Annotated in this window: 99 protein-coding genes, 1 tRNA gene and 1 riboswitch (2 of these 101 running past the window's edge); of the genes, 64 read left to right on the top strand and 36 right to left on the bottom strand. The window is 70.3% G+C overall.

Annotation, left to right across the window (positions count from 1 at the left end):
- A protein-coding gene (locus DY157_RS06960) for an ATP-dependent helicase (RefSeq protein ID WP_115727827.1) crosses the window boundary here: on the top strand, positions 1–1,761 show its 3' portion. Its footprint begins 1,161 nt before the window's first position; 1,761 of the gene's 2,922 nt are visible here — the last part of the coding sequence; its start codon lies off the left edge, out of view; the stop codon is at positions 1,759–1,761.
- A gap of 3 nt (positions 1,762–1,764) precedes the next feature.
- Here DY157_RS06960 and DY157_RS06955 read toward each other — a convergent pair whose 3' ends face one another.
- Genes DY157_RS06955 through DY157_RS06945 form a run of 3 tightly spaced genes read right to left on the bottom strand, consistent with a single transcriptional unit; the run spans position 1,765 to position 4,071 of the window.
- Complete coding sequence (locus DY157_RS06955; RefSeq protein ID WP_115727826.1) at positions 1,765–2,577, bottom strand: hypothetical protein; 813 nt, start codon at positions 2,575–2,577, stop codon at positions 1,765–1,767.
- Entirely contained in the window at positions 2,577–3,716 is a 1,140-nt protein-coding gene (locus DY157_RS06950; protein WP_115727825.1) for a hypothetical protein, read from the bottom strand. The genes DY157_RS06955 and DY157_RS06950 overlap by 1 nt, the downstream gene beginning before the upstream one ends.
- 58 nt (positions 3,717–3,774) lie before the next feature.
- Positions 3,775–4,071: a hypothetical protein gene (locus DY157_RS06945; RefSeq protein ID WP_115727824.1), complete on the bottom strand. Its 297-nt coding sequence runs from the start codon at positions 4,069–4,071 to the stop codon at positions 3,775–3,777.
- A gap of 156 nt (positions 4,072–4,227) precedes the next feature.
- On the opposite strand from DY157_RS06945, the gene sucC reads away from it, so the two are divergent.
- The 6 genes from sucC (at position 4,228) to DY157_RS06915 (ending at position 11,847) form a co-directional block, all read left to right on the top strand.
- Positions 4,228–5,403, top strand: a complete 1,176-nt coding sequence (gene sucC / locus DY157_RS06940; RefSeq protein ID WP_115727823.1) for an ADP-forming succinate--CoA ligase subunit beta — start codon at positions 4,228–4,230, stop codon at positions 5,401–5,403.
- Between the two features lie 18 nt (positions 5,404–5,421).
- Positions 5,422–6,342: a succinate--CoA ligase subunit alpha gene (sucD, locus tag DY157_RS06935; protein ID WP_115727822.1), complete on the top strand. Its 921-nt coding sequence runs from the start codon at positions 5,422–5,424 to the stop codon at positions 6,340–6,342.
- A 140-nt stretch (positions 6,343–6,482) separates the two neighbouring features.
- The gene (locus DY157_RS06930; protein WP_115727821.1) at positions 6,483–8,258 is read left to right on the top strand and encodes a cell division protein PerM; all 1,776 of its coding nucleotides are present in this window, start codon (positions 6,483–6,485) and stop codon (positions 8,256–8,258) included.
- Entirely contained in the window at positions 8,255–8,896 is a 642-nt protein-coding gene (gene purN, locus DY157_RS06925; RefSeq protein ID WP_115727820.1) for a phosphoribosylglycinamide formyltransferase, read from the top strand. Before DY157_RS06930 ends, purN begins: the two co-directional genes overlap by 4 nt.
- The gene (locus DY157_RS06920) at positions 8,893–9,720 is read left to right on the top strand and encodes an MOSC domain-containing protein (RefSeq protein WP_115727819.1); all 828 of its coding nucleotides are present in this window, start codon (positions 8,893–8,895) and stop codon (positions 9,718–9,720) included. The genes purN and DY157_RS06920 overlap by 4 nt, the downstream gene beginning before the upstream one ends.
- A gap of 103 nt (positions 9,721–9,823) precedes the next feature.
- Positions 9,824–9,911: riboswitch (ZMP/ZTP riboswitch) on the top strand.
- Positions 9,912–9,939: 28 nt separating this feature from the next.
- A complete protein-coding gene (locus DY157_RS06915) occupies positions 9,940–11,847 on the top strand; it encodes a bifunctional phosphoribosylaminoimidazolecarboxamide formyltransferase/inosine monophosphate cyclohydrolase (RefSeq protein WP_115727818.1) in 1,908 nt (635 codons plus the stop codon).
- A 458-nt stretch (positions 11,848–12,305) separates the two neighbouring features.
- Here DY157_RS06915 and DY157_RS06910 read toward each other — a convergent pair whose 3' ends face one another.
- Complete coding sequence (locus DY157_RS06910; RefSeq protein WP_115727817.1) at positions 12,306–12,725, bottom strand: VOC family protein; 420 nt, start codon at positions 12,723–12,725, stop codon at positions 12,306–12,308.
- 300 nt (positions 12,726–13,025) lie between these two features.
- On the opposite strand from DY157_RS06910, the gene DY157_RS06905 reads away from it, so the two are divergent.
- Together DY157_RS06905 and DY157_RS06900 are read left to right on the top strand one after the other, a co-directional pair.
- Positions 13,026–14,915: an ABC transporter transmembrane domain-containing protein gene (locus DY157_RS06905; RefSeq protein ID WP_160159475.1), complete on the top strand. Its 1,890-nt coding sequence runs from the start codon at positions 13,026–13,028 to the stop codon at positions 14,913–14,915.
- The gene (locus DY157_RS06900; RefSeq protein WP_115727815.1) at positions 14,912–16,651 is read left to right on the top strand and encodes an ABC transporter ATP-binding protein; all 1,740 of its coding nucleotides are present in this window, start codon (positions 14,912–14,914) and stop codon (positions 16,649–16,651) included. The genes DY157_RS06905 and DY157_RS06900 overlap by 4 nt, the downstream gene beginning before the upstream one ends.
- 288 nt (positions 16,652–16,939) lie before the next feature.
- On the opposite strand, the gene DY157_RS06895 is transcribed toward DY157_RS06900, so the two are convergent.
- Positions 16,940–18,316, bottom strand: coding sequence for a hypothetical protein (locus DY157_RS06895; protein ID WP_115727814.1), 1,377 nt, complete (start codon positions 18,314–18,316; stop codon positions 16,940–16,942).
- Positions 18,317–18,530: 214 nt separating this feature from the next.
- Between DY157_RS06895 and guaA the strand changes: the two genes are divergently transcribed.
- Positions 18,531–20,099: a glutamine-hydrolyzing GMP synthase gene (gene guaA, locus DY157_RS06890; RefSeq protein ID WP_115727813.1), complete on the top strand. Its 1,569-nt coding sequence runs from the start codon at positions 18,531–18,533 to the stop codon at positions 20,097–20,099.
- A gap of 90 nt (positions 20,100–20,189) precedes the next feature.
- Positions 20,190–20,762 carry a GNAT family N-acetyltransferase gene (locus DY157_RS06885; RefSeq protein ID WP_115727812.1) on the top strand — a complete coding sequence of 191 codons (573 nt, stop codon included), beginning with the start codon at positions 20,190–20,192 and terminating at the stop codon, positions 20,760–20,762.
- A 38-nt stretch (positions 20,763–20,800) separates the two neighbouring features.
- Here DY157_RS06885 and DY157_RS06880 read toward each other — a convergent pair whose 3' ends face one another.
- The 4 genes from DY157_RS06880 to DY157_RS06865 all read right to left on the bottom strand — a co-directional run bounded on the left by DY157_RS06880 (position 20,801) and on the right by DY157_RS06865 (position 23,323).
- Positions 20,801–21,484 carry an HAD family hydrolase gene (locus DY157_RS06880; protein WP_115727811.1) on the bottom strand — a complete coding sequence of 228 codons (684 nt, stop codon included), beginning with the start codon at positions 21,482–21,484 and terminating at the stop codon, positions 20,801–20,803.
- Positions 21,485–21,587: 103 nt separating this feature from the next.
- Positions 21,588–21,851 carry a type II toxin-antitoxin system RelE family toxin gene (locus tag DY157_RS06875; RefSeq protein ID WP_115727810.1) on the bottom strand — a complete coding sequence of 88 codons (264 nt, stop codon included), beginning with the start codon at positions 21,849–21,851 and terminating at the stop codon, positions 21,588–21,590.
- Between the two features lies 1 nt (position 21,852).
- Entirely contained in the window at positions 21,853–22,074 is a 222-nt protein-coding gene (gene relB / locus DY157_RS06870) for a type II toxin-antitoxin system RelB family antitoxin (RefSeq protein ID WP_115727809.1), read from the bottom strand.
- 331 nt (positions 22,075–22,405) lie between these two features.
- Positions 22,406–23,323, bottom strand: a complete 918-nt coding sequence (locus tag DY157_RS06865; protein WP_115727808.1) for a magnesium transporter CorA family protein — start codon at positions 23,321–23,323, stop codon at positions 22,406–22,408.
- Positions 23,324–23,472: 149 nt separating this feature from the next.
- On the opposite strand from DY157_RS06865, the gene DY157_RS06860 reads away from it, so the two are divergent.
- The 3 genes from DY157_RS06860 (at position 23,473) to DY157_RS06845 (ending at position 26,422) form a co-directional block, all read left to right on the top strand.
- Entirely contained in the window at positions 23,473–24,039 is a 567-nt protein-coding gene (locus DY157_RS06860) for a TetR/AcrR family transcriptional regulator (RefSeq protein WP_115727807.1), read from the top strand.
- A 62-nt stretch (positions 24,040–24,101) separates the two neighbouring features.
- Entirely contained in the window at positions 24,102–25,049 is a 948-nt protein-coding gene (locus DY157_RS11920) for an HsmA family protein (protein ID WP_218938059.1), read from the top strand.
- Between the two features lie 281 nt (positions 25,050–25,330).
- On the top strand, positions 25,331–26,422 hold the full coding sequence (locus DY157_RS06845) for a threonine aldolase family protein (RefSeq protein WP_115727806.1): 1,092 nt from the start codon (positions 25,331–25,333) through the stop codon (positions 26,420–26,422).
- 351 nt (positions 26,423–26,773) lie between these two features.
- Here the strand turns inward: DY157_RS06845 and DY157_RS06840 are convergent, their stop codons facing one another.
- Complete coding sequence (locus DY157_RS06840) at positions 26,774–27,766, bottom strand: alpha/beta hydrolase (protein WP_115727805.1); 993 nt, start codon at positions 27,764–27,766, stop codon at positions 26,774–26,776.
- Between DY157_RS06840 and DY157_RS06835 the strand changes: the two genes are divergently transcribed.
- The 3 genes from DY157_RS06835 to DY157_RS06825 all read left to right on the top strand — a co-directional run bounded on the left by DY157_RS06835 (position 27,765) and on the right by DY157_RS06825 (position 30,866).
- Positions 27,765–28,313 carry a MerR family transcriptional regulator gene (locus tag DY157_RS06835; RefSeq protein ID WP_218938058.1) on the top strand — a complete coding sequence of 183 codons (549 nt, stop codon included), beginning with the start codon at positions 27,765–27,767 and terminating at the stop codon, positions 28,311–28,313. The genes DY157_RS06840 and DY157_RS06835 overlap by 2 nt on opposite strands.
- Before the next feature lie 270 nt (positions 28,314–28,583).
- Complete coding sequence (locus DY157_RS06830; protein WP_235827092.1) at positions 28,584–29,759, top strand: aldo/keto reductase; 1,176 nt, start codon at positions 28,584–28,586, stop codon at positions 29,757–29,759.
- A 147-nt stretch (positions 29,760–29,906) separates the two neighbouring features.
- Positions 29,907–30,866, top strand: coding sequence for a DMT family transporter (locus tag DY157_RS06825; RefSeq protein ID WP_115727803.1), 960 nt, complete (start codon positions 29,907–29,909; stop codon positions 30,864–30,866).
- An 81-nt stretch (positions 30,867–30,947) separates the two neighbouring features.
- Here the strand turns inward: DY157_RS06825 and DY157_RS06820 are convergent, their stop codons facing one another.
- Positions 30,948–31,679: a carboxymuconolactone decarboxylase family protein gene (locus DY157_RS06820; protein WP_174232134.1), complete on the bottom strand. Its 732-nt coding sequence runs from the start codon at positions 31,677–31,679 to the stop codon at positions 30,948–30,950.
- Between the two features lie 160 nt (positions 31,680–31,839).
- On the opposite strand from DY157_RS06820, the gene DY157_RS06815 reads away from it, so the two are divergent.
- Together DY157_RS06815 and DY157_RS06810 are read left to right on the top strand one after the other, a co-directional pair.
- A complete protein-coding gene (locus DY157_RS06815; protein WP_115727802.1) occupies positions 31,840–33,153 on the top strand; it encodes an MFS transporter in 1,314 nt (437 codons plus the stop codon).
- Positions 33,150–34,265: a putative ABC transporter permease gene (locus DY157_RS06810; protein WP_115727801.1), complete on the top strand. Its 1,116-nt coding sequence runs from the start codon at positions 33,150–33,152 to the stop codon at positions 34,263–34,265. Before DY157_RS06815 ends, DY157_RS06810 begins: the two co-directional genes overlap by 4 nt.
- A gap of 41 nt (positions 34,266–34,306) precedes the next feature.
- Here DY157_RS06810 and DY157_RS06805 read toward each other — a convergent pair whose 3' ends face one another.
- Both DY157_RS06805 and DY157_RS06800 read right to left on the bottom strand, forming a co-directional pair.
- Complete coding sequence (locus tag DY157_RS06805; protein WP_115727800.1) at positions 34,307–35,176, bottom strand: EamA family transporter; 870 nt, start codon at positions 35,174–35,176, stop codon at positions 34,307–34,309.
- 120 nt (positions 35,177–35,296) lie between these two features.
- The gene (locus DY157_RS06800) at positions 35,297–36,478 is read right to left on the bottom strand and encodes an IS30 family transposase (protein WP_160159474.1); all 1,182 of its coding nucleotides are present in this window, start codon (positions 36,476–36,478) and stop codon (positions 35,297–35,299) included.
- A 277-nt stretch (positions 36,479–36,755) separates the two neighbouring features.
- Here DY157_RS06800 and DY157_RS06795 point away from each other — a divergent pair, with 277 nt between their 5' ends.
- The 3 genes from DY157_RS06795 (at position 36,756) to DY157_RS06785 (ending at position 43,159) form a co-directional block, all read left to right on the top strand.
- A complete protein-coding gene (locus DY157_RS06795; RefSeq protein WP_115727798.1) occupies positions 36,756–37,352 on the top strand; it encodes a GNAT family N-acetyltransferase in 597 nt (198 codons plus the stop codon).
- 237 nt (positions 37,353–37,589) lie between these two features.
- Positions 37,590–41,282: an efflux RND transporter permease subunit gene (locus DY157_RS06790; RefSeq protein ID WP_115727797.1), complete on the top strand. Its 3,693-nt coding sequence runs from the start codon at positions 37,590–37,592 to the stop codon at positions 41,280–41,282.
- Between the two features lie 29 nt (positions 41,283–41,311).
- On the top strand, positions 41,312–43,159 hold the full coding sequence (locus DY157_RS06785) for a cation:proton antiporter (RefSeq protein WP_115727796.1): 1,848 nt from the start codon (positions 41,312–41,314) through the stop codon (positions 43,157–43,159).
- A gap of 235 nt (positions 43,160–43,394) precedes the next feature.
- On the opposite strand, the gene DY157_RS06780 is transcribed toward DY157_RS06785, so the two are convergent.
- Positions 43,395–44,576: an IS30 family transposase gene (locus DY157_RS06780; protein ID WP_160159473.1), complete on the bottom strand. Its 1,182-nt coding sequence runs from the start codon at positions 44,574–44,576 to the stop codon at positions 43,395–43,397.
- A gap of 158 nt (positions 44,577–44,734) precedes the next feature.
- The gene (locus DY157_RS06775) at positions 44,735–45,292 is read right to left on the bottom strand and encodes a GNAT family N-acetyltransferase (protein ID WP_115727794.1); all 558 of its coding nucleotides are present in this window, start codon (positions 45,290–45,292) and stop codon (positions 44,735–44,737) included.
- Positions 45,293–45,350: 58 nt separating this feature from the next.
- On the opposite strand from DY157_RS06775, the gene DY157_RS06770 reads away from it, so the two are divergent.
- From DY157_RS06770 to DY157_RS06720, 11 genes are all read left to right on the top strand, one after another.
- Entirely contained in the window at positions 45,351–48,770 is a 3,420-nt protein-coding gene (locus DY157_RS06770; RefSeq protein WP_115727972.1) for an ABC transporter ATP-binding protein/permease, read from the top strand.
- 57 nt (positions 48,771–48,827) lie between these two features.
- Positions 48,828–49,406 (top strand): DJ-1 family glyoxalase III, encoded by a 579-nt coding sequence (locus DY157_RS06765; RefSeq protein WP_115727793.1) that lies wholly within the window; start codon positions 48,828–48,830, stop codon positions 49,404–49,406.
- Between the two features lie 55 nt (positions 49,407–49,461).
- Positions 49,462–50,892, top strand: coding sequence for an alpha-amylase (locus DY157_RS06760; protein ID WP_115727792.1), 1,431 nt, complete (start codon positions 49,462–49,464; stop codon positions 50,890–50,892).
- A gap of 119 nt (positions 50,893–51,011) precedes the next feature.
- Positions 51,012–51,719 (top strand): nitroreductase family protein, encoded by a 708-nt coding sequence (locus DY157_RS06755; RefSeq protein WP_115727791.1) that lies wholly within the window; start codon positions 51,012–51,014, stop codon positions 51,717–51,719.
- Positions 51,719–52,627 (top strand): TatD family hydrolase, encoded by a 909-nt coding sequence (locus DY157_RS06750; RefSeq protein ID WP_115727790.1) that lies wholly within the window; start codon positions 51,719–51,721, stop codon positions 52,625–52,627. The genes DY157_RS06755 and DY157_RS06750 overlap by 1 nt, the downstream gene beginning before the upstream one ends.
- 180 nt (positions 52,628–52,807) lie before the next feature.
- On the top strand, positions 52,808–53,968 hold the full coding sequence (locus tag DY157_RS06745) for a resuscitation-promoting factor (protein ID WP_235827091.1): 1,161 nt from the start codon (positions 52,808–52,810) through the stop codon (positions 53,966–53,968).
- A 158-nt stretch (positions 53,969–54,126) separates the two neighbouring features.
- The gene (locus tag DY157_RS06740; RefSeq protein ID WP_235827090.1) at positions 54,127–55,539 is read left to right on the top strand and encodes an aggregation-promoting factor C-terminal-like domain-containing protein; all 1,413 of its coding nucleotides are present in this window, start codon (positions 54,127–54,129) and stop codon (positions 55,537–55,539) included.
- A gap of 25 nt (positions 55,540–55,564) precedes the next feature.
- Complete coding sequence (gene rsmA / locus DY157_RS06735; protein WP_115727789.1) at positions 55,565–56,587, top strand: 16S rRNA (adenine(1518)-N(6)/adenine(1519)-N(6))-dimethyltransferase RsmA; 1,023 nt, start codon at positions 55,565–55,567, stop codon at positions 56,585–56,587.
- Positions 56,580–57,551, top strand: coding sequence for a 4-(cytidine 5'-diphospho)-2-C-methyl-D-erythritol kinase (gene ispE / locus DY157_RS06730; RefSeq protein WP_115727788.1), 972 nt, complete (start codon positions 56,580–56,582; stop codon positions 57,549–57,551). Before rsmA ends, ispE begins: the two co-directional genes overlap by 8 nt.
- Positions 57,551–59,416, top strand: a complete 1,866-nt coding sequence (locus tag DY157_RS06725) for an ABC-F family ATP-binding cassette domain-containing protein (RefSeq protein ID WP_115727787.1) — start codon at positions 57,551–57,553, stop codon at positions 59,414–59,416. Before ispE ends, DY157_RS06725 begins: the two co-directional genes overlap by 1 nt.
- A 238-nt stretch (positions 59,417–59,654) precedes the next feature.
- The gene (locus DY157_RS06720; RefSeq protein WP_115727786.1) at positions 59,655–59,933 is read left to right on the top strand and encodes a DUF1540 domain-containing protein; all 279 of its coding nucleotides are present in this window, start codon (positions 59,655–59,657) and stop codon (positions 59,931–59,933) included.
- Between the two features lie 60 nt (positions 59,934–59,993).
- On the opposite strand, the gene DY157_RS06715 is transcribed toward DY157_RS06720, so the two are convergent.
- Genes DY157_RS06715 through DY157_RS06705 form a run of 3 tightly spaced genes read right to left on the bottom strand, consistent with a single transcriptional unit; the run spans position 59,994 to position 61,503 of the window.
- Positions 59,994–60,302: a DUF4298 domain-containing protein gene (locus DY157_RS06715; RefSeq protein WP_115727785.1), complete on the bottom strand. Its 309-nt coding sequence runs from the start codon at positions 60,300–60,302 to the stop codon at positions 59,994–59,996.
- A complete protein-coding gene (locus DY157_RS06710; RefSeq protein WP_235827089.1) occupies positions 60,299–60,829 on the bottom strand; it encodes a MarR family winged helix-turn-helix transcriptional regulator in 531 nt (176 codons plus the stop codon). Before DY157_RS06710 ends, DY157_RS06715 begins: the two co-directional genes overlap by 4 nt.
- Before the next feature lie 32 nt (positions 60,830–60,861).
- A complete protein-coding gene (locus DY157_RS06705; RefSeq protein ID WP_115727783.1) occupies positions 60,862–61,503 on the bottom strand; it encodes a TetR/AcrR family transcriptional regulator in 642 nt (213 codons plus the stop codon).
- A gap of 146 nt (positions 61,504–61,649) precedes the next feature.
- Here DY157_RS06705 and DY157_RS06700 point away from each other — a divergent pair.
- From DY157_RS06700 to DY157_RS06675, 6 genes are all read left to right on the top strand, one after another.
- Positions 61,650–61,720: transfer RNA gene (locus DY157_RS06700), tRNA-Gln, on the top strand.
- 44 nt (positions 61,721–61,764) lie between these two features.
- Entirely contained in the window at positions 61,765–62,805 is a 1,041-nt protein-coding gene (locus tag DY157_RS06695) for a bifunctional UDP-N-acetylglucosamine diphosphorylase/glucosamine-1-phosphate N-acetyltransferase GlmU (RefSeq protein ID WP_115727782.1), read from the top strand.
- A 36-nt stretch (positions 62,806–62,841) separates the two neighbouring features.
- Complete coding sequence (locus tag DY157_RS06690; RefSeq protein ID WP_115727781.1) at positions 62,842–63,813, top strand: ribose-phosphate diphosphokinase; 972 nt, start codon at positions 62,842–62,844, stop codon at positions 63,811–63,813.
- Positions 63,814–63,967: 154 nt separating this feature from the next.
- On the top strand, positions 63,968–64,558 hold the full coding sequence (locus DY157_RS06685) for a 50S ribosomal protein L25/general stress protein Ctc (protein ID WP_115727780.1): 591 nt from the start codon (positions 63,968–63,970) through the stop codon (positions 64,556–64,558).
- 115 nt (positions 64,559–64,673) lie between these two features.
- Positions 64,674–65,924 (top strand): BMP family ABC transporter substrate-binding protein, encoded by a 1,251-nt coding sequence (locus tag DY157_RS06680; RefSeq protein WP_160159472.1) that lies wholly within the window; start codon positions 64,674–64,676, stop codon positions 65,922–65,924.
- Positions 65,921–66,520, top strand: a complete 600-nt coding sequence (locus DY157_RS06675) for a hypothetical protein (RefSeq protein ID WP_115727778.1) — start codon at positions 65,921–65,923, stop codon at positions 66,518–66,520. The genes DY157_RS06680 and DY157_RS06675 overlap by 4 nt, the downstream gene beginning before the upstream one ends.
- A 102-nt stretch (positions 66,521–66,622) precedes the next feature.
- Here DY157_RS06675 and DY157_RS06670 read toward each other — a convergent pair whose 3' ends face one another.
- Positions 66,623–67,453 carry a purine-nucleoside phosphorylase gene (locus tag DY157_RS06670; RefSeq protein WP_115727777.1) on the bottom strand — a complete coding sequence of 277 codons (831 nt, stop codon included), beginning with the start codon at positions 67,451–67,453 and terminating at the stop codon, positions 66,623–66,625.
- Between the two features lie 94 nt (positions 67,454–67,547).
- Between DY157_RS06670 and dapE the strand changes: the two genes are divergently transcribed.
- From dapE to DY157_RS06655, 3 genes are all read left to right on the top strand, one after another.
- Positions 67,548–68,666, top strand: a complete 1,119-nt coding sequence (gene dapE / locus DY157_RS06665; protein WP_235827088.1) for a succinyl-diaminopimelate desuccinylase — start codon at positions 67,548–67,550, stop codon at positions 68,664–68,666.
- Positions 68,663–69,397, top strand: a complete 735-nt coding sequence (locus DY157_RS06660; RefSeq protein ID WP_115727775.1) for an LOG family protein — start codon at positions 68,663–68,665, stop codon at positions 69,395–69,397. The genes dapE and DY157_RS06660 overlap by 4 nt, the downstream gene beginning before the upstream one ends.
- Positions 69,398–69,517: 120 nt before the next feature.
- The gene (locus DY157_RS06655; protein WP_115727774.1) at positions 69,518–69,682 is read left to right on the top strand and encodes a DUF3117 domain-containing protein; all 165 of its coding nucleotides are present in this window, start codon (positions 69,518–69,520) and stop codon (positions 69,680–69,682) included.
- Positions 69,683–69,785: 103 nt separating this feature from the next.
- Here the strand turns inward: DY157_RS06655 and DY157_RS06650 are convergent, their stop codons facing one another.
- The 4 genes from DY157_RS06650 to DY157_RS06635 form a co-directional block, all read right to left on the bottom strand.
- Complete coding sequence (locus tag DY157_RS06650; RefSeq protein ID WP_115727773.1) at positions 69,786–70,415, bottom strand: O-methyltransferase; 630 nt, start codon at positions 70,413–70,415, stop codon at positions 69,786–69,788.
- Between the two features lie 84 nt (positions 70,416–70,499).
- Positions 70,500–71,630: an Mrp/NBP35 family ATP-binding protein gene (locus DY157_RS06645; RefSeq protein ID WP_115727772.1), complete on the bottom strand. Its 1,131-nt coding sequence runs from the start codon at positions 71,628–71,630 to the stop codon at positions 70,500–70,502.
- Positions 71,631–71,784: 154 nt separating this feature from the next.
- Complete coding sequence (locus DY157_RS06640) at positions 71,785–72,417, bottom strand: DUF1003 domain-containing protein (RefSeq protein ID WP_115727771.1); 633 nt, start codon at positions 72,415–72,417, stop codon at positions 71,785–71,787.
- Entirely contained in the window at positions 72,410–73,699 is a 1,290-nt protein-coding gene (locus tag DY157_RS06635) for a magnesium transporter MgtE N-terminal domain-containing protein (protein ID WP_115727770.1), read from the bottom strand. Before DY157_RS06635 ends, DY157_RS06640 begins: the two co-directional genes overlap by 8 nt.
- Before the next feature lie 93 nt (positions 73,700–73,792).
- On the opposite strand from DY157_RS06635, the gene DY157_RS06630 reads away from it, so the two are divergent.
- Positions 73,793–74,449, top strand: a complete 657-nt coding sequence (locus tag DY157_RS06630; RefSeq protein ID WP_235827087.1) for a general stress protein — start codon at positions 73,793–73,795, stop codon at positions 74,447–74,449.
- A gap of 1,249 nt (positions 74,450–75,698) precedes the next feature.
- On the opposite strand, the gene DY157_RS06625 is transcribed toward DY157_RS06630, so the two are convergent.
- On the bottom strand, positions 75,699–77,234 hold the full coding sequence (locus DY157_RS06625; protein WP_115727769.1) for an aminopeptidase P family protein: 1,536 nt from the start codon (positions 77,232–77,234) through the stop codon (positions 75,699–75,701).
- A gap of 214 nt (positions 77,235–77,448) precedes the next feature.
- Between DY157_RS06625 and DY157_RS06620 the strand changes: the two genes are divergently transcribed.
- The 6 genes from DY157_RS06620 to DY157_RS06595 all read left to right on the top strand — a co-directional run bounded on the left by DY157_RS06620 (position 77,449) and on the right by DY157_RS06595 (position 83,796).
- On the top strand, positions 77,449–78,294 hold the full coding sequence (locus tag DY157_RS06620) for a PHP domain-containing protein (protein WP_115727768.1): 846 nt from the start codon (positions 77,449–77,451) through the stop codon (positions 78,292–78,294).
- Positions 78,291–78,929 carry a MarC family protein gene (locus tag DY157_RS06615; RefSeq protein WP_407923457.1) on the top strand — a complete coding sequence of 213 codons (639 nt, stop codon included), beginning with the start codon at positions 78,291–78,293 and terminating at the stop codon, positions 78,927–78,929. The genes DY157_RS06620 and DY157_RS06615 overlap by 4 nt, the downstream gene beginning before the upstream one ends.
- Before the next feature lie 257 nt (positions 78,930–79,186).
- Positions 79,187–81,553 carry a glycogen/starch/alpha-glucan phosphorylase gene (locus tag DY157_RS06610; protein WP_115727767.1) on the top strand — a complete coding sequence of 789 codons (2,367 nt, stop codon included), beginning with the start codon at positions 79,187–79,189 and terminating at the stop codon, positions 81,551–81,553.
- A 304-nt stretch (positions 81,554–81,857) separates the two neighbouring features.
- On the top strand, positions 81,858–82,280 hold the full coding sequence (locus DY157_RS06605) for a GntR family transcriptional regulator (RefSeq protein WP_115727766.1): 423 nt from the start codon (positions 81,858–81,860) through the stop codon (positions 82,278–82,280).
- Positions 82,277–82,981: an ABC transporter ATP-binding protein gene (locus DY157_RS06600; RefSeq protein ID WP_115727765.1), complete on the top strand. Its 705-nt coding sequence runs from the start codon at positions 82,277–82,279 to the stop codon at positions 82,979–82,981. The genes DY157_RS06605 and DY157_RS06600 overlap by 4 nt, the downstream gene beginning before the upstream one ends.
- Positions 82,981–83,796, top strand: coding sequence for a beta-carotene 15,15'-monooxygenase (locus DY157_RS06595; protein ID WP_115727764.1), 816 nt, complete (start codon positions 82,981–82,983; stop codon positions 83,794–83,796). The genes DY157_RS06600 and DY157_RS06595 overlap by 1 nt, the downstream gene beginning before the upstream one ends.
- Before the next feature lie 132 nt (positions 83,797–83,928).
- Here the strand turns inward: DY157_RS06595 and DY157_RS06590 are convergent, their stop codons facing one another.
- The 5 genes from DY157_RS06590 to DY157_RS06570 all read right to left on the bottom strand — a co-directional run bounded on the left by DY157_RS06590 (position 83,929) and on the right by DY157_RS06570 (position 90,480).
- Positions 83,929–85,635 (bottom strand): DEAD/DEAH box helicase, encoded by a 1,707-nt coding sequence (locus DY157_RS06590; protein WP_407923456.1) that lies wholly within the window; start codon positions 85,633–85,635, stop codon positions 83,929–83,931.
- Positions 85,636–85,873: 238 nt separating this feature from the next.
- Positions 85,874–87,244 (bottom strand): GntP family transporter, encoded by a 1,371-nt coding sequence (locus DY157_RS06585; protein ID WP_115727762.1) that lies wholly within the window; start codon positions 87,242–87,244, stop codon positions 85,874–85,876.
- 7 nt (positions 87,245–87,251) lie between these two features.
- A complete protein-coding gene (locus DY157_RS06580) occupies positions 87,252–88,133 on the bottom strand; it encodes an NAD(P)-dependent oxidoreductase (protein WP_115727761.1) in 882 nt (293 codons plus the stop codon).
- Between the two features lie 87 nt (positions 88,134–88,220).
- The gene (locus DY157_RS06575; protein WP_115727760.1) at positions 88,221–89,660 is read right to left on the bottom strand and encodes a four-carbon acid sugar kinase family protein; all 1,440 of its coding nucleotides are present in this window, start codon (positions 89,658–89,660) and stop codon (positions 88,221–88,223) included.
- A 124-nt stretch (positions 89,661–89,784) separates the two neighbouring features.
- Positions 89,785–90,480: a FadR/GntR family transcriptional regulator gene (locus tag DY157_RS06570; RefSeq protein WP_115727759.1), complete on the bottom strand. Its 696-nt coding sequence runs from the start codon at positions 90,478–90,480 to the stop codon at positions 89,785–89,787.
- A 137-nt stretch (positions 90,481–90,617) separates the two neighbouring features.
- On the opposite strand from DY157_RS06570, the gene DY157_RS06565 reads away from it, so the two are divergent.
- Entirely contained in the window at positions 90,618–91,247 is a 630-nt protein-coding gene (locus DY157_RS06565; protein WP_115727758.1) for a ferritin-like fold-containing protein, read from the top strand.
- A gap of 135 nt (positions 91,248–91,382) precedes the next feature.
- Here DY157_RS06565 and DY157_RS06560 read toward each other — a convergent pair whose 3' ends face one another.
- Positions 91,383–91,607, bottom strand: coding sequence for a DUF3107 domain-containing protein (locus DY157_RS06560; protein WP_115727757.1), 225 nt, complete (start codon positions 91,605–91,607; stop codon positions 91,383–91,385).
- A 75-nt stretch (positions 91,608–91,682) separates the two neighbouring features.
- Here DY157_RS06560 and DY157_RS06555 point away from each other — a divergent pair, with 75 nt between their 5' ends.
- Positions 91,683–94,796 (top strand): UrvD/REP family ATP-dependent DNA helicase, encoded by a 3,114-nt coding sequence (locus DY157_RS06555; protein ID WP_115727756.1) that lies wholly within the window; start codon positions 91,683–91,685, stop codon positions 94,794–94,796.
- Positions 94,796–98,176: an ATP-dependent helicase gene (locus DY157_RS06550; RefSeq protein ID WP_235827086.1), complete on the top strand. Its 3,381-nt coding sequence runs from the start codon at positions 94,796–94,798 to the stop codon at positions 98,174–98,176. Before DY157_RS06555 ends, DY157_RS06550 begins: the two co-directional genes overlap by 1 nt.
- Positions 98,177–98,257: 81 nt before the next feature.
- Here DY157_RS06550 and DY157_RS06545 read toward each other — a convergent pair whose 3' ends face one another.
- Positions 98,258–99,373, bottom strand: a complete 1,116-nt coding sequence (locus DY157_RS06545) for a phosphotransferase (RefSeq protein ID WP_407923465.1) — start codon at positions 99,371–99,373, stop codon at positions 98,258–98,260.
- Positions 99,374–99,533: 160 nt separating this feature from the next.
- Between DY157_RS06545 and DY157_RS06540 the strand changes: the two genes are divergently transcribed.
- From DY157_RS06540 to gdhA, 8 genes are all read left to right on the top strand, one after another.
- The gene (locus DY157_RS06540; RefSeq protein ID WP_115727754.1) at positions 99,534–100,751 is read left to right on the top strand and encodes a CpaF family protein; all 1,218 of its coding nucleotides are present in this window, start codon (positions 99,534–99,536) and stop codon (positions 100,749–100,751) included.
- The gene (locus DY157_RS06535) at positions 100,748–101,608 is read left to right on the top strand and encodes a type II secretion system F family protein (RefSeq protein WP_115727753.1); all 861 of its coding nucleotides are present in this window, start codon (positions 100,748–100,750) and stop codon (positions 101,606–101,608) included. The genes DY157_RS06540 and DY157_RS06535 overlap by 4 nt, the downstream gene beginning before the upstream one ends.
- A complete protein-coding gene (locus DY157_RS06530) occupies positions 101,605–102,504 on the top strand; it encodes a type II secretion system F family protein (protein ID WP_115727752.1) in 900 nt (299 codons plus the stop codon). The genes DY157_RS06535 and DY157_RS06530 overlap by 4 nt, the downstream gene beginning before the upstream one ends.
- 75 nt (positions 102,505–102,579) lie before the next feature.
- Positions 102,580–102,789, top strand: coding sequence for a hypothetical protein (locus DY157_RS06525; RefSeq protein ID WP_115727751.1), 210 nt, complete (start codon positions 102,580–102,582; stop codon positions 102,787–102,789).
- A complete protein-coding gene (locus tag DY157_RS06520) occupies positions 102,761–103,192 on the top strand; it encodes a TadE/TadG family type IV pilus assembly protein (protein ID WP_115727750.1) in 432 nt (143 codons plus the stop codon). The genes DY157_RS06525 and DY157_RS06520 overlap by 29 nt, the downstream gene beginning before the upstream one ends.
- Positions 103,189–103,635: a hypothetical protein gene (locus DY157_RS06515; RefSeq protein WP_115727749.1), complete on the top strand. Its 447-nt coding sequence runs from the start codon at positions 103,189–103,191 to the stop codon at positions 103,633–103,635. The genes DY157_RS06520 and DY157_RS06515 overlap by 4 nt, the downstream gene beginning before the upstream one ends.
- A complete protein-coding gene (locus DY157_RS06510) occupies positions 103,628–104,113 on the top strand; it encodes a hypothetical protein (protein ID WP_115727748.1) in 486 nt (161 codons plus the stop codon). The genes DY157_RS06515 and DY157_RS06510 overlap by 8 nt, the downstream gene beginning before the upstream one ends.
- A gap of 139 nt (positions 104,114–104,252) precedes the next feature.
- On the top strand, positions 104,253–105,614 hold the full coding sequence (gdhA, locus tag DY157_RS06505) for an NADP-specific glutamate dehydrogenase (protein WP_115727747.1): 1,362 nt from the start codon (positions 104,253–104,255) through the stop codon (positions 105,612–105,614).
- A 98-nt stretch (positions 105,615–105,712) separates the two neighbouring features.
- On the opposite strand, the gene DY157_RS06500 is transcribed toward gdhA, so the two are convergent.
- The 5 genes from DY157_RS06500 to DY157_RS06480 all read right to left on the bottom strand — a co-directional run bounded on the left by DY157_RS06500 (position 105,713) and on the right by DY157_RS06480 (position 111,507).
- Positions 105,713–106,921: an ABC transporter ATP-binding protein gene (locus DY157_RS06500; protein WP_115727746.1), complete on the bottom strand. Its 1,209-nt coding sequence runs from the start codon at positions 106,919–106,921 to the stop codon at positions 105,713–105,715.
- A gap of 23 nt (positions 106,922–106,944) precedes the next feature.
- A complete protein-coding gene (locus DY157_RS06495; RefSeq protein WP_115727745.1) occupies positions 106,945–108,684 on the bottom strand; it encodes an ABC transporter permease in 1,740 nt (579 codons plus the stop codon).
- 105 nt (positions 108,685–108,789) lie between these two features.
- Positions 108,790–109,860 (bottom strand): ABC transporter substrate-binding protein, encoded by a 1,071-nt coding sequence (locus DY157_RS06490; RefSeq protein ID WP_115727744.1) that lies wholly within the window; start codon positions 109,858–109,860, stop codon positions 108,790–108,792.
- A gap of 124 nt (positions 109,861–109,984) precedes the next feature.
- Entirely contained in the window at positions 109,985–110,686 is a 702-nt protein-coding gene (locus DY157_RS06485) for a response regulator transcription factor (RefSeq protein ID WP_115727743.1), read from the bottom strand.
- The gene (locus DY157_RS06480; RefSeq protein ID WP_115727742.1) at positions 110,683–111,507 is read right to left on the bottom strand and encodes a sensor histidine kinase; all 825 of its coding nucleotides are present in this window, start codon (positions 111,505–111,507) and stop codon (positions 110,683–110,685) included. Before DY157_RS06480 ends, DY157_RS06485 begins: the two co-directional genes overlap by 4 nt.
- 268 nt (positions 111,508–111,775) lie before the next feature.
- Between DY157_RS06480 and prfB the strand changes: the two genes are divergently transcribed.
- The 4 genes from prfB to DY157_RS06460 all read left to right on the top strand — a co-directional run.
- Positions 111,776–112,900 (top strand): peptide chain release factor 2, encoded by a 1,125-nt coding sequence (gene prfB / locus DY157_RS06475; protein WP_115727741.1) that lies wholly within the window; start codon positions 111,776–111,778, stop codon positions 112,898–112,900.
- A 134-nt stretch (positions 112,901–113,034) separates the two neighbouring features.
- Positions 113,035–113,724, top strand: coding sequence for a cell division ATP-binding protein FtsE (gene ftsE, locus DY157_RS06470; protein ID WP_115727740.1), 690 nt, complete (start codon positions 113,035–113,037; stop codon positions 113,722–113,724).
- Between the two features lie 4 nt (positions 113,725–113,728).
- Positions 113,729–114,643: a permease-like cell division protein FtsX gene (ftsX, locus tag DY157_RS06465; protein ID WP_115727739.1), complete on the top strand. Its 915-nt coding sequence runs from the start codon at positions 113,729–113,731 to the stop codon at positions 114,641–114,643.
- Positions 114,644–114,645: 2 nt separating this feature from the next.
- Positions 114,646–115,343, top strand: the 5' portion of a protein-coding gene (locus DY157_RS06460; protein WP_115727738.1) for a peptidoglycan DD-metalloendopeptidase family protein. It continues 574 nt past the right edge of the window; the window shows 698 of its 1,272 coding nt (coding positions 1–698); the start codon lies at positions 114,646–114,648; its stop codon lies beyond the right edge, outside the window.

Genomic DNA, 115,343 nt, shown 5'->3' with positions numbered 1-115,343 from the left:
CTGTGGACCGCGTCCGGGGACGGCGCGCGCATCACGCTCGACGCCGCCGATTCCGAGCACGACGAGGCCCGCTTCGTCGTCTCCGAGGTCGACAAGCTCCACGACGACGGCTCCGAGTGGGGCTCGGTCGCGATCTTCTACCGGACGAACGCGCAGTCGCGCGCCCTCGAGGAGCTCCTCGTTCGACAGGGCATCCCGTACCGCGTCGTCGGCGGCACTCGCTTCTACGAGCGCAAGGAGATCAAGGACGCGCTCGCCTACCTCCAGGCGGTCTCCAACCCGGACGACGCCGTGTCGCTGCGCCGCGTCCTCAACACGCCGCGCCGCGGGGTGGGCGCGAAGGCGGAGGAGGCGCTCGTCGCGCACGCCGACCGGTACGGCCTCTCCTTCGGTCGCGCGCTCGCGGACGTGTGGGAGGCCGAGGGCCGTCCGCTCGGCGAGGGCGAGGGGATTTCGTGGCCGTCGCCCTCGCCGTCCTCCTCGGAGGGGTCCGGCGGGCAGGGCGACGCGTCCGTTGCGATCGACGAGGGCGGGGCCGCGGCCTCGTCGGCCGAAGAGGCGGGGACCGGGGGTGTTCCGGGAGGCGCCGACGCGGCTCCTGTCGAGGCGGCTCCCGCGGCGGTCGCGACGGGCGACGACGGCTGGCCGACGGTGGCCGTGCCGGGCGGGGGAGCGGCTGGCTGGGGCGCGCCGGGGCTCGTGGGGGAGATCCCCTCGACGGCCGAAGGTAATGCTCTCGGCGGAGGGGGCGTGGCGGACGCGACTGGGGAGTCGGCGGTGCGGCCGGTGCTCGGCATCACGCCGCGCGCCGCGAAGGCGATCGCCGGATTCTGGGGCCTCCTCACCGTGTGCCGCGAGGGCGACGCGAGCGGCGTCGCACCCGCCGACATCCTCGAGGAGATCCTCGACCGGACCGGCTACCTCGCCGAACTGCGCAAGTCCGAGGACCCGCAGGACGCCTCGCGCGTCGAGAACCTCGCCGAACTCCACTCGGTCGCGAAGGACTTCTCGCAGCTCAACCCGGGCGGGAACCTCGCCGACTTCCTCGAGCGCGTCGCGCTCGTCGCCGACTCCGACCAGGTGCCCGCCGAGGACCAGCGCGCCGGCCAGGTCACCCTCATGACCGTCCACACGGCGAAGGGCCTCGAATTCCCGACGGTCTTCGTCACCGGCATGGAGGACGGGACCTTCCCGCACCAGCGCTCGCTCGGCGATCCGACCGAACTCGAGGAGGAGCGCCGCCTCGCCTACGTTGCGATCACCCGCGCGCGCGAGCGCCTCTACCTCACGCGCGCCGCGGTCCGCTCCGCCTGGGGGACGCCCCAGGAGATGCCTCCCTCGCGCTTCCTCGACGACATCCCGCCCGAGCTCACCGAGGTCCGCCGCTCCGCGACCGCCCAGGACCGGATGCGCGGATCGCTCTCCGGATGGGCCGGCTCGTGGGGCTCGCGCTCGCGGACGAAGGACCCGTGGGGCGACGAGGGCGCGGCCGTGTTCGGATCCGGCCGGGCCGGATCGGCGAGGCCCGTGACGGGCGCCAGGACCGGGAAGACCGTGCGCCTCGGCGCGCCCGCCCCGAAGGTCGAGGCCGACCGCCCCCCGCTCGAACTGAAGGTCGGCGACGCCGTCAAGCACGCGACGCTCGGCGTCGGCTCGGTCCTCGGCATCGAGGGCCAGGGGCCGCGGACCATCGCCCGCGTGAAGTTCGGAGGCGTCGAGAAGCGACTCCTCGTCCGAATGGCCCCCATGGAGAAGCTCTGACAGTCAGTCCGACGGGTGTGTGTCGGTGATGGTGGGGTCGAGGGCGTGGGGTTCGTAGGGCAGGGTGGTGGGACGTAGACGCAGGTATGTGTCGGGCTTGGTGAGTTTTTCGTCGATGGGGCCTTCGGTGAGGGTGAGGTCGATGGTGGTTGAGGCCGTGGTGTGGATGATGGTGGTGTTGGCCCGGCACCAGTCGAGGGTGGCGTCGATCCAGGAGGTGGTCGGGATGGTGAAGTGGCGGGTTTGGCCCGGGGTAATGGTGGCGACGTGGTGGTCGTTGATGTAGAGGCGTATGCGGCGCGGGAGTTCGAGAGGGCGTCGTTTGGGGCGGGTGATGCGTACGGTGGCGGTGCCCGTGGGGGTGTCGTCGGCGCGTCCGTCGGGTTGTGTGGTGTGGTCGAGGGTGTTGATGACGATGATTTCTGGGGTCTGTGTGGTGTGGGGGAGGACGTTCTGTCGGGCGTGGCGGCGGGCTGCGTGGTATTCGGGGTAGGCCCATTCCGGTAGGGACGGAACGAAATGCACAGCCAAACCGGCAAAACCGAACACTAAGAAGACCAAGCCAAGAGTCCCGAGAAGGATCTTGCCGGGTAGAGTTTCGTAGACACCGAGGTCACCGAGAATCGGTATTGGGACAATGACAAGCCCCGCGAGTGACCAGAGGGGCAGGATGCCGGAGAAGAAGGTGGGGCCGCGCATTTCTCCCAGGGCGCGGAACATTTTGCCTAGTGAGCTGTCGGTGAAGGTGCCCAGGGCCCACATCGTCAAACCTGCGGACATAAGCGCGAAGAAGATGAGGCTGTCGTACCAGGGCATCAGTCCGTCCCATGCAGAGTGGGCCGCCAAATGCGGCGGTCGAACCAATCCGAGGTGACCTCTCCGTAATGAGTCCCGCGCTCGGCACCGATTTCGCCGCCTGCGACGAACCCCGCGCCGATCGCCACAGGGCCGCCGTGCACGCCGACCGCCGCCCCGGCAGCAGCTCCAGCGGCCTCGCCTATTGATTGAGCGAGACCTTCAAAAGCGCCGTGAGTCGCGATGCGAGCCGCACGTTCTGCGGGGCTCAGATCCGGGTTGATGCTGTCATCGCGCGCTTGAGCGTAGCCTCTTTCCACAATCGTCGCGGCGGTAAGAATGCCTCCGACGAAAGACGCTGCTCGAAGAACGCCGCGCCCCGCGCGCAGTGCTCGACCCGCAGTGGACGCTTCGCCCCCGACGGCGACGCGGTTCGCGAAGTTCCTCTCTTCAGCCAGGCCCCTGATCGTCAGAATCCCCCGCCCGGTAAGCGTCGCCCGGTGGGCGACTCGTTCGGCCTTCGCGCCTTCGACGAGAGCGTGAACCTCGCTCGGAGCCGCTCCTCGCTCGATGAGCCCCCTCATGTTCGCTCGTCGCGCTGCCGTCCTCGGGGAGATGAATGACGTCCCGGGAGTCATAGCGGTCGCCCAACCGGCGACCACGCCGCCGTGATGCGCTGCAGCGAGTTCCGTTCTCAACTCTTGGGAGGCGTCGATCGCATTGGGAGGCAGCATATGCGCGTCCTTGCAGATCTCCTGGAACTCCGCATGCGCCTCGTCCTCCTCAACACGGAGCTGTTCCACGGTCTGCGACAACGCTTCGAAGATCGCCATCTTCTCCGCGTGATCAGGAACCGATGGAGCGGGCGAGTGAATGACGCCACCAGCGACATGAAGACCCCCGTGGCCTGCTGAAATCAGCACTTCATACAGGCCCGATTCGACGAGTGTCAAGTCCTCTGCGAGCCCCCTCAAGGCTGCCACGAGAAGGACAAGGGAACTCGCCAGATTGTCCACGACCTGAATGTGGGTGTCGAGGGTATTACGAATGGCCATGACCGTCTGCCCGGACATCGTCTCGATCAGCTTTGCTTCGACGCTGACGAGAGCCTCGTGAGCGTCGTGGATCTTCACAACCTCGTCAGCGAAATGCTGCGCCATCGTATTCGGAGTCCCCGATGGGACGCGCACCGCGCAATCGATCATCACCGGACATCACCTACGCATTCAAGGCGGCCAGAGCATCGACGAATCCGGCCTCGATCTCCTGCTCGAGATCCTCGAAAGAACGCGCAGAAGCGATCATCGAGTCCGACACCTCATCGATGCGGAGGGCGACACTGGCGACGCCGTCCGAAACCGAATCGACGACCGTGCGAGCCGCAGCCGTCGAGGGGCCCAGATCTCGAACCGGATCCAACCACACGCGAGCGAGATTCGAATAGGCGCTGCGAACAACGCGTTCCTGCTCGCGCAAGAGACCTGTCCATATGACAAGCGGCTCCGCAGCGTCCATGGCATCTCCTATCTGTGCTCGGACCCTATACTGTGGGCGGGGCCCGTTGCACTTCCTAGGACGAAACGCCCGTGCCGGTGTACTCTGCACGTGGATATCTCGACGTCGAGCAATCCTGTCGGCGTTCGCGCATCAACCCCCTGGAAGGAACTCGAGGTGGACCTGTACGAATACCAAGCCCGTGACATGTTCCGCAGTCACGGCGTCCCCGTCCTCCCCGGCATCACCGCGACCTCGATCGACGAGGCCCGCGACGCCGCGGCGACGCTCCTCGACGGCGGCGCCGATCTGCTCGTCGTCAAGGCGCAGGTGAAGACGGGCGGCCGCGGCAAGGCGGGCGGCGTCAAGCTCGCCCGCACCCCCGAAGAGGCCGCAGAGAAGGCCGGCATGATCCTCGGCCTCGACATCAAGGGCCACATCGTCGAGACCCTCCTCATCGCCTCGGGCGCCGACATCGCCGAGGAGTACTACTTCTCGATCCTCCTCGACCGCTCGAACCGCCGCTACCTCGCGATGTGCTCGCGCGAGGGCGGCATGGACATCGAGACCCTCGCGAAGGAGCGCCCCGAGGCACTCGCCCGCGTCCCCCTCGACGCCGAGGTCGGCATCGACGACGCGGTCGCCCGCGACATCCTCAGCCAGGCCGGCTTCCCCGCCGAGCAGCACGACGCGCTCGCCCCCGTCCTCGTCCTCCTGTGGGAGACCTTCCGCGACGAGGACGCGAGCCTCGTCGAGGTCAACCCCCTCGTCACCGCGACCGACGGGACCGTCTGGGCCGTCGACGGCAAGGTGACCCTCGACGACAACGCGCGCTTCCGCCACTCCGACCACGAGGCCCTCGTTGACAAGAAGACCCAGGACCCGCGCGAGGCGCTCGCGAAGGAGGCCGGCCTCAACTACGTCCGCCTCGAGGGCTCGGTCGGCATCATCGGCAACGGCGCGGGCCTCGTCATGTCGACGCTCGACGTCGTCGCCATGGCCGGCGAAGACCTCGGCGTCAAGCCCGCGAACTTCCTCGATATCGGCGGCGGCGCCTCCGCGGAGGTGATGGCGAAGGGCCTCGAGATCATCCTCGGCGACGACCAGGTCCGCTCCGTCTTCGTCAACGTCTTCGGCGGCATCACCGCCTGCGACAAGGTCGCCGAGGGCATTCTCGGCGCGCTCGAAGTCCTCGGCGACGCGGCGACCAAGCCGCTCGTCGTCCGCCTCGACGGCAACAAGGTCGAGGAGGGTCGCCGGATCCTCGAAGAGGCCGGCCACCCCCTCGTGCACATGATCCCCACCATGGACGAGGCGGCCCGTCGCGCGGCCGAGCTCGCCGCCGGACGCTGAATCGGAAGGACCGCCAGAATGTCGATTTTCCTCAACTCCGACTCCCGCGTCATCGTCCAGGGCATGACCGGCGCCGAGGGGCGCAAGCACACCCAGCGCATGCTCTCCGCCGGCACGAAGATCGTCGGCGGGACGAACCCCCGCAAGGCCGGCACGACCGTCGCCTTCGACGTCGTCGGCTACGGCCCGGCCGCCGACTCCGTCGAGAACGGAGTCGTCGAGGTCCCCGTCTTCGGGACCGTCGCCGAGGCCATGGAGGCGACCGGCGCGAACACCTCCGTGATCTTCGTGCCCCCGGCCTTCGCGAAGGACGCCGCCCTCGAGGCGATCGACGCGGGCATCGAAACCGTCGTCGTCATCACCGAGGGGATCCCCGTCAAGGACTCGACGATCTTCGTCAACCGCGCCCTCGAGAAGGGCACCCGCCTCATCGGCCCGAACTGCCCCGGCATCATCAGCCCCGGGCAGTCGAACGTCGGCATCACGCCCGCCGACATCACCGGGCCGGGCCGGATCGGCCTCGTCTCGAAGTCGGGCACCCTCACCTACCAGCTCATGTACGAACTCCGCGACATCGGCTTCACGACCTGCCTCGGCATCGGCGGCGACCCGGTCGTCGGCACGACCCACATCGACGCGCTCGCCGCGTTCGAGGCCGATCCCGACACCGACCTCGTCGTCATGATCGGCGAGATCGGCGGCGACGCCGAAGAGCGCGCGGCCGCGTGGATCAAGGAGAACATGACGAAGCCGGTCGTCGGCTACGTCGCGGGCTTCACCGCCCCCGAGGGCAAGACGATGGGCCACGCCGGCGCGATCGTCTCCGGCTCGTCGGGCACGGCGGCCGCCAAGGCCGAGGCCCTCGAGGCCGTCGGCGTCCGCGTGGGCCGCACACCCTCGCAGACCGCGGCCCTCGCCCGCCAGATCCTTCAGGGCTGACGGGCGCGCGAAGGCCCTGGGCCCGTGGTCGGCCGCCCGGCTGCTGCGCAGGGGCCGGACGCGCGAGGCGCGGAACAATCCGACGGAGGTCGGCGCTGCGGGTGCGGCGCCGACCTCCGGTGCGTCACGATGGTGGGGATATGAACGAGACCCCCGCGCCCCAGCCCCGTCCCGCGACCCGGACGACGACCTACGTCGCCCCGCGCCGGACGATCCGCCTCTCCCTGCCGGACGGCTGGGCCCGCGCGGCCCTCTCCGGCATCGAGACGGTCTTCATGGGGTGGGCGCTCGTCACGCTCGCCTCGGTCCTCTCCTACGCCTCGGTGTCCTCGAACCCGTGGATGGGCAAGGCGACCTGGGAGGGCGCCTTCGCCCTCGGCGCGGACCTGCTCGGCGTCGTCCTCGGGGCGCCCGCGCACGTCGGCGAGGTCTCCTACTGGGCGCCCCCGACCCTCCTCGGCCTCCTCCTCGTCCTCGTCCTCCGGCTGTTCCTGCGGCCCGGGAAGAAGTTCCCCGCGACCGCGCAGTGGTTCGCGGTCCCGGCCTTCGCGATCGTCGCGCTCCTCATCGTCGGGGGAGGGTCCCACTACGTGAAGTGGTGGGAGGCGGTCCCCGGCGCGCTCCTCGTCCCCGCGTTCGCCTCCGGCTGGGCGTACTACGACGGCGCCGACGATCCGCTGCGCCGATGGGGCGTCCCCGCGTTCGTCCGCGAGGGCCTGCGCCAGGGGGTCCTCCTCGTCGGGGCCGTCCTCGCACTCGGAACGCTCGGAGCCGCGGCCGCCCTCGCCTCTCACGCGCAGCAGATCGCGGGCATTCACGCGCTCCTCCTCACGACGTCCCGACTCGGGGACGTCCTCGTCGGCATCGGCCAGGCGCTCTACGCGCCGACGCTCATCGCCTGGGCGCTCGCGTGGCTCGCGGGCCCGGGCGTCCTCCTCGGAGTCGACGCGCCGCACTCGCCGGTCTCGGCGCCCGCCCTCCCGATCCCCGGAATCCCGGTACTCGGCGCCTTCCCGACGGCGACTCCGGGCTACTGGACGATCCTCCTGCCGATCGCTCTCGGCGCCGGTCTCGGCGCCCTCCTCGGGAAGCGGCGCCGCCGCCTCGAGCTCGGCGAGCAGACCTCGGTCGCCGGCATCGCCGTCGTGCTCTTCGCGATCGTGTGGGCGCTCTGGCTCTTCTCCTCGGCGCTCCACCTCGGGTCGGCGCGCATGGCCCTCGTCGGTCCGGAGGTCGTCCCCGCGCTCCTCGCCCTCGTCGCCGAGGTCGGCGCCGGCTTCGTCCTCGCCTCCATCGCCGTCCACCCGCGCGCGATCGCGTGGATGCGCCGCCAGTGGGAGGTCTCGCGCCTCGGCCCCGGCCAGACCGCCGAGGACCTGCCCGCCGCGCCGTCCGTCCCCCTCGCCACCGTTTCTGCGGAGCGCTCCTCGATCGACGAGGACGGGGTCAGCGTTTATCGAGAGGGAGATGAGGAGGCGCCTGGCCTCGTCGATGCGTACCGCGCTGATTCGTCCGAGGACGATGACGTCGTGATCGACGAGTTCCCGGAGGACGCCGACGCCTCCGAGGCCCCCGCCGAATCGCCCGAGGATGCGGCGTCCGCTCCCGCGAAGAAGACGCCGACCGCGCCCATCCCCGTTCTTCCCGAGGATCTGTGGGGCGGCTCCGACCGGGTGGAGCCGGCGGTGAAGTCCCCGGCGCAGCAGGCCAAGGCCTCGCACGATCATGAGACCGACGCGCACGAGTCGGCGGAACTCGGCGACACTGGCGTCATCCCCACCGAGGTGCTCGACCTCGGCGCCGGCTCGCCCGACCGGGAGACCGAGGAGACGGGCGCGGACGACGAATCCAGCACCGAGAACGATCCGGCCGAAGGGGACCCCGGCACCGATACCCGATCCCTGGAGATCCCATGAGCCTCCACCAGCCGCCGCTCGCGCCCGCACGCGTCCTCGTCCTCGTCTCCGGAGCCGGATCGAACATGCGCGACCTCGTCGCCGCGTCCGAGGACCCCGCCTGGGGCGGCGCCGTCGTCGGCGTCGTCGCCGACCGCGACTGCGACGCCATCGAGTGGGCGACCGCCCACGGCATCGACACGCGCGTCCACAGGGTGAAGGACTTCCCCGACCGGGCCGCCTGGGACGCCGCGCTCGCCGAGGTCTTCGACGACTTCGCCCCCGACCTCGTCGTCTCCGCCGGATTCCTCAAGCTCCTCGGTCCCGAGGTCCTCAGCCGCTACGAGGGGCGGATCCTCAACACGCACAACGCGCTCCTCCCGTCCTTCCCCGGCGTCCACGGGCCCGCCGACGCGCTCGCGGCCGGCGTCAAGCTCGCCGGCGCGACCCTCTTCTTCGTCGACTCGGGCACTGACACCGGGCGGATCATCGCCCAGACCGCGGTGCCCGTCGAGGACGACGACGACGCCGACGCGCTGCTCGAACGGATCAAGGTCGCCGAGCGCGCCCAGCTCGCCGAGTCGGTCGGGCGCCTCCTGCGCGAGGGCTGGACCTTCGAGGGCCGCCGCGCCTTCTACGGAGCGAGGACTGCCCGATGAACTCCCTCAACCCGACCGACGGCTCCGACCTCGTCTGCTCCCCGACGCTCGCGCGCCGCATCGACGAGCCCTTCGCGGGCGCCGACGGGCGCAACGCCGGAGAGCCGTCGCCCTTCGTCGCCGGCTCCGAACTCGGAAGACTGCGCGCCATCTGCGCCGTCGTCCGCCTGCGCCCCGATGCCGGGAAGGCCGGCGTCTCCGCCATGGAGAAAGGGCCGATCGACGGGCCCGTCGCAATCGACGCGCTCGGCGTGCGCGGGGACCTCCAAGGCGACCGCTATCACCACGGCGGCCCCGACAAGGCCGTCTACGCGCTCGCGGGCTCCGAGGTCGACCACTGGGCGGCCGAGCTCGGGCTCGACCACCCGGGCCTGCTCGGCGAGAACCTCGTCGTCGACGGCGACCTCGACGACCTCGAGCCGGGCTCCCGCATCCGGATCGAGGGCGTGCCGGGACCGAACGGCGAGGACCGCTCGGTCCTCCTCGAGGCCCGGTCGATCCGCAACCCCTGCTCGACCCTCGCCCGCGGCGTCGCCCGCCCCGGCTTCGCCGCCGAATTCGCCTCGCGCAATCGGGTGGGCATTCTCTTCTCCGTCCTCCGCGAGGGCGTCGTCGAGGCGGGCGCTCGCATCACCGTCGAGTCCGTCCCCGGGCACGGCGTCACCTGCCGCCGCTGGTTCGCCCACCACGACCCGTCGGACGCCGCCCTGATCCTCGCGTCCGAAGAACGCAGCGACATGGAGATCGCGCCTGCCCTGCGCCCGTACCTCCTGCGCAGCGTCGAAGACGGCGCGCGCATCGTCACCTCGTCGATGAAGGACTGAGCCGCGCCCTCGTCGATGGGGAACGACGCCTAGCCGAACGGACGACGAACCGGGCGGGCGTCCCCGGACGGACTGTCGCAGCGCGCCCCGCTCGGGCTACGATCGAAGCGGCCGCGACTGGCGAACAGGTGGGAAACCACCGGGGAGCGGCCGGATTCTCCCACGAGGCGTCGCCCGCCTGGGCGCCGGGACATGAGAAACACCGACACCGGAGGAAACATGTCCGTTCGCTTGGACAATCTCGAACCCATCGACGTGCGCCCCCTCACGAGGGCCCTCATCTCCGTCTACGACAAGACCGGCCTGGAGGACCTCGCCCGTGCCCTCGGCGCCGCCGGAGTGGAGATCGTCTCCACCGGCTCCACCGCCGCGCGCATCGCCGAGGCCGGCGTCGCCGTCACCCCCATCGAGGACGTCACCGGATTCCCCGAATGCCTCGAAGGGCGCGTGAAGACGCTCCATCCCCGCGTGCACGCCGGAATCCTCGCCGACCAGCGCAAGGCCGACCACCGCGCCCAGCTCGACGAGCTCGGCGTCGCCGCCTTCGACCTCGTCATCTGCAACCTCTACCCCTTCACGCAGACCGTCGCCTCGGGCGCCTCCTTCGACGAGTGCGTCGAGCAGATCGACATCGGCGGGCCCTCCATGGTCCGCGCCGCCGCGAAGAACCACCCCTCCGTCGCCGTCGTCACCTCCCCCGAGCGCTACGCCGACGTCATCGCCGCCGCGCAGGGCGAGGGCTTCACCCTCGACGAGCGCCGTGACCTCGCCGCCGAGGCGTTCCTCCACACCGCGACCTACGACCTCGCGATCGCCGGCTGGTTCGCCGACCAGCTCGGGCGCGAGGACCTCGTCGACGCCCTCGACGAGGCGTGCGAGGAGCGTCTTGACGCTTCCGACGCCGCGTTCCTCGAGTCCTTCGGGTACGTCGCGAGCGAAGAGGAGGAGGCCGTCCTCGAGGCCGGCGCCGATGAGGACTCGCTCCCCGTCTTCGTCGCCGACGCCTTCGAGCGCGTCGAGTCCCTCCGCTACGGCGAGAACCCCCACCAGGCCGCCGCCGTCTACCGCGAGGTCGACGTCGAGGCGGACTTCTTCGAGGACGCCTCCTCGGCTTCGTCCTCGCTTGAGGGCGAGTCGTTGGCTTTCGCGCCCGAGGACGTCCTGCTCCCCGGCATCGCCAACGCCCGTCAGCTCCACGGCAAGGCGATGAGCTACAACAACTACACCGACGGCGACGCCGCCCTGCGCGCCGCCTACGACCACGACCGCCCCTGCGTCGCGATCATCAAGCACGCGAACCCCTGCGGCATCGCCGTCGCCGACGACGTCGCCGAGGCCCACCGCAAGGCCCACGCCTGCGACCCGGTCTCCGCGTTCGGCGGGGTCATCGCCGTCAACCGCCCGGTCACCGTCGAGCTCGCCCGGCAGATCGTCCCGATCTTCACCGAGGTCGTCCTCGCTCCGGCTTACGAGGACGGGGCCCTCGAGGTCCTCTCGGCGAAGAAGAACCTCCGCGTCCTCGAGGTCCTTCCGCCCGAGCGGGGCGGGCGCGAGTTCAAGCAGATCTCCGGCGGCCTGCTCGTCCAGGACCGCGACGACGTCGACGCGCCCGGCGATTCCCCCGAGAACTGGACGCTCGCGGCGGGCGAGCCCGCCGACGAGGCGACCCTCGCCGACCTCGAGTTCGCGTGGCGGACCGTGCGTGCCGTGCGGTCGAACGCGATCCTCCTCGTGAAGGATGAGGCCTCGGTCGGCGTCGGCATGGGCCAGGTCAACCGCGTCGATTCATGCAAGCTCGCGGTCGAACGGGCGAATACGCTCGGAGGTCGCTCGACCGGCGATGCGGCCAAGGACGCGGGGGCCGGTGCGGGAGCCGATATCCAGTCGGCGGGCGGCGCGCGCGCCGAGGACATCGTCGCCGATACGCCCGAGCAGCGCTCCATCGGCTCAGTCGCCGCGTCCGACGCGTTCTTCCCCTTCGCCGACGGCCTTCAGGTCCTCATCGACGCCGGCGTCAAGGCCGTCGTCCAGCCCGGCGGATCCGTCCGCGACGCCGAGTCCATCGAAGCGGCGCAGGCCGCGGGCATCACGATGTACCTCACCGGTACGCGCCACTTCGCGCACTGAGTCGGGCGCGCTGAGCCGGGCGTGCTGCCCGTTGAGCGCGTTGGGCCCCGCCTCCTTCTGGAGGCGGGGCCCTCGGTGTATTCGGGGCTCGGTGGCCGCGTGGGGTCCTTGACGTGGCCCCGGCGCTCAATGGAGGGGTTGGCGACAAAAGGAGGGGGCATAAGCCCTCCACTTGTCGTCAACTCCTCCACTTGGGGAGCGCGGAGGGCGAATCGGCGGGGACGGAGGCCGGGTAGGCCCTCCACTTGTCGTGATCCCCTCCATTGGCGAGGTACGTGGTCCGTCCGGGCCCTCTGGCGATTGAACGCGGACTCTGGTGGAGCGTGGTCGTGCGAGTCCAATGCTCGGTGGAGGGTTTGGCGACACGAGGAGGGGGTATAAGCCCTCCACTTGTCGGGAAGTCCTCCACTCGGGGAGCGCAGGGCGGGCGAGCCGCGCGGGACGGAGCCGCGAGGGCGTCACGCGTGGTGGACGTTCACCATCCAGCGGATCCCGAAACGATCGATGAGCATGCCGAACATGTCGCCCCACATCTGGCGGTCGAAGGGCATCGTGACGGTGCCGCCCTCGGCGAGGGCGGCGAACCAGGCGGCGCCCTGCTCCTCGTCGTCGGTGACGACGCACAGCGACATGTCGTTGCCGCGGCGGGCGGGCTCGGTGGCCATGCCCTCGGGGGTGTCGGAGGCGAGGATCGTGAGGAGCGGCGAGCGCAGCTCCGCGTGCATCGCGAGGCCGGCGACGGGGGAGTCCTCGGGGACGGCGTGCGCCATGGCGAAGGTGAGCACCTGGAGCTCGCCGCCGAAGAGGGTCTGGTAGAAGCCGAGGGCCTCGGCGGTCTCGGAGGCGAAGTTGAGGTACGGGTGAATCGAAGAGTTCATGCGGGAAACTCTGGCACTCGCGGGGGTTCGTGGATAGCTGAACATTCAAATTGTCGTGCGGATCTCGCGTCGGGGCGGGACGGGAGGGCGGAGGGGGTGCATGACGTCGCGGATGCCGGCGGATGATAGGGCCGTCCAGAGCGCATGACCCTGCTACTCGGGGCGCAAGGCTTGGCGCGTCGCGGTGCATGTCGAGGCGCAGGACTTCGCGGGGGCCGCATGACGTCGCGATGCGGCAGCGAAGAGCGACGCGGATGGAACGCGAATAGGATCGAAGGGTTCCCCGTCCTGGAAGGCCGCATGTCCTCCGCACAGTCCACGTCCGCTTCGCCCGACGAGCCCATCGATTCCGCGCCTCGGCGCCCCGCGTCCGATTCCGCGGTTCCGGACGTCCCGCTCGTCCGCACGCCCTCGCGCTGGCCGTGGCCGACGACGGACCCGAGTCCTGTGCCCGCCGACCTGTCCGGCGGCCTGCGCGGCTACACCCGCAAGCTCGGGCGCTACGTCGGCCCGGCGCTCATCGGGGGCGCCGTCGTCTCCTCGATCCAGGAGGTCACCGGCGCGATCTTCCCCGCGACGATCGGACGGGCGATCGACGCGGTGGCCGCGCACGGGTTCGGCGGCGTCTTCGCCGCGGCGATGGGGGTCCTCCTCGCGGTCCTCGTCCTCAACATCGCGGCGATCTCCATCGGCGAGATCTTCGAGTCGAACACCTGGGACCGCGCCGCCCAGGAGTCCGTGCGCTCGTCCGGGCGGAGCCTGTCGCTGCGAGGGAGGCTCGTCAAGCGCAGGCTCGCGGCCGGCGACGTCGTGACGAGCCTCGGGGACGACGGCCTCGTCGTCGGCGAGTTCGTCGCTTGGCTCCCGAGCCTCATCGCCTCGGTCTTCGGCATCGCGGTCGTCTCGACCCTCATGCTCCGCACCTCGGTCGCCCTCGGTCTCGTCGTCCTCATCGGCGTGCCGATCGCCCTGTCGCTCTCGCTGCTCCTCGCCCCGAAGCTCGAGTCCCTCCAGTCCGGCGTCCGCGAGGCCGAGGGGCGCCTCTCGACGATCACGACCGACGCCGTCGCGGGGTTGCGGATCCTCCGCGGCGTCGGCGGCGAGTCCCGCTTCGTCGACCACTACCGCGTCCGGTCCGCCGACGTCCGCGACCGCGCGATCCGCCTCGCGGCGATGACCTCCGCCCTCTCGGCGATCTCCGAGGCCGCGCCCGTCGTTCTCACGGGCGTCGTCATCATCTACGGCGCGCATCTCGTCGGCGTCGGCGCACTGACGGTCGGCGGCCTCGTCGCGTTCTACGGGTTCATGAACTACGTCGGCTCGCCGATGCGCGTCGTCCTCCGCTCGCTCGAGACCTTCATCCGCGCGCGCGTCGCCGCCCGCAAGATCGTCTCCGTCATCGACGCGGCCGACGAGGCCGGGGCCGAGCGCCCGATCGGGGGAGGCGACCGAGCCTCAGGGATCGACTGGGCCGGGGACGACCTCGTCGATGAGCCGAGCGGACTGCGCATCCGGGCGGGGCGCCTCACGGGCGTCGTCTGCGCGTCGGTCGACGCCGCGTCCGAGATCGCGGGGCGCTTCGGCGCCGTCGACGGCGCGCGCGGGGCGTCCATCGGGCGCGCGGCGCTCGCCGACCTCGATCCGGCGGAGTCCCGGCGCCGCCTCGTCCTCGTCTCCGCGGTCCAGCACCTCTTCGAGGGGACGCTGCGGGGAGCGGTCCTCGGGCGATTCGCCCAGGTCGCGCCCGCACGCGACCACGCGACGATCATCCGAACGGAGGCCGTGGATCCGACGAGCGCCGGCGCTCCGGCCCCCGACGTCGACCGGAGCCGCGACGAGGAGGTTCTCGCGGCTCTTGCCGCCGCCGACGCCCGCGACGTCCTAGGGTCGCTGCCCGGCGGACTCGACGGCGTCCTTACGGAGAAGGCGCGGAACCTGTCGGGCGGCCAGCGTCAGCGCGTGGCACTCGCCCGCGCCCTCTTCGCCGACCCGGACGTCCTCGTCCTCGTCGATCCCACCTCCGCGCTCGACGCGCACACCGAGGCGCGCATCGGGAGGAACCTCGCGCGCGTGCGCGCCGGGCGGACGACCGTCGTCTTCACCTCCTCGCCGCTCCTGCTCGACCGGTGCGACGAGGTGGTCGCTATCGGCGCCGACGGGCGCGTGTCCGGAAGGGGGGAGGACCGATGAGGCTCCCGCTTGCGAACGACCGCGACGTCCGGCACTACCTCGGTCGGATCATCGCCGACCACAAGGGCGCCTTCGCCCTCGTCGTCGCCGTCCAACTCATCGCGACCGGCGCGGCCTCGTCCCTCCCGCTCGTCGTCGGGCGGGCGATCGACTCGCTCGAGGCCGGTGGGGACATCCTCGCCGATCCCGTATGGATCGGGCTCGTCGTCGCCGCCGTCCTCGTCTCGACGATCGCCGCGTGGCTCTCCGAGTACCGCTCGGTCGTCCTCGGCGAGAGGATCTTCGCGCGCATCCGCGACGACGTCATGGAGAAGGCGGCGAGGCTTCCGCTCTCCGTCATCGAGGAGGCCGGGACCGGCGACCTGCTCGGCCGCACGACCCACGACGTCCGCAGGCTCTCCTACGTCATCAAGCGCGGGACCTACCGCTTCCTCGTCATCATCGCGCGGTTCCTCGTCGTCATCGGCGCGATCGTCGTCGCCGCGCCGCCGCTCGTCCTCATCGTCCTCGTCATCCTCCCGATCTCCGCGTTCGCGACTCGCTGGTACCTGCGTCGGACGATTCCGGCCTACCGGTCGACGAGCGCGCGGTGGGCGAAGATCGCGGGACTCGGCGCCGAGTCCTACGAGGGCGCCGACACGATCGACGCGCTCGGGCTCGGCGAGGGGCGCCTGCGCGCCCTCATCGCCTCGGTCCTCGAGCTCTGGCGGATCGAGCGCTACGGCGCGTTCGCGCGCGCCGTCTACTTCTTCGGGCTCTTCGCCTTCGCGTTCGCGCCGACCGTCCTCGTCCTCGTCTGCGGCGGATACCTCGTCGCGCGCGGGGACCTCTCGATCGGCGCCGTCTCGGCCGCGACCCTCCTGACGAACTCGCTCGCCGGACCCCTGTGGGAGCTCCAGTTCTGGCTCGAGCAGCTCCAAGTCGGCTGGGTGTCCCTCCAGAGGATCGTCGGCGTCGGGCAGGTGCCCGCCGACCGCGCGCCGACGGGCCAGACTCCCGTGGATCAGCGCGTGCGCCTCAAGGGCGTCGGCTTCTCGTACACCGACGGAATCGAGGTTCTCCACGACGTCGACCTCGACCTGCGGGTCGGCGAGACCCTCGCGGTCGTCGGCCCCTCGGGCGCCGGCAAGTCGACGCTCGGACGGATCATCGCCGGCATCTCCGCGCCCGCGCGCGGGAGCGCCGAGGTCGGCGGCGTCGCGATCACGGACCTCGACGAGTCCCTTCTTCGGGGCGAGGTCGCCCTCGTCACCCAGGAGCATCACGTCTTCGTCGGGACGCTCGCCGACAATCTTCGCATCGCGCGCCCCGACGCCTCGGACGCCGAGGTCGAGGCCGCCCTCGACGCGGTCGGCGCGATGGAGTGGATCGGCGACCTGCCCCGTGGGATCGACGAGCCCGTCGGGGCGGACGGCTTGGAGCTCGCGCCCGATCGGGCCCAGCAGATCGCGCTCGCGCGCATCCTCGTCCTCGACCCGCACACGGTCGTCCTCGACGAGGCGACGTCACTGCTCGATCCGACCTCGGCTCGTACGGTCGAGCGGTCGCTCGGGCGCGCACTCGAGGGGCGCACCGTCGTCGCCATCGCCCACCGGCTCCACACCGCGCACGACGCCGACCGGGTCGCCGTCATGGTCGACGGGCGGATCACCGAGCTCGGAGCGCACGAGGAGCTCCTCGCGCGCGGCGGCGAGTACGCCGACCTCTGGAGGGCGTGGAACTCCAAGCGGGGGTGAGGGCGCGCGATCGCTCGGTGTGCTTCGCAAGTGGAGGGATTGACGGCAATCGGAGGGACTGACGACGTGTGATCGCTCGGCGTGCTTCGTCAGTGGAGGGGTTGACGACAAAAGGAGGGGTTATAAGCCCTCCACGTGTCGCCAACCCCTCCATTAGGTGGAAGGTGCGCGTGGACCCATAGAGGGCGAGTGAGGCGGGGGGGCAGGCTGGGCGTGCGCACATGCGGGCGGGCGGGCACGCGGGGTCGGTCCGGCGCGCGGGGCGGGCGCCCGAGGGCCCCGCCCCGCCTACAACCCCGCGTCCGGGTGCTCGGGGAACACCGGGAGCACTCCCGGGATGTGGCTGTGCGCCGTCAACGGGTTCGTCGGGATCTCGTAGGCGAGGTCGAGGAACGGGCGGATCCGCTCGGCGAGGGCGGCGGGCTCCTCATCGGACACGAAGACGACCTCGGGGTGGAGCTTCGCCGACTCGACGAGGTCGAGGATCGGACGCGAGTCGTCCCACTCGGAGTCGACCCAGTAGACCGTCCAGTCCGGGCCGAGCGGGCCCTTCGCCGACACGATGAGCCGCCGCACGCGGCACCCGGGCGGGAGGGCGGTGACGACGTCCTCGTCGAGGTCGATCATGAGATCCGGACCCGACACGGCCGTCAGCAGGCCCTCGGGCACGTCGCGCGGATCGAGGGCGCTCGACACCCAGCGCGGGATCGCGGTGTCGACCCGCTCGATGGGGGAGCCGAGCCGCGCCACCCAATCGACGAACCGCCAGGTCATGAGCTCGGGGCGCACGTCGAGCATCTCGGGCACGGCCCACCGGAACTGGCAGACCGCGAGGAACCACTCGAGCGGGTCGACCCGCCCGAGCAGCAGCCCCTCGCGCAGATAGAGGGCGCGGCGCATGATCGCGTCGCGCACGGGATCGGCGGTGAGGGCCCGCGCCTTCTTCAAGCGCCGGTGGAAGCGCTTCTGCGCCGACGCGTAGTCGTCGCCGTTCGTCCACTGATCGCCCGGCCAATTGTGGAGGCGCACGACCTCCTCGCGCAGGCTGAAGCGCTCGCCGGTGTGCCCGCGGCGATCGAGGACCTCGTCCCAGGCCTCGACCATCGTGAGCGCCCGCTCGAACTCGGCGGGAAGGGCCAGGTGCGGGATCACTGCGAGGTCCATCGCGGCGAGCTCGGCCTGCCAGTCGCGCAGCTGCGCGCGCGTCACCGGCGTCCCCTCGACGTCCTTCCACCGCTTGTCTCGCGCGCGCTCCTCGAAGGCCTGCGCCCACGCGTCGAACGCGCGGACGACCTTCTTGCGCGGCTCGTCCGGCGTCTTCGACGGCGGGATCGTCGGATCGTCCGCGTCGTAGAGCGCTTCGAGGTGGGCGACCGCCTTGAGTCCCAGACTCCGCTCCGGCAGGGTGACGGACTTGCGGCGGGCGAGCGGGAGTGGATTGAGGAATTGAGCGGCGAGCCAGCCGACATCGGGGGACTGTGCGGCCTCGCCGATCATCCGGGTCGCCTCGACGACGCCGCGGTTGAGGTCCTCGACGACGGGCAGCGACGCGCGCTCGGCCTTCGTGAGCTTGCGACCGTCCGGGTAGCGCTTCCGCGCGCCGTGCATGCCGAGCTCGACGACGAGCTCGCTCAACGGCGAGGTGGGGTGCTCCTTCGGGGTCATGCCCGAATTCTCCCAAATCCGCGTGCGCACGGCGGCCGAACACCCCGTGAGCGGGTACCCCGCCCCGCCCTCGTCGATGATCCGCGGCCGCCCGACGATCGACGAGGGCGCAGCCGGGCGCCGACGAGGGGGAGGGGAGGGACGCCCCGTCCGAGAGGCCTTCCACACCCCGACGGCTACGGGCGCGCCGGGGCCCGCGGGTACTATTGGGCGCGTGAACACGACTGCCCCCCGCCCCGTCCTCGTCGTCGATTTCGGCGCCCAGTACGCTCAGCTCATCGCCCGTCGCGTCCGCGAGGCGTCCGTCTACTCCGAGATCGTCCCCCACTCGATGCCCGTGGTGGACATGCTCGCGAAGGACCCCGCCGCGATCATCCTGTCGGGCGGCCCCTCCTCCGTTTACGAGGACGGCGCGCCGACCATCGACCCGGCGATCTTCGACGCGGGCGTCCCGGTCCTCGGCATCTGCTACGGCTTCCAGACGATGGCCCAGGCGCTCGGCGGCACGGTCGGCCGCACCGGCACCCGCGAGTATGGGCACACCGACGCGCAGGTCGCCTCCGACTCCTGCCTGTTCGGCGACACCCCGGCCGGCCAGGTCGTGTGGATGAGCCACGGGGACGCCGTCCAGGCCGCCCCCGCCGGATTCGAGGTCACCGCCTCGACCTCGGAAACCCCCGTCGCCGCCTTCGAGAACCGGGAGCGCAAGCTCTTCGGCCTCCAGTGGCACCCCGAGGTCGCGCACTCCGCCTACGGCCAGGACGCGCTGAAGAACTTCCTCTACGAGGTCGCCGGCATCGAGCCGACGTGGACCGCGGGCTCCATCGTCGACGAGCAGGTCGCGAAGATCCGCGCCCAGGTCGGCGACGCGCAGGTGATCTGCGCGCTGTCCGGCGGCGTCGACTCGTCGGTCGCTGCCGCCCTCGTCCACAAGGCGGTCGGCGACCAGCTCACCTGCTTCTTCATCGACCACGGCCTCCTGCGCGCCGGCGAGCGCGAGCAGGTCGAGGGCGACTACGCCCGCGGCATGGGCATCAGGGTCGTCACGGTGGACGAGTCCGAGCGCTTCCTCACCGCGCTCGCGGGCGTCTCCGACCCGGAGACGAAGCGCAAGATCATCGGCCGCGAGTTCATTCGCTCCTTCGAGGCCGCCCAGAAGCAGGTCATCGAGGCGATCGGCGCGAAGGGCGAGGTGAAGTTCCTCGTCCAGGGCACGCTCTACCCGGACGTCGTCGAGTCCGGCGGAGGCGAGGGCGCGGCGAACATCAAGAGCCACCACAACGTCGGCGGCCTGCCCGAGGACATGAAGTTCGAGCTCGTCGAGCCGCTGCGCACCCTCTTCAAGGACGAGGTCCGCGCCGTCGGCCGCGAGCTCGGCCTGCCCGACTACCTCGTTAACCGGCAGCCCTTCCCGGGCCCAGGCCTCGGCATCCGCATCATCGGCGAGGTGACGAAGGAACGGCTCGACATCCTGCGCGCCGCCGACCTCATCGCGCGCGAGGAGCTCACCGCCGCCGGTCTCGACTCCGAGATCTGGCAGTGCCCGGTGGTCCTCCTCGCCGAGGTCCGCTCCGTCGGCGTCCAGGGCGACGGCCGCACCTACGGCCACCCGATCGTCCTGCGCCCCGTGTCCTCCGAGGACGCGATGACGGCCGACTGGACGCGCTTGCCCTACGACGTCCTCGCGCGCATCTCGACGCGGATCACGAACTCCGTGCCCGAGGTCAACCGCGTCGTCCTCGACGTCACCTCGAAGCCGCCGGCCACGATCGAGTGGGAATGAGCGCGACTTCTCGCCGCCTGCGGACGCGCACGGAGCGTCCGCGGGCGGCGTCATTCTCAGGCTCTGGTGGGATCCGATGAGGGGAGCGCCGTGACCATCCGCGTGCTGCCGGCGACCTCGTTTGAGGACGTCGCCGCGATCGTCGGGCCGAAGCGGCCCGACGCGACCGTCTGTTGGTGCCTGAGCTACCGGATCGGCTCGAAGGAGAACGAGTCCCTGCGCGGACCGGCTCGCGGAGAGCGCGTCCGGGAGCTCGTCGCGCAGGATCCGCCGCCCGTCGTCCTCGCCTACGAGGACGACGAGGTCGTCGGCTGGTCCGCCGTCCATCCCCGCGCCGACACGAGCTTCGCGCGCAATCGGAGGATCCCGCACGTCGACGACCTCGACGTCTGGTCGCTCTGGTGCCTGCGAGTCCGTCCCGGCTTCCGCAAGAGGGGGATCACCGCCGCCCTCATCGACGGGGCCGTCGAGTTCGCGCGCTCCTACGGGGCGCCCGCCATCGAGGCGTACCCGGTCGACAACGCGGGGGAGCGCGTCGACCTCACGATGGCGTACGTCGGCACGCGCGCGATGTTCGAGCGCGCCGGATTCGAGGTCGCGAGTGAGACGACCTCGGTGCTCAACGGATTCCCGCGGATCATCATGCGCAAGGCGCTGATCTGAAGGAGTAGCGTCGCCGAGCGGCCCGGTGGCGAAGGATCCTACATCGTCGACAGCTCGTCGCCGGCAGCCCGCCGATCCGCCTCGAGGAAGCCGATGACCTTCTCGAGGTCGGACAGGACCTCGGTCGCGAGCGCGCGATGGACCTCGTCCGGGATCTCTTTGTCGGGCACGCAGATCACGGGGATTCCTGCGGCGTGGGCCGCCTCGAGTCCCATCTCCGAATCTTCGAGGACGAGGCATTCGGCGGGATCGACGCCGAGCCTGGAAGCGCCGAGCAGGAACACCTGCGGATCGGGCTTACCGCGAGTGACGTCCTCGGCGAAGACCCCGGCGGCGAAGCGGTCCGCGAGGCCGTGCGACTCGAGGATCGCGAGCGCCCGCTCCTTCGGAGAGGACGTCGTCACCGCACAGGGGTAGCCGTTCTCGCGCAGGTGGTCGAGGAGTTCGCGCGCCTTCGGCCTGAGGGGCACTCCGAGCGCGCGGGCACGGACCTCCTCGGCCCCGACGTGCGCGCACGCCTCCTCGACGGTCATGTTCAGTCCGTCGTTCGCGATAAAGTCGGCGACGATCTCGGAAATCGGCCGGCCGGACACCCCGGAGAGGTAGTCGGCGAGCGTGAACTCGCGGCCGACGCCCGCGAGCATGTCGCGGTAGATCCCGAAGAAGATCGACTCCGAATCGACGAGCAGCCCGTCGAAGTCGAAGAGGACGGCGCGGATCATCGGTACCTTCTCTCGCGGTGGGGGCTTTGCGGTGGGCGGCGGGTTGTGGCCGGTCGTAGGCGCGATATCAAGAGAGCTCGCGGCGACGATGAAGCGGATCCGGCTATCGATAGACGGTCGAGCGGTGTCCGATTTCAATCGTGAGAACGACGAGCTCGCGGTCGCGGATCTCGCAGAGGATCCGGTAGTCGCCGACGCGGTAGCGCCACTTCCCGGACAGGCCGGCGGTGAGGCCCTTCCCGTGCGCGCGGGGGTCGTCGCATCCGTCGATGTTCTTGAGGAGCCACGTGAGGAGAATTCTCCGCACGCCCGGATCGAGCTTCGCGAGTTGTGTGTCCGCCCTTCTCGAGAACTCGAGTCGCCACATATCAGAGGTACTTCTTCGCGATCTCGATCGCGGAGATCGTCGTCGGATCCTCCTCGAATTCAGCGTGCGCCTTCTCCCATGCGGCGAGGTCGAGATCATCCTCGATGCGCTCAAGGGCCGTTCGTCGCATGAATTCGGAGATCGTGGTCCCATGGACCTTCGCGTAGCTGGAGAGGAGGTCCTTCTCCTCATCGCTCAGGCGGATCGTCGTCGTGGTCGTCATGGTCGCACCTCCTGTGTGCGACAATGTAATACACGGGGTGCTAGGCGTCGAGGAGAACTCAGATGGCTGGTGTGGGGGGCATCTCTCAAAGGTCTGCCCAGGGTGCCCTTGGGGACGAGGGTGGGGAGGCTCGTTGCTCCCGCTGCTTGCGTCATAGGGGTTCCCAAGCTCAAGCCTCGAGAAAGGGCCCATCAAGCAAGCAGTGGGAGCAGTCGCCTCGGTCGGAGCATGAAGGAGGCGAGACGCTTGCGGGATCGACCGCATCCCCTCGACGTGCGAAGGTGATGCTCTCGATGAGGGAGGGGTGGGCGTTCGCGGTGAGTGGCGGCGCTTACAACCACTTTCGTCGCTTGAAGTACATGAGCGACCCGATCGCGACGAGCGCCGACACGGCGATGACGACCGGGTAGCCCCAGCGCGACGCGAGCTCGGGCATGTGGACGAAATTCATCCCGTACCATCCGGCGATGAGCGTGAGCGGCGCGAAGATCACCGTGACGATCGTGAGGACCGTCATGATGTGGTTCTGCTCGATGTCGAGGTGCATCTTGTAGAGGTCGCGCATCTGCATCGCCTGATCGCGCAGGCTCGACGCCTGGTCGCGCAGCTTGTCGAGCCGCCCGTAGATCGTCCGGAAGTAGCGGAGGTCGTCCTCGGCGAAGAAGCCGTTCTCGTTCTCCTCGAGGAGCTGGACGAGGTCCATGAGGTGGTCGTAGTGGTCGTCGAGGTCGCGGAGTTCCGACCGCATCTCGTTGATCCGCTCGGCGAGGCCCTCGGCGTGGTCGTGCATGATCGCGGTCTCCATCGCGTCGAGCTCGTGCTCGTAATCGCGCAGGAGGGGCGCGTCGCCGCGGATGATCTGGGCGAGGAAATCGGCGAGGAAGCGCTCGAGTCCGGGACGGCGCCAGCGCCGCGTGCGCTCGATCGCGCCGACGAGCTTCGCCGCGTTGTCGGCGGCGTCGATGAAGACGACGCCCTTCTCGTCGAGGGCGAAGGCAAAGCGCGCCTCGGGCAAATCGGGGTTCGCGCGGTCGGGGATGAAGATCGTGCCGGTGATCGCGTCGTAGTTCGCCTCGGCCTGGGTGTCGACGGACATTGCGATGTCGGGGTCGAACTCGATGCCCATGTCGTAGGCGTCGCGCCCCTCGGCCCACTCCTCGGGGGTGAGGATCGCGACGAAGGGGCGCGAGGATCCGCGCAGATCCGCCTCCTCGCAGGCGATCAGGCGCTCGTCGATGAGGTAGTGCACGCGTCCTCCTCCGCTCCCTGGGTTCGCGGGAAAGTCTGCCACGAGTGCGCGGCCTCACGGACGAGGCCGGGGCTCCCGGGTTGACTCGGCGGGGGAGAAGAGTAGTCTGAACACTGTTCAGTGAACAGTGTTCAGAAAGGGGCGTGGCCATGCCGAGGCAGACCATCGACAAGGATCGGCTCATCGACGCCGCCTACGCGATCGCCGAGGCCGAAGGGCTCTCCGCCCTCTCCGTCCGCAAGCTCGCCTCCGCCTGTGAGATCTCCATCGGCTCCGTCTACACCTACTTCCCGACGAAGACCGACCTCACGACTGCCGTCGTCGAGCGCTTCTTCGGCCGCGCCGTCTTCGACGAGTTCTGCCGCGTCCGCGAGGGCGAGCGCTTCGTCGACTATCTCCGGCGCCTCAAGGCGGCGATGGACGAGGCGATGGGGGAGTACGAATCCCGCTGGTTCGTCGAGATCCAGGCCCTGCCACCCGCCGAGCGGGAGGCCGGCCGGGCCGCGGGACTCGCCCGCTTCGCCCATATGGAGCGTGGCCTCGCCCTCGTCCTCGACGCCGACCCCACGATCCCCGACGGCGTTCTCGCCGGAGCGCTCGCTCCCGAGCGGCTCGCCGCCCTCGTCACCGAGCGGCTCCTCGCGTCCCTCCGCGAGCGGACCGACCTCGACACGCTCTTCGCCCTGCTCGACCGGGCCCTCGCTCCGCGCGACTGAGCGCCTTTCGCTTCTTGACTTCTGCGGCCGTTTCGTTGCCGCCCTCTTCTTCAGGAGAACTCATGCATCCGCTTCTCGCTGCCGCCGTCGTCTCGATCACCGCGGCCCTCGTCCTCTACACGATCGGCGTCTTCGGCGAGCGCCGCGCCGGAGTCCTCACCGGCCGCCACCTCGGCTTCTTCTGGGCCGGCTTCGTCTTCGACACGACCGGAACGACGATCATGTCGCGCATCGCGGCCGCCGAGGGCGGTGCGGGCCTTCAGCTCCACGCCTTCACCGGCGGGCTCGCCCTCGGGCTCATGGCCGCGCACGCCGTGTGGGCGACGGCGATCCTCGCGATGCGCAGCTCGCGCATGCGCGAGGGCTTCCATCGCTTCTCCATCGTCGTCTGGCTCGTGTGGCTGGTTCCCTACGTCATCGGCATGCTCCTCGGCATCCCCGCGATTCATCTCGGCCAGGGTGCCACGACCGGCGTCGCCCTCGCCGTCGTCGCACTCGTCGCCCTCGGGATCGGCATCGCCGACGCGCGGAGAACCGGCGCGCCCATCTTCGGGATCGCGAAGGAGAACCTCCTCATCATCGCGGGCGTCGTCTGGATGATCGCCGGGCTCAATGTTGCGATCCTCGGGATCCGGGCCGCCGCCTCCCTGGCGGGCGCGGCCTGGTGGTTCGCCCTGCTCCTCGCCGTCGGCGGCGTCGCGATCTTCCTCGCCTTCCACACGATGTTCGGGCGGATCGTCACGAAGAACGCCGCGCGGATGCGCGCCCTGCCCGGCGAGCTCCAGAGCCCGCTGCGCTTCCTCGACCTCAAGGGCTACCTCATCATGGCCGTCATGATGGGCGGCGGCTTCGGCCTGCGCGCCGCGGGCCTCGTCCCCGGATGGTTCGTCGCCTTCTTCTATACGGGCCTCGGCATCGCCCTCACGGGCGCCGGGTTCCTCCTCCACCGCGCCCGCGGCGAGGGCTGGGCCTTCCACGCCTCGACGCGTGCCCGGCTCGCGACCGCCTGAGGGACAGTCGGAGCATCGTCCGGACGGGTCCGACCGGCCCTCTCCGCACTCGACCCGCAAGAACGCACACAGTTTCTCCTTCGAGATCTCGACCCCTTCCCGCCGAATCCCTCTTGACGTGGGCATTCGGAAAACGGTGAGGAACGCGGATCGCTGAAGATTGGGAAACTGTGTGCGTTTCTGCAGGGGAGGGCGATGAATCCTGTGCAACCAGCGCCGATTTCGCGCGCGGGGCGGGAGCGACGACAATGATCCGCGTTGCCCGCGAAGGAGAACGACGAATGACCGAGCCCGCCCGAACGCACTCGACCGAAACGGCCGCCGATGCCCGCGGGGGAATCCTCCGCTTCGGCAGCGACTACATGGAGGGCGCGCACCCCGAAGTCCTCCAGCGCCTCGTCGAGACGAACTTCGAGCAGTCACCGGGCTACGGCACCGACGCGCGGTCGAAGCACGCGGCCGACCTCATCCGCGAGGCCTGCGAGAACCCGAGCGCCGAGGTCGTCTTCCTCTCCGGCGGCACGCAGGCGAACGCGACGATCATCGACTGCCTCCTCATGCCGTGGCAGGGGGTCATCGCCCCGACGACCGGGCACATCGCCGTGCACGAGGCTGGCATCATCGAGCGCGACGGCCACAAGGTCCTCACCGTCCTCGCCGTGGACGGCAAAATCGATGCCGCCGGCATCGAGGCCGTCGCGAGCCAGTGGAACGAGGACGCGAACCGCGACCACATGGTGATGCCCGGACTCGTCTACCTCTCGCAGCCGACCGAGTACGGCACCCTCTACTCGCGCGCGGAGCTCGAGGCGATCTCCGAGGTCGCCCACGGCTACGGCATGAACCTCTTCATCGACGGCGCGCGGCTCGCCTACGCGCTCGCCGCCCCCGACAACGACGCGACGCTTGCGGACCTCGCGCGCCTCGCCGACGCCTTCACCCTCGGTGGGACGAAGTGCGGCGCGCTCTTCGGCGAGGCCGTCGTCCTGCGCGAGGCCGGACTCGTCCCGCACCTCACCGCCCGGATCAAGCAGCACGGCGCGCTCTTCGCGAAGGGCCGGATCCTCGGCGCTCAGTACGAGGCCCTCTTCGAGGACCGTCTCTACGAGCGGATCGGCGCCCCCGCGATCGAGGCGGCGACGCGGATCCGCGCGACCCTCGACGAGCTCGGCTTCGAGCAGGCGATCCCCTCGACGACCAATCAGACCTTCATCGTCCTCGACCGCGACCGGGCGACCGAGTTCGGGCGCGAGGTCGAGTACGGCTTCTGGGAGAACCTCCCCGACGGGCGCGTCGTCATCCGGATCGCGACGTGCTGGGCGACCCGCGAGGCCGAGGTCGACGCGCTCCTCGAGGTCCTGCGCCGGGCCTGAGTGCGTGCTTCGCGCAGCGCGTGCTTCGCGCGTTGTGTGCCCGGGGTCGCGGCGGCCCGGCCCGCGAATACTCAATGGAGGGGTCGGTGCCAAGTGGAGGGGCTATTTCCCCTCCACTTGTCGTCAACTCCTCCATTCGTCGGGGGAGGGGGCGCTGTGATGAGTCTTGAGCGCTGTCGCCGGCTCCGGACGCGGGTCTGAATGCGAGGTCCGTGTGTTGAGGGGCTGATGCTCAATGGAGGGGTTGGCGACAACAGGAGGCGTTATATCCCCTCCACGTGTCGCCAACCCCTCCACTCGGGCGTGCGGGGCGCGGAGTCGGCCCCTCGCCCCGACCGGGCGGGCGCCCGATCAGAGGTTCGACTGGAAGAACTCTGCGACCCGCTCCCACGGGATCGCGCCGGTCGCGCCGCCGTCGTAGAGGTCGGTGTGCGAGGCGCCCGGAACGATGACGAGCTCCTTGTTGTCCGGGTTGACGCCGCCGGCGAGCTTTTCGAAGGCGGTTTCGCCCATGTAGCGCGAGTGAGCCTTCTCCCCGTGGAGGATCATCACGGCGTTCTCGATCTCGTCGATGTAGTGGAGGAAACGGGCATTGGCGTACGCCTGGGTCCCGGTGACCGTCCACCCGTCCGTCGAGTTCAACGAGCGCGGGTGGAAGCCGCGCTCCGTCTTGTAGTAGTCGAAGTAGTCCTTGACGAAGAAGGGCGCGTCCTCGGGGAGGGGATCGACGACGCCTCCGACACGGGGGCGCTCGCCGGTCGCGGCGATTCGCGTGCGGGCGGCGGCGAGGGCTTTGCGGGCCTCGTTGCGGGTGGCCGCGTCATCGGCGGAGTCGAAGTAGCCGTTGCCCGCAACGCGGGTCATGTCGTACATCGTCGAGGCGAGGGTCGCTCGGATCCGAGGGGCGGCGGCCGCCGCGTTGAGGGCGATGCCGCCCCACCCGCAGATGCCGATGACTCCGATCCGGTCGGCGTCGACGTCCTGCCGGGTCGTCAGGTAGTCGACGGCGGAGAGGAAGTCCTCGGTGTTGATGTCGGGCGACGCGGTGTAGCGGGGCGTTCCGGAGGACTCGCCGGTGAAGGACGGGTCGAAGGCGAGAACGAGGAAGCCGCGCTCGGCCATCGTCTGCGCGTAGAGGCCGGACGCCTGCTCCTTGACGGCGCCGAAGGGACCGGAGACCGCGAGTGTGGGAAGCGGCGAGGTCGCGCCCTTCGGCGCGTAGAGGTCCGCGGCGAGGACGGTGCCGTAGCCGGTCGAGAACTGGATCTTCTCATGGACGAACGCCTCGGAGAGGGGGAATGTCTTGTCCCATTCGGCGCTGAGGGTGAGCGAATCGGGGGTCATGTCTGCTCCATTCGTCGGATTGAGGGGCGCCCTCGTCGATGACATGGACGCCGTGACGATTCAGTTCTACGATCTAAAGCTGACTTCAGGTCAAGGTGAATGGAGGAGTGATCTCGTGCACACGATCGGCGAGGTGTCGAGGATGTTCGGCCTGCCCGTCTCCACGCTGCGGTACTACGACTCGATGGGCCTGCTGCCGGGAATGGAGCGCAGCGGCGGGAATCGTCGATTCGGGGAGGCTCAGCTCGAGTCCCTCCGCGTCATCGAGTGCCTCAAGGGCTCGGGCCTCGAGATCAAGGACATCAAGCGATTCATGGAGCTGTGCGAGGACGGCCCGCGAACCTATCCGGAGCGCAAGGCGCTCTTCGACGCCCAGCTCGAGAGGGTCGACGAGAAGATCGCCGAGCTCCAACGCGTCCGCGCGATGATCGAGTTCAAGCGCTGGTACTACGCACGCGCCCTCGAGGAGGGGAGTGAGGACTTCGCCGAGGGCCTCCCCGAGATCCTCCCCGCCGACGTCCGCGCGAACTACGAGCTCGCTCACTAGCGCCATCGACGAGGCCGCGGCGGCGAACCCTGCACGACGGGCATGGCAATCCCGGTGCGCCTCCGCGCCGATGCTCCATTGCTCAGGTGCTCACCGGAGGGATTGGCGACACAAGGAGGGGGTATATCCCCTCCACGTGTCGTCATCCCCTCCACTTGGGCGTGCGGGGCGCGGAGCCAGTCCTCCACGTGTCGTCACCCCCTCCACTTGGGCGTGCGGGGCGCGGAGCCAGTCCTCCACGTGTCGCCAACCCCTCCACTCGGGTGAGTGGTGTGTCAGCCCGCGACTGGGCGCGCTCCTGATCCGCCCGTCGCGAGCGCGCCCCCGCGGTGCGAGAGTGACCTCGTCGCCGCGGGCAGCTCGTCATCGACGAGGACGGGGCCGCGGGTCCATCGATGGAGGACGACGAAGGAGAACCCCCTGAAGTACACGACGCTCGGCGAATCCGGCATCGAGATCCCGCGCCTGTGCATCGGCGGCATGAGCTTCGGGAAGGTCGTCCCCGACTTCCACCAGTGGGTCGCCGACCAGGAGACGACCCAGAAGATCCTCGCGCGCGCACTCGAGCTCGGCGTCACCTTCATCGACACCGCGAACACCTACGCGCGCGGGACGAGCGAGGAGTTCATCGGAACCTCGCTGAAGAACCTCGGCGTCAAGCGCGAGGACGTCGTCCTCGCCTCGAAGGTCTTCTTCAACGAGGGCGCCCTCTCGAAGGAGGCGATCGCCCGCGAGATCGAGGGGACGCTCGAGCGCCTCGGCACCGACTACCTCGACCTCTACATCATCCACCGCTTCGACTGCTCGACCCCGATCGAGGAGACCCTCGAGGCGCTCCACGCACTCGTCGAAGCGGGGAAGGTCCGGGCGCTCGGCGCGTCCGCGATGTACGCCTACCAGCTCCACAACATGCAGGTCGCCGCCGACGCGAACGGGTGGACGCGGTTCTCGAGCATGCAGAACCACTACAACCTCCTCTACCGCGAGGACGAGCGCGAGCTCATCCCGGTCGCCCGGCAGTACGGAATGGCGCTCACGCCCTACAGCCCGCTCGCCTCGGGTCATCTCACGCGCCCGACCTGGGACTCCGACTCGGTTCGCTCGACGACCGACGGCACCATGCGGAACAAGTACGACCGCGACCGTGAGATCGACATGCCGATCATCGCGCGCGTCGCCGAGGTCGCCGAGCATCACGGCGTCCCCATGGCCGACGTCGCCCTCGCCTGGCACTGGGCGAAGGGCGTCGAGGCCCCGATCGTCGGGTGCTCCTCGCCCGCACGGGTCGAGGACGCCGTTCGCGCCCTCGACCTCGTGCTCGACGCGGAGGAGATCGACTACCTCGAGGAGCCCTACCTCCCGCACGCCCTCGTCGGGCCGCTCGCCCGGCCGGGCGAGGCGCCCCTCGCCGGGACGACCCAGTCGCAGGCCCCGGTCGTCAAGTAGGGCGCCGTCCTCGCGGTGACCAACGCCTCCGCCTCGTAAGGCCCACCGGATCGAAGTCGCAGGCCCGATCGGATAGTGTGCCCAGAGCGCCCCGTCGGGCGCGGCAGGCCCCCGGCACGGCGGCACGACCGAAAGGCTGGTCCACCCATGGACGAGGCGAAGTGGGGGATCCTCATCGGCGTCCTCGCGGCGCTCGGATGCGAAGTCCTCTTCGGGCTCTCGTACTCCTTCACGAAGAACGCGATGCGCTCGGCGGACGAGATCGACCTCCTCGGATGGCGGTTCCTCGCGGCCCTCCTCGCGATCCTCCTCCTGCGGGCGATGCGGGTCGTCCGCACCGACTACCGCTCGAAGGGCGTCACCCCGATCCTCTTCCTCCTCCCGCTCTTCAGCCCGGTGCTCTACTTCGTCGGCGAGACCTGGGGCATCTCCCACACGACCGCGTCCGAATCCGGCGTGCTCCTCGCCGCGATCCCCGTCGTCGCGATCGTCGCGTCCTCGCTCATCCTCAAACGGCGCCCGACGCGCCGCCAGGTCATCGGGATCCTCACGACCCTCATCGGCGTCATCGGCGCGGTCGCCGCGACCGGCCTCGAGCTCACCTTCTCGCCGATCGGCTACGGCTTCCTCGCGCTCGCGGTCATCGCGTACTCGCTCTACGCCGTCTACCTCGAGTCGGCGTCGCGCTACACGAACGTCGAGATCACGCTCGTCATGCTCGCCGAGGGCTTCGCCGTCTTCGGCGGGCTCTTCCTCGTGAAGAACGCGGCGGCCGGAACGCTCGGCCGCGCCCTCGCCCTGCCCTTCGAGTCCCCGGCCTTCGCGATCGCCGTCCTCTACCAGGGGATCGGCTGCTCGATGCTCGCGTTCTTCCTCGCGAACATCGCGATCGGGCGCCTCGGCGTCAACCGCGCCGCCTCCTTCGTCGGCGTCTCGACGGTCGTCGGGATCCTCGCCGGCGTCGTCGCCCTCGGCGAGCCCTTCACGCTCCTGCGCGGCCTCGCGACCGTCCTCATCCTCACGGGCGTCTACATCGCGAACTCGTCCTTCGGATTCCCGAGGGCGAGGCGCCGCCCCCTGTCAGTGGAGGCGTCCGACCGGGCATAGGGGAGGGGCGGCCCCCTTTCGGGAAGCCGCCCCTGCGCCCTCGTTGATGATCCCGAGCGGGATCGTCGGAAGCGCGGATGCTCAGAGCGCCGCGTACTCCTCGTCGGAGACGGGCTCGAGCCACTCGTTCGAGGTGTCTTCGCCGGGGACGGCGAGCGCGAGGTGCGAGAACCACGAATCCTTGCGGGCGCCGTGCCAGTGCTTGACGTTCGCGGGGATCGTGACGACGTCGCCGGGGGCGAGGGGACGGGCGGGCTCGCCCTCCGCCTGGTACCAGCCGAGGCCGTCGACGCAGATGAGGAGCTGTCCGCCGCCGGAGGTTGCTCGGTGGACGTGCCAGTTGTTGCGGCAGCCGGGCTCGAAGGTGACGTTCGAGACGCCGAGGGTCGCCTCGGGGCCGGTGAGCGGCTTGAGGTAGGACTGCCCGATGAAGTACTGGGCGTAGGCGTCGTTCGGCTCGCCCTGTCCGAAGACGCCGCCGTGCTCCTCGATCTCGTCGGCCCACACGTCGGTCGCGAAACGGAAGGCGCCCCATGCGTTCGGCCAGCCGGCGTAGAAGGCGACGTGGGTGAGGATGTTCGCGATCTCGGAGCGGGTGACGCCGTTCGTCTTCGCGGTCTGGAGGTGGTAGCGGAGCGACTCGTCGACGATGCCCTTGGAGACGAGGGCGGTGACGGTGACGATCGACCGGGTCTTGAGGTCGAGTCCGGCCTCGTTCGACCAGACCTCGCCGAAGAGGACGTCGTCGTTGAGGGAGGCGAACTGGGGGGCGAAGTCGCCGAGGGCGTCGCGGCCGGCTGTCTGAACGACCATGGGGATTCCTTCTTCCTTCTGAGAGTCGTCGCTCCGGCGGGCTCCCCGGTCGGGTGGGCGGCCGGTCGCCGGAGGGTCTGGTACCACGCTAACAGAACGACGTTCTCTTATCAATCCCTCTCGTGCGATTCGCCGCCCCGGCCTCGTCCCACGTCGTTCCATGTGCGCGAATGCTGGACGTCGCCGCGACGCCGCCCGGTGCCGGGGCTACCGTGCGACCGATGAACGACACCGACGACCGCCCCGCGCGACGCGCCTCTCGACCGTCCTCGCGCTCTCCCTCGCCGCCTGCGTCCTCTACGGAGTCGGCGCCGGCACCCGCGGCGACGTCGGGATCCTCCTCCACCCGCTCGCCGATCGGACCGGCCTCTCCTACGCGAGCGTCTCCCTCTGCATCGCCGTCATGCAGCTCCTCTTCGGCGCCTCGCAGCCCTTCTTCGGGATGCTGTCGATCCGCCGCTCCAACCGCTTCGTCCTCGAACTCGGGATCGGGCTGCTCGCCGCCTCCTTCCTCGGCATGATCGCCGCGCACTCCTTCTGGCCCTTGATGCTCTCACTCGGCGTCCTCTTCGGGCTCGGCACCGGAGCGGTGAACTACGGGCTCATCCTCACCTCCCTCATGCGCTACGTCGGACCGAGTCGGGCGATGCTCGTCGCCGGCATGCTCAACGCCGCCGCCGGGCTCGGCTCCTTCACGCTCTCCCCGGTCCTCGAGGGACTCGTCGCCGCCGGCGGCATCCCCCTCGCACTGTCGGTGATGTGCGCGCCCCTCGCGGCGCTCGTCCCTATCGCCCTCCTCATCACGTGCGCCGACCCGCCCTCGGGAAGCCTGCGCGCCCCGCGCGGAACGATCGACGAGGGCGAGAGCCGCGGGTCCATCCGGACGGCGTTTGCGAGCGCCGACTTCCGATTCCTCCTCGCTGGCTTCTCCACCTGCGGCTTCCACATGGTGATCATCGAGTCGCACCTCTACTCGCAGTTCGTCTCCTACGGGATCGACTCGCGGGCGGCGGCCTGGGCGTTCTCCGTCTACGGGATCGCGACGATCGCCGGGGCGCTCCTCTTCGGGTACCTCGCGACGCGCTTCCACAAGGGGAGGCTCCTCGGCGGCTACTACGGATTCCGTGCGATCTGGACGCTCCTCTTCCTCTTCGCCGCCCCGAAGAACGTCGTCACCGCCGTGATCTTCAACATCGGGCTCGGCCTCACCGGGGATGCGACCGTCGCGCCGACCTCGGGGCTCGTCAACCAGTGGTTCTCGCTTAAGCACGTCTCGACGATCATCGGCGTCCTCTTCTTCGGCCACCAGATCGGCGCGTTCTTCTCCGCGTGGCTCGGCGGGATCCTCGTCTCGCGGACCGGGTGGTACGTGCCCGTGTGGCTCATCGGCGTCGCCCTCTGCGCATTCGCCGCGGTGATGAGCCTCCTCGTCGCCGACCGGTCGCGCGAGGGCGCCGCTACCGTGGAGGCATGATCCCGCTCGCCGCCACCGCCGAACGCGCGTGGGGGAGGACCCGGCGCGTCCTCGCGCGCGGACTGTTCCTCCTCGTCGCGCTCGTCTCGGTCCTCCTCCTCGTCTACGTCGTCCTCGACCTCGCCGCCGGCGCCTCCTCGCCGCGCGATCCCATGACGTGGATCCAGATCGGGCTCATCGGACTCGACGCCGTCGGCTGCCTCGCGATCGTCGTCTACGACTTCACGCTGGCGAACAGGGGCGCCCGACTCGTCGCCCGCCTCACGGTCGGCGCGGTCATCGCCGCCCTCGTCCTCGACCTCGCCCGCCACGGGGTTCAGGCGACCCAGCTCTTCTTCCTCCTCCAGATCGCCCTCATCGTCGGCTTCCAGACCGCGACCGACGCGGAGCTGCGCCGCGGGCACCGCCTCGCCGCCCCGTGGGAGATCTCCGAGGACCCGACGCGAGCGAGATGCATCCCCCTCAACTTCTTCAACCTCTTCTGGGTGTTCGCCGTGGCCTCCCTCGTCGGGCTGCTCGTCGAACTCCTCTGGCACCTCCTGAAGACCGGCCAGTACGAGGACCGGGCCGGGCTCCTCTGGGGACCCTTCAGCCCGATCTACGGGTTCGGCGCCCTCCTCATGACGATCGCGCTTAACCGGTGGTGGAACTCCTCGAAGCTCGTCGTCCTTCTCGTCTCCGGCGTTATCGGCGCCTCCTTCGAATTCGCCGTCTCCTGGTGGTTGGAGAAGGCCTTCGGGATCGTCGCCTGGGACTACTCGGGGACCTTCCTCAACATCGACGGTCGGACGAACTTCGCGTACTTCTGCGCCTGGGGTGTCCTCGGACTGGTGTGGATCCGGCTCCTCCTGCCCGACCTCCTCCAGCTCGTCGACCGGATCCCGCTGCGCTGGCGCGCGGTCGCGACGATCCTCGCGGCCCTCGTCCTCCTCATCGACGGGGCGATGACGCTGCTCGTCCTCGACCGCTGGCACGCCCGCGACGAGGGCGAAGCCCCGACCGGCGCGATCACCCGCTACATCGACGCCCACTACGACGACGCGTTCATGAAGGAGCGCTTCCAGACGATGGACTTCGGGAGCGTCGCGGGGGATACGGCGCAGTCGGAGTAGGCGCGACGCCGGGGTGAACGGGCGACGAGAGGCCCTCGCGCTCAGAGGATCGCGAGGGCGAGGGTCGCCGCGACGATGAGGGCGAGGCCGGCGAGCGCCCGTCCGTCCAGCCTCTCGCCGAGGACGATCCGGGCGAACACGATCGAGACGAGGATCGAGAGCTTGTCGATCGGCACGACTCCCGACGCCGGGCCCGTCTGGAGTGCCCGGTAGAAGAACAGCCAGGACGCGCCCGTCGCGAGGCCAGAGGCGAGGAGGAATCCCGCCTCCCGCCGCTCGATTCCGCGCAGCCCCGCGCTCTTCCCGCGTCCGAGCACGATCGCGAAGGCGAGGATCGCGACGACGACCGTGCGGATCGCGGTGGCGAGATCGGAGGGCACCGACTCGACGCCGAGCTTCCCGAGGACCGACGTCAGCGCCGCGAAGAGGGCCGAGCCGCAGGCCCACGGGAGCCATGCTCCGAGCCGGACCGGTGCCGCGGCCGCGCCCTCGTCGCTTCGGGGGATCATGAGGAGGGCGCCGACGAGGTAGACGACGACCGCCGCGAGCTTGAGCGGCGAGGCGCCCTCGCCGAGGAGGAGCAGCGCGAGCAGGACGGTGAGCGGCGTCGACGCCTTGTCGATCGGGGTGACGGCCGAGACCGGGCCGGTCGCGAGCGCGTGGAAGTAGCAGATCCACGAGGCGCCGGTCGCGAAGCCCGAGGCGATGAGGAAGCCCCAGGCCGAGGCGGGGATGTGCGCCAGCGCCGTCAGGGAGCCGCTCGCGGCGGCGACGATCCACGCGAGGACGAGGACGACGCCGGTCCGCGCGGCCGTCGCGACGTCGGAGTCGGTCGATTCGACGCCGAGCTTCGCGAGGATCGCCGTCAGGCCCGCGAACAGCGCCGACATCGACGCCGCGAGGATCCACACGAGGCACCGCTCCCTTCCAGCGACAGGGTACGCCGGGCGCCGCCCCCGCCCTCGCCCTCAATGCCGACCCCGCTCGACACCGCGAGAGCATCACCTTCCCTCGTCGAAAGCATGGCGGTTTCAGGCGGTGAGTGCAACGGCGTTGTCGTCGAGTAATTTTTGCATGAGTTCGGCGGGTGTTTTCCAGCCGTGGCGTTTGCGGGGTCGGGTGTTGAGTTGGCGTTCGGCCTCGGCGAATGCTTCTGGGGGATAGTCGTTCAGGTCGGTGCCTTTAGGGAAGTAGTCGCGCAACAGGCCGTTGGTGTTCTCGTTGGACCCGCGCTGCCAGGGCGAATGCGGGTCGGCGAAATACACCTTCGTTTTGGTCCGGCTGGTCAGGTCTTTCGCGTTCGCCATCTCCCCTCCCTGGTCCCACGTGATCGTCTCGCGAAGCGTGAGCGGGAAAGGGCTGATAATGTCGGCGAGCACGTCGATCACACTTGCCGTGTCGTGGCACGCTGGCAGGGGCCGGACGAGCAGGTAGCCCGTGGTGCGTTCCACCAGGGTGATCGCGGCGCTCTTGTTGTTCGCCCCCACGATCAGATCCCCCTCCCAATGGCCCGGAACCTGGCGTCCTTCCACCTCTTGGGGCCGGTCCACGATCCTGGCGCCCTCCACCCACGACTTCCCCTTCGAGCGCGCCAGAGCCAGCGGCGAACGCGCCAGGCGACGCGTGCGCCCCGACCGCAACGCCTTTTCCACCTTGAGCTCTTGACGCAACGCGCCGCGCCCATGCACATACAGGGCCTGATAGATCGTCTCCGGGCTGATCGTCACCCCCCTATTGTCCCCACACGCCCAGGCCCGCGAGATCTGCTCAGGCGACCAGTGCTCGTTAAGCTTGGCGACCACGAAGGCGCGCAGCCGAGGATCCTCCAGCTTGAACGGCTTGGGACGAGCCCGCCTCCCGGCAGCCTCCTCATGAGCGCGTACCGCCCGATACTGGCCGCCCCCACGATCCAACTCCCGCTTCACCGTCGAGGCCGCCACCCCAAGCTCGCGGGCGATCCCCCGCATGCTCATCCCCTGACCGTGCAAGTACTCGATGAGCTGGCGGCCCCCGATCGTCAACCGGGCCCCATGCCCGACCCCGCTGACCAGCCCCTCCACAGGGTCTGCGGGCGCACTGCCCACCCACCCGCCTCGCGAACCCACACGAAACGTCATGCCCCAATCTTTGGCCCACTTGCGGATCGTGCACACCGCGACACCCACCCGCAAATGCACCTGCCTAACCGGCACACCCTCAATCAGCAGATCCAACACCTGGCGGCGAACCGCCTCAGAACAACGAAAACCCACAGCAACCACCCCACACACTCAAGGCGTTGCACTCACCACCTGAAACCGCCCATCACCTTCCCTCGTCGAGGGGATCTCCGCTTCCCTTCATCGGACGCCTGCTGCGCCCTCGTCGATCGCGATCGGAGCCGGCGGCCGGGGAGTGGCGGCCGAGGGCGATGACCTCCCCGCGATGATGTAATGACGTCGCGACAGGCCGCCAGGAGACGGCCGAAAGCGGACGGAGGAGGGCGAGGCGATGGCGGAGGCCGCGACGGCGGACGAGACCGCGGTGAAAGCGAGCGGCGTGCGGCTGAGGCGCGCGACGGCGGCGGATCTCGACGCGATCGCCGCGCTCGAAGCGCTCGCGTTCCCGCCGACCGAGGCCGCCCCGCGGACCGCCTACGCCGACCGGCTCGCGACCTACCCCGAGCACATCCTCCTCGCGGTCGCCGAGGACGGGGCCGTCGACGCGGAGGGGGTCGCCGGGACAGAGAAGCCCGCCGGCACCGGGACCCTGCTCGCCTTCGTCGTCGCGCTCGCGACGAACCGGCGCGACCTCGCCGACGACATGTTCGCCGACGCCTCGATCCACGATCCCGACGGCGACTGGCTGATGATCCTCTCCGTCGCCTCGCACCCCGGCCATCGCGGCGCCGGGCACCCGACCGCGCTCCTGCGGCTCCTCATCGACGACGCGCGCCGCGAGGGGCGGACCGGCCTCGTCCTCACGTGCAAGGCGGCGAAGCTCGGCTATTACGCGCGGCTGGGGTTCATCGACGAGGGCGTGAGTGCCGAATCCGAGCACGGGGGCGAGGAGTGGAATCAGATGCGACTCGTCCTCGACGCCGAATAGGCGGGCGCCGGAGGAGCGGGGCGGTCGCTCCGCGGCGTGCGCGACGCCGTCGCTGCAGGCGCAGGACCTCGCGGGGCGGGGCGCACGGCTTCATCGCTCAAGGCGCATGACCTCGCAGGGGGTTCCCCGGATCGACGATTGCGAACCGGTTCCGAAACTCGAAGTCGCGAGCGGAGCGGCGCGCGGGCGCTTACCGTTGAAGGACCCCGCCCATCGACCTCAGAGGTGAAGCCGACAGTGCCGTCCGGGATCGCGAAACTCCTCGTCAGCGCGCGATACGTGATCTTCTCGATCATGGTCGCCGCCACGGTCGTGTGCGCGTTCCTCGTCCCGAAGGTCGGAGTCATCACCGACATGGCGGAATTCCTCCCCGCTGATTCGCCGATGCGCGCGGGCCTGGCGATCATGGAGGACGAGTTCCCCGACTCCAAGGAACTCTCGACGACCCGCGTGATGTTCGCCGGGCTCGCCGACTCGGACGAGAAGCGGATCCTCCAGACGCTCGAGAAGATCCCGAACGTCGACGCCGTCGCCTACGAGGCCGATTCCCCGATCTACCACGAGGGCGACAAGACCCTCTACATCGTCCAGTCGACCGCCGCCTACGGATCCGCGCAGGACCAGGCGATCCAGAGCACGATCGAGGAGAAGCTCGCCGCCGACTCGCCCGTCATCCGCTCCGACAACCCCTCTCCCTCGTCCGAGCTGCCGCTGTGGATCGTCATGGTCGCGGTCGGACTCCTCGCGCTCATCCTCTTCATCATGTGCGCGTCATGGCTCGAACCCGTGCTGTTCCTCGTCGCGATCGGCATGGCCGTCGTCCTCAACCTCGGGACGAACCTCATCCGCGGTTCGATCGCCGACATCACCTTCACGATCGGGGCGATCCTCCAGCTCGTCCTCTCGATGGACTACTCGATCATCCTCATGAACCGGTACCGGCAGGAGAAGCCGGGCGCCGCGACCCCCGCCGAGGCGATGACCCGCGCGATCCGCGGCGCGTTCTCCTCGATCGTCTCCTCCTCGATGACGACGGTCGTCGGCCTCCTCATGCTCTGCTTCATGTCGCTGGGGATCGGCCTCGACCTCGGCATCGCCCTCGCCAAGGGCGTCTTCCTCTCGATGGTCGCCGTCTTCACCGTCCTGCCGACCCTCATCCTCTGGTTCGACAAGGCGATCGCGGCGACCGCGAAGCCCTACTGGCACCCGAATCTCGCCGGCCTCGCAAGGGTCGAGCACCGGCTCCGCTGGCCGATCCTCCTCGCGTTCATCGCCCTCTTCGCCGGAACCGCCGTCACCGCCGCCGGCACGCCCGTCGCCTACACGCTGAGCAAGGACGACCCCATCGCCGACGTGTTCCCCAAGGAGAACCCCGTCGTCCTCGTCTACGACAACACGGACGAGGCCGCGGCCGGGGCGCTCGCCGAGCGGATCGGCTCCGAGTCCTTCGTCCGGTCGGTCGCCTCGCAGTCCTCGACGATCGGGAAGCAGCGGAGCCTCGCCGACATGAAGAGCGCTTTGGCGGAGATGGGCGACGGGTCGCTCTCCCTCGACGACGACGCTCTCGCCCTCGTCTACTACCTCGCCCACGACGGGCGGGCGACGCAGGACATGACCCTCGCGGAGTTCGTCGACTTCGTTCGCTCCGACGAGACGATCGCCAATCGGCTCGACCCGACGATGAGCGCACGGCTCGACCAGATCGTCCCCTACCTCGATCGGGAGAAGCTCGTCGTGCCGCTCGGCGCTGCCGGCCTCGCCTCCGTCCTCGGAATGAGCGAGGAGGAGGCCCGCGGGATCCTCCTCTACCACGCGATGACCGACCCGACGATCGGCTCGGACGCGATGACGCTGCCCGAGTTCGTGTCCTTCGTCCAGAACGACCTCGCGAACGATCCGGAGTACTCGTCGCTGCTCGCCGGGCACGCGATCGACCAGGTCCGCCAGATGGCCCGCTTCACGGATGCCGCCGCGATGACGACGCCGATCGGCTCGGGGGAGATGGCCGCGCTCCTCGGGCTCGACCCGACCGAGACGGCGCTCCTCTACGCGCAGCGGATGGCCGCGTCCGGCGCCTACTCGAACGTCTCGAAGCCCCTGCCCGAGATGGTCGCGGCCGTCCGCTCCCTCGTCGCGTCCGTGCCCGAGGCGTCCGCCTCGATGAGCGACGAGCAGAAGGCGGGCCTCGAGAAACTCGCCGTCCTCGCCGACCAGCAGACGGTGACGACGCAGATGAATGCGGCGGGCCTGTCGGCGATCTTCGGGATCCCCGCCGAACAGGTGACCGCCCTCCTCGTCGCGCGGGCCCAGGCCTCCGGCCGGATGAGCGGATTCGACCCCTCGACCCTCACTGCGAGCCCCGCCGAATTCGTCGCCTTCCTCAACGCCGCCCTCGCAGACCCCGCGAGCCCCCTCGCCGCCGGGTTCACCGACGAGCAGAAGACGCAGCTCGCCGGCCTTGCGGCCATCATCGGAGCCTCGGCCTCCGGCGCGCCCGTGAGCGTCTCGGACTTCGCGGCGATGACGGGCATCGACCCGTCCGTCGTCGCCCTCGCCCTCGCCGTCGCGGACATCCCCACCGCGGGCGCCGGCTGGACGTACACCCCCCAGGAGATCGTCGCCGCCCTCGACGAAGACCCGCGCACCGCCGCCTCCGGGCGAGGGGACGACATCGCGCGCCTGCGGACGATCATCGACGACTCGATCAGCGGAACCGCCTACTCGCCCTCGAAACTCGCGGGCCTCACCGGGATGAGCGACGCGCAGGCCAGGCAACTCGCCCTTCTGCGAACCTCGAAGTACGGGGACTCGAGCTCCTGGTCGATGACCGCGCAGGACGCCCTCGCCTTCGTCGTCGACACGATGCTCACCGGCCAGCAGACCTCTTCGAGGTTCACCGCCTCCCAGGCCGAGCAGCTGCGGAGCCTACGGGCGATCGTCGGCTCGGTCGTCGACCAGACGCGGTACACGCCCGAGAAGCTCGCCTCCTTCCTCGGAAGGATCGGACAGGCCGTCGAGGTCCCGCAGATCCAGCTCGCCTACCTCGCGCACGCCGCGAAGGACTGGGACTCCTCGACGGCGACCCTCTCGATCGCCCAGCTCGTCAAGACCCTGTCGAAGGACGTCGTCGACGACGCCCGCTTCGCCCCCTTCGTCGACGCGAAGTCGCGCGCCGCCATCGCCGACGCGGACGATCAGATCGCCGACGCCGTCCTCGAACTCGTCGGTCCGCACCACTCGCGGATGGTCATCACGACGACCCTGCCCGCCGAGTCCGCCGACACCGAGGCCTTCGTCTCCGACCTCGAGAAGACCTGCGCCGCCGACTTCTCGAAAGGATGCCGGCTCGTCGGCGACTCGGTCCTCATCCACGAGATGAGCCGCTCCTTCTCCACCGAGATGTCCCTCATCTCCTGGCTGACGGCCGCCTCGATCTTCGCGGTCGTCGCCCTCACCTTCTTCTCCCTGTCGGTGCCGCTGCTCCTCGTCCTCCTCGTCCAGTGCGGCGTCTTCATCACGATCACGACGATCGGGCTCCAGGGATACTCGAACTACTACCTCGCCCAGCTCATGGTCCAGTGCATCCTCATGGGCGCGACGATCGACTACGGGATCCTCCTCACCACCCAGTACCGGGAGGTCCGCCGGTCCCTGCCGCCGCCCGAGGCGCTCGCGCGCGCGTACGACCGGTCGATCCACACGATCGCCACCTCCGGGTCGATCATGATCGTCGTCACCGGCATCCTCGGCTACCTCTTCGAGAACCCGACGGTCGGCCAGATCTGCCGGACGATCTCGATCGGCGCGCTCGCCGCGACGATCCTCATCGTCTTCGTCCTCCCGGGCCTTCTCACCGCCCTCGACCGCTTCGTCGCCGGGCGCGGTCGCCTCGGGAACGTCAAGCACGCGGCCGCGGACTCCGCCGAGTGAGCGCACTCCTCTCCCCGTAGGCTGGGGGAGTGGATCTCCTCGTCGTCTCCGTCGCCGGACTGCTCGCCATCGCCGTGTGCGCGCAGCTGTCACCGCGCATCGGCGTCGCGTCCCCCCTGATCCTCCTCGCGCTCGGTGCGGGCATCGGATTCCTCCCCTGGGTGAGCCCGATCGAACTCTCGCCGGCGATCGTCCTCGAAGTGATCCTCCCGCCGCTCCTCTTCGGCGCCGCGGCCTCGATGCCCGTCATGGACTTCCGGCGCGAGCTCACGGCCGTCGCCGGACTCGCGATCGGCCTCGTCGTCCTCACCGCGGTCGCCCTCGGGCTCCTCGTTCACGCCCTCGTCCCCGCGATCCCGATCCCGTGGGCGGTCGCCCTCGGCGCCGTCCTCTCTCCGACGGACGCCGTCGCGGTCTCCATCGCCAAGGGGCAGGGCGTCTCCCACCGGATCATCACGATCCTCGAAGGCGAGGGTCTCTTCAACGACGCGACCGCCCTCGTCCTCCTCTCCTCCGCGACCGCGGCCGCGCTCCAGGTCGACGCCGACGCGCTCGCCCCGATGCAACTCGGATTCGACTTCCTCCTCGCGCTCGCGGTGGCGATCGCCGTCGGCCTCGCCGTCGGGGAGCTGGGGATCCGCATCCGCTCGCGCATCACGCAGCCGGCCGCCGACACGGTCTTCTCCTTCGTCATGCCCTTCCTCGCGTCGATCCCCGCCGAGCACCTCGGCGGCTCCGGCCTCGTCGCCGCGGTCGTCGCCGGACTCGTCGTCTCCCACCGGCGCGCCGCCATGCTCCCGGCGATGAACCGCCGCTTCGCCCAGCAGAACTGGCGCACGGTCGAACTCGTCCTCGAGGGCGTCGTCTTCCTCACGATGGGCCTCCAGGCGTTCGGCATCGTCGAGGAGGTCTCGGCCTCGTCGGTCGGGCTCAGAATCGGGCGCGCCGCCCTCGTCTCCCTCGCCGTTGGAGCGCTCGCGATCGTCCTGCGGGCCGCCTTCGTCGCCCCCTTCCTCGCGTTCCTCGCCCACCGTCGCCGGCACACGCGTGCCCGCTACGAGCGCAACGAGGAGAAGCTCCAGATGATCGAGGAGCGCATCGCCCACGCGTGCGACGTCGACGACGAGCTCCTCGCGGCGCGCAACATGTCGAAGGCGAAGTGGGACAAGGCGGTACGCCAGTGGCACCGGCGCCTCGAACGGGTCTGGCGCAAGCAGCGCCGCCGCGGCAACGATCTCGCCTACGTCTCGCGCGAGCCCCTCGGCCCCCGCGAGGGCGCTGTCGTCGTGTGGGCGGGCATGCGCGGGGCGGTCACCCTCGCCGCCGCCCAGACGCTTCCGCTGTCGGCGCCCGCCCGTGCCTTCCTCCTTCTCATCGCGCTCCTCGTCGCGGCCGGTTCTCTCGCGATCCAGGGACTCACGCTCCCGCTCCTCATTCGGCTCGTCAAGCCCCTCACCGCCGAGGACTCCCACGACGACGCCGAGCGCGACCGCCTCCTCGCGCTGCTCGGCTCGACCCTCAAGGAGTCTGCGCTCGCCCAGGCGATGAGCGAGCGCTCCGGTGCGCCCCGCTTCACGCGCATCGGCTCGTCGATGGCGCTCACCCGGGCCCATCCCCACGACGGCGACGAGGCCGTGGCCGCGCCGTCGGCGCGGGAATCGGGCGAGGGGGAGACCCTCGAGGGCGAAGTCCTTGAAGAGGGCTCGCTGCCGCCGCTCACCGAATCGGAGATCAAGCTCCTCGCCATCGAGGCGATCCGCGAGCAGCGCGAGGCGCTCATGGAGGCGCGCGACGAGGGGGTGTTCTCCTCGGCGGCCCTCGAGCACGCGCTCGAGCGGCTCGATCACGAGGAGATCATGCTCACCTCCCTCTACTGAGCGCCGGCCCCGTCCTCGTCCCCCCCGCTCCGCGAGGTCGTGCGCCTGTGGTTGCGAGCTGACCGGATCAGTGGTCCGCCCGCCGCGGGCCGGGCCCCGCCCGCTTCGGACCGCGTTCCGCGGTCCTGCAGACGCCCGATGCCTACCCGGCCCGGCCCGCGGCGTGCCTCTTCGTTGCACTGCCCCGCGAAAACATGCGCCGCATCCCCTCGATGGAGCAAGGTGATGGGCGGTTTCAGGCGGTGAGTGCAACGGCGTTGTCGTCGAGTAATTTTTGCATGAGTTCGGCGGGTGTTTTCCAGCCGTGGCGTTTGCGGGGTCGGGTGTTGAGTTGGCGTTCGGCCTCGGCGAATGCTTCTGGGGGATAGTCGTTCAGGTCGGTGCCTTTAGGGAAGTAGTCGCGCAACAGGCCGTTGGTGTTCTCGTTGGACCCGCGCTGCCAGGGCGAATGCGGGTCGGCGAAATACACCTTCGTTTTGGTCCGGCTGGTCAGGTCTTTCGCGTTCGCCATCTCCCCTCCCTGGTCCCACGTGATCGTCTCGCGAAGCGTGAGCGGGAAAGGGCTGATCATGTCGGCGAGCACGTCGATCACACTTGCCGTGTCGTGGCACGCTGGCAGGGGCCGGACGAGCAGGTAGCCCGTGGTGCGTTCCACCAGGGTGATCGCGGCGCTCTTGTTGTTCGCCCCCACGATCAGATCCCCCTCCCAATGGCCCGGAACCTGGCGTCCTTCCACCTCTTGGGGCCGGTCCACGATCCTGGCGCCCTCCCCCCACGACTTCCCCTTCGAGCGCGCCAGAGCCAGCGGCGAACGCGCCAGGCGACGCGTGCGCCCCGACCGCAACGCCTTTTCCACCTTGAGCTCTTGACGCAACGCGCCGCGCCCATGCACATACAGGGCCTGATAGATCGTCTCCGGGCTGATCGTCACCCCCCTATTGTCCCCACACGCCCAGGCCCGCGAGATCTGCTCAGGCGACCAGTGCTCGTTAAGCTTGGCGACCACGAAGGCGCGCAGCCGAGGATCCTCCAGCTTGAACGGCTTGGGACGAGCCCGCCTCCCGGCAGCCTCCTCATGAGCGCGTACCGCCCGATACTGGCCGCCCCCACGATCCAACTCCCGCTTCACCGTCGAGGCCGCCACCCCAAGCTCGCGGGCGATCCCCCGCATGCTCATCCCCTGACCGTGCAAGTACTCGATGAGCTGGCGGCCCCCGATCGTCAACCGGGCCCCATGCCCGACCCCGCTGACCAGCCCCTCCACAGGGTCGGCGGGCGCACCGCCCACCCACCCGCCTCGCGAACCCACACGAAACGTCATGCCCCAATCTTTGGCCCACTTGCGGATCGTGCACACCGCGACACCCACCCGCAAATGCACCTGCCTAACCGGCACACCCTCAATCAGCAGATCCAACACCTGGCGGCGAACCGCCTCAGAACAACGAAAACCCACAGCAACCACCCCACACACTCAAGGCGTTGCACTCACCACCTGAAACCGCCATGCTTTCGACGCTCGAAGGTAATGCTCTCGGCGGAGGGGCGAGGCGCGAAGGGGGGGCTGAGGAACGGTCAGTCGTCGACGGTGACGGTCGTTCGCACGAGCCCGAAGCCGAAGTTGTCGAGAACGTGCTCGAGGCGCTCGGGAGCGACCGAGCCGTTGCGCGTGAGGACCGTGTAGTCCTCCCCGAATTGGTGGGTCGTGAGATTCGTCGGGGTGAAGCCGTTGCGCTCGTAGAAGGCGAGGCGCTTGAGACGCTGCTCGGCGTTCTCCGCGTCCTCCTCGACCGGCTCGATCTCGAGGACGTGGACCTTGTCGGGATAGCGGCGCTGGAACTCCTGGAGGATCCGCGTCCCCACTCCGCGAGAGCGCAGCGTTTGATCGACCGCGAGGAACCCGATGTACGCGAGATCCTGGATGACGTACGCGTAGGAGAGCGCGCAGGGGGCGGAGGCTCCCTCCTCGAACCAGGCGAGGAAGTGGCAGGAGCGGCGCAGGGAGATCGCGTGGAGGAGGGGGAGGGGAAGCTGCTCGGCCTTCGGGAAGGACCGCAGATAGAGGCGTCGGACGGCCCGCGAGGTCCTCCCGAAGAACGGTACGGGCACTGCGCGCAGTTTCCGATGATCCATGCCCCCAGCCTACGACCCCGCGCGAGAGGCGCCTCGGGACCTGATCTACGCTGATGACATGCTCGAACTCCGAGGGATCACGAAGGCCTATCGGACCGCGTCCCTCACCCAGGTCGCCCTCGACTCCGTGTCCCTCGCCTTCAGGGACAACGAGTTCGTCGCGATCCTCGGCCAGTCCGGATCCGGCAAGACGACGATGCTCAACGTCATCGGCGGGCTCGACCACTTCGATTCGGGCGACCTCCTCATCGACTCGATCTCGACGAAGGACTACCGCGACCGCGACTGGGACGCCTACCGGAACAACCGGATCGGCTTCGTCTTCCAGTCCTACAACCTCATCCCGCACCAGTCCGTCCTCGCGAACGTCGAGCTCGCTCTCACCCTCTCCGGCGTCGGCCGCAGGGCGCGTCGGGCCCGCGCTCTCGAGGCGCTCGAGCGGGTGGGGCTCGCCGACCACGTCCACAAGCGGCCCTCGCAGCTCTCCGGCGGTCAGATGCAGCGCGTCGCCATCGCCCGCGCCCTCGTCAACGATCCCGAGATCGTCCTCGCCGACGAGCCGACGGGCGCCCTCGACTCCCAGACGTCGATCCAGGTGATGGACCTGCTCCGCGAGGTCGCCGAGGATCGACTCGTCGTCATGGTCACCCACAACCCGCAGCTCGCCGAGCAGTACGCGACGCGCATCGTCGAGCTCGCCGACGGGCGCATCGTCTCCGACTCGCAGCCCTTCGCGCCCCCGCCCTCGGGCGCCCGCGAGGCGAAGACCGCCCGGCGCACCTCGATGTCCCCGCTCACCGCCCTCTCCCTCTCCGCGCGCAACCTCGCGACGAAGAAGGGCCGGACGATCATGACGTCCTTCGCCGGCTCCATCGGCATCATCGGCATCGCCGCGATCCTCGCCCTCGCGAACGGCGTCAACGACTACATCGCCCGCACCGAGGAGAACGCCCTCACCTCGTATCCGCTCACCATCACGCAGGCCGGCGTCGACATGACCGCGATGATGCAGGGCGCGGCGGAGGACGCCGCGACCGTCAAGGCCCAGTCCGGCGAGGTCGTCTCCCGCCCCGCGTTCGCCGCGATGGCGAACTCGCGGACGACGAACGACCTCGAGTCGCTGAAGTCCTACTTCGACCGCGATGGCGGACGTATCGACGAGCACGTCGCCGCCATCGAGTACCAGTACGACGCGAAGCCGCGCATCTACCGGACGGACACGTCGGAGGGCGTCGTCCAGCTCAACCCCGAGCAGGCGTTCTCCACGCTCTCGAGCGCCTCGCAGGTGAGCCCCTTCTCGTCCTACATCCAGACCGACGCCTTCGACCAGCTCCCCGCGAGCGCCTCGCTCTACGAGGACGACTACTCCGTCCTCGCCGGGCACTGGCCGAGCACCGATCACGAGCTCGTCCTCGTCGTCGACTCCGACGGCGCGATGCCCGATCTCCTCGAGTACACGCTGGGACTCAAGGATCACTCCGAACTCGACCGGCTCATGGAGTCCTACTACTCCGGCTCGGGCGCCGCGGGCTCCGGTTCGCAGTCCGGCGCCTCGGCCGCGAAGTCGGGCGACGAGGACGGGGCCCAGTCCGGAGCGGCCGCCTACGACTACGACCGCATCCTCGGAACGACCTTCACCCTCGTCCCCGCCTCCTCCCTCTACACCTACGACGCGGAGCACGGCGTCTGGGTCGATCAATCCGGCGACTCGGCCTTCATGAAGGACGCGATCGCGAAGGGGGAGACTCTGCGGATCTCCGGAATCGTCCAGGCGAAGGACTCGGATACGACGATCCTCGGCCAGGGGATCCTCTACACGGCGGGCCTCACGCAGGAGGTGATGGACGACGCCGCGGCGTCCCAGATCGTCAAGGACCAGATCGCCCGCCCCGACACCGACGTCTTCAGCGGGAAGAGCTTCGACGACCTCGCGAAGGGCGCGGGGGAAACCGGCTTCGACATGTCCTCCCTCTTCACGATCGACGGGTCGAAGCTCCAATCGGCGTTCCGGATCGACCCGAGCGCCCTCCAGATGGACCTGTCCGGCCTCGACTTCTCGGGCATCGACGCCTCGGCGATCGATCCGGGCTCCTTCGACATGTCGGGACTCGATCTGTCGACGCTCGATCTCTCCGATCTCGGGTCCTCGATCGATCTCACCGGAATCACGGCCTCCGACCTCGACCTCGCGGACCTCGTGACGACGTACCCGCAGCTCGCCGACATCGACTGGGCGGCGATCGTGTCGAAGGCGCTCGCGGGAGGGGCGATCGCCCCGGGAGCCGGCGACGCCCTCGCCCAGACCGTGTCCGATCTCGCCCAGGGCTACATCGCCTACTACCAGGCGAACGCGGACACCAACGGCGACGGCGTCCCCGATGCCGACCCCGGCGCGCTCGCGAGCGCCTACATGGCGACCCCCGAGGTCCGCACCGCCCTCGAGGAGACCCTGAATTCCGGGAAGGTCGTCGACACCGCGGCGCTCACGAGCAACCTCGCCTCCGCCCTCGGCGACGACCCCGCCCTCGAGCAGGTCGCGAGCGACGTGTCCGCGAAGCTCGCGGACGCGATCGGGCGGACGGTCGCCGAGCAGATGGGGACCGCGCTCTCCTCGAAGATCTCCCAGGTCCTCTCCACCTACGTCTCGCAGACGATGACGAGCGCGATGACGCAGATGATGACGCAGATCCAGACGGCGATCCAGTCGCAGATGCAGCAGGCGATGAGCCGCCTCGCGACCTCGATGCAGAGCGCGTTCTCCTTCGACCAGTCCGCCTTCGCCGACGCCTTCCAGGCGAAGATGAGCCCCGAGGACCTCCAGAAGCTCCTCGCCACCATGATGTCGACCGCTCCCGCGACCTACGATTCGAACCTCGCGAAGCTCGGCTGGGCGGACGCCAAGGCGCCCTCGCAGATCGACGTCTACCCGACGACCTTCGAGGACAAGGACGCCGTCAAGGCGATCATCGAGCACTACAACGACGCCGCGAAGGCGGCCGGCGACGACGCCCGCGTCATCACCTACACGGACCTCGTGGGCCTCCTCATGAGCTCGGTGACCCGCATCATCGACATCATGAAGTGGATGCTCATCGCCTTCGTCTCGATCTCGCTCGTCGTCTCCTCGATCATGATCGCGATCATCACCTTCATCTCCGTCCTCGAGCGGAAGAAGGAGATCGGCATCCTCCGCTCGATCGGCGCGTCGAAGCGGGACGTCTCCCACGTCTTCAACGCGGAGACCGTCATCGAGGGCCTCCTCGCCGGCGTCATGGGCGTCGGCATCACCCTCGTCCTCGCGGCGGTCGCCAACGCGATCGTCGCGGCGAGGCTCGACGTCTCGAACATCGCGCAACTGCCGCTCGGCGCCGGGCTCGTCCTCATCGCGATCTCGGTGCTCCTCACCCTCATCGCCGGGCTCGTCCCCGCGCGCAAGGCCGCGAGAGAGGACCCGGTCGAGGCGCTCCGCAGCGAGTAGGCTCGAGGCGGCGCGCCCGCGCCGACCAGACCACCGGAGCCCACCGGAGGAGGAGCCGTGCCCACCCCGTCCGTCCTCGCCACCGAGAAGACCGTCGCCGTCCTCATCGCCCCCGGACTCGAGGAGGTAGAGGCGCTCGCCGTCGTCGACTGCCTCTACCGCGCGGGCGTCCGCGCCGACCTCATCGCCGTCGCCGACGACCCGGTCGTCGAGTCGAGCCACGGCGTCCGCCTCGTCGCCGACCTGCTCCTCGCCGACGCCGACCTCGCGTCCTACGACGTTCTCTTCCTCCCCGGCGGCATGCCCGGCACCACCAATCTCGAGGCGAACGAGACGATCGCCGCCGAGCTCGATCGTCGCTCCGACGCGGGCCTCGCGGTCGCCGCGATCTGTGCCGCGCCCTCGATCCTCGCGAAGCGCGGGCACCTCGCCGGCCGCCTCGCGACCTCGAACCCCGGATTCCTCCACGTCCTCGAGGAGCACGGCGCGCTCGTCTCCGAGGAGCGGGCCGTCGTCGACGGCGAGATCCTCACCTCCCGCGGCGCGGGCACGGCCCTCGACCTCGGGATCGCGCTCGTCGAGCACCTCCTCGACGAGGATACGGCCGCGCGCGTGTCCGCCGCCCTCGTCCGCTGACCCCACCCGCGCCGGCGCCCTCGAGGCGTCGGCGCACCGACGTAGAAGGACCGTGATGAACGGCACGATGCTCCAGGGCTTCTCCTGGTACCTCCCCTCCGACTCCCGCCACTGGGCGCGGATCGCCGAGAACGCGGCGAAGTACGCCGAGCTCGGCGTCACCGCCGTGTGGCTCCCGCCCGCCTACAAGGGGCAGGCCGGCGCCTCGGACGTCGGCTACGGCGTCTACGACCTCTTCGACCTCGGCGAGTTCGACCAGAAGGGGAGCGTGCCGACGAAGTACGGGACGAAGGACGAGTACCTCGCGGCGATCCGCGCCCTCCAGGACGCGGGCATCCAGGTCCTCGCCGACACGGTCCTCAACCACAAGATGGGCGCGGATGGCACCGAGACCGTCACCGCCACCCCCATCGACCAGGGGAACCGCACCGTCGAGGTCGCCGGCCCCGAGCGGATCGAGGCGTGGACCCGCTTCGACTTCCCGGGCCGCGCCGACGCCTACTCCGACTTCCACTGGGACTCGACGTGCTTCCACGGCACCGACTGGGACGAGGCGACCGGCCGCAAGGGCCTCTGGCTCTTCGAGGGCAAGGAGTGGAATCCGCAGGTCGACCTCGAGCTGGGGAACTTCGACTACCTCATGGGCGCCGACGTCCACCTCACCGAGCCGAAGGTCTTCGACGAGCTCGTCCGCTGGGGATCCTGGTTCCTCGAGACGACTGGCGTCGATGGGCTGCGCATGGACGCCCTCAAGCACATGGGCCGCGACTTCACGATGGCCTGGCTCGAGCGGATGCGCGAGGAGACGGGCCGCGAGCTCTTCACCGTCGGCGAGTACTGGACGCAGAACCTCGACGAGCTGCGCGGATTCATCGGCGAGGACCGTTCGCTCAGCCTCTTCGACGTCCCCCTCCACTTCGCGCTCCACCACGCCTCGAACGGGAACGGCGAGTTCGACCTCGGCGGGATCTTCAACGGGACCCTCGCCCAGGCCGATCCGACGATGGCGGTGACCTTCGTCGAGAACCACGACACGCAGGCCGGTCAGTCCCTCCAGTCGCCGGTCGCCGACTGGTTCAAGCCCGCCGCCTACGCGCTGATCCTCCTGCGCGAGGCTGGCTACCCCTGCGTCTTCCAGGCCGACCTCGAGGGCACCGTGGGTGAGAACGCCGTCGCCCCGGTCCCCGGGCTCGAGACGCTCATGCGCCTGCGCTCGACGCACGCCTACGGCGCCCAGCGCGACGTCTTCGACGACCGCCACGTCATCGGCTGGAGCCGCGAGGGGAACGACCCCGCGGGCGGCCTCGCGGTCGTCGTCTCCGAGTCCGGGGCGTCCTCGAAGCGCCTCGAGGTCGGAGCCTCCCACGCCGGGCAGACGTGGACCTGCGCCCTCGGCGATGAGGAGGACGTCGTCATCGACGAGGACGGGGCCGCGATCTTCCCGGTCGGCGACCCGGGCCTCTCCGTGTTCATCCCCCGGGTCTGAGGAGGCTCCCGGGTGCGGCCGCGCGCCCGCCGGGCGGGGAGGAACAAGGCGCTGGGCCGTCCGGCGGCCGGCGCCTCCCGCGCGGCGGGCCCGGGCGCCGGGGTCGTACCCTGGGGGACGTGCTGCCCACCGACTTCTCCGCCCTCGTCGCCTCCCGGCGCTCGACGCGCGACTTCACCGATCGAACCGTGCCCGACAGTGTCCTCGAGGAGATCCTCGCCGACGCGGCCGCTGCGCCCAGCTGGTCGAACACCCGGCCCTACATGCTCGGACTCGCCGTCGGCGAGGACGCGCGGACCCTGACCGACGCCTACTGCGCGCTCTTCGACGCGTACACGGCCGCGAGGGCCGCGGGGACCGAACCGCCCGCGCCCGACGGGGATTTCGCCGTGTGGGCGCGCTACCCCGACGACCTGCGCCCGCGATCGGTCGAGCTCGGCCTCGCCCTCTACGAGACCCTCGGCATCGAGCGGGGCGATCGCGCGGCCCGCGACGCGTGGACGAGGCGGAACTTCGAGGCCTTCGGCGCGTCCGTCGTCGGACTCGTCTACGTCCACGAGGCCCTTCTCCCGTTCTCCGCCCTCGACGCGGGGATCATGTTCTCCACGCTCGCGCTCGCCGCGAAGGCCCGCTGCGTCGACTCGTGCCCGCTGGGGAATCTCGCCGTCTGGAGGACGCCTGGAGACCGGATGTTCGACGTCCCGGACGCCTACCGCCTTGTCACCGGTTTCGCCCTCGGCTACGCGAGCGACGCGCCCGTCAACTCCTTCGCAGCGGCGCGCCGACCGGTCGCCCTCGCCCCGCGCAGGAACGGGGAGGGGGAGTGATGGGTCACAAGAAGCGCACCTGGCCCGAGGAGCCCGCGCCCCTCGCCGCGCCCGTCATGGACAATCACACGCACCTTCCCGTCCATACGGGCGAGATCCCGACGGCCGACGGCGTGAAGCTCGACCTCGCCGAGCAGATCCGGCGGGCCCGGACCGCCGGCGTCGCCCTCCAGCTCTCGAGCGCCTGCGAGATCCCCGACTTCGATCCGATGCTTCAGATCGCCCGCGCCCACGAGGGCGTGCGCGTCGCCCTCGCCCTCCACCCCAACGAGGCCGCGCTCCACGCGGGCGTCGAAGAGCCCTCGCCCGACGGCCTCGTCCCGCGTCGCAAGGCCCACCACGTCCCCCTCGACGAGGCGCTCGCCGAGGTCGAGGCGCGCCTTGCCGACCCGATGGTCGTCGCGGTGGGGGAGACGGGGCTCGACTACTACCGGACCGCTGAGGAGGGGCGGGCGGCTCAGAAGCGCGCCTTCGCCGCCCACCTCGAGCTCGCCGCGGCCGCGGGACTCCCCCTCCAGATCCACGACCGCGAGGCGCACGCCGACTGCCTCGAGGTCCTCGGCCAGGTCGCGACGCCCGACCAGGGGATCGTCTTCCACTGCTTCTCCGGCGACGGGGAACTCGCCCGCGCGCTCGCGGCCCACGGGTGGTACGCGTCCTTCGCCGGCCCGATCACCTACCCGGCGAACGAGGGCCTGCGCGAGGGCCTCGCGGCGATGCCGCGCGACCTCGTCCTCGTCGAGACCGACGCGCCCTACCTCACTCCGGCGCCCCACCGCGGGGCGCCCAACGCCTCCTACGTGATGGTTCACACGGTCCGCTTCATCGCCGACCTCTGGGGCGTCGGCGAGGCTGAGGCGTGCGACCAGCTCATGGCGAATTCGCGCCGCGTCTACGGGACATGGTGACGGCGCCCTCGAGGTGATGCGGGCGTCCGCATTTCAAGCGCGGATCGCGTGAGATGGAACACGAAAGCGCGCGCGAATGGTCACGGATTCATTACGGTGGGGGAGTCAGTCCGCGGGCATCCGGGATTTCCCCTAGGGGATCGAACGGATCGGAGCGGAACCCACGAAGTCTGGAGCCACGTGAACATCACGCACCCCTCGCGCCGCACCGTCATCTCCGCCGCCTCCGCGCTCGCGCTCGCCATGACCGCGACCGCCGGCACGGCCGTCGCCGCCGCCCACCACGAGCTCACCCTCGAGGTCGACGGCGTCTCCCAGCCCGTCACGGGCTTCTACGCGACCGTCGATGACGTCCTCGCGGCGCAGGGCGTGAAGGTCGGCTCGCACGACCTCGTCGCCCCGGCCGTCGACACCGCCGTCTCCGACGGCGAGACGATCGTCGTCCGCTCCGCGACCTCCTACGACGTCACCGTCGACGGCAAGGCCATCACCGCCTGGTCGACCGCCGATTCCATCGACGGAGTGCTCGACGGCGTCTCGAAGACCGGCTCCATCGTCCTCGCCGCCGACCGTTCGAACCTGCGCGCCCAGATGCCCGTCATCTCCGAGGCCCAGAAGGTCGACGTCCTCGTCGACGGCCAGACGATTCCGGTCGACGCCGCCGTCGGCGACACCGCGGACGCGCTGCTGAAGAAGGCCGGCGTCACCCTCGGCGACCTCGACACCGTCGACTTCGTCGCGAAGGCCGGCACGACGACGATCAAAGTCACCCGCATCACCCGCGGCAACGTCGACGTCACCGAGGCGATCGCCTACCAGACCCAGGAGCAGGACGACTCCTCCCTCTACGTCGGCGACTCCAAGGTCGTGCAGGAGGGCCAGGACGGCTCGAGGACGACGACCTACTTCCGCGAGACCGTCGACGGGCAGATCACCGTCAACGTCCAGGTCGCCCGGTCGACGACCGATCCGGTGACGAAGATCGTCGCCGTCGGCACGAAGGAGAAGCCGGTCGCGACGACGACCTCCTCGTCGTCGTCCTCGTCCTCTTCGTCATCGTCTTCGTCCTACTCGGCCCCCGCCGCGACCTCCTCGGCCGCGTCGGGCGACGTGTGGGCGGCGCTCGCCCAGTGCGAGTCCGGCGGCAACCCGGCGACGAACACCGGCAACGGCTACTACGGCATGTACCAGTTCACGCTCTCGACCTGGCAGTCCCTCGGCGGGACCGGCCTTCCCTCGGACGCCTCCGCGGCCGAGCAGACCGCCCTCGCCCAGGCGCTGCAGGCGCGCTCCGGCTGGGGCCAGTGGCCCGCGTGCGCGCGCAGCCTCGGGCTCTACTGATCCGAACCATTGCGATGGGCGGGCGCGTCGCGCCCGCCCATCGCGCATTCCCCGGCGCGTCGCCTTGCGTGCGCCTCATCACGCTCTCCCGATGCGCTCGCCCCGCGAGCGTCGGAGCGCGTACCGTTGAGTGAACCCCCGAGACGAAGGACCCCTTTGTGAGCAGCGAGCAGGCCGCGGGCCGCCACGGCGCCCGAGAGCCCCGTCGTCGATGGATCTGGGCGCCCTCGAGGCGCACCGTCCTCGCCTCCGCCGCATCCGCGTCCGCGCTCCTCGTCCTCGTCGCGGGAGCCGGGGTCGCGCAGGCCCGCTCCACCGTCACCCTCGAGGTCGATGGCGTCTCCCAGCCGATTGTCACCTGGGGGAGCAACGTCGCCTCCGTCCTCGACGCCGCGGGCGTGAAGGCCGGCGCCCACGACCTCGTGCAGCCCGAACTCGCCGCGTCCGTCGACGACGGCGCCACCGTCGTCGTCCGCACCGCCCACCCGTACTCGCTTGCCGTCGACGGCCGGGCGCGCACGATCTGGTCGACCTCCGCCTCCGCCGACGCGATCCTCGCCGACTCGGCCGCGCTCGGATCCTCCGTCTCCCTCGCCGCCGACCGCTCGAGCGTCCGCGGCACCGCCGTCCCCCTCGTCACCCGCGCCCGCACCGTCGCCGTCGTCGCCGATGGAAGGACGACGAGCGTCGCCGCCCGCGAGGGCGAGGACGCCGCGGCCGTCCTCGGGCGGGCGGGCGTCGAGGTCCGCCCGAACGACCGCGTCTCTGTGTCGAACGGCGCCGACGGCGCCCTGACGATCACCGTGGCCCGCGTGAGCCGCGGGGATATGACGAGCGACATCCCCGTCGCCTACGCGGAGCAGACCGTCGCCTCCGGCGATCTCTTCGTCGGGGAGTCCAAGGTGACGACGAAGGGCGTCAACGGCGTCGCCCGGCGCACCCAGTGGACGGAGACCGTCGACGGCGCCGCGACGACCGCGGTGACGACCGCTGAGCAGGTGACGACCGCGCCGACGACGCAGATCCGCTCGACCGGGACGAAGGAGGCGACGCCGCAGGCGCTCCTCATCGCTGGCATCGACCCGAAGGCGCAGCTCGAGAGCGGGACGGACGAGTACGGCGACGCCTACACGCTCTACCGGGCGCAGATCGGCTCGCTCTCCTCGATCTCCGAGATCGAGGCGATCATCAACGCGATCCCGGACCAGGCCGACAAGGCCGCCGCGGCCGCCGCCGCCCAGCGCGCGGGCCTCGCGATCTCCTACACCGGCCAGGATCCCAAGGAGATCGCCGCGATCCAGGTCGCCGCCCGCGGGTGGGGGTCCGACCAGTACCAGTGCCTCGTCAACCTGTGGAACCGCGAGTCCCACTGGAACCCCTACGCCGAGAACGCCTCCTCGGGCGCCTACGGCATTCCGCAGGCGCTCCCGGGATCGAAGATGGCCTCCGCGGGCGCCGACTGGCGGACCAATCCCGCCACGCAGATCACCTGGGGCCTCGGCTACATCGCGGGCCGCTACGGCACCCCCTGCGCCGCCTGGGGCCACTCGAACGGGTACGGCTGGTACTGAGTCGTACCACCACTAGAATCCACCCGTGACCCGAACTCCCAGACGCGCGCCCGCACGCCGCCTCGACCCGACTCTGCCCGAGGGCGCGCAGCCCTCGGACTCCGGCCTCCTCGGCCCGCTCGAGGTGAAGGCGATCGCCGACGCCCTCGGCATCCGCCCGACGAAGGTGCTCGGGCAGAACTTCGTCCACGACGCCGGCACCGTCCGCAGGATCGTCCGCGCCGGCGGCGTCGAGGCGGGCGACGAGGTCGTCGAGGTCGGTCCCGGCCTCGGGTCCCTCACGCTCGCGATCCTCGAGGTCGGCGCTCGCGTCCGCGCCGTCGAGATCGACCCGCCCCTCGCAGCGGCCCTCCCCGAGACGGTCCGCGCCCGCATGCCCGAGGCCGCCGACCGCTTCCACGTCGTCTGCGAGGACGCCACGAAGATCGCCGGCGTCGAGGACCTCGGGACAGACTGGCCCGCGCCGACGAAGCTCGTCGCGAACCTCCCGTACAACGTCGCCGTGCCAGTGCTCCTCGCGATGCTCGAGGCCCTGCCGACGCTCACCGACGTCCTCGTCATGGTCCAGGCCGAGGTCGCCGACCGCCTCTCGGCCGGCCCCGGCTCGCGCACCTACGGCGTCCCCTCGGTCAAGGCCGCCTGGTACGGCACCGCGGAGCGGGCCGGCACGATCGGCCGCACCGTCTTCTGGCCCGTCCCGGGCGTCGACTCCGCCCTCGTCCGCCTGCGCAGGACGGGCGAGCCGCGCGGGGACGAGGAGCTGCGCCGCGCGACCTTCGAGGCCTGCGACGTCGCCTTCGGCCAGCGCCGCAAGACCCTGCGCGCCGCCCTCAAGACCTGGGCCGGGTCGCCCGCCGCCGCTGAGGCCCTCCTCGACCGCGCCGGCATCGACCCCTCCGTCCGCGGTGAGACTCTTGGCATCGACGAGTTCGTCCGCCTCGGTCGCGCTGTCCTCGACCTGCGGGCGGAGGGCGTCCTCGCCGAGCGCGTCGACCCGCGCGCGCCGAAGTCGATCGACGAGGACGCGGCGGAGAACCCGGATGCGTGAGGCGATCGCGAGCGCGCCCGGCAAGGTCAACCTCACCCTGCGCGTCGGCGCGTCGACCCCGGACGGCTATCACCCGCTCGTCACCGTCTTCGAGGCCCTCGACCTGCGCGAGACCGTGCGCGTGCGGACGTCCCGGACGCCCGGGATCCGCGTGGAGACGACCGCGCACCGGCCCGACGGCTCGCTCGACCGGGAGACGACCGCGGCGATGGCGGACCTCGATCCGCAGACCCACCTCGCCGTTCGCGCGGCGAAGGCCCTCCAGAGGCTGGCGATGGCCGGACCTTGGGCGCAGACCGCCGCGGGACTCGACATCCGGGTCGACAAGCGCGTCCCCATGACCGGCGGGATGGCCGGCGGCTCGGCGGACGCGGCCGCCGCCCTCGTCGCCTGCAACGCCCTCTGGGAGCTCGGGCTCTCGCCCGAGCAGCTCGAGCTCATCGGTCGGACGCTCGGGGCCGACGTGCCCGCGTGCCTCGCGGGCGGCATCGCGCTCGGCACCGGGCGCGGCGATCGGATGCGCGTCCTCGGCGCGGGGGAGGCGCCGCGTCACCACTGGGCGATCGCCCTCGCCCATGGGGGACTCTCGACCCCCGAGGTCTTCCGCGCGCTCGACGCCGCCGGGGGCCCGTCAGGGCGATGGACCGACCTCGAGGAGCCGGGGGAGGCGGAGGTCGCCGCCCTCACGGGCGAGGCGCTCGGCCTTCCCGCCGCCCTCGTCAACGACCTCCAGGACACCGCGCTCTCGCTGCGCCCCGACCTCGCCGCGACCTTCGACGCCGCGCGAGCCGCCGGCGCACTCGCCGTCCTCCTCTGCGGCTCGGGCCCCTCGATCGCGTCGCTCGCGCGCGACGACGAGGACGCCGCCCGGATCGCCGACGCCCTCTCCGCCCTTCCCGGCGTCGCCGCCGCCTCCCCGACCGCCGGTCCCGTGCCCGGCGCGCGGCTCGAGGAGGAGCGCTGATGGCCCACCTCCTCGGGACGCAGTCCCTCTCCGTCCTCGCCGGCTCGCGCAAGCTCCTCGCCGACGTCACCGTCGGACTCGAGGACGGCTCGCGCGTCGGCATCCTCGGGCCTAACGGCGCCGGCAAGTCGACGCTCCTGCGGCTCGTCGCCGGACTCCAGGAGCCCGACGGCGGCCTCCTCACGAAGCGCGACGGCGTCCGCGTCGTCGTCCTCGACCAGGTCGACGCGCTCGACCCCGATCTCCGGGTCGTCGACGCCGTCCACCCAGGACTCGCCGAGTACGAGTGGGCCTCGGACCCGGCCGTCCGCGACGTCCACGCCGGGCTCCTCGCCGACATCGACCTCGACGCGCAGGTGGGAACTCTGTCGGGCGGTCAGCGCCGCCGCGTGGCGCTCGCCCGGGTGCTCGCCGCGCCCTCGGACGTCGTGTGCCTCGACGAGCCGACGAACCACCTCGACGTCGAGGGCGTCGCCTGGCTCGCCGCCCACCTCAACTCCCGCTTCGCGAAGCCCGGCGCCGTCGGCGCGCTCCTCGTCGTCACCCACGACCGCTGGTTCCTCGACGCCGTCTGCGAGCACATCTGGGAGGTCGTCCCCGGCATCGACCCGGGCGGCGACCGGCCGCAGATCGCGGGGAGGGTCGAGATCTACGACGGCTCCTACGCCGCCTACACGCTCGCCCGCGCCGAACGCGTCCGCCAGGCCGACGTCGCGGCCGTGAAGCGCAAGAACCTCCTCACGAAGGAGCTCGCCTGGCTGCGCCGGGGCGCTCCCGCCCGCACCTCGAAGCCGAAGTTCCACATCGAGGCCGCCGAAGCCCTCATCGCGGACGTCCCGCCGCCGCGCGACACGGTCGAGCTCGTGAAGATGGCGACCGCCCGACTCGGCAAGGACGTCCTCGACCTCGAGGACGTCACGCTCTCCTTCACCCGCCCCGACGGGTCGACGAACACTATCCTCGACTCGGCGACGCTGCGCCTCGCCCCCGGCGAGCGCGTCGGCGTCGTCGGCGTCAACGGCGCCGGCAAGACGACCCTCCTCAACCTCCTGCGCGGCGACCTCGCGCCCGATTCCGGGCGCGTGAAGCGCGGGAAGACCGTCGAGGTCGCGACCCTCTCCCAGGACACGCACGAGCTCGACGCCCTCGCCGACATGCGCGTCGTCGAAGCGGTCGCCGCCGTCGCGCAGACGGTCGTGGTCGACGGGAAGGACGTCTCCGCCTCGCAGATGACCGAGCGGATGGGCTTCACGCGCCAGCGCGCCTACACGCGCATCTCGGAGATCTCCGGCGGCGAGAGGCGGCGCCTCCAGCTCATGCGCCTCCTCATGGCCTCCCCGAACGTGCTCCTCCTCGACGAGCCGACGAACGACCTCGACACGGACACGCTCGCCGCGATGGAGGACCTCCTCGACTCCTTCCCCGGCACGCTCGTCGTCGTCTCGCACGACCGGTACCTGCTCGAGCGCGTGACCGATCACCAGGTGGCGCTGTTGGGCGACGGGACGATCCGCGCCCTGCCCGGCGGGGTCGAGCAGTACCTGCGCCTGCGGGCCGAGGGCGGGGCCGCGCAGGCCTCGCAGCCGACGCCCGCCGAAGCGCTGCCGCAGGCCCCGGCGCTGAGCGACGCCGCCGCGCGGCGGGCCGCGAAGAAGGAGGCGGATCGGATCGAGCGGCGCCTGGAGAGGCTCCGGAGCGAAGCGGGGGGTCTCGAGGCGCGCCTGGAAGCGCTCGGGCACGAGGTCGCATCGGATCCTTCCGCGGTGTCGGAGCTCCAGGAGGCGTCGGCACGGCATTTCCGCGCGCTGTCCGAGATCGCCGAGCTCGAGGACGCGTGGCTTCAGGCCGCCGAGCTCCTCGAATAGGCGTTCCCGCAGTCGGCGAGTCCGCGTCCTCGATGAATTAGATGAGGGAGACGCTCGGAAAAAACGCGTATTCCGCACCTCCCCCGGTGCGGAATCGGCCTGGGCGAGACTCGTATTGAATGCCTCTTGACCTGCGTGAATAGACCCTTTCTCGACGCCTGTCGTTTTTCGCGCTCCAATGGGATCATCCGCCTCGAAGGAATGGGATCGAGGCCCCGGATCATGAGGAGAGATCGAGATGCCCCTTGAAATGCCCCGAGTCCTGGACTGCTCCGTCGAGAGCTGCTCGTACAACAAGACCAAGAGCTGCGGCGCCGCCGCGATCACCGTCGGTTTCGCCCAGACCTGCACGACTTTCGTCCCGCTCAACGTCAGGGGCGGCCTCGAGACGGCGGCCCCCTTCGTCGGCGCCTGCCAGAAGGCAGACTGCGTCCACAACTCCGCGCTCGAATGCACCGCCGAGGCGATCCGAGTCGGCGCCACCACCGCCGACTGCCTCTCCTACGCCGCCCGCTGACCGGGGCCGAGCGGACCGACCGCCGTTCGCCCGGGCGGCCGCGGCGTGGCGGTCGGCGCCTCAGATCCCGCGGGGCGAGAAGTGCTCGGCGGCGAGGCGCAGCATCCCCTGGGCGAGTCCGTGCTGGTCGGTGCACAGGTCCCAGACGGCGTCCTCGCCCAGGACCGCGAGGGTCTGCGCCTCGTCTTCGGCGACGGCTTCGCGGTCGGCGAGCCAGGTCGTCTCGTAGGCGTCCATGAGGGGGCGCATCGCCTCGAAGAAGTCCTCGATCGCCTTCAGCCCCGCCTCTGCGGCTTCGACGCGCGCGAGGGCGTCGCGGTAGTGCCCCTCCATCCGCTCGAGTCGTTCGAGCGCCTCCGATCCGCTCACTCCGCCGCCCTCCCGCGTCCCTTCGCGCAGGCCGGGGCCTCGAAGGGGAGGAGGAGGGGGGTGAGGAGATCCGCGAGGCGGTGACGCGCCTCCTCGTCGAGCGGGGCGAGGACCGCCTCCTCGCAGGCCAGGAGTGAGGCGAGGGCGCCGTCGACGCGCGTGCGCCCCGGCTCGGTGAGGGTGACGAGAACGACCCGCCGGTCCTGGGGCGAGGGGGAGCGCGAGACGAGGCCCTTCGATTCGAGGCGGTCGATCCGGTTCGTCATCGTCCCGGAGGAGACGAGGAGCTCGGCCATGAGGGCGCCGGGGGTCAGGCCCGAAGCGCTGCCCGCCCTGCGCAAGGAGGACAGGACGTCGAACTCCCAGGGCTCGAGCCCGTGATCGGCGAAGGCCTTGCGCCGTTCGAGGTCGAGGCGCCGGGCGAGGCGGGAGACGCGCGAGAGGACGAGCATGGGGGAGGAGTCGAGGTCCGGGCGCTCCCTCGACCATGCGGCGACGATGCCTGCAACTTCATCCGCGAATCTCACGCGATTCAAGATACTCGATGTCGAGACTTCGGTCATTCCTTCGCCGCGCCGGGCTCCTGGCACACGAGCAGAGCCGGCTTCGGCTGCATGTGCCGCACGCCGTTCCACACGAGGTTCACCACGTGCACGGCGACTTCGTCCTTCTTCATGCGCCGCTCATCCAGCCACCACTGGCCGACCTGGGCGATGAGGCCCACGAGCATCTGCGCGTACAGCGGGGCGAGGGCCGGCGAGATGTCGCCCTTGGCGAACTGCTCGGCCAGGAGATGCTCGACCCTCGACGCGACATCGCCGAGGACCGAGGAGAAGGACCCCTGCGTCCGATCATTCGGCGCATCGCGCACAAGGACGCGGAAGCCGTCCGAATTCGATTCGATGTACTCGAGCAGGGCGAGCGTGGCGTTCTCCAAGAGGATCCGAGGGCGATCGGACGACTCCAGGGAGGAATGGAGGGAGGTGACGAGGGACTGGACTTCTCGGTCCACGACCACCGCGTACAGGCCCTCCTTGCCGCCGAAGTGCTCGTAGACGACGGGCTTGGACACCTTCGCCTTCGCGGCGATCTCCTCGACGCTCGTCGCATCGAAGCCCTTGAGCGCGAAAAGCGAGCGCCCGACCTCGACGAGCTGCTCCCGGCGCGCGAAGCCGCTCATCCGTGTGCGCTTCTGACCCATGCTCCGGATTATCCCACGCGAGGAGAGGATGCACTCCGAGGGGGAGGGGCGCTGCGGCTCGCACCCGGCCGAGGGCGTGCCACGCAGGCGCCCGAAGCCCCGCTTTCGGTGAACGGGGGCGGACTGTGGCAGAATCGAAGCGCTATTCCGCCCTGGTGTAACGGCAGCACATGGGTTTTTGGTGCCTTTGGTCCGGGTTCGAGTCCTGGGGGCGGAGCAGGAGCGCCCGCTCCTTCCTCCTCGCTCGACGGAAGGCGAACAATGACCGTCCCCGCAGCCGCCATCGTCCTCGCAGCAGGCAAGGGCACCCGAATGCTCTCAGCGGTCCCCAAGGTCGTCCACCCCGTTGCGGGCCTGTCCATGATCGGCCACGCGCTGCGAGCCGCCCAGGGCACCCGTCCCAAGATCCTCGTCGCCGTGGTGCGCCACGAACGCGAACTCGTGGTCGAGGAGATCCGCCGGGTCGCGCCCGACACCTTCATCGCCGATCAGGATGAGATCCCCGGAACCGGCAGGGCCGTCCTGTGCGCCCTCGAAGCCCTCGCCGCCGCGCACGGCCCGATCAACGGCCCCGTCCTCGTCACCTCGGGCGACGTCCCCATGCTCTCGACCGCCACGCTCGAGCGCCTCCTCGACCTCCACGAGGCCGAAGGGCGCGCGGTCACGGTCCTGACCTCGATCGCCCCCGACCCCACCGGCTACGGCCGTATCGTGCGCGCCGAGGACGGGCGCGTCATCAGGATCGTCGAGGAGAAGGACGCCGACGAAGGCGAGCGCGCCATCACCGAGGTCAACGCGGGCGTCTACGCCTTCGATGGGGCTTTCCTCCACGACACCTTGAAGTCGGTCGGAACGGACAACGCCCAGGGCGAGGTCTACCTCACCGACGTGCTCGCGGCCGCCGAACCCGCCGGGCGGACGGCGGGCGCCCTCGTCCTCGCCGATCCCTGGGAGGCGCAGGGCTGCAACGACCGCGTTCAGCTCGCCGAACTCGGAGCCGAGATCAACAAGAGGATCTGCGAGCACCACATGCGCCGGGGGGTGTCCATCGTCGACCCGGCGTCCACCTGGATCGGCATCGACGTCGAGATCGGCGCCGACACGACGATCTGGCCCGGAAGCGTCCTTCGGGGCGCCACGGCCGTCGGGAAGGGGTGTGAGATCGGTCCCGGAACGGTCCTCGATTCGGCGAATGTGGCCGATCGCGCGGTCGTGCGGGGCTCCTGGGCTCTCGGGGGCTCGATTCCAGCCGATACGATGGTCCCACCATTCAGCGTCATCGGGCAGTCCGACAGGGGCTGACCCGCCGGGTTCTCAGGGCAAGGGGAGGAACACCGCATGAGCGGATTGGTCACCAGCGGGGAGAAGAGCCTCGTTCTCGTTTCGGGCAGGGCGCATCTGGAGCTCGCCCAGCGGGTCGGCGAGGAGATCGGCTGCGGTCTCACCCAGACGACCGCCTACGACTTCGCCTCCGGCGAGATCTACGTCCGCTTCGCCGAGTCCGTCCGCGGATCCGACGTCTTCGTCCTCCAGTCGATGACCGGCCCGATCAACAAGTGGCTGATGGAGCAGCTCCTCATGATTGACGCCGCGAAGCGCGCCTCCGCCAAGCGCATCACTGCGGTCTCCCCGTTCTACCCGTACTCGCGCCAGGACAAGAAGCACCAGGGCCGCGAGCCGATCTCCGCCCGTCTCATCGCCGACCTCTACAAGACCGCCGGCGCCGACCGCGTGATGAGCGTCGACCTTCACGCCTCGCAGGAGCAGGGCTTCTTCGACGGCCCCGTCGACCACCTCTTCGCGATGCCCGTCCTCGTCGACTACGTGCGCTCGCGCCTCGACCTGTCGAACACCGTCATGGTCTCGCCCGACGCCGGCCGCATCCGCGTCGCCGAGAAGTGGTCGTCGAAGCTCGGCGGCTGCCCGCTCGCCTTCGTCCACAAGACCCGCGACACGACGCGCCCGAACGTCGCGGTCGCGAACCGCGTCGTCGGCGACGTCGCGGGCAAGCAGTGCGTCCTCGTCGACGACATGATCGACACGGCCGGCACGATCACCGAGGCCGTCAAGGTCCTCAACGCCGCCGGCGCGGAGAAGGTCATCATCGCCGCGACCCACGGCATCCTCTCCGACCCCGCGACCCGTCGCCTCTCCGAGTGCGGCGCCGACGAGGTCGTCATCACGGACACCCTCCCGGTCCCGCCGGAGAAGCGCTTCCCGACCCTCACGATCCTCTCGATCGCCCCGCTCCTCGCCCGCGCGATCCGCGAGGTGTTCGAAGACGGATCGGTCACATCCCTGTTCGACTGACTTCTCGGTTTCCGCCCTCGTCGGGTACCCTCAAGGGGTTGCTCCGGCGAGGGCGGTCCCGTACCGCCGTTATCGACAGGGCCTTCTGGGACGGACGTTCCGCGGGTTCTCGACGCGCCGAAGCGAAGGAACCGATACACCAGGAGGAAACCCCATGAGCGACAACCCCGTTCTTCTCGCCCATACCCGCACCGAGTTCGGCAAGGGCGCCGCCCGCCGCGCCCGCCGCGCGAACCTCGTCCCCGGCGTCGTCTACGGCCACGGCGGCGATCCGCTCCACGTCGACCTGCCCGAGCACGATCTCTTCCTCATCGTCCGCGGCAACAAGAACGCCCTCGTCGAGCTCAAGGTCGACGGCAAGTCGCAGCTCGCCCTCGTCAAGGACGTTCAGCGCCACCCGGTGTCGCGCGCCCTCCTCCACGTCGATCTCCTCGCGGTCAAGGCCGGCGAGAAGGTGGACGTCGAGGTCGCGATCGTCGTCGTCGGCGAGCCCGCCCCGCAGACCCAGTACGCCGTCGAGGAGCACACCGTCCTCGTCAAGGCCCCTGCCACAGAGATCCCCGAGTCGATCGAGGTCGACGTCACCGGCCTCGAGGCCGGCACCGTCGTCCGCGTCTCCGACCTCGTCCTCCCGAAGAACGTCGAGTGCGAGCTCGACCCCGAGCAGGACGTCGTCATCATCTCCGAACTCGCCGCCGAGCCGGAGGAAGAGGAGACCGCGGCGGAGGCCCCCGCGGCCGAGTGATCCTCGTACCCCTTTCCGACGGGCGGGCCGCACTGCGGTCCGCCCGTCGGCGCGCGCGGGGGAGTTCCCCATCGCGCCCGAATCGTTGCGCCGCGGTGCGGCGGGAAGGAGCGCTGTGCGCGCGCTGAGCATCACGGGTTCCGCCGCCGTCGCGTTCTGCCTGGCGGGGTGCGCGTCCGGCGCCCCCACGATCGATGAGGCCGGGGCGGGGCGCCTGTGCGCAGTGTCCTCGGTCGACGGGTGGTCCGAGACGGCGCCCTCCTCCGGATTCGGCGCCGCGTTCGAGAGGACGGCGAAGAAGTCCGGCGCCGCCGTCGCGTACGGCGACGGCGAGAATGGGCTCGCCTCGGTCCTGGCGAAGGGCTGCGACCTCGTCATCGGCGTCGACTCGGGGAGCGCGGAGGCGGTCTCCGCCGGGGCGCGCGAGCACTCCGACGTCGCCTTCGCCCTCGTCGGCGCCTCCTTCGTCGACGAGAAGGGGGAGCCCGCGACCCTGTCGAACGGGCGCGTCATCGACGTGCGCGCCTCCGAGGCGGCCTACCTCGCGGGCATCGCCGCAGCGGGCCAGACGACGACGGGGAGGGTCGGGACGCTCGGCGGATCGGCCGACGCGCTCACGCAGTCGATGATGGACGCCTTCGCCCAGGGAGTCTCCGCCTACGACCTCGCCCACGGCTCCTCCGTTGAGGTCACGGGCTGGGACCTCGTCTCCGCGACGGGGACCCTCGCGGACCCCGCGGGATCGGTCGACGGCGTCGACGCCGCGGCCAAGGGCCTCCTCGATGGGGGCGCCGACATCCTCTTCCCCGTCGCGGGCGCCGCGTCGAGAGGAGCCGCGACCGCCGTCGCGGCGTCCGGCCGCTCGGAGGTCAGGCTCATCTGGGCCGATGCGACCGCCGCCGACCTCGTGAACGCGGGTGCGGGGGCGACTCAGTCCGGTGCGCAGTCGGGCGCCCAATCCGGCGCCTCCGCGTCCCAGTCGGGTGCGGCGACCGCCGAGTCCGGGCAGTCGGAGTCCGGACAGTCCGGCGACTCCGCCCAGTCGGACGACTCCGCCGAATCGGCGGGCGCGACCGCGGCCGCGCCGATGTCGGCTCTGTCCGATACGGCGCTCGGCGCGATCGGCGCCCCCGTCCTCACGGGCGTCGTCATCGACTGGGATCGGATCCTCGCCGACCTCGTCTCCACGTCCACACCCGCCCGCCTCACCTACAGGCTCGGACGCGGAGTCGATCTCGCGGGCTTCGGCGCCTTCGAGCCGATGCTCGCCTCCGACCTCGTCGATCAGCTCGACGCCGCGAGGGCCGACATCGCGGCCGGCGCTCTCGAGATCACGACGCCCTTCGACCTCGAGGAGGGGCGGTGAGCCCCCGGGGCCGCGCGACCGGTCCGCTTCCGGCGGGCGGACGCCCCGCCCCGGCCTCGTACCCGAAGCAGGTCGACCCGACGACCTGCGGCATTGCGACGCTCGCCGTCCTCGCCGCCCGCGCCGACGCCGACCCCGCCTACCTCGGCGAGGACCGCGACTCGGTCGTCCGCACGCAGAAGGAGCTCCACGCGATCGCCGCGCGCGTCGGCGCGCCCTGGCCCCAGGCGCTCGGCACCTCTCCCTGGTCGCTCGCGCGGCTCGCGCGCGTCGCGACCGGGCTGCGCCACCGCATCGTCCTGCGCGGCAAGGATCTGCGACCGAGGATCGATGCGGCCCTCGCCCGCGGGCGCGACGTGCTCGTCTACACCGGCGGCTCGAAGATTCCGCTCTCCGGGCTCGTGCCGCGCCACGTCGTCCTCCTCCTCGCCCACGCGGCCCCGGACGGGCGCTACGCGATCTTCGAGCCCTCCTCCGGGCGGGTCTTCCGCGTCGACCCGGACGACTTCTACGCGGGCGCCGAGGCCGCGAGGCCCGCGCTCGGCCACTGGGACCGCGTGCTCCTCGCGGTCATCCCGGACGCGCCGAGCGACTGAGAGACGCCGCCGCGCTCCCGCGCGAAGGCGCGCCGCAGCTCGCGGCGCGAACGCGAACCGCCCGCCCTCGTCGAGGGCGGGCGGACTCGTGGGAGGACGCCGTCAGTCGCGCGGCCAGACGCGGACGATCCTCTCGACGAGAGACGCGAGCGACTCCTTCGACGAGGCGCCGGCCTCGAGGACCTCGGTGTGCGAGAGCGCCTCGCCCGGGGTCGTCCCCGCGGCGGCGTTCGTGATGAGGGAGAGGGCAAGGACCTCGACGCCCGCCTCGCGCGCGGCGATCGTCTCGAGCGCGGTCGACATTCCGACGAGGTCCGCGCCGAGAACGACGGCCATCCGCACCTCGGCGGGAGTCTCGTACTGGGGACCGGGGAACTGCGCGTAGACCGCCTCCGGGATCGACGGGTCGACGCCGAGGACGAGAGCGCGCAGGGCGGGGGAGTAGGCGTCCGTGAGGTCGACGAAGGTCGCGCCCTCGAGCGGCGTCGACGCCGTGAGATTGAGGTGATCACGGATGAGGGCGACCGATCCGGCGGGGATCGCGGGGTTCGCCGAGCCGCAGCCGTTCGTGAGGATCGCCCGATGGATGCCGAGGGCTGCGGCGACGCGAACCGGGTGGGCGACGGCGGCGGTTCCGAGCCCCTCGTAGAAGTGCGTCCGCGGGAGGGCGAGGGCGCGCAGCGGCTCGCCGTCCTCGTGGGCGAGCTCGAGGAGGGAGATCTCCGAGTGGTGCCCGGCGACCGGGGATGCGTGGAATCCGGGGATCGTCTCGGCGGGCACGGAGCCGACGACGACGCCGACGGAGGCGGCGGCCGCGCCCCAGCCCGAGCCGGGCACGAGGAGGACGTCCGGAACGGCGCCGGCGAGCAGGGGACGAAGGGCGAGGGCGGCCTCGTGGGCGAGCGCCTGGGGTGCGAGCGGGGTCTCGATCATGCCCCCAGGCTATCGCGGGGCGGCTCCCCGGCGCGGACGAGGGGGAGCGCGTATTCTTCGATCCGGAAAGATCGACCTGGACGAGGGGAGCGACGTGACCCGGCCGCTGCGCACCGACGACGTCGTCGATCTCGCGTGCGATCTCATCGACATCCCCTCGGTGAGCGGCGACGAGAGGGCGATCGCGGACGCCGTCGAAGCGGTCCTGCGCTCGGCCCCCCACCTCGAGGTGCATCGCGACGGCGACGCGCTCGTCGCCCGGACCCATCTCGGGCGCCCGCGCCGCGTCCTCGTCGCCGGGCACCTCGACACCGTCCCCATCGCCTCCAACGTCCCCCACGTCCGCGAGACGCGCGACGGCGCCGAATGGATCCGCGGACGCGGATCCGTCGACATGCTCGGAGGAGTCGCCGCCGCCCTCCGCGCCGCTCTCGCGCTCGCCGAGCCGAAGCACGACGTCACCTGGGTCTTCTACGACCACGAGGAAGTCGCGGCGCCCCTCAACGGCCTCGGCAGGATCGGGCGGAACCGGCCCGACCTCCTGAAGGCGGACTTCGCGATCCTCGGCGAGCCGACGAATGCGAGCATCGAGGGCGGCTGCAACGGGACGATCCGCATCATCGCGACGATCCCCGGGCGCGCCGCCCACTCCGCGCGCGCCTGGCACGGCGACAACGCGATCCACAAAGCGGCGCCCGCCATCGAGGCGATCGCCGCCTTCGGGAACCCGGTCGTCGAGGTCGACGGCCTCGAGTTCCGCGAATCCCTCTCCGTCGTGCGGATCGAGGGCGGGGCGGGCAACAACGTCATCCCCGACTCCGTCCGCGTTACCGTCAACTACCGCTTCGCGCCCTCGATGAGCGCGGCCGCGGCGATCGAGCGCGCCTCCTCGTACTTCGAGGGGACCGGCGCGTCGATCGAGATCGACGATGAATCCGAGGGCGCGAGGCCCGGCGCGGACTCGCCGATCGCCCGCGACTTCATCGCGGTGGCCCGCCGACTCGCCGAGGAGGCGGGGGAGGAGTTGAGCGTCTCCGCGAAGTACGGGTGGACCGACGTCGCCCGCTTCTCCGCGCTCGGGATCCCCGCGATCAACTACGGCCCCGGGAACCCCCTCGGCGCCCACACCGATGACGAGGCCGCGCCCGCGGCCCAGATCCGCAGGTGCGCCCAGGCGCTCCTCGACTGGCTCGACGACAAGGAGAATCGATGAACTCCGACCAGGCCCCCCGCAGGACCTACCAGCGCGGCCCGGTCATCCTCCGCGGACGCGCGATTCCGAAGGAGACCTCGGATACGCGGCTCCTGCGCCCCCAGGAGTCGGCCGACTGGCACCACGAGGACCCCTGGCGCGTCCTGCGCATCCAGGCGGAATTCGTCGAAGGATTCGGCGCCCTCTCCGAGGTCGGGGCCGCGGTCTCCGTCTTCGGGTCGGCCCGCACGCCGCAGGACTCCCCCTACTGGGAGAAGGCGCACCGCATCGGCGCGCTCCTCGCCGAGGCCGGAGTCGCCGTCATCACCGGCGGCGGACCGGGCGCGATGGAGGCGGCGAACAAGGGAGCGTGGGACGCGGGCGGCACGTCGATCGGGCTCGGCATCGAGCTCCCTCACGAGCAGTCGATGAACCAGTGGATCAACATCGGCATCAACTTCCGCTACTTCTTCGCCCGCAAGACGATGTTCGTCAAGTACTCGAGCGGTTTCATCGTCATGCCCGGCGGCTTCGGGACGATGGACGAGCTCTTCGAAGCGCTCACCCTCGTCCAGACGACGAAGATCGACTCCTTCCCCATCGTCCTCGTCGGCTCCTCGTACTGGACGGGCCTCCTCGACTGGATCCGCGAGACGATGGTCGCCGAGGGGACCATCTCGCCCGGAGACGTCGATCTGCTGAAGATCGTCGACGATCCGGAGGAGGCGGTCCGGCTCGTCCTGCGCGGCTGAGCGGGGCCCTCGCCGCGCCCTCGGGACCGCTTCCCGTGTCAATCGGCGGCGACACGGCTAAAATGGGCGTGTCACCGCAGCGCGACGCGCGCTCGCGGACCGAGGAGCAAGGAGCGGTACATGGCAGCGATGAAGCCGAGGACCGGCGACGGACCGTTGGAGGCGACCAAGGAGGGGCGCGGCATCGTCATGCGCATCCCGAGCGAGGGCGGTGGCCGTCTCGTCATCGAGCTCACCCCCGACGAGGCCTCCGAGCTCGCGGCCGCGCTCACCGCGGCGGTCTGACCCGACTCGACGTCGACACTGACGGGGGAGCCCCCGCGGATCATCCGCGGGGGCTCCCCCGTACGTCGTGCAGTCGCGCCCCGCTCACCCGCGGGGGAGGGGTTCAGCGCTTGACCGCGACCGCCAGGCCGTCGCCGACCGGCAGGAGCGCCGGGATGAAGTCCGGGGACTCGCCGAGATAGCGGACGACCTCGCGGCAGACGACCGTCTCCGCGTCGCGGCGGGCCGGGTCGGCGACCTGGTCGTGCCAGAGCGCGTGGACGAAGGCGATGAGGCCGCCCGGGCGCAGGACGCGCACCGCGTGGTCGAGGTACTCGGGGGTCTCGGCGATGTCGCCGTCGAGGACCATCATGTCGTAGCCGCGCGCCGCCATCCTCGGGAGGACGTCGAGGGCTCGCCCCGCGATGAGGCGCGTGCGCTGCGAGGAGACGCCGGCGCGCACGAAGGAGCGACGGGCCTGCTTGTGGAACTCGACCTCGGAGTCGATCGACGTGAGGACGCCGTCGGCGGGCATCCCGTCGAGGAGCCAGAGGCCCGAGACCCCGGCGCCCGTCCCCACCTCGAGGACCGCGCGGGCGCCGCAGACGGCGGCGAGCATGCGCAGGGCCGCGCCGGTGCCGGGGGAGACAGGTTCGGCGCCGAGCTCGGCGGCGGCCGCGCGCGCCTCGGCGACGACCTCGCTCTCGGGAACGTAGTCCTCGGCGAACACCCAGGCCTGCGCCTTATCAGCCATCACTGCCTCCGAAACGATCAAGCGGGATACGGGCACAGCCTATCGCCCCCGCGAGGATTCGCGGGGAGCGACGGCCGCAGGCGATCAGTGCGCGACGGGCGAGACGCCGAGCGGACGGCCCGCGAGGCCGCGCTCGACGGTACCGAGGGTTGTCGCGAGTTCTCCGAGCACCTCGGCCGCGGGCCCGTCCTCGAGGGAGACCGGACGGCCGGCGTCCCCGCCCTCGCGCAGAGCGATGTCGAGGGGCACCTGGGCGAGGAGCGGGATCTCGTAGCCGAGCTGCGCCGCGAGGCGCGCGGACACGGACTGGCCGCCGCCCGCGCCGAAGATCTCGAGGCGCGAGCCGTCGGGCTGGGGGAGGTAGGACATGTTCTCGACGACGCCGACGACCTTCTGCTTCGTCTGGGCGGCGATGGAGCCCGCGCGCTCGGCGACCTCGGCGGCCGCGACCTGCGGGGTCGTGACGACGAGGATCTCCGAGTTCGGGAGGAGCTGGGCGATCGAGATCGCGACGTCGCCGGTGCCCGGCGGCATGTCGATGAGGAGGACGTCGAGGTCGCCCCAGAACACGTCGGCGAGGAACTGCTGGAGGGCGCGGTGGAGCATCGGGCCGCGCCAGATCACCGGCTGGCCGTCGGGGACGAACATGCCGATCGACATCACCTTGACGCCGGAGGCCCCGACGGGCGGGATGATCATCCCGTCGATGACCTGCGGCTCGTGCGTCACGCCGAGCATTCGCGGAATCGAGAAGCCGTAGATGTCGGCGTCCATGACGCCGACCTTGAGGCCGGCGGCGGCCATCGCGGCGGCGAGGTTCGCGGTCATCGAGGACTTGCCGACGCCGCCCTTGCCGGAGGTGACGGCGATGACGCGCGTGAGCGAGCCGGGCTGGGCGAAGGGGATCTCCTTCTCAGGGCGACCGCCGTTGAGCTTCTCGCGCAGCGCCTTCTTCTGCTCGTCGCTCATGACGCCCATGTCGACGGCGACGGAGTCCACGCCCTCGAGCTCGCCGAGGACGCGCTTGACGTCGGCGGAGATCGTGTTGCGCAAAGGGCAGCCGACGGTCGTGAGGAGGACCTGGACGGCGACCGCGCCACCGTCGATGGTGACGAGGTCGGGCGACACCATATCGAGGTCGGTGATCGGACGGTGGATTTCGGGATCGATGACGGTGCCGAGGGCGGTCATCACCTGGTCGATTGAAACGGACATGTCCCTCATAGTACGCAAGCCGCGCGCGGGCCTTCGAGGCGGGAGGGCCCGCCTGCACACAAGTGAAGCGAGCGGTGCGCGGCCTCGGAGAATGCCCGCGGAATCCCCTCCGATTCACGAGGGCGGGGCCCCGTCCTCGTCGATGGGAAGTGGCTCAGCGCGCGGGTGTATCGAGCCCGTCGCCCGAGACCTCGTCCTCGCCCGCGACCTCGGAACCGGCGGAGTCGGCGTCGAGGCGCGATTCGGCGCGCAGCTCGGCCCGGATCTCCTCGCGCAGCTCCTCGCGCACGTCCTCGCGGATCTCGGCGCGAAGGTCGGCCCGCAGATCGTCGAGGAGGTCGCGGAGCTCGGAGCGGATGAAGTCCCTCGTGGCGACTTCCTGGACGGAGAGGCGCAGGCTCGCGATCTCGCGGGTGAGGTACTCGGTGTCGGCGAGGTTGCGCTCGGCGCGCTGGCGATCCTGCTGCGCCTGGACGCGGTCACGGTCGTCCTGGCGGTTCTGCGCGAGAAGGATGAGCGGCGCGGAGTACGAGGCCTGCGTGGAGAACGCGAGGTTGAGGAGGATGAAGGGGTAGGGGTCCCACGCGTACTTCTTCGCGACCGCGTAGAGAACGACGTTCGCGGTGATCCACAGGACGACGAAGATCGTCATGTAGAGGATGAAGCGCGGCGAGCCCATGAAGCGGGCGGTCGCCTCCGCGAACTTCCCGAACCCGTCGGAGGACGAGCGGTTGCGGCGGAAGAGGCGGAACTTGTGCTCGCGCGGGGTGTCGAGTCGCTCAGCCATCGATGCTCCTCGCCATCATGCGGTCCGTCACCTCGTCGTCGAAGTCGCGCCAGTCCTCGGGGAGGAGCTCGTCGAGGACGTCGTCGACGGAGACCGCGCCGACGAGGTGCCCGTCGTCGTCGACGACGGGGAGGACGGTGAGGTTGTAGGTCGCGAGGAGCCGCGTCACCGTCGCGACGTGCGCCTGCGGCGAGACCGCCTCGATGTCGTTGTCGAGGATCGTGCCGAGCAGCGTCTGCGGCGGCTCGCGCAGAGCACGCTGGATGTGGACCATCCCGAGGTAGGGGCCGGTCGGCGTCTCCTCGGGCGGGCGGGTGATGAACGCGACCGTCGCGAGCGAGGCGGGAAGGTCGACGCGGCGCACGGACGCGAGCATCTGCGCGACCGTGGCGTCGGGGCCGAAGATCACGGGCTCGGTCGTCATGAGGGAGCCGGCCGTCGACTCCTCGTAGGAGAGGAGCCTGCGGACGTCCTTCGCTTCCTCGGGCTCCATGAGCGCAAGGAGCGCCTGGGCCTGCGCCTCGGGCAGCTCGGAGACGAGGTCCGCGGCGTCGTCGGGCTGCATGACGTCGAGGACGTCGGCGGCGCGCCCGGCCTCCAGGCCCGACACGATCGCGACGCGATCGTCGTCGCCGAGCTCCTCGAGGACGTCGGCGAGGCGCGCATCGGGGAGCTCTTGGGCGATCGCCATCCTCCGGTCGCGCGGGAGGTCGTGGAGGAAATCAGCGAGGTCGGCGGGGCGCATGTCCTCCGTCTGCTCGATGAGCGCGGTCGCCGCCTGGTTGGAGTCGGTCTTCAGCAGGCCGGTGACGTCGCCGACTCCGACGTTGAGGGTCTCGCCCGCCCTCGTGAATCCGAGCGCCGTGACGCGCTGGCGCTGGACGTGCAGCTTCGAGATCACCCAGTCCTTCGGGCGGCGCCGCTCCATCGCGACGTCGAGGATCTTCACCTGGCCCGACCCGTCGTTGAGCGTGACGACCCGGTCGAAGAGCTCGGCGAGGACGAGGGTCTCGACGGGGCGCTGCGTGAAGGAGCGCATGTTGAGGAGGCCCGTCGTGATGACGGAGCCCGCCTCGATCGAGGTGACGCGCGTGAGGGGGAGGAAGACGCGTTTGCGCGGACCGACCTCGACGACGAAGCCGATGACGTTCGCCGTCCCGCCGAGCCGGAAGGTGACGACGACGTCGTGGATCTTCCCGACTTGATCGCCGATCGGGTCGAACACGCCCGTACCGGCGAGTTTGCCGATGTAGACGCGCCTCCCCGAGGTGCGAAGGTCCATCGATGCGCTGCTCACGGGGACAGCCTAGGCCCCGCAGTGGGAGGATGGCAGTCACGGACTCCCCGATGGGTCCGGTTTCACGGAAGGATCCTCATGGCCCCTCGCTCCGGCGCCCAGCACTTCACGATGCCCGTCATGCCCTCGGGCACGGAGATCGCCTCGTACCGCACCTACGCGGAGGCGCAGGGCGCGGTCGACTACCTCTCCGATCAGGAGTTCGACGTCAAGTCGATCACGATCGTCGGCACCGACCTGCACCTCGTCGAACGGGTGACGGGCCGCATGACGATGGGCAGGGCCGCTCTGTCCGGCGCGTCCTCGGGCGCCCTGTGGGGCGCGTTCATGGGCCTCATGATGTCCTTCGCGGCGACGAACCAGTCGGCGATGCTCTGGGTTCTCTTCGGCATCCTCGGCGGCGCGCTCGCGGGCACGGTGATGTCCGGGCTCCTCTACGCGATGACGGGCGGGCAGCGCGACTTCACCTCGCAGTCGCAGGTCGTCGCCTCGCGCTACGCGGTCCTCGCGTCGGCCGACATCGATAAGGCGTTCCAGATGCTCCAGCGCACGCCCGGCAACCAGATGCGCCCGAAGCCGACGCGCGTCCGCCCGGAGAAGGAGGGGCCGACCGAATACGGGTCGCGTCCCGACGAGCGGCCGCGCTTCGGCGTCCGCGTGAGCGACGAGGCCGCGGCCGCGGCGCCAGCCGAGCCGGCGCCCGATACCCCCACCTCGACTGAATCCTCCGACTGACCTGTTTGCCTTGCCGCGCTTCGGCGTTCGCGTGAGCGACGAGGCAAGGGCCGCGGCGCCCGCCGAGCCAGCGCCCGATACCCCCGCCTCGACTGAATCCTCCGACTGACCTGTTTGCCTTGCCGCGCCTCGGCGGCCGGGGCCCCGCCCGCTTCGGCCTGCGCTGCGCGCGGGCCTGTAGACGCCCGGGGCCCACCCGGCCCCGGCAGCCGAGGCGCTGCTCGCTGCGCTGCATTCGCCCGGTTTCCTGACCATCTGTTTGGCCAAGACCGAGTCGTTATGACGTGCTCTCGCGCGCCGGATGAGGTCCGGTGCACCGCAGGCCGGGCCTCGCCCGCTTCGGCCCGCGCTGCGCGCGGGCCTGCAGACGCCCGAGGCCCACCCGGCCCGGCCCGCGGCGCGCGTCCTCATCGCACTGCCCCGCGAAGTCATGCGCCTTCGCTTGCGAGGCCATGCGCCGAGTCCCCTCGGCGCGCGAGAGTGATGCCGCCGGCGGACACGGGAACGAGGGCGCTCCTCGCGCTCCGACTCAAGCTCGTCACCACCACCAACGAAACCATCAGCACCGACCAGCACCTCCCAGCGCTGACCGCCTAACCCCCCTTGTATGCAACCCGAAGGACCGTTACACCACACAAAGGGACTTGACCCCGCCTCGACTTCGCCATGGCGGGCTCAGACGATCCACCCGCAAGTTCGCACACAGTTTTCAGACGGGATGGCGAGACTGACCCTCGCTGAGCTGCGAAGACGTTGACAACCTCCTCCGCGCGCCCCCGGAAATCGCCGAAACTGTGTGCGCTCTTGCGGCTCAAGCAGAGGGGCGGGCTTGTGGCGCTCACCAGAACCAGTCGCGACCCGTGTCGGCCTCCACCGGCGCCTCATCGGCGCCGCTGGCACACGCCTTCTGTTTGCGGTGTCGATGGAGTGGTTGTGGTGCCGACGGAGAGGCCGTTCTGTGTAGTTTCGGCACCACATTTTTCTTTGTGGTGCCGATGGAGTGGTTGCGGTGCCGGGGGAGGAGAGCTCAAGGCGGCCGCTGGTCAAGCCGCGGGGAGTGGTGCAGCTCGGGTTCCTTCGATCTGGTGATGGGGTGGGCGCTGAGGTCGGGGCGGTGTCGGCGTTCACCTCGGTTCCGGTGTCGGGGATGAGGACGACTCCGGCGCTACCGGATGAGGTCCAGGTGACCGGATGAGGTCATGGTTCGGGCCCCGGCCGCCGAGGCGCGACCGGGGCCCGAACGACGTGATCAGTGGGCTTGGGCCTCGGCGATCCATGCCTCGACGTCGGCGATCGTGCGCGGGATGTCCTCAGAGATCCGGGTAACCGTTCCGTCCTCGTTGACGACGACGTCGTCCTCGATGCGGACGCCGATCCCGCGGTACTCGGCGGGGATCGCCTCGTCGTCGGCGCGGAAGTAGAGGCCCGGCTCGATCGTGAAGGTCATGCCCGGCTCGAGGAGCGCGTCCTGGTACATCTCGCGGCGCGCCTGCGCGCAGTCGTGGACGTCGAGCCCCAGGTGGTGGCTGGTGCCGTGCGGCATCCAGCGGCGGTGCTGCTGGCCGGTGGGGGAGAGGGACTCCTCGACCGGGACCGGGAGGAGGCCCCATTCGCGCAGGCGGGTCGCGATGACGACCATCGCGGCGTCGTGGACGTCGCGGAAACGGCAGCCGGGCTCGTTCGCCCGGGCGAGGGCGGCCTCGGCGGCGTCGAGGACGGCCTGGTAGACGCGGGCCTGAACCTCGGTGAAACGGCCGTTGACGGGAAGCGTGCGCGTGATGTCCGCGGTGTAGAGGGAATCGACCTCGACGCCCGCGTCGACGAGGACGAGGTCGCCCTCGTTCACCGGGCCGTCGTTGTCGATCCAGTGGAGCGTGTTCGCGTGATTGCCGGAGGCGGCGATCGTGTCGTAGCCGAGGCCGTTGCCCTCCTCGCGGGCGACGGCGCCGAACGCGCCCTCGATGACGCGCTCGCCGCGGCGGTGGCCGACGGCGCGGGGGAGGGCCCGCAGAATGTCGTCGAATCCGGCGCGCGTCACCTCGACGGCGCGGCGCAGCTCGGCGAGCTCGTACGGGTCCTTGCGCAGGCGGATCTCCGAGAGGCGCTCCTCGAGGGCTTCGTCGGCCTCTCGGGCGTCCTCGCCGACGGGAAGCCCGGCCTCGGTCCGGACCTCGTTCACCATCGCCTCGGCCGAGGCGTCGACCCCGCGGACGACGCGCAGCGACACGGAGCCCGCGTCCTTCGCGAGGGCGTCGCGCAGCGTGTCGATGTGCGCGCAGCGAAGACCGGTCTCCGCGCTCACCTCCTCGAGCGAGGGACGGGCGCCGACCCAGAACTCCCCGTAGTGGGGGTCGGAGTAGAACTCCTGGCTCGAGCGGGAGGCGCGCGGCTTGAAGTAGAGGACGGCCTCGTGGCCGCCGGATTCGCGGGGCTCGAGGACGAGGACGGTGTCGGGCTCGCGCTCGGCGCCCAGGCCCGTGAGGTGCGCGAATGCGGAGTGGGCGCGGAACCGGTAGTTGCAGTCGTTGTTGCGGACCTTGTAGGTGCCGGCCGGGACGACGAGGCGCTCCCCGGCGAAGGGCTCTCCCGCCGCGTCGGCGCGGGCGGGGAGGTAGTCGGCGGCGCCGGAGCGCTCGATCGCAGCGGTGATCCTCGGTCCCCACCCCGATCCCATGAACTCGCGGAAGGCATCGGAGTCGGGGCGGCGGGAACGGCCCTCGCCGCGCTGCGCCATCGACTGGGGGGCGGCTTCTTCTTCGGGTGCGGTGTTCTGAGAATCGGTCATGGCCCCATCATCGCACTCGTTCGAACCATGCCCGCGCCTCGGTCGCGACGGCGGTTCGCCGAGGCGGCTCGACGGGCGCGCGACCGCCGATCCGTGGCGCCGTTGGTCGAAGGTCCTTATGTCCTCATCAGGAGGGCATAAGGACGGGAATGCCGCGATGCGGCCCTCGTCGCAGAAGTGGAGTCGGGCGGCGCCCGCCCGATACCCTCGGGGCATGCGCAGGATCGACCCCCACACCCATTCCGCCTACTCCGACGGCACCGACTCGCCCTCGAAACTCCTCGCGAAGGCGGCGGGCGCGGGGCTCGACATGATCGGCCTCACCGACCACGACACCTTCGCCGGGTGGGAGGAGGCCGCTGCGGCCGTGCCCGGCACCGGCGTCGCCCTCATCCGCGGGGTCGAGATGAGCTGCGCGGCCGACGGGATCACCGTCCATCTCCTCGCGCTCCTCCCGGACCCAGAGGACCCGGGCCTCACGACCTGCTTCGCCAAGACCCGGGAGTCGCGCGAGACGCGGGCCGCCCGCATCGTCGAGAACCTCTCGGCCGACTATCCGATCACCTGGGACGAGGTCCTCGCGAAGGCTCCTGAGGGCGGCCCGATCGGGCGCCCCCACATCGCCGACGCCCTCGTCGACGCGGGCGCCTTCCCGGATCGTTCGGCCGTATTCGCGCAGGTGCTCCACCCGCGCGGGCCCTACTACGTCCATCACTGGGCGCCCGATCCCGTCGATGCCGTCGAACTCGTCCTCGCGGCGGGTGGCGTCCCCGTCCTCGCCCATCCGAAGGCGAGGGCGCGACAGCGCCTGCTCCCCGAATCCGTGATCGCCGACATGACGGACGCCGGGCTCTTCGGCGTCGAACGCGATCATCGCGACCACACCCCCGGGGATCGCGTGGCGGTCGACGCCCTCGCGCGCCGACTCGGTCTGCGGATCTTCGGCTCCTCCGACTACCACGGGACAGGCAAGCCGAACGTCCTCGGGGAGAACCTCACCGATCCCGCCGTCATCGACGAGGTCGAGGCCCTCGGCCGAATGGGGGTCGTCCGCGCGTGATCTCCTCCGTCTTCGACGTCGCGCTCTTCGCGACGACTTTCACCACGCTCATCGTCATCCTCGATCCCTTCGGGACGATTCCCGTCTTCCTCGGCCTCACCGGCCGTATGACGCCGCGCGCCCAAAAGCGCGCCGCCGTCCAGGCGACCGCCGTGTCCTTCGGCGTCATCACGGTGTTCGCCGTGCTCGGCCAGCAGATCCTCCACCTCCTCCAAATCTCGATGGAGGCGCTCAAGCTCTCCGGGGGCGTGCTCCTCTTCCTCGTCGCGATGGAGCTCCTCATGGGCTCGGACAACGAGGAGCCGGATACCGGGGATGAACGGGTCAACGTCGCGCTCGTGCCGCTCGGCACCCCGCTGCTCGCGGGCCCCGGCGCGATCGTCGCCGTCATGGTCTCGGTCGCCCAGGCGCACTCCTCCCTCCCCGGGTGGGTGGGCCTCATCGGAGCGGTGATCCTCGCGCATCTCGTGATGTGGGCAACGATGCACTTCTCCCTCGTCCTCTCGAGGATGCTCGGGCCCGGAGGAATCATGCTGCTGACGAAGATCATGGGCCTCCTCCTCGCCGCGATCGCGACGCAGCTGGTCATGGGCGGGATCTTCGACTTCATCGCCTCGGCGAACGCGGCCGGCTGAGGCCTCGCGGAGTGCGCCGCCCCGGCCTCGTCGATCGACGGGCGCGCGGACCTGCGGGACGGACTTCGAGAAGGAATTCCAAGGACGGAAACGTTTCCGGGATTTCGGGGTACAGTGTGCGCAAGGGGCGGACGGCCGAACACGGTCCGCGCCGCGACGGGGCGAGGGAACGACCCATCGCGCGCGGGTAGGCTGCCCCTGACGGCGCGCCCTCGCCTCGAGGGCGCGCAGAGCACTGCACAACACTGGGAGTACTCATGACGCAGAACCTCCACCAGACCCTGGCGACGCAGGTCCGCGCGGTCTCCGGCCGCCCGGTCGGCAAGTCCACGACGATGGAGCTCTGGCAGGGCCTCTCGGCCGCGGTCGTCGACCGGATCGCGGACCGCTGGGCCGACACGACCGAGACCTACGCGCAGGGCAGGCAGGAGCACTACTTCTCCGCCGAGTTCCTCATGGGACGCGCCCTCCTCAACAACCTCTCGAACCTCGGGCTCGTCGACGAGGCGCGCGCCGCCCTCGCCGAATACGGTCAGGACCTCTCCGTCGTCCTCGAGGAGGAGCCCGACGCGGCCCTCGGCAACGGCGGCCTCGGGCGCCTCGCCGCCTGCTTCCTCGACTCCTGCGCCACCCTCGATCTCCCGGTCGCCGGCTACGGCATCCTCTACCGCTACGGCCTCTTCAAGCAGCTTTTCGACAACGGCTTCCAGACCGAGCACCCCGACCCGTGGATGGAGGAGGGCTACCCCTTCATCATCCGCCGCGAGGAGGAGCAGCGGATCGTCTCCTACGCCGACCTCACCGTCCGTGCGATCCCCTACGACATGCCGATCACCGGCTACGGCACGAAGAACGTCAACACGCTCCGCCTCTGGCGCGCCGAACCCGTCGAGGAATTCGACTACGACGCCTTCAACTCACAGCGCTTCACCGACGCGATCGTCGACCGCGAGCGGACGAACGACATCTCGCGCGTCCTCTACCCGAACGACACGACCTTCGAGGGCAAGGTCCTGCGCGTCCGCCAGCAGTACTTCTTCTGCTCCGCGTCCCTCCAGGCGATCGTCGACAACTACGTCGCCCACCACGGCGAGGACCTCTCCGACTTCGCCGACTACAACGCGATCCAGCTCAACGACACCCACCCGGTCCTCGCGATCCCCGAGCTCATGCGCCTCCTCATGGACGTCCACGGGCTCGGCTGGGAGGACGCCTGGGCAATCGTCACGAAGACCTTCGCGTACACGAACCACACCGTCCTCGCCGAGGCCCTCGAGACCTGGGAGATGACGATCTTCGATCGCCTCTTCCCGCGCATCTCCGAGATCGTCCGCGAGATCGACCGCCGCTTCCGCCTCGACATGGCCGAGCGCGGCCTCGACCAGGCGACGATCGACTACATGGCGCCCGTCTCCGGCAACACCGTCCGCATGGCGTGGATCGCCTGCTACGCCTCGTACTCGATCAACGGCGTCGCCGCCCTCCACACGGAGATCATCAAGCGCGAGACGCTCAAGCAGTGGCACGACATCTGGCCCGAGCGCTTCAACAACAAGACGAACGGCGTCACGCCGCGCCGCTGGCTCAAGCAGTGCAACCCGAGGCTCGCCGCCCTCCTCGACGAGGTCACCGGCTCGGACGCGTGGGTCACCGACCTCTCCGTCCTCGACGATTTCACCGAGGCGTCGACGGACGCGGTCCTCGATGCGCTCGCCGAGATCAAGCACGACAACAAGGTCGACTTCGCCGCCTGGGTGAAGGAGCGCGAGGGCGTCGACATCGATCCCGACGCGATCTTCGACGTCCAGATCAAGAGGCTCCACGAGTACAAGCGCCAGCTCCTCAACGCGCTATACGTCCTCGACCTCTACTTCCGTCTCAAGGACGACCCCTCGCTCGACGTTCCGAAGCGCGTCTTCATCTTCGGCGCGAAGGCCGCCCCCGGCTACATCCGCGCGAAGGGCGTCATCAAGCTCATCAATGCGATCGCCGACCTCGTCAGCTCGGACGAGGACATCGACGGGCGGATCAGGGTCGTCTTCATCCACAACTACAACGTCTCGCCCGCTGAGCACATCATCCCCGCCGCCGACGTCTCCGAGCAGATCTCGACCGCCGGCAAGGAGGCCTCGGGCACGTCGAACATGAAGTTCATGATGAACGGCGCGCTCACGCTCGGCACCCTCGACGGCGCGAACGTCGAGATCCTCGACGCCGTCGGCGACGAGAACGCCTACATCTTCGGCGCCACCGAGGACGAGCTCCCCGAGCTGCGGAAGAACTACGATCCGCGCTGGCACTACGAGAACATCCCCGGCCTCAAGCGCGTCCTCGACGCGCTCGTCGACGGGACCCTCGACGACAACGGCTCGGGCTGGTTCCACGACCTGCGCTGGTCGCTCCTCGAGGCCGGCTACGAGCCCGCCGACGTCTACTACGTCCTCGGCGACTTCGCCTCCTACCGCGAGGCGAAGGACCGCATGGCCGCCGACTACGCCGACGTGCGCGGCTGGGCCCGCAAGGCGTGGGTGAACATCACGAAGTCCGGGCGCTTCTCGTCCGATCGCACGATCCGCGACTACGCGAACGAGGTGTGGAAGCTCGAGGCGACGCCGATCGACTGATCGCGCGCGTCCCCTGGTGGGGGCGCTGTGGAGGGGCGGGCCCATCCGGGTCCGCCCCTCCGCCGTTTTCGGGCGCGTACGCCGTTTTCGGGCACGTGGTGCCCTTTGTGCGCCGGATCGCGCAGTCGCCGTCCCACTCGGCCCGTCGCGCGCGGCCGCGTCCTCGTCGATCGATCGACGAGGACGGGGCGGACGGCCGGAGGGAGGGACGGCGAAACCCCCGACTGTATGAAGGCCTTGACACAGTCGCGCCGGTGTGGCACTGTATGACTGTATTAATACAGTGACACTGAAAGGAGGCGTGATGGGCGTCGACGACTCCCGACCGATCTGGGTCCAACTCGTCTCGGCGTTCCGCACGCGGATCGCCTCGGGCGCCTGGCCGGTGTCCTCGAGGATCCCCAGCGTCCGCGAACTCGCCCTCGCAGAGGGCGTCAACCCCAATACCGTCCAGCGCGCCCTCGGCGAACTCGACCGCGAGGGCCTCACGACCGCCGAACGCGCCCAGGGCCGCTTCGTCACCTCCGACGAGGCCCTCATCGGCGCCGTCCGCCGCGAACTCGCCGTCGGCGCCACCCGGGACCACGCGGCGGCGCTGCGCGGACTCGGCCTCGGCCTCGACGAGGCCACGGCCCTCCTCGAGGGCCACTGGAACGACTCCCACTCCGACTCCGAAGGCGGCGCCGCGACCGGCGCCGACGCCACTGCGCGAGGAGGCGCACGATGACCGATACCGCACCGCTCGTGAGAATCGAGCACCTATCGAAGACCTACGGGCGGACGCCCGCCCTCGCCGACCTCACCCTCGATCTCGTCCCGGGCCGCATCACGGGCCTCGTCGGCGAGAACGGCTGCGGCAAGACGACCCTGCTGAAGATCCTCGCCGGCGTCCTCGCCGAATGGGACGGCCGCGTCGAGATCGACGGGAGAGCCCCCGGCCCGGCGACGAAGGCCGAAGTCGCCTTCCTCCCGAGCGCCGACTTCCTCGACCCCGCGCTCACCCCAGAGAAGGCGATCGCCCTCTACGCGCGATTCTTCGCGGACTTCGACGCCGACAAGGCCCGCGCGACCGTCGAATTCTTCGGCCTGCCCGCCGACAGGAGCCTCAAGGAGATGTCGAAGGGCATGGGGGAGAAGCTCCAGATCGCCCTCGTCATGGCCCGGCGGGCGCGCGTGTACCTCCTCGACGAGCCGATCTCGGGCGTCGACCCGGCCGCGCGCGACGTCATCCTCCAGGGGATGCTCCGCGACTTCGACGAGAACGCCCTCCTGCTCGTCTCCACCCACCTCATCGCCGACGTCGAGCCGATCCTCGACGACGTCGTCATGCTCAAGGCCGGTCGCCTGCTCCTCCGGGGGAACGTCGACGACCTGCGCGACGAGCACGGAATGTCCCTCGACCGCCTCTTCCGGAAGGTGTACCGCTGATGCTCTCCCGACTCTTCGCACAGGAAATCCGCGAGAACGGTCGGCAGGTCGCGACGATCATCGGAGTCTGCCTGCTCGTCGGCGCGGTATCGTTCGGCTTCGCGATGCTCGACCTCCCCGTCTTCTCGGCGCTCGCGCAGTCCGTGGTCGTCCTCGCGTGCATCACGTGCCCGCTCCTCCTCTTCATCGCGCTCGGCGCCTCCTACTGGACGACGATGTACGGGGCGCGCGGCTACTTCACGCACTCGATCCCGGCGCGCGGCCGCGACCACTTCTGGGCGAAGACCCTCTTCGCCTACTGCAGCGGCCTCATCGGCTACCTCGTCGCCGGCGCCGGCATCCTCGCGAATCTCGCGGTGCTGGCCCACCAGCGCGGAACGACCTTCCGGGCGGTGCTCGACGAGGCCCTCTCCGGTCTTGACGGCGCTCCCTCCTGGATCGTCGCCCTCGTCGTCGTCGGACTCCTCGTGTCGGTCGCCAACGTCGTCTTCGGCGCCGCCGCCGTCATGAGCATCGGCGCCGAGGGCCGTTGGAACAGTCATGGGTTCGCCGTCCCCGCCCTCGGGCTCGTCCTCCTCTACGTCGCCGCTCAGATCGCCTCGCTCGTCGGGATCCTCTTCATCCCCGGCGCGATCGACTTCACCACCCGCCGATTCGTCTGGGCGACGATGCTCCCCGATTTCGTCGACGCGGTCCGTACGAACTCCGACCCGCACCTCCTCGGGCTCGGCATGCTCCCGGCGACCCTCCTCCTCACGGCGGGTGTCGTCTGGTGGGGGATCTCCTCCGTCGAGAAGCGGACCTCCTTGCGCTGACGAGGGCGGGGCCGCGGACCCGCTCCGAGCCGCGGAGTCGGTCCCTGCGCCGACCGCGACGAAGCGCCCCTCGGCCGCCGTTCCCGGCGGCCGAGGGGCGCTTCCTGCGATTCGATCAGCGCCGCGCGAGAATCACTCGCCCGAGGACTCTCCGCCCTTGCGACGACGGATGCGCTGACGCGGCGCCTTCGGCGCGGAATCGGCGGCCTGCGAGTGGTTGCCGCGACCTCGCCCGCGGGTGCCTCGATCGGAGCGTCCCTGCTGTCCGGCGCGCATCTCGCGATCGCCGTCCTTCGAGCGACGGTTGCGCTCGGGGGAGTGCGTGCGCCCGCGTCCCCCCTTGCCGGACGCGCGGCCCCGGCCTCGTGAATCCGAATGCGGCGTCGAGCCGCCGAGGTCCTCGAGAACCTCGGCCGACAGGCCCGCGAGCGTCCGCTTCGCCTTCGGGAGGCGGCCCGTCGTCCCGGCCGGGATGTCGAGGTCGGTGTAGAGGTGGGGGGAGGTGTGGTAGGTCTCGAGCGGCTCGGGGACGCCGAGACCGAGCGCCTTGGAGATCAGCGACCAGCGGGGCGTGTCGTCCCAGTCGACGAAGGTGACGGCCGTGCCCGAGTGGCCCGCGCGACCGGTGCGGCCGATGCGGTGGATGTAGATCTTCTCGTCCTCGGGGCACTGGTAGTTGATGACGTGGGTGACGTCGTCGACGTCGATGCCGCGGGCCGCGACGTCGGTCGCGACGAGGACGTCGACCTTGCCCTTGCGGAACGCGCGCAGCGCCTGCTCGCGCGCGCCCTGACCGAGATCGCCGTGGAGGGCGCCGACCGCGAAGCCGCGCTCAGTGAGGTCCTCGCCGAGGCGCGCGGCGGTCCGCTTCGTCCGGCAGAAGATGATCGTGCGACCGCGGCCCTCGGACTGGAGGATGCGGGCGACGACCTCGACCTTGTTCATCGCGTGGACGCGGTAGATCACCTGCTTGACGGAGTTCACCGTCTGGTTCTGATCCTCGGGATCCTGGGCGCGGATGTGAGTGGGGTGCTCCATGAACTTGCGGGCGAGCGCGACGACCGGGCCGGGCATCGTCGCCGAGAAAAGCATCGTGTGCCGGTAGGCGGGGACGCGGGAGAGGAGGGTCTCGACGTCGGGGAGGAAGCCGAGGTCGAGCATCTCGTCGGCCTCGTCGAGGACGACGGTCTCGACGCCGTTGAGGTGGAGGATCCCGCGGCGCAGCAGATCGATGAGGCGGCCCGGCGTGCCGACGACGATGTCCGCGCCCTTCTCGAGCGCCTCGATCTGCGGCTCGAAAGCGACGCCGCCGTAGATGTCGACGATGCGCGTCGAGAGGTACTTCGCGGCGTCGCGGAGGTCCTGGGCGACCTGCTTCGTCAGCTCGCGGGTCGGCAGGACGATGAGCGCCTGCGGCTTGTCCGGGTTGAGGAGCTCGTCGTAGCCCTCCTCGTCCGGGGCGATGACGTCCTCGAGGACGGGGATGCCGAAGCCGAGGGTCTTGCCCGTGCCGGTCTTCGCCTGGCCGATGATGTCGTGCCGGTCGAGGGCCGGGGGGAGCGTGAGCGCCTGGATGGGGAAGGGGTGGGTGATCCCCTTGTCCTCGAGGGCGTCGACGATCGGGTCGGTGACGCCGAAGTCGGCGAAGGTCTTGTGCTCGAGGTCCTCGTCGCCGGTGTCGACGATGTCGGGGGTCGCCTCCGGCTCGGTCGCGACGGGGACGATGTCCCCGAGGCGGACGACGCCCGCGGAGTACTCGACGGTCCGCTTCGCGGCGGGGGCTTCGGCTGTCTGGGTGTTTTCGGGCGCGTCGGCGCCCTCGTGCGTCGTGGTGGTCACGATCCGCCTTTCCTCCCGGGGATCCCGGGTCGGGGGTGGCAGCCGATCGCGCAATATCGGGGCGCGCGCGAGGCGCGAAATTCGCAGTCGTTGCGACCGGTCAGCCGTGGTCGCCCCCCATTGTACGGGCGGCGGCCGCGGCCGGACGAGTCGGGGTGCTCACAGGGGAGGGGACGGCGGGCTCGTTCCGCCGTCCCCTCCCTCGTGCCGCCGGGCCTGTGCGCTCGGCGTTCGTGGCTCAGCTCACGAGGGCGAAGACTCCCCACGTGAGGAGGAAGCCCGTGAGACCGAGGACCGTGGAGAGCACCGTCCACGTCCGCAGGCCGTCCTTCACGGACAGGCCGAGGTACTTCGTGACGATCCAGAATCCGGAGTCGTTGATGTGGGAGAGGCCGAGGCCGCCGAAGCCGATCGCGAGGGTGACGAGCACCATCTGGAGGGGCGAGTATCCGGCGTCGGCGATCGGCTGGGCGAGGAGGCCCGCGCTCGTGAGGATTGCGACGGTCGCCGAGCCCTGGGAGGCGCGAAGGGCGACCGTGATGAGGAATCCGGCGAGAATCAGCGGCATGTGGAGGGCGACGAGTTCCTTCGAGAGGGCGTCGCCGATGCCCGAGGCGACGAGGACGGAGGCGAAGACGCCGCCGGCGCCGGTGACGAACACGATGACCGCGACGTCGGGGAGGGCGGAGTCGATGACGGACCCGCGCTTCTCGAGTCCCCAGCCCTGCTGGTGGCCGACGACGAGGGACGCGACGATGACCGCGACGAGGAGCGCGACGAGCGAGGAGCCGATGAGGCCCATCCAGTTCTTCGCGGCGCCGTCCGCGAGGACCATGTTCGACACCGTGCCCGCCATGATCTGGACGATCGGCAGGAGGATGAGGAGGACGACGAGTCCGGCGGACAGGGCCTTCCGCTCGGGGGCGAGGACGCCGTCGGCGCCCGCGGAGCCGACCGACCCGAGGTGCTGGGTCGCGGGGGACTCGCCGATCTCGAGGTGGTCGACCTTGATGAGCTTCGCGGCGAAGTGGCCGACGAGGGCGGTCGCCGCGCAGATCGGGAGGCCGACGAGGATCATCATGCCGGTGTCGGCGCCGGTGATGCCGGCGGCGGCGACGGGCCCGGGGTGGGGCGGCATCGCGACGTGGACGGTGAGCATGGCGCCGGCGACCGGCAGGCCGATCTTCAGGGGGTTGATGCCTGCGACGCGGGCGAAGCCGAAGACGATCGGCGCGAGGATGATGAAGCCGACGTCGAAGAAGACCGGGATGCCGAGGATGAAGGCAGCCGCGACGACCGCGCCGATGACGCGCTTGTCGCCGAGCTTGCGGGTGAAGGAGCGGGCGAGGGAGTCGGCGCCCCCGGCGGTCTCGATGATCCGGCCGAGCATCGCGCCCAGGCCGACGACGATCATCACCGAGCCGAGGGTCTTGCCCATGCCGTCCTGGAGGGTTGTGACGATCTCCTCGGGCGCGATGCCGGTGACGAGCGCTGTGCCGAGCGACACGAGGAGCATCGCGACGAAGGCCGACATCTTGACGTTGATGACGAGGAGGAGGAGTACGGCGATCGCCGCGACGGCGATCAGGAGGAGGAGTCCGGCGCTCATCGGGGGCTCACTTCGCGGAGACGACGCGGATGACGGTGGAATCGTCGTCGGCGCCGCGGCCCTGCGCGTTGCCGAGGACGTAGAGCTGCTCCGCGGCGGCGGCGACCGGCACGGAGATCCCGGCGCTCTTCGCGGCGGCGGTGACGATCCCCATGTCCTTGACGAAGATGTCGAGGCGCGAGCACACCTCGGGCTCCGCGCCCTCGTACGCCTCGATGGCGCGCGGACCGCGGTTGCCGAGCATGAAGGATTCGGCGGCGCCCGCCATGAGGGCGTCGAGGACCATCCGCTGGTCGAGGCCGAGGGCGCCCGCGAGGGCGAGGGCCTCGCCCGCGGCGGCGATGTGGACGCCGCAGAGGAGCTGGTTGACGGTCTTCATCGACTGGCCCTTACCGGGCTCGTCGCCGACGAGGACGAGGGTTCCGGCCATCGCGTCGAGGACGGGCTTCGCGCGCTCCCAGACCGCGGGGGTCGCTCCGACGACGACGAGGAGGTCGCCCTCTCCGGCGCGGACGGGCCCGCCGGACACGGGCGCGTCGACGAGGCCGAGGCCGGCGTCGGCGAGGCGGGCGGCGACGCCCTCGACCGCGGCGGCGCCGACGGTCGAGGTGAGGATGATCGTGGCGCCCTCCGCGAGGACGGGGACGACGCCCTGCTCGCCGTAGAGGACGTCCTCGAGCTGGGCGGCGTTGCGGACCGCGATGAGGGCGAAGTCGGCGCCGGTCGCCGCCTCGGGGGCGGTGGCGGCGACTCCGAGCCCCTGGGCGGTCGCGAGGTCGCGGCGCGCCTCGAAGAGGTCGTAGCCGACGACGTCGAAGGACTTCGCGAGGTTGGCGGCCATGGGGAGGCCCATGGCGCCGAGACCGAGGACTGCGATTCTGAACGACATCGTTCTTCTCCTGGAATTCTGGTGATACGGGGTGAGGCGAATACGGGGCGACGACTCGCGCCGGGGGAGGCGCGAGTGGCGCCGGGGTCAGAGCTCGAGCTTGCCGACGACGTCCGCGAGGGACTCGTCGGTGCCGACGTTGCCGGCGAAGACGATGTACGGGATGCCCGCGGCGGGGCCGTCGATCGCGGACCACAGGGAGACGATGCCGGGGAGCATCGGGCCGATGACGCGGGCGCGGCGGATCTCCAGGCCCCTGGAGGCGACGTCCGAGGAGGTGATCCCGCCCTTGGCGACGACGAAGCGCGGGGTCGTCCGCTCGATGACGCCGTGGACGACGGCGACGATCGCGGAGGAGATCGCGCGCGCCTGGGCGAGCGCCGTGTCGGGGTCGAAGCCGGAGAGCATCGCCCGGGAGGTGCGGAGGATCGCCGTCCCCTTCGCGAGTGCGGCGACGACCTCGTCGATGAGATCGGCGATGCACCCCTGCGGGTCGTCGCCGGTGAGGATGCGGGCGGAGTCGAGGACGAGGACGGGCGCGTCCTCGCGGGCGGTCAGATGGTCGAGTTGGCGCGCGGTGACGCCGACGTGCGAGCCGACGACGACGAGGCCGCCGGCCGTGGCGGGCCGGCCGGAGCGCGATTCCTCGATCTCAGCGGGGGTGAGGGGCGCGTGGGTCTCCTGGCCGATGCGCTCGCGGACGAAGGGCGGGCCGACGCGGTAGATGAAGCGCGATCCGGCCTCTTCGGCGCGGATGAGGGCGAGGGCGAGGGCGCGCAGGTCGGCCGCTTCGACGATGTCGACGGCGATCGGGGTCGAGTCCATCGCGCTCGAGAGGATCTCGACGGTCCGCTCGGGGTCGGTGCGCAGGGTCTCGATGTCGATGACGAGGACGTCGGCGGCGCGCCTCGCGCCGTCCGTCTTCTCCTCGACCCATTCGGCGAGCGGCGAGTGGGCGTAGCCGAAGGTGTTGTCCTTCGCGAACTCGGATTCGGCGGCGGGGAGGTAGCCCTTGTCGGGAGAACCCGCGTAGTGGACGCCGTGGACGGTGATGCGCCCGGCCTCGGGGAAGGCGGGGACGAGGACGACGCCGTCGGCGGAGCGACCGGTCGCGGTCTCGAGGGCGTCGGCGATCGTGTCGGTCTCGAGGGGGTAGTGGCCGCGCAGGGTCGAGTCGGAGCGCGAGACGAAGTCGACGTCGGCGCCGAGGGCGCGCGCCGACTCGAGGGCCGCGGCGACGACCTCGCGGTTGACGCGCTCGGCGTCGGCGGGGGCGAGGGAGCGGGAGTTCGTCATCACGTAGACGGCGGGGGCGCCGGTCGCGAGCGCCCAGTCGAAGTCGGCGACCTCCCAGGAGGTGAGGACGGGGAGGTTCACGACCGACTGGGTGCCGGTCGGGTCGTCGTCGAGGACGACGTGGATCGGGGCGCGAGAGGCGGCTGCCTGGGCGGCCGCGACATCGGCGGCGCTGATCGAGGGGGTCGGGGGGAGCCCTGCGAGCAGGTCGTCGCGGGGGATGAGCGGCATGATCACTCCTTCGTGTCTGCCTCGCGTCTGAGCCACATTGCTCAGACCTCTGAGGACTGGGACCAAGGTACGACGTTCCGCCGGGTTTGGCAAGAGGTCCTCAGAGGAGTTGTCGAAAAAGGCTCTATTCCGCGGTATTCGCGATGAGATCGAGGCGCGTCTGCGTCATGTGCGCGCGCATCGCGTCTTTCGCCGCCTCCTCGTCGCGCGTCCGGATCGCGTCGAGGATCGCGCGGTGGTGACCCTGCGCGCGCTCGCGGACCTCGGGGTGGGAAGCGGTGACGAGGCGGGACTCGTGGAGCGCGCGCTCGAGCGGGGCCATGACGACCGGGATGAAGGGATTGCGCGACGCGAGGAGAACCCGGCGGTGGAACGCGAGGTCGGCTTCGACGTTGGCGGCGATGTCGCCGGCGTCGCCCGCCGCGTCCATCTCCTCGATGAGCGAGGCGAGCGCCTCGACGTCCTCGTCGCTCCGATTCCGCGCGGCGAGGCCGGCCGCCCCGACCTCGATCATCCGGCGCAGCTCGACGAGGCGCAGACCGACCTCGCGCGGCGAGGACTCGGCGAGGGAGACGGCGATGAGCGTCGGAAGGTCGGTCCAGCGGGAGCGATCGGCGACGAAGGTGCCGCGGCCCTGCACGACGTCGAGGACGCCGCGCTCCTTCAGCACCTTGACGGCCTCGCGGACGGTGAGGCGCGAGACGGCGAGCTCCTGGGAGAGATCGACTTCGCCCGGCAGGGCATCGCCCTCGCGGTAGGTCCCTCTGAGGATCCGATCGACGACGGCGTCGACGGTCGCGTCGACGAGATCCTTGCGCATGGGAGCTCCCTTCCTCCCCGCGATTCTCCCATATCCGCGCAGAGCTCAGAGGCTTCGGGGAATCCGACCACGGCCGATGGACCAAGCTCCGCGCCGGTTGAAGGGGCGCGGCGTCGCGGCGAGGCTACTCTTGGAGCATGGCAACCGAGTACGCACCCGTCGACGCCGACGACGCCGAAGTCATCGGCCTTCTCGCCTACTCCGCTCTCGCGGCGATGACCCGCCTCGCGAAGGACGGCGACCAGGCGCCCACCATCGAGGCGCACATCGAGCACGCCCGCATGTCGGCGCGCTCCTTCGAGATCTTCGAGCAGCTCGAGATCTGGGCCGAGCACCGCGGACTCGACCTCACGGCCGCCGCGGGCGCCTATTCGGGCCTCTACGACGACCTCGATACGAGGACGCGGCCGACGACCTGGTTCGAGCGGTCCGTCAAGACCTACGTGACCGTCGGGATCGTCGGGGACCTCCTCCTCGAGGTCGCCCAGCGCCACGAGCTCTTCGACGAGGAGTCCGCGCCCTGGGACCTCACGCAGGGCGAGTGGGAGCGGACGCACTTCGCGCCGCTCACCGCCGAGGACCCGCAGCTCGCCGCGCGCCTGTCGCTGTGGGCGAGGCGCGTCGCCGGCGAGGTGCTCGGCCTCGTCCGCTCGACTCTCTTCACCCACCCCTCGCTCGCGAAGGACCCCGACACGGTCGACGCGATCGTCGCCTACGTGACGAAGCGCCACGGAGAGCGGATGACCCAGATCAACCTCAAGGCCTGAGGCCCGTTCTTCCGGACTCCCATCCTCCACGGGGCGGGGTTCCCGGGGGACGAAGACGCGGCGGGGCGGCGGACGCGATGCGTCCGCCGCCCCGGTGCATGCGGGGGCGCGGTCGGCTCCGCGCCCCGGGGCCGGTCAGCCGATCGCGAAGCCGACCCGGCGCTCGACCTGCTCGCCGATCTGGACGTATCCGATCGAGCGGGCGGGTACGAGGTACCTCTGTCCCTTCGCGTCGACGAGGTCGAGGACCGACTGGTCCGCGACCGCCTTCTCGACGCGGGCCGCGAGGTCGTCGCGCTCGAGGTCGAGATCGAGCGAGAGCTCGCGCGCGGAGCCGCGCACGCCGATGATGATGTTCATTGCAACCTCCGAGGTGTTCGTCCTGGTCCCATGCTATGCGCCGCAAACGACGGCGGCCTGGGGGATGATTCCGTCATGAGCGAAATCCACGTGGCGATCCGGCCGCGCCCGGCCGGCTGGGCGGACCTGCCCGCCCTCGACGAGGCCCAGTCGACGGCCCTCGAGGCCGCTCGCTCGGCCTCGATCGTCGTGCGCGGGGCTCCCGGCTCCGGTCGGACGACGCTCGCCCTCGCGGTCCTCGCCGACGCGGTCGCGCGGGGGGAGGAGCCGCTCCTCCTCGTTCCCGACCGCACGCGCGCCGATCTCCTCGCCCCGCGCGTCCAGGCGCTCGCCCCGACGGCGGTGCGCCCGGTCCGTACTCCCGCCTCCTTCGCCCACCTCGTCGTCACGACCTGGCGGGTCGCCAGGCCCGATCCTCTCGGTCCGGTCGAGCTGGTGACGGGCGCCCTCCAGGACGAGCTGCTCGCCCGTCTCCTCGACGAGGTCGATGCGCCGTGGCCGGACTCGATGCCTCCGGCGATGCGGCGGATGCCCGCCTTCCGCTCCGAGCTCCGCGATCTCTTCGCCCGGGCCGGAGAGGCCGGACTCGACGGGCGCACGCTCGAGGAGGCCGGCCGCGAATTCGACGTCCCCCAGTGGCGGGCCGCGGGCCGACTCCTCTCGGCCTACCTCGAGGGGCCGGAGTTCGGCGTCGAGCACCGCGATGTTCTGCGCGTCGATCTCTCCCGGATCCAGGCGCTCGCGTCCGACCTCGTCGATCACTGGGAGGAGCGCGCCGGGGCTCTCGGGGTCGAGTGCGGGGCCCCTGTGCCCGACGTCATCGTCGTCGACGATCTGCAGGACTGCACGCCCTCGACGATCCGCCTTCTCGCCTCTTTGCGGGATGCCGGTGCGCGCATCGTCGCCCTCGCCGACCCGGACGTCGCGATCGCCACCTACCGCGGCGGAGAGCCGCACCTCGATCTCCGCCTCGCATCGGCCCTCGACGCGCCCGTCCTCGAACTCGGGGACGTTCACGTCGGCGGGCCGCTCCTGCGCGAGGTCGCGCGGCGCGTCTCCTCGGCGATCGGCCAATCCGGTCCCGCGGGGCGAAGGAGCGCCAGCGTCGTGGACCAGGATGCGCCCGGCCGGATCGAGGCGCACCTCGGGGGCTCGAACGCCCAGCTCGGCGCCCACATCGCCCACGCGCTGCGACGCCACAGGCTGCGCGACGGCATCGACTGGGAGGACCAGGCGGTGATCGTCCGCTCGGCGGGCGCCGCGGAGGAGTTCGCGCGGCACCTGCGTCGCGGCGGCGTTCCCGTGTCGAGCGCCTCGCGCGTCTTCGACTTCGCCTCCCAGCCGACGACCCGGGCGCTCCTCCTCCTCGTCTCGGGGGCGGAGTTCGACGCGGACGCCGCGCGCGCCCTCCTCGCGTCCCCGCTCGTCGGGTGCGATCCGCTCGCCATCCATCGCCTTCTCGAGGATCTCGCAGTCCGCCTCGAGGGGGAGGACGACCCCGAGGAGGCCGGCGTCCTGCCGGCCGTCGGCGTCGACGACCTCCTCGAACGACCGGAGCTGTGGACGGGGCGGGTCGACGGAGCGACCGCCCGTGCCCTCGAGACGGCGGCGACGCTGGTGAAGGAGGGGCGGGACGCGCGGAGCCGACGCCCTCGCGAGGGGCTGTGGCGCGTGTGGAGCGCCGCCGGAATCGCCGACGAGTGGCGGGAGGGGGCGCTCTCCGGGGGCGAGGACTCCTCGTGGTTCGACGACCAGCTCGACGCGGTCGTCGCGCTCATGCGCGTCGCCGACGTGCACGAGCAGCGCGAGCCGACCGCGACGACCGCCGAGTTCGCGCGGGCGCTCCTCGACAAGGCGGTGCCCCTCGACACGATCGCGACCGTCGGCGTGCGCCCGCCGGGCGTCTCGGTTCTCACCCCCGCGCAGGCGATGGGGCGGCGCTGGACGGTCGTCGCCCTCGTCGGTCTTCAGGACGGGGCGTGGCCGAACACGCGGCTGCGGACCCGGTCGCTGCGCGCCGATCTGCTCGCCGACATCGGAGCGGGTCGGTTCGGGGAGTCCGGGACCGGCGAGAGGATCCTCCTCGACGATCCGCGCGTCGCGAGGCGCGCGGTCCTCGACGACGAGCGTCGGCTCCTCGCCGCCGCGCTCACCCGCTGCTCGCAGGTCCTCCATATCGGCGCCGTGACCGCGGAGAACGAGGCCCCCTCGACCTTCTTCGACGTCCTCGCGGCCTACTCGGATTCTCTCGGCTCCGAGGGGCCCGTTCTCGCGCCGGCGCCCGCGCCCCTTTCGGTGTCCGGACAGGTCGCCGATCTGCGTCGCGCCGCCGCGCGCCCCGGCGACGTCGAGGATCAGGACGTCGCCGCACTCCTCCTCGCGCTCCTCGCGCGCGAGGGCGTGCGCGCGGCCGACCCGGACACGTGGACAGGGGAGGGGCCCCTCTCCTCCGACGGACCCATCGCCTCGGGCCCCGTACGACTGTCGCCCTCGCGGATCGATCAGGCCCTTCACTGCCCCCTCCAGTGGTTCCTCGGCTCGGTCGGCGCCGGTGGCCCCACGGACTACGCGCGCGCCCTCGGCACCCTCGTCCACGCAGTCGCCGAGGCCGCCCCGCACGGGAGCGCGGAGGAGCTCGAGGCGCTGCTCGAGGCTCGAGTGGAGGGGATGGATATCGACCGCGAGACCTGGGAGGGGATCCGCTTCCTCGAGAAGGCGCGCCAGAAGGTCGCCGCCTTCGCGGACTACGCGGCCGGAGTGCCCGGAGACGTCGAGGTCGAAACGACCGTGAAGGCGCGGATCGGCGACGTCGTCGTCTCCGGGCGCCTCGACCGGATCGAGCACGTCGACGGCGGCGTGCGGATCGTCGACCTCAAGACCGGCGACCCGGTGACGAAGCCGGACGCGGAGAAGCACCCACAGCTCGCCGTCTACCAGCTCGCGCTCTCCGCCCTCGGGTACGAGGTCGTGGGCGCCCGGCTCGTCTTCCTCGGCGCGACGGTCGTCCCCCGCGAGCAGTCGCGCCTCGACGACGAGGCGCGCGCGCAGTGGATGACGAGGCTCGAGGAGGTCGGGCGGATCGCCCGGGGCGCCGCGCTCAGCGCGAAGCCCGAGGAGCGCCGGTGCGGGACGTGCGAATTCCGGCGCGCCTGCCCGGCGGTCGACGCGGGGCGAAGGACGGTGGACTGATGAGCGAGGGACGGATGGAGGGAATCGGGATGCTCTCCGCACTCGATGTTCAGCGCATCATCACCGAGGAGGCGCGGGCGGCCGGCGAGAAGGCGAAGGACGTGACGCCGACCGACGAGCAGGTGCGGATCATCGAGTCGCCGCTGCGCCCCCTGCTCGTCGTCGCCGGCGCCGGGTCAGGGAAGACCGAGACGATGGCGATGCGGGTCCTCTGGATCGTCGGCAACCACGAGGACGTGCCACCCGCGTCCGTCCTCGGTCTCACCTTCACGAAGAAGGCGGCGGGCGAGCTCGGCGCCCGACTGAGTTCGCGCGTGCGCCTGCTCGGAAAGCGCCTCGGCGGATTCGATCCGAACGAGGAGCCGGTCGCGCTCACGTACAACGCCTTCGCCCAGCGGATCGTCGCGGAGCACGGCCTGAGGATCGGCTGCGATCCGGACTTCCGGATGCTCGGCCAGGCGGGGGCCGTTCAGCTCATGACCGATATCCTCTCGAAGTGGCCGCGGGCGCTCGACCCCGACCTCTCGATCTCCTCGGGCGTGAGGGCGGCGCTCCATCTCGCGGGGCAGCTCTCCGAGCACGGGCTCTCGGTCGACGCCGGGCGGAGGGCCCTCGCCGAATTCGACGCAGAGCTCGCCGAGGCGGGGGAGTCGAACCCGGACGCGCGCAGTGCGAGGAGGGCGAACGCCCGAAGGATCGCCCTCCTCGACCCGATCGCGGCGTTCGAGGCGCGCAAGCGCGACGAAGGGGTCCTCGACTTCCCCGATCAGCTCGCCCTCGCGACTCGGATCGTCACCGAATCCCCGGAGGCGGTCGCGCAGATCCGCGCCGAGCACCGCTGCGTCCTCCTCGACGAGTTCCAGGACACCTCGGTCATCCAGATGCGCCTCCTCTCCGCGCTCTTCCACGATCACCCTGTGACCGCCGTCGGCGATCCCAACCAGGCGATCTACGGGTGGCGCGGCGCCTCGGCCTCCTCGCTCGAGAACTTCCTCCCGCTCTTCCAATCGGGAGAGGCCGCCTCCGAGCAGACGCTCGGCCTGTCGACCGCGTGGCGGAACGATCGGCGGATCCTCGTCGCCGCGAACGCGGTCGCGAAACCTCTTCGCGAGGCGGCCCGCGCCGCAGCCTCGCCCGTCCTCGTCGAGTCGCCCGCGGCGTCCGAGGGAGAAGTCCGCATCGCCTTCGCGAAGAACCGCGCCGAGGAGATCCGCGCGGTCGTCGACCGCGTCGCCGAACTGCGCGAGAAGGACCCGGCGCACCGTCGATCGATCGCGATCCTCACGCGCAAGCGCAAGCACTTCCTCCCCCTCGATCGGGCCCTGAGGGAGCGGGGCATTCCCACGCAGATCGTCGGCTTCGGGGGACTGCTCGACCAGCCGGCCGTCGCCGATCTGCGGGCGGCCCTGGAGATCGCTCATGACGTCGCGGCCTCCCCGGCGCTCGCCCGACTCCTCGTGCGCGCCGACATCGGAGCCGCCGACCTCGCCGCCCTCGGCCAGTGGGCCCGCGAACTCGCGCGGCGCGCGGGGCGCGACGAGCATTCGGCGATCCTCCTCGAGGCGGTCGACGCGCCGCCCGCCCCCGGCTGGAGGAGGAACGCGGACGCTCCGGCGATCTCGGGAGCCGCCGTCCGTCGCGTCGGGATCCTCGGCGGCAGGCTCCGCAGGCTGCGGGCCATGCGGGGGAGGGGACTCGTCGAACTGTGCGAGCGGGCCCTCGGAATCATGGGGATCCTCGACGACGCGATCGCGGATCCGCTCGGCGGCGGCGCGCGCGAGGCGCTCGACGCGTTCATCGACGTCGTCGCCGATTTCGAGTCCACCGTCGACGGGGCGAGCCTCGGAGGCCTCCTCGCTTGGCTCGATGCCGCCGAGTCGGAGGAACGGGGGCTGGAGGGCGTCGCGATCGAACCCGACCCGAGCGCCGTCCAGATCCTCACCGTCCACGCCGCGAAGGGCCTCGAATGGGACTCCGTGATCGTGTTCGGCCTCACCGACTGCGACTTCCCCTCGCACAGGGGGAACAGCGTTGACTGGCGGGCCGACCCGCCCGGATCGATCGGGTGGGTGAACTCGGCGGATGAACTTCCGCATCCGCTGCGCGGCGATGCGGCGGACCTCCCGGCGTTCGAGATGGACCTCTCGCGGGCCAAGACCCCCTCGGCCTCGTTCGCGAAGTGGCTCAAAGAGGACTACAAGCCGGCCCTCGGAGCGCATGAGGAGCGCGAGGAGCGCCGACTCGCTTACGTCGCCCTCACGCGGGCGAAGCACGACGAACTCCTCGTCGGAGCGTGGATCGACAGCGGGAAGACGGCCCGATTCCCGTCGCGCTACCTCGAGGAGTCGCGAGCGGCGCTCGTCAAGGACCTCGAGGGGGCGATCGCGACGGGGGCCGTCGTTCGCGGCGACGGAGCGGTCCTTCCGATCGACGAGGGCGCGGCCGCCGACATCCGTCGAACCCTGAAGGATCTCGCCGACTGCGTCGCCGAGCGCCCCGATCCCGAGGAGGTCGCGAGTCTCCTCATCGCCGAGCCCGAGGTCGACTTCCCGCTCGAGCCCGGGCCCTCGCGCGTCCTCATCGCCGGGGCCGCCGATCGGGTCCGACGGGCGCGCGCGGGCCTGCGCACCGATGCCGACGTCTTCGAGGTCCTCGACGATCTCGGCCCCTCGGAGCGGGTCCGCGACGTCGTGGCTCTCCTCGAGGAGCGTCGACTCGAGGCGGAGACCGGGGAGTTCGTCCTCTGGCGCGATCGCGTGCCCGCGACCTCGGTGTCGCGCCTCATCGAGGACCCTTCGGGCTTCGCCCTCGACATGCGCCGTCCGGTGCCGCAGGCGCCGAGCGCCGGTGCCTCGCTCGGCACGATCTTCCACGCCTGGGCGGAGCGCCAGCTCCATCAGGCGAGCGGGGAACTCTGGGATGAGCCGATCGTCGGGGAGGACTCCCTTGACGAAGAGGGACGGGAGCGGCTCGCTCGGATGAAGGAGAACTTCGCCGCGCTCGACATCGTCCGGAACGGGCGACCGCTCGCGATCGAAGAGCCCTTCGCTCTCGAGGTCGCGGGGATCTCGGTGACGGGCCGGATCGACGCGGTCTTCGAGGACGCCGACGGCCGGATCGTCGTCGTCGACTGGAAGTCGGGCATCGCGCCGACGTCGCGGACGGACGCCTCGACGCTCCGCTACTTCGCGACGCAGCTGCGCCTCTACCGCTCGGCGTGGTCGGCCGTCCATGGGACGTCGGAGGGGGAGATCCGGGCGCTGGTCGCGTTCGTCGCCTCGGGAAGGGTGATGGCGCTCGACGAGGTCGAGGCGATGGCCGGGATCGACGAGGGGACGTCGATCGACGCTCTGCTCGCCGAGTCGCTCGCGCGAGCCTGAGATCCCGCTGAAGTGGTCGGCGGCGTCGCCCGGGCCGCCGGACGCGCCGGGCCGTCCCGCCATCGGCGGGACGATCGCCTCTCAGGACGCGTCGTCGTCGGGATCTTCGCCGTCCGAGTCGGCGCGGCCGAAGGGGCCGAGGTCGAGTCGCTCGGTCGGCGCCTCGTGGACGTCGGCGGATTCTGCTGCGGAGTCGTCCGAATCGTCCCCGCTCGTGGAGCGCGCGGCCCCGGCCTCGTCGATCGACGGCGCGACGACGGGTTCGCGGCGTGCGACGAGCTGCGCGTCGCCGAGGTCGGAGGAGAGATCGGTGAGCATCTCGCGGGCCTCGGCGATGATGGAGCGGTCCTCGGCGTGGAGGCCGTGGACGAGCCAGCGGATGATCGCGAGCTCGGAGAGGAGCTGGGCCCGGGTGAAGAGCTGGAGGTCGGTCGCCGTGCGCTCGCGCGAGTAGGCCTCGCGGAAGCGGTCGAGGAAGGTGTCGGACGCCTGGGCGAGGACCCAGGAGACGTCCTGAGCGGGGTCGCCGACGTGAGCCGAGGAGAACCCCGTCATCGCGCGAACGGCGCCGCCGTCGACGACGACGGAGTTGCCCTGGAGGTCGCCGTGGATGGGGGCGGGGGCGAAGCGCCAGAGGGCGACGTCGTCGAGCGCGGCCTCCCACCGGTTCCAGAGATTCGCGGGGATGAGGACCTGGGCTGCGGCCTCGTCGAGGAGGGCGAGGTGCCGGTCGCGGCACTCGGTCGCCGTGTAGGAGGGGAGGTGGATCCCCGTGTAGATCACCTCGGGGAGGTTGTGGAGCGCCGCGAGGGCCCTGCCGAGCGAGGCGGGGAGGACGTGCGGGTCGTCGAAGTCGGATTCCTCCATCGTCCGACCCCCGAGGTCCTGGTGGACGATCACGCGGTCGCCCTGCGGAGTGAGGGTCGTTCCGTGGATGCGCGGCACGTCGAAGGGGATCCGTTTCGCATCGGTCGCCTTCGCGAGGCGCGCGAGGACGCCGGATTCGGCGTCGAGGTCGAGGCCGCCGACCGTGTCGTGCGGGCACGTCACCGTCCACCGGTTCCCGGCGGTGTCGATGACGCCGGTGACGGAGAGGACTTCGTCGGAGTACTGGGGCGGGCGCAGACCGGCGATCTGGAGTCCGGGGACGGCGGCCGTCGCGAGGGCCGCGAGCTCGAGGGGGGTCTTCGCGCGCATCACGCCCCCACGGTACATGCCGTCCCCGTCGGGCCCTCCTCGGCGCGCGCATCCACAGCCGTCGGGCCCGGCTTGTCGTGGTCGGAGGGCGGCTGATAGTTTCGGGCGAACCCCGATGCAGTGATGCGCCTCATAGAAGGCCCCGCCCTTGGAGCGACCCATGGCCGACGCCGCCTACGACGACCACGTGGAATGGATCCGCGAGCGCCTCGCCGCGCGCGGAGTCGATCCGTCGACCGCTTCGGAGACGATCGGCGCGCTCGTCGACGAGGCGATCGACCTCCTCTCCCCGCCGATGTCGGCGGAGGCGCGCGACGCCCTCGCGCACGAGCTCATGGCCGAGATCGCGGGGCTCGGGCCGCTCCAGCCGTTCCTCGACGACCCCGAGGTCGAGGAGATCTGGCTCAACTCGCCGTCGAAGGTGTTCGTCGCCCGCAACGGCATCCCCGAGCTGACGACGGTCATCCTCACCGACCGCCAGGTCCGCGACCTCGTCGAGCGGATGCTCCACCACTCCGGGCGCCGCCTCGACCTCTCGAGCCCCTTCGTCGACGCGATGCTCAAGGGCGGCGAGCGCCTGCACGTCGTCATCCCGCCGGTCGCCGGTCGCCACTGGTCGGTGAACATCCGCAAGCACGTCCAGAGGGCGCGGAGCCTCGCCGATCTCGTCGACGCCGGCATGCTCTCGGCGTCGATGGCGCAGTTCCTCTCCGCCTCGGTCGCCTCGGGACTGTCGGTCGTCGTCTCGGGGGCGACGCAGGCGGGCAAGACGACGCTCCTGCGCGCCCTCGTCGGGGAAGTGCCGAGGACGCGGCGGGTGATCTCCTGCGAGGAGGTCTTCGAGCTCGGACTGTCGAACAGGGACTGCGTCGCCCTCCAGACGCGTCCCGGCAATATCGAGGGGCGGGGCGAGGTGACGCTGCGCGACCTCGTGCGCGAGACGCTGCGTATGCGCCCCGAGTGCCTCGTCGTCGGCGAGGTCCGAGGCCCCGAGGCCCTTGATCTCCTCCTCGCGCTCAACGCGGGCGTGCCCGGCATGGCGACGGTCCACGCGAACTCGGCGCGCGAGGCGCTCTCCAAGCTCACGATGCTCCCGCTCCTCGCCGGGGAGAACGTCACCTCGACCTTCGTCGTCCCGACGCTGGCCGCGAGCGTCGACCTCGTCTGCCACGTCGAGCGCGACCGGGAGGGGCGCAGGCGCCTCGCCGAGATCCTCCACCTCCCCGGGCGCGTCGAGGGCGAGCGGATCGAGGCCTCCGAAATATGGCGCTTCGACGGGCGGCGCGCGACGCGGGGCGCGGGAGTCCTCGAACTCCACGACCGTTTCTCAGCCGCCGGGTACGACCTCGCGGCGATCCTGGCGGGGGAGAGGGCATGAGCGCCGTTCTCGTCGGACTCGTCCTCGGCGTCGGATGCGTCCTCGTCATGACCGCGCTCATCGGGGCGCCCGTCGTGCGGATCGGCCCGCCGCTCTGGTATCTCGCCTGGTCCGACCAGGTGACGCGCGCGAGGATCCGCGGACTCACTCCGGGACGCGTCATCGCGGCGACGCTCGTCCTCTCGCTCGCCGTATTCGTCCTCGTCCTCGCGCAGACCGGAGTGCTCGCCGTGGCCAGCGTCGTCTCCGCCGTCGTTCTCCCGCTCCCGCAGATGATCGTCTCGGCCCGCTCGCGCGCCCGTGCGAAGAAGGCGCGCGAGGCCTGGCCGGAGGTCATCGATTCCCTCGTGTCCGGAGTGCGCGCGGGGGCGGGCCTGCCCGAACTCCTCTCCGATCTCGGAGAGACCGGTCCGCTCGAGCTGCGACCCGCATTCGCGGCCTTCGCGATCGACTACCGCGCCGAGGGGCGCTTCGACACCGCGCTCACCCGACTGAAGGAGCGCCTCGCCGATCCGGTCGCGGATCGGATCGTCGAGGCCCTGCGGCTCGCCCGGGACGTCGGCGGGGCGGACCTCTCCGTGCTCCTGCGCGACCTCGGGGGACTCCTGCGCGAGGACGCGCGCGTGCGAGGAGAGCTCGAGGCCCGCCAATCGTGGACGGTCAACGCCGCTCGTCTCGCCGTCGTCTCGCCGTGGATCGTCCTCGTCATGATCTCCGCGCAGCCGAGCGCCGCGAAGGCGTGGAATTCGCCCGGCGGGGTCCTCGTCCTCGTCTCCGGGGCCGCTCTCTGCGTCGTCGCCTACCTCGCCATGCAGTACGTCGGGCGCCTCAGCGTCGATCCGAGGACGATGCGATGACCGGATCGCTCGACGCCGCACTCCCCGTCCTCGCCGGGCTCGCCCTCGCCCTCGGACTCCTCCTCATCGCACGCGCGATCGACGCGAGGCGCACCACATTCGCGGCCAGAGTCGCGGCCGGTCGGGTACGGCCGGCGCGCCCCGGGCTGCGCGCCGTCGTCTCGGAGGGGTCCTGGCTCGTCGCCCTCCTCGAGTCCCTCGGGTCGACGGGCTCCTCCGTCGAGAAGCGACTCGTCCTCCTCGGCCGGACCCCCGACCTCCCGCTCTTCCGCCTCCAGCAGGCGATCGCGGGGATCGGCGGAATCGCGCTCGCGGCCCTCGTCGCGACTCCCTTCGTCCTCGCGCAAGGGAGCCGGGGAGTCGCGGTCCTCGTCCTCCTCGTTCTCCTCGGAGCCGTCGGGGGCGCGAGCGGCTGGGATCGCCGCCTCACGCATCGTGCGAGGAGCCGTCAACGCCGTATCGACGCGCAGGTGCCCGACGCGTCGGAGCTCCTCGCGCTCGCCGTCGGAGCGGGCGAGTCCATTCCCGCCGGACTCGAGAGGATCGCGCGCATCTCGCGAAGCGACCTCGCCGAGGAGATCGACCGGACGACAGCGGAGATCCGGCTCGGCACGCCGTCGACCCGGGCGCTCGCCGAGCTCGCCGAGCGCAACGACTCCGCGCCCCTCGACCGGCTCTGCCAGACGCTCATCACGGCGATCGAGCGGGGATCGCCGCTCGCCCGGGTCCTCCACGACCAGGCGCGCGACATCCGGGAGGCGTCGCGCCAGCGCCTTCTCGAGGAGGGCGGCAAACGGGAGATCGCGATGCTCTTCCCCGTCGTCTTCCTCATCCTCCCCGTCACCGTTCTCTTCGCCCTCTATCCGGGCCTCATGGCGCTCGAGCTGGCGCCCTGAACGAACGCCTCCACCAGCCGATGTCCGCCCTCCCGACACGCACCCACCCACCGCACACCGAGAAGGAGAACCCCCATGGATCGCCTCACCGTCGCCGTCCTCGCGGCATTCGCCGGCATGCGCACGGCCCTGTACCCGGGCGACGACCCGGAGAGGGGCGATGTCCCCGGCTGGGTCCTCATCACGCTCATGACAGCGGCGCTCGTCGTCCTCATCTGGGGCGTGGCCTCCGATCGTCTCCTGGAGATCTTCAACCGTGCGATGGATTCGCTCGCGGGCATCTGACGTCCGAGGACGGGGCCGATCCGGCCCCGATTCGCGGGGCGAATCGGGGTCCGAGGTCGTCTCGCACGTCCTCGTCCAGTTCCTCGTCCTCGTTGTCGTCCTCGCCCTGCTTCAACTCGGCTTCGCCCTCCACACCCGGAACATGGCGATCGCCGCGGCGAGCGAGGGTGCGCGCCGCGGAGCGCTCCTCGAGGCCGTCGAGTCCGATGCGATCGCGCGAACCGACGAACTCCTCACCGCCTTCGCGGGCTCGCACGACCGCGAGATCACGACCGAGCGACGAGCGATCGGGGGCCGCGAGGTCCTCGTCGTCACCGTGACGATGGAGCTTCCCGTCGTCGCGCGCTTCGGGCCGAAATGGCTGACGGTGTCGGGCTCCTCAATCGTCGAGGGGGAGGCGTGAAGGGCGTCGAGAAGGCGCGCGACCGCATTCGCGCCGCCCGCGACGACGAACGCGGCGAGGCGACGGTCGAGTTCATCGGTCTCGTCTTCCTCCTCGTGGTCCCGGTCGTCTACCTCGTCGTCGCCCTCGCCCAGGTCCAGGCTGGCCTCTTCGCCGCCGAGGCGGGCGCCCGCGAGGCCGCTCGCGTCCTCGCGGAGGACCCCGCGGACGAGGCGACGGCGCTCGCGCAGATCGACCTCGCCTTCGACGACTTCCACGTCGCCTCCGCGCCCGCGACTCGGATCGGATGCCGCACCTGCGGAGGCGACGGGCGCGACGTCGAGGTCGTCGTCTCGACGTCGGTGCCGCTGCCGCTCCTGCCCGGATGGGCGGGGGAACGCCTCGCCCTGCCGATCAGCGCGAGCGCCGCGTCACTCGTCGAGGGGGTGAGCCTCGATGACTGATCGCAGCGGGCGCACGGGCGCGATCAACAGTGCGAGCGATCCGGCGCGCGAGGACGGGCGCATCGGGCTGCTCATGGGCGCCTGCCTCCTCATCGTCGCCTCCTTCGTCCTCGTCTCATCGGCGATCACCGCCGTCGCGATCGAGGACCGTCGACTCCTCGCATGCGCCGATCGCATCGCGGCTGCGACCGCGGGAGTCATCGACGCCGACGCGTACTACGCCGGCGGGTCCGCCAGGCTCGTCGTCAGCGAGGACTCCGCTCTCGAGGTCGCCCGCCGCGCCCTCGTCGATCTGTCGTCGACCACATGCGACGTCGGTTTCGGGGCGGAGGTCGTCGCCGCCGCCCGCAATGGCGGCGAGGTGCGCGTGGGCGTGCGGGCGAGGGCGGAGCTCCCCCTCGTCCCCGGGATCCTCGAAGGGGTGGTCGCCCCGGTCCTCGAGCGCTCGTCGACGGCGCGGGTGAGCGAAGTCCCCTGATCCTCCTACTCAAGAATGAGTCAAGCGGCCCCCGAGAAAGGTCGATCGAACTTTAGTTCGTCTTGGGTGTGACTTGATCCATGGTCAGTATGTGAAAAGGTTCTCCCAATTCTCGCCATCGACTGACATCATTCAGGCCATGAGCAACCTTGATCTCTCCCGACTGTCCGATACCCTCCGCCCCGTGTACCAGGCCGTCCTGGATCGCAACCCCGATCAGCCGGAGTTTCACCAGGCCGTCTACGAGGTCCTCCTCACGATCGCCCCGCTCGCCGAGAAGAAGCCCGAGTACGCCGATCTCGCGATCTTCGACCGCGTCGTCGAGCCCGAGCGCCAGCTGATGTTCCGCGTTCCCTGGACCGACGACTCCGGCAAGATCCACGTCAACCGCGGCTACCGCGTCGAGTTCAACTCGGCGATCGGCCCCTACAAGGGCGGCCTCCGCTTCCACCCCTCCGTCAACCTCTCGATCATCAAGTTCCTCGGCTTCGAGCAGATCTTCAAGAACTCCCTCACCGGCCTCCCGATCGGCGGCGGCAAGGGCGGCTCCGACTTCGACCCCAAGGGCAAGTCCGACGCCGAGGTCATGCGCTTCTGCCAGTCGTTCATGACCGAGCTCTCCCGCCACATCGGCCCCGACACCGACGTTCCGGCCGGCGACATCGGCGTGGGCGGCCGCGAGATCGGCTACCTCTTCGGCCAGTACAAGCGCATCACCAACCGCTACGACGCGGGCGTTCTCACCGGCAAGGGCCTTAACTGGGGCGGCTCCTTCGCCCGCACCGAGGCGACCGGCTACGGCCTCGTCTACTTCGCCGATGAGATGCTCAAGGTGAAGGGCTCGTCCTTCGACGGCAAGAAGGTCGTCGTCTCCGGTTCGGGCAACGTCGCGATCTACGCGACCGAGAAGGCCCAGCAGCTCGGTGCGACCGTCATCGCCGTCTCCGACTCCTCCGGCTACGTCGTCGACGAGGCCGGCATCGACGTCGCCCTCCTCAAGGACATCAAGGAGGTCCGCCGCGGCCGCGTCTCCGACTACGCGAACGAGCGCTCCGGCGCGAACTTCGTCTCCGGCGGCTCCATCTGGGACCTCCCCTGCGACGTCGCCCTTCCGTGCGCCACGCAGAACGAGCTCCCCGTCGAGGCCGCGAACACCCTCATCAAGAACGGCGTCCAGCTCGTCGCTGAGGGCGCGAACATGCCGACCACCCCGGAGGCCATCGAAGCGCTCCAGGCCGCGGGCGTCGCCTACGCGCCGGGCAAGGCCTCGAACGCGGGCGGCGTCGCCACCTCCGCCCTCGAGATGCAGCAGAACTCGGGCCGCACCCAGTGGGCCTTCGAGGAGACCGACTCCAAGCTCCACCAGATCATGGTGAACATCCACCAGAATTCGGTCGAGACCGCCGACGAGTTCGGCGTCGCCGGCGATTACGTCGCGGGCGCGAACCTCGCCGGCTTCAAGAAGGTCGCCGACACGATGGTCGACCTCGGCCTCATCTGATCCGCCGATTCGCACTGGACTGCGGACGACGAAGAGAATCGGGCGAACCCCGCAATGGGGTTCGCCCGATTCGTCGTCGGAATGAGGAGGCGCGTCCGTCAGGCGCTCGCAGACTCCCCGGACTTCAACAGCCAGGCCTTCTCCGCCTCGATCGACAGGCGGACCGCCTGTCCCTCGGTGAGAATGTCCTCCTCGCGCGGATCAGAGACGACGGCGATGACGGATCCGAACTCCGTCTCGATCTCGTACTCGACGGTCTCCCCGTAGAAGACCGAGGTGACGACCTGCGCGCTCGACCCGGTGATCGCGGGAGCGGCGGCCTCGTCCTTCACCAGGCGGAGGGACTCGGGGCGCACAAGGAGCACGACCTCGTCCCCGGACCGCGCCGCATCGAGAGCCCGCTCCTGACAGGGGACGACGATCGACTGACCGAGCGCGCGCACTCGAGCGCGTGAGCCTTCGAGCACTTCTTCGACCTCGGCCGCGAGGAAGTTCGCGCGGCCGACGAAGTCCGCGACGAACACCGACGCCGGGTGGAGATAGATCTCCGAGGGCGGCGCCACCTGTTCGATGCGCCCGGAGTTCATGACGACGATCCGATCGGACATCGCCATCGCCTCGGACTGGTCGTGCGTGACGTAGACCGAGGTGATGCCGAGACGCTTCTGCATCCGGCGGATCTCGATGCGCATCTTCACGCGCAACTTCGCGTCGAGGTTCGACAGGGGCTCGTCGAACAGAAGCACTTTCGGGCGGACGACCATCGCGCGAGCGAGGGCGACGCGCTGCTGCTGGCCTCCGGACAACTGCGAGGGCGCGCGGTCCGCCATCGCGGTGAGGTTCATCGATGCGAGCGCGACGTCGACCGCCTCGTCGAGTTCGGACTTCGCGATCTTGCGGAGCTTGAGTCCGTACGCGACGTTGTCTCGCACCGACAGATGCGGGAAGAGTGCGTAGGACTGGAAGACCATCGACATCGGGCGGCGATTCGCGGGGACCGAGACCATATTGGCGCCGTCGAGCAGAACCTGACCGGAGGTCGCGTCCTCGAATCCGGCGATCATGCGCAGCGTTGTCGTCTTCCCGCAGCCCGAGGGGCCGAGGAGGGTGATGAATTCGCCCGGTTCGATGTCCAAGCAGATGTGGTCGACGGCGGTGACCTGAGCAGGGGCGTCGCCGAAGGTCTTCGTCAGATCGGCGAGGGACAGTCGTCCGGTCGGCTTGGCGCTCGGCGGCGCCGCGACGGCGTCGGCGCTTGGCCGCGGAGCGCGGGCTTCGGTCTCGAAGGACGGGGAGGGAGTGGACATGTGCGTCTCCTGTTCTTCCGGGCTCACAGGCCCGCGCGGCCCTGAGCGGACACGGAGGTGTCGCGCACGAGCAGATTGGTGAGACCGATGACGGTCATGACGATGAGGATGAGGATCGTGCAGAAGGCGAAGGCGTTGCCGAATCGCCCCGCATCGACCTCGGCGAGGATCTGCGAGGTCATGATCTTCGTATGCGGCGTGGTGATGAACACGATCGGTGAGAGAGTCGTCATCGAGCGGGCGAAGGCATAGGTGAGGCCCGCGATGAAGGCGGGGCGGATGAGCGGCAGCGTCACCTTCGCGAAGGTCTGCAGGCCGGAGGCTCCGAGCGACGTCGATGCTTCGTCGATCGACTTGTCGATCTGCTGAAGACTCGCGATGCCCGAACGCTGACCGGAGGGCATCGAGCGCGCCACGTAGACGAGGATGATCGCGAGGGCGCCTCCGAACACCGCGCCGCCGCCTGCGAGGGCCGGAAGGAACTGGAGGCGCCCGAGGATGTACGGGTGGTTGTAGGTGATGAGGTAGCCGATGCCGAGGACGGTCCCCGGCACGGACAGGCCGAGCATGCCGAGGAAGTCCATGACCCCGGCGCTGGCGCGCAACCGTACGACGACGAGCCAGGCCACCACCATTCCGAGGATGCCCGCGATGGGCGTTGCGATGAGGGCGAGGATCGTCGTATCGATCATCGCGTCGTTGCCGATGCCGGAGAGGATGTACTGGAAGTTCGACAACGTGAAGGTGTTGTCGACGCCGAGGATGTTGACGAATGCGCCGACGATGACCGTCGCGTAGATGACCAGGATGAAGGCGGCGAGCACTCCAGCGACGATTCCGAGAGGGAGGCGCGCGATCCGGGTCGTCACCATCTTCACCTTGCCCGTGGGCTTGCCCGTGACGGTGACCGCGGAGGACCTGTTCGCCCAGTAGCGCTGAAGGAGGAAGACGAGGAGTGCGGGCACGAGGAGGATCAGCGAGTACGCGCTGCCGGCCGCCGTGTTGTACTCGCCGTTGACGGCGACGTAGGCGCGCGAGGCGAGCACGGTGAAGTCGCCGCCGATGACGAGCGGATTCGCGAGGTCGGCGATCGCCTCGACGAAGAGGAGGAGGAAGGAGGCCGCGAAGCCGGGAACGAGCATCGGGAGGGTCACCGTGCGGAATGCCGTCCATCCGGAGGCGCCGAGGGAGGCGGCCGCCTCCTCCATCGCCGGGTCGAGATTGCGCAGCATGCCGAGCATGTTCATGTAGGCGACCGGGAAGAAGGAGAGGGAGAGGACGAGAGTGAGGCCGGGCAGTCCGTAGATGTTCCACTGCTGGCCGAGCAGCTGGGTGGAGATGATGCCGTTTCGGCCGAACAGGGTGATCGCCGAGGTCGCGACCGCGAAGGGGGGCGAGACGATCGGGATCAGGCAGATGAGGTGGAGGAGCTTCTTCCCCGGAAGGGCGACGCGCGCCTGGACGAAGGCGAGGAAGAAGCCGATGAGAGTGCCGACGGCTCCGACGACGAGGCCGAGGATGATCGTGTTGAGGATGATCGTGCGGTTCGTCTTCGTCGCGAAGGAGGAGCCGAGGACTGCGAGCCCGTCGGAGGTGAAGGCGCGGGCGAGGATCGTTCCCAGGGGGAGGAGGACGAGAAGGAAGAGGATCGCGGTGACCACGGCGACGATGGCGACCGTCACCGGGTCTTGGCGCACGCGGGTGCGCTGGGAGGAGGCGGGGGGTGCGACGCCTCCGGCGCTCGAGATGGCGGTGGTGGACATACGGAATCCATTCATGGGGGCGGAGCTGGCGAGTTGTGACGATCCGTCGGCGGATCGGTACGGTGCTCCGCCCGGCGCCCTAGAGCGCCGGGCGGAGCAGAACGGTCACTCGCGCGGCTGTGCGGCGATCTCCTCGTCGAAGCGGGCGGTAAGTTCGGGCTTTGCGGCGGAGGCGGCGGCGAAGTCGTAGTCGACGAGCGTCACCTCGGCGAGCTTCACCATCTTGTCGGAGCTGGTCGCCTTCGGGTTCGTGAGGATCTGGTAGGAGCCGACGGTCTGTCCGAGGTTCTGGGCGTCCGCCGAGATCGCCCAGTCGACGTACTTCTTCGCGGCCTCGGCGTGCTTCGTGTTGGCGATCAGTGCGACGCCGCCGACCTCGTAGCCCGTGCCCTCCTTGGGGAACGAGACGACGAGATCCTTCATGCCTTCTTCCTTGTACTTCACGCAGTCGTGGGAGAAGACGAGGCCGACGCCGACTTCACCTCGTCCGGCGATCTGGCCGGGCGCAGTACCCGACTTCGTGTACTGGAGGACGTTGTTGTGGAGCTGCTTCATGTAGTCGAGCGCCTGTTCCTCGCCTCCGCGAAGGGCGACCTGGGTCCACAGGGTCGTGAACGCGGTGCCCGAGGTCGAGGGGTGGGCGGTGGAGACTTGGCCCTTGAGCGCCGGGTCGAGGAGGTCGTCCCACGAATCCGGGACGTTCACCCCGAGCTTGTCGAGGACGGCCTGGTTGGAGCAGAAGCCGAGGACGCCGACGTAGACGCCGGTCCAGAAGTGATCGGGATCCTTGTAGTCGGCGGGAATGTCCGCCGCCGAGGGCGAGTCGTACGCCTCGATGAGTCCCTTCTCCGCCGCAGCGCCGTAGCCGTCGACGGGGCCGCCGTGCCAGACGTCGAACTCGGGATTGTCTTTCGCGGAGTCGAGTCGGGCCACGGTCTCGCCCGAGGAGAGGCGGACGTACGTCGCCTTGATTCCGGTCGCCTGCGTGAAGGTCTCCGTCCGTTTCTGGCACAGATCCTCCATCGCTCCGCAGGCGACGGTGAGGGAGTCGGAGTCGCCGGCACCGGATGCTCCGCTCGAGGCGGACTGCGAGGGATCGGCGACGACGCAGGCGCTGAGTGTGATCGAGGCGATGGCGCCGAGGGCGAGAGCGGGAGCGATACGGCGTTTCGTCATGGGGATTCTCCTTCGAATCGGGCACGAGGCGTGTCGGGGTCTTCGGCGACCCGGGGACTCCTTCATGGTCGACGACGGCGCCGGCGAGCGGGTCTCCTCCCGGTAACCCTTGGTAACGCCCCGGTTACCGAGCCGGAGTCGTCCTCGGCATCATGTAGCCGATGCCGCGCACCGATTCGATGTACTGGCGTCCGTTCTCGCCGAGGGCCTGGCGGGCCCTGTAGGCGCTCATCTTGATCATGTCCTTCCCGCCGATCGGATCGTCGACCGCCCAGACCGTGTTGAGGAGTTCGCGGTAGCTCACGCATTCGCCGATGCGGCGCGCGAGAACCTCGAGGAAACGCATCTCGGTGTTCGCCAACTCGATGACGCTTCCGGCCAACTCGATGCGGTGCTCGACCACGTCGATCGTGAGGTCGCCGTTCGTGATGCGTCGCGCTGGCTCTCCCTTCCATCGACGGACGAGCGCCTGAGCGCGGAGTGCGAATTCCTTGGGACTGAAGGGCTTGGTGAGGTAGTCGTCGGCGCCCGTTTCGAGTCCGCGGATGACGTCGGACTCCTCGGAGAGCGCGGTGATCATCATGATGGGTACTCGGGAGCACGCCCGGATCCTCTCCGCGAGGGTGAGTCCCGAGATGGAGGGGACCATGAGGTCGAGGACGACGAGGTCGAAGGCGACTGCGGAGAAGGCCTGCCATGCCTTCGCCCCGTCCTTCGCGGTCGTCACGTCGAATCCCGCGGTCTCGAGGGCGAACTGCATGATCATGAGCACTTGAGGTTCGTCGTCGACGACGAGGACGCGGGCGGGGCGCTCCGGGGCGGTCATTCCTGCGGGCTCCTCTCGTCGACTCGTCGCCACCGGCGCGGCAGGACGAGGTAGAAGGTCGTTCCCTTGGTGGAGACCGTGTCGACGAGGACGCGGCCGCCGTGGAGTTCGACGATCTTCTGGGTGATCATCATGCCGAGTCCGGTGCCGGGCCTCAAGGAACCGCCAGTGGCGAAGGGGACGAACAGGCGCTCGCGCTCTTCCGAGGTCATCCCGCGTCCGTCATCGGCCACTTGAATGGTGACGTCCTCGTCCGAGTCGGCGAGGGAGACGAGGATGGAGGCCCCCTCGCCGGCGTGACGGGCGGCATTCGTCACGACGTTGGTGATCGCCTGGCTCATGAGCCGCGGGTCGGCCTGGAGGTGGATGGGTGCTCCGTGGTTGTCCAGTCGGATGGATGCCGAGTGAAAGCGGCGGAGCTGGGCGACTTCGCGTCGGACGAGTTCGCGCATCTCGACTCTCTCGAGTCGGAGGTTGAAGAGCTCGGATTCGAGGCGGATCTCCGCGAGGAGATCGGCCGCCATTTCGATGACCTGGTTGGAGTTCTCCGCGATCGTCTGCGCGAAGCGCTTCTGCGTGGGGTTGAGCGGTCCGGCGGCTTCGTCGAGGAGGAGTTCGGCGGCGCCGCGCACGACGGTGAGCGGCGTCCTCAGCTCATGGGAGAGGATGCCGGGCCTGCGCAATCGCTCGGCGTAGAAATCCTTGATACGGGCGAGTTCGGCACGGGTACGGATCAGCTCGCGCCGGCTGAGCGCGAGCGCGACAAGGCTCGCGGCAAGTGCGATAACCGCGATGAGGAGTGCAGTGGAAGTCAAAATCATCGATTCGCCTCCTTCGTCTCGCGAGTGTCCACACCCTAGCGGGCCGGGCCCCGCTGCGTGGCGGCCGTGGGGCTGGTGGGGTGAACGCATCCCCTCGACGTACGAAGGTGATGCTCTCGGTGGAGTGGCGGCAGTGTCGCGGGTGGGGTGTGCCCTCACCTGGTCATGCGCCGCGGGCCGCGAGGTCATGCGCCGCGGCGGCGCGCCTCATACCCCTCGAGGCGGCGCCCGGCCCCGCCCTCGTCGATCGATCGACTACCCTGGGCGCGTGGCCATTGAATTCCCCGAAGAAATCCATGCACTGCGCACGACGATGGAGAACGTCCTCGCCGTCGTGCAGCCCGACCGCCTGCGCGCGCAGATCGACGAGCTCGAAAAGCAGGCGACCGCGCCCGACCTCTGGGACGACCCGGCGCACGCGCAGGAGGTCACCTCCGCGCTCTCGCATCGCCAGTCCGAGCTCGAGCGCGTCACCCGCATGGTCGACCGCATCGACGACCTTGAGGCGATGGTCGAGATGGCGGGGGAGGACCCCGAGGAGGCCGCCGACATCCTTGCCGAGGCCGAGGGCGACCTCGCGAAGCTCAAGAGCGACATCTCCGACCTCGAGATTCGCACCCTCCTCGACGGCGAGTACGACGAGCGCAACGCCGTCATCACGATCCGAAGCGGCGCGGGCGGCGTCGACGCCGCCGACTTCGCCGAGATCCTCCTGCGCATGTACCTGCGCTGGGCCGAGCGACACGGCTACCCGACGAAGGTGATGGACACCTCCTACGCGGAGGAGGCGGGCCTCAAGTCCGCGACTTTCGAGGTTCAGGCGCCCTACGCGTACGGGACCCTCTCCGTCGAGGCGGGCACGCACCGCCTCGTCCGCATCAGCCCCTTCGACAATCAGGGTCGCCGCCAGACGTCCTTCGCGGCGGTCGAGGTCATCCCGCTCATCGAGTCGACCGACCACATCGAGATCCCCGAGTCCGAGCTGAAGATCGACGTCTTCCGCTCGTCCGGCCCGGGCGGTCAGTCCGTCAACACGACGGACTCCGCGGTCCGTATGACGCACATCCCGACCGGCATCGTCGTCTCCATGCAGGACGAGAAGTCGCAGATCCAGAACCGCGCCGCGGCCCTGCGCGTCCTCCAGTCCCGCCTCCTCGTCCTGCGCCACGAGGAGGAGCAGGCGAAGAAGAAGGAGCTCGCCGGCGACGTCAAGGCCTCGTGGGGCGACCAGATGCGCTCCTACGTCCTCCAGCCCTACACGATGGTGAAGGACCTGCGCACCCAGTTCGAGTCCGGCAACCCGCAGTCCGTCTTCGACGGCGACATCGACGGGTTCATCAACGCGGGCATCCGCTGGCGCAAGAACCAGCAGAACGACCCCGAGAACGCCTGACGGACACCGCCTCCGCCCTCGTCGCCCATCTCCGGGGACGAGGGCGGAGCCGTGCGCGCCGCGTGTCGGAAAGGGGTCGGGGGCGCGTGCGCGCCTAGTCTGATCGGGACCACAACCCCGATCCGGACGGCCCAATGATTCGATTCGACGACGTCACCATGGTGTACATGCCGGGCGCGAAGCCCGCGCTCGATCGCGTATCCCTCGAAGTGGAGCGCGGGGAGTTCGTCTTCCTCGTCGGCAAGTCCGGCTCGGGCAAGTCGACCTTCCTCCAGCTCGTCATGCGCGAGATCAAGGCGACGTCCGGGAAGGTGTGGGTCCTCGGGCAGGACGTGTCGAAGCTGTCGAACTGGGCGGTGCCGAAGCTGCGCCGCCAGATCGGCACGGTCTTCCAGGACTTCCGCCTCCTTCCGTCGAAGACGGTGTACGAGAACGTCGCGCTCGCCATGCAGGTGATCGGCAAGCCGAAGCACGCGATCCAGACCGCGGTCCCCGAGGCACTCGCCCTCGTCGACCTCGCGGGCAAGGAGAAGCGCCTGCCGCACGAGCTCTCCGGCGGCGAGGAGCAGCGCGTCGCCATCGCCCGCGCGATGGTCAACCGCCCCGAGCTCCTCCTCGCGGACGAGCCGACCGGCAACCTCGATCCCGATACCTCGCTCGGCATCATGCGCCTCCTCGACCGGATCAACCGGCAGGGGACGACGGTCGTCATGGCGACCCACGACGCGGACATCGTCAATCAGATGCGCAAGCGCGTCATCGAACTTCAGGGCGGCGAGGTCATCCGCGACCAGTCGCGCGGCGTCTACGGATCGGCGAGGTGATCGCGTGAAGCTCCGATTCATCCTCTCCGAGGTCGGCAAGGGCCTGTCGCGCAACCGGGCGATGTCCGTCGCGGTCGTCCTCGTCACCTTCGTTTCGCTCCTCTTCGTCGGCGTCGCGGGCCTCTCGCAGATGCAGGTCATGCGCATGAAGTCGCAGTGGTACGACAAGATCGAGGTCTCGGTCTACATGTGCGCGATCGACGACGGGACGCCCTCGTGCAACGGCGAGGAGGCGAGCGCCGACCAGATCGCCGCGGTGCGCGACAAGCTGAACTCCGACGAGATGAAGCCGTACGTGAAGAACGTCTACGAGGAGTCGAAGGAGGAGGCGTACGCGAACTTCAAGAAGCTCTACGGCGACTCCACGATCGGCCAGTGGACGACGGCGGACATGATGCAGGTGTCCTTCCGGGTGAAGCTCGTCGATCCCGAGCAGTACTCGATCATCAAGGAGGAGTTCTCCGGCGTCGCCGGCGTCTCCGAGGTGAAGGACCAGCGCGAGATCATCGAGCCGCTCTTCAAGGTCATCGACGCGGCGCGCATGCTCGCGCTCGGGCTCGGCGCGGTGATGATCATCGCGGCGATCCTCCTCATCTCGACGACGATCCGCCTGTCGGCGATGAGCCGCGAGCAGGAGACGCAGATCATGCGCTACGTCGGCGCCTCGAACCTCTTCATCCAGGCGCCGTTCATGATCGAGGGTGCCCTCGCCGCCGTCGCCGGAGCCCTCCTCGCGGACGGATCGCTCTTCGCGGCCGTTCACTTCCTCGTCCAGGGCTGGCTCGCGCCGGCCTTCAAGTGGACGAGCTTTATCGGAGCGGGCGAGGTCGGGATCATGACTCCGCTTCTGATCCTCGCCGCCGTGCTCCTCGCCCTGGTAGCGTCGGGGGTATCCCTCGCCAAGTACACGAAGGTGTGATCATGGTGCGCTCATCCGTCGGACGACGGCGCGGTTCGAGGGCTCTCGCCGCGTCGCTCGCACTCGCGACCGCGGGACTCCTGTGGGCGGCGCCCGCGCTCGCCGAGGATTCGCGCGACGACATCGCGCAGAAGAAGGATGCCGCCGCCGCGCAGATCGACTCCCTCAACGCGGAGATCGACGGGATCGACGCGAACCTCTCGGCGATTTACAAGGCGCTCGCCGAGGCGAACGCGAAGATCCCGGTCGCGCAGAAGACCCTCGAGGACGCGCAGTCCCGGCGCGACGCCGCCAATCGCGCGCACGAGATCGCGCTCGGCCAGCTCGTCGCCGCCCAGGGCGACCAGGAGGCGCTCGAGAAGGAGATCGCGGAGGCCGAGGCGAAGCAGCAGCAGGCCAACGAGGCGATCGGCGACCTCGCCAGGCGCATGTACAAGAACGGCTCGAGCTCCGCGGTGGTCGTCGCCCTCACGAAGTCGGGCACCGAGTCGATCGACGAACGGGCGGCGGCCGCCGACGCGATGGCCCGCTCCCAGTCCCAGGCGCTCAACGCCGCCCTCGACGTCAAGGCGACGCAGCGCACCCAGGTGAGCCGCCAGAAGGCGATCACCGAGCGCATCGCCGAACTCGAGGCTCAGGCCGAGAAGGCCCTCGAGGAGGCTCGGGCCGCCGAGGCCGACGCGCAGGCGTCGCTCGCCGC

Source organism: Actinomyces culturomici (assembly GCF_900499005.1).
GTDB lineage: Bacteria > Actinomycetota > Actinomycetes > Actinomycetales > Actinomycetaceae > Pauljensenia > Pauljensenia culturomici.
The sequence above is the reverse complement of the archived record's forward strand: the minus strand, read 5'-3'. Positions and strand labels throughout refer to the sequence as shown.

Bases quoted from the DNA above. Each gene is read 5' to 3' on its own strand.
- DY157_RS06955 (WP_115727826.1), bottom strand. From the start codon at position 2,577: ATGCCCTGGTACGACAGCCTCATCTTCTTCGCGCTTATGTCCGCAGGT.
- DY157_RS06950 (WP_115727825.1), bottom strand. From the start codon at position 3,716: ATGGCGCAGCATTTCGCTGACGAGGTTGTGAAGATCCACGACGCTCAC.
- DY157_RS06945 (WP_115727824.1), bottom strand. From the start codon at position 4,071: ATGGACGCTGCGGAGCCGCTTGTCATATGGACAGGTCTCTTGCGCGAG.
- sucD (WP_115727822.1), top strand. From the start codon at position 5,422: ATGTCGATTTTCCTCAACTCCGACTCCCGCGTCATCGTCCAGGGCATG.
- DY157_RS06930 (WP_115727821.1), top strand. From the start codon at position 6,483: ATGAACGAGACCCCCGCGCCCCAGCCCCGTCCCGCGACCCGGACGACG.
- purN (WP_115727820.1), top strand. From the start codon at position 8,255: ATGAGCCTCCACCAGCCGCCGCTCGCGCCCGCACGCGTCCTCGTCCTC.
- DY157_RS06920 (WP_115727819.1), top strand. From the start codon at position 8,893: ATGAACTCCCTCAACCCGACCGACGGCTCCGACCTCGTCTGCTCCCCG.
- DY157_RS06915 (WP_115727818.1), top strand. From the start codon at position 9,940: ATGTCCGTTCGCTTGGACAATCTCGAACCCATCGACGTGCGCCCCCTC.
- DY157_RS06910 (WP_115727817.1), bottom strand. From the start codon at position 12,725: ATGAACTCTTCGATTCACCCGTACCTCAACTTCGCCTCCGAGACCGCC.
- DY157_RS06905 (WP_160159475.1), top strand. From the start codon at position 13,026: ATGTCCTCCGCACAGTCCACGTCCGCTTCGCCCGACGAGCCCATCGAT.
- DY157_RS06900 (WP_115727815.1), top strand. From the start codon at position 14,912: ATGAGGCTCCCGCTTGCGAACGACCGCGACGTCCGGCACTACCTCGGT.
- DY157_RS06895 (WP_115727814.1), bottom strand. From the start codon at position 18,316: ATGACCCCGAAGGAGCACCCCACCTCGCCGTTGAGCGAGCTCGTCGTC.
- DY157_RS06880 (WP_115727811.1), bottom strand. From the start codon at position 21,484: ATGATCCGCGCCGTCCTCTTCGACTTCGACGGGCTGCTCGTCGATTCG.
- DY157_RS06875 (WP_115727810.1), bottom strand. From the start codon at position 21,851: ATGTGGCGACTCGAGTTCTCGAGAAGGGCGGACACACAACTCGCGAAG.
- relB (WP_115727809.1), bottom strand. From the start codon at position 22,074: ATGACGACCACGACGACGATCCGCCTGAGCGATGAGGAGAAGGACCTC.
- DY157_RS06860 (WP_115727807.1), top strand. From the start codon at position 23,473: ATGCCGAGGCAGACCATCGACAAGGATCGGCTCATCGACGCCGCCTAC.
- DY157_RS11920 (WP_218938059.1), top strand. From the start codon at position 24,102: ATGCATCCGCTTCTCGCTGCCGCCGTCGTCTCGATCACCGCGGCCCTC.
- DY157_RS06845 (WP_115727806.1), top strand. From the start codon at position 25,331: ATGACCGAGCCCGCCCGAACGCACTCGACCGAAACGGCCGCCGATGCC.
- DY157_RS06835 (WP_218938058.1), top strand. From the start codon at position 27,765: ATGTCTGCTCCATTCGTCGGATTGAGGGGCGCCCTCGTCGATGACATG.
- DY157_RS06840 (WP_115727805.1), bottom strand. From the start codon at position 27,766: ATGACCCCCGATTCGCTCACCCTCAGCGCCGAATGGGACAAGACATTC.
- DY157_RS06825 (WP_115727803.1), top strand. From the start codon at position 29,907: ATGGACGAGGCGAAGTGGGGGATCCTCATCGGCGTCCTCGCGGCGCTC.
- DY157_RS06820 (WP_174232134.1), bottom strand. From the start codon at position 31,679: ATGGTCGTTCAGACAGCCGGCCGCGACGCCCTCGGCGACTTCGCCCCC.
- DY157_RS06815 (WP_115727802.1), top strand. From the start codon at position 31,840: ATGTGCGCGAATGCTGGACGTCGCCGCGACGCCGCCCGGTGCCGGGGC.
- DY157_RS06810 (WP_115727801.1), top strand. From the start codon at position 33,150: ATGATCCCGCTCGCCGCCACCGCCGAACGCGCGTGGGGGAGGACCCGG.
- DY157_RS06795 (WP_115727798.1), top strand. From the start codon at position 36,756: ATGGCGGAGGCCGCGACGGCGGACGAGACCGCGGTGAAAGCGAGCGGC.
- DY157_RS06775 (WP_115727794.1), bottom strand. From the start codon at position 45,292: ATGGATCATCGGAAACTGCGCGCAGTGCCCGTACCGTTCTTCGGGAGG.
- DY157_RS06770 (WP_115727972.1), top strand. From the start codon at position 45,351: ATGCTCGAACTCCGAGGGATCACGAAGGCCTATCGGACCGCGTCCCTC.
- DY157_RS06760 (WP_115727792.1), top strand. From the start codon at position 49,462: ATGAACGGCACGATGCTCCAGGGCTTCTCCTGGTACCTCCCCTCCGAC.
- DY157_RS06750 (WP_115727790.1), top strand. From the start codon at position 51,719: ATGGGTCACAAGAAGCGCACCTGGCCCGAGGAGCCCGCGCCCCTCGCC.
- ispE (WP_115727788.1), top strand. From the start codon at position 56,580: ATGCGTGAGGCGATCGCGAGCGCGCCCGGCAAGGTCAACCTCACCCTG.
- DY157_RS06725 (WP_115727787.1), top strand. From the start codon at position 57,551: ATGGCCCACCTCCTCGGGACGCAGTCCCTCTCCGTCCTCGCCGGCTCG.
- DY157_RS06720 (WP_115727786.1), top strand. From the start codon at position 59,655: ATGCCCCTTGAAATGCCCCGAGTCCTGGACTGCTCCGTCGAGAGCTGC.
- DY157_RS06705 (WP_115727783.1), bottom strand. From the start codon at position 61,503: ATGGGTCAGAAGCGCACACGGATGAGCGGCTTCGCGCGCCGGGAGCAG.
- DY157_RS06695 (WP_115727782.1), top strand. From the start codon at position 61,765: ATGACCGTCCCCGCAGCCGCCATCGTCCTCGCAGCAGGCAAGGGCACC.
- DY157_RS06690 (WP_115727781.1), top strand. From the start codon at position 62,842: ATGAGCGGATTGGTCACCAGCGGGGAGAAGAGCCTCGTTCTCGTTTCG.
- DY157_RS06685 (WP_115727780.1), top strand. From the start codon at position 63,968: ATGAGCGACAACCCCGTTCTTCTCGCCCATACCCGCACCGAGTTCGGC.
- DY157_RS06670 (WP_115727777.1), bottom strand. From the start codon at position 67,453: ATGATCGAGACCCCGCTCGCACCCCAGGCGCTCGCCCACGAGGCCGCC.
- DY157_RS06660 (WP_115727775.1), top strand. From the start codon at position 68,663: ATGAACTCCGACCAGGCCCCCCGCAGGACCTACCAGCGCGGCCCGGTC.
- DY157_RS06655 (WP_115727774.1), top strand. From the start codon at position 69,518: ATGGCAGCGATGAAGCCGAGGACCGGCGACGGACCGTTGGAGGCGACC.
- DY157_RS06650 (WP_115727773.1), bottom strand. From the start codon at position 70,415: ATGGCTGATAAGGCGCAGGCCTGGGTGTTCGCCGAGGACTACGTTCCC.
- DY157_RS06645 (WP_115727772.1), bottom strand. From the start codon at position 71,630: ATGTCCGTTTCAATCGACCAGGTGATGACCGCCCTCGGCACCGTCATC.
- DY157_RS06640 (WP_115727771.1), bottom strand. From the start codon at position 72,417: ATGGCTGAGCGACTCGACACCCCGCGCGAGCACAAGTTCCGCCTCTTC.
- DY157_RS06635 (WP_115727770.1), bottom strand. From the start codon at position 73,699: ATGGACCTTCGCACCTCGGGGAGGCGCGTCTACATCGGCAAACTCGCC.
- DY157_RS06630 (WP_235827087.1), top strand. From the start codon at position 73,793: ATGGCCCCTCGCTCCGGCGCCCAGCACTTCACGATGCCCGTCATGCCC.
- DY157_RS06625 (WP_115727769.1), bottom strand. From the start codon at position 77,234: ATGACCGATTCTCAGAACACCGCACCCGAAGAAGAAGCCGCCCCCCAG.
- DY157_RS06620 (WP_115727768.1), top strand. From the start codon at position 77,449: ATGCGCAGGATCGACCCCCACACCCATTCCGCCTACTCCGACGGCACC.
- DY157_RS06610 (WP_115727767.1), top strand. From the start codon at position 79,187: ATGACGCAGAACCTCCACCAGACCCTGGCGACGCAGGTCCGCGCGGTC.
- DY157_RS06605 (WP_115727766.1), top strand. From the start codon at position 81,858: ATGGGCGTCGACGACTCCCGACCGATCTGGGTCCAACTCGTCTCGGCG.
- DY157_RS06600 (WP_115727765.1), top strand. From the start codon at position 82,277: ATGACCGATACCGCACCGCTCGTGAGAATCGAGCACCTATCGAAGACC.
- DY157_RS06595 (WP_115727764.1), top strand. From the start codon at position 82,981: ATGCTCTCCCGACTCTTCGCACAGGAAATCCGCGAGAACGGTCGGCAG.
- DY157_RS06585 (WP_115727762.1), bottom strand. From the start codon at position 87,244: ATGAGCGCCGGACTCCTCCTCCTGATCGCCGTCGCGGCGATCGCCGTA.
- DY157_RS06580 (WP_115727761.1), bottom strand. From the start codon at position 88,133: ATGTCGTTCAGAATCGCAGTCCTCGGTCTCGGCGCCATGGGCCTCCCC.
- DY157_RS06575 (WP_115727760.1), bottom strand. From the start codon at position 89,660: ATGCCGCTCATCCCCCGCGACGACCTGCTCGCAGGGCTCCCCCCGACC.
- DY157_RS06570 (WP_115727759.1), bottom strand. From the start codon at position 90,480: ATGCGCAAGGATCTCGTCGACGCGACCGTCGACGCCGTCGTCGATCGG.
- DY157_RS06565 (WP_115727758.1), top strand. From the start codon at position 90,618: ATGGCAACCGAGTACGCACCCGTCGACGCCGACGACGCCGAAGTCATC.
- DY157_RS06560 (WP_115727757.1), bottom strand. From the start codon at position 91,607: ATGAACATCATCATCGGCGTGCGCGGCTCCGCGCGCGAGCTCTCGCTC.
- DY157_RS06555 (WP_115727756.1), top strand. From the start codon at position 91,683: ATGAGCGAAATCCACGTGGCGATCCGGCCGCGCCCGGCCGGCTGGGCG.
- DY157_RS06550 (WP_235827086.1), top strand. From the start codon at position 94,796: ATGAGCGAGGGACGGATGGAGGGAATCGGGATGCTCTCCGCACTCGAT.
- DY157_RS06545 (WP_407923465.1), bottom strand. From the start codon at position 99,373: ATGCGCGCGAAGACCCCCCTCGAGCTCGCGGCCCTCGCGACGGCCGCC.
- DY157_RS06540 (WP_115727754.1), top strand. From the start codon at position 99,534: ATGGCCGACGCCGCCTACGACGACCACGTGGAATGGATCCGCGAGCGC.
- DY157_RS06535 (WP_115727753.1), top strand. From the start codon at position 100,748: ATGAGCGCCGTTCTCGTCGGACTCGTCCTCGGCGTCGGATGCGTCCTC.
- DY157_RS06530 (WP_115727752.1), top strand. From the start codon at position 101,605: ATGACCGGATCGCTCGACGCCGCACTCCCCGTCCTCGCCGGGCTCGCC.
- DY157_RS06525 (WP_115727751.1), top strand. From the start codon at position 102,580: ATGGATCGCCTCACCGTCGCCGTCCTCGCGGCATTCGCCGGCATGCGC.
- DY157_RS06510 (WP_115727748.1), top strand. From the start codon at position 103,628: ATGACTGATCGCAGCGGGCGCACGGGCGCGATCAACAGTGCGAGCGAT.
- gdhA (WP_115727747.1), top strand. From the start codon at position 104,253: ATGAGCAACCTTGATCTCTCCCGACTGTCCGATACCCTCCGCCCCGTG.
- DY157_RS06500 (WP_115727746.1), bottom strand. From the start codon at position 106,921: ATGTCCACTCCCTCCCCGTCCTTCGAGACCGAAGCCCGCGCTCCGCGG.
- DY157_RS06495 (WP_115727745.1), bottom strand. From the start codon at position 108,684: ATGTCCACCACCGCCATCTCGAGCGCCGGAGGCGTCGCACCCCCCGCC.
- DY157_RS06490 (WP_115727744.1), bottom strand. From the start codon at position 109,860: ATGACGAAACGCCGTATCGCTCCCGCTCTCGCCCTCGGCGCCATCGCC.
- DY157_RS06485 (WP_115727743.1), bottom strand. From the start codon at position 110,686: ATGACCGCCCCGGAGCGCCCCGCCCGCGTCCTCGTCGTCGACGACGAA.
- DY157_RS06480 (WP_115727742.1), bottom strand. From the start codon at position 111,507: ATGATTTTGACTTCCACTGCACTCCTCATCGCGGTTATCGCACTTGCC.
- ftsE (WP_115727740.1), top strand. From the start codon at position 113,035: ATGATTCGATTCGACGACGTCACCATGGTGTACATGCCGGGCGCGAAG.